General features: G+C 64.2%; 107 protein-coding genes, 3 tRNA genes and 1 riboswitch (2 of these 111 cut by a window edge). Of the genes, 63 read left to right on the plus strand and 47 right to left on the minus strand.

Annotated features, from left to right (window positions below):
* From sdhA to IVB50_RS10155, 9 genes are all read left to right on the plus strand, one after another.
* Positions 1-124 carry the final stretch of a succinate dehydrogenase flavoprotein subunit gene (gene sdhA, locus IVB50_RS10115; RefSeq protein WP_018459777.1) on the plus strand. Its footprint begins 1,712 nt before the window's first position, so only the last 124 of its 1,836 coding nucleotides appear in the window; its start codon lies beyond the left edge, outside the window; the stop codon is at positions 122-124.
* Positions 125-166: 42 nt separating this feature from the next.
* A complete protein-coding gene (locus IVB50_RS10120; RefSeq protein WP_018459776.1) occupies positions 167-949 on the plus strand; it encodes a succinate dehydrogenase iron-sulfur subunit in 783 nt (260 codons plus the stop codon).
* A gap of 189 nt (positions 950-1,138) precedes the next feature.
* A complete protein-coding gene (locus IVB50_RS10125) occupies positions 1,139-3,310 on the plus strand; it encodes a hybrid sensor histidine kinase/response regulator (protein ID WP_247295784.1) in 2,172 nt (723 codons plus the stop codon).
* A gap of 53 nt (positions 3,311-3,363) precedes the next feature.
* Complete coding sequence (locus tag IVB50_RS10130; RefSeq protein WP_026233875.1) at positions 3,364-5,319, plus strand: ABC transporter ATP-binding protein/permease; 1,956 nt, start codon at positions 3,364-3,366, stop codon at positions 5,317-5,319.
* Between the two features lie 127 nt (positions 5,320-5,446).
* The gene (locus IVB50_RS10135; protein ID WP_018459774.1) at positions 5,447-6,271 is read left to right on the plus strand and encodes an FkbM family methyltransferase; all 825 of its coding nucleotides are present in this window, start codon (positions 5,447-5,449) and stop codon (positions 6,269-6,271) included.
* A 22-nt stretch (positions 6,272-6,293) separates the two neighbouring features.
* Positions 6,294-6,680, plus strand: coding sequence for a VOC family protein (locus IVB50_RS10140; RefSeq protein ID WP_007598770.1), 387 nt, complete (start codon positions 6,294-6,296; stop codon positions 6,678-6,680).
* A 72-nt stretch (positions 6,681-6,752) separates the two neighbouring features.
* Complete coding sequence (locus IVB50_RS10145) at positions 6,753-7,238, plus strand: pyridoxamine 5'-phosphate oxidase family protein (RefSeq protein ID WP_018459773.1); 486 nt, start codon at positions 6,753-6,755, stop codon at positions 7,236-7,238.
* The gene (locus tag IVB50_RS10150; protein WP_018459772.1) at positions 7,238-7,480 is read left to right on the plus strand and encodes a hypothetical protein; all 243 of its coding nucleotides are present in this window, start codon (positions 7,238-7,240) and stop codon (positions 7,478-7,480) included. The genes IVB50_RS10145 and IVB50_RS10150 overlap by 1 nt, the downstream gene beginning before the upstream one ends.
* Before the next feature lie 185 nt (positions 7,481-7,665).
* Positions 7,666-9,714: an OmpA family protein gene (locus IVB50_RS10155; protein ID WP_247295786.1), complete on the plus strand. Its 2,049-nt coding sequence runs from the start codon at positions 7,666-7,668 to the stop codon at positions 9,712-9,714.
* Between the two features lie 77 nt (positions 9,715-9,791).
* Here the strand turns inward: IVB50_RS10155 and argG are convergent, their stop codons facing one another.
* From argG to IVB50_RS10185, 6 genes are all read right to left on the minus strand, one after another.
* Entirely contained in the window at positions 9,792-11,129 is a 1,338-nt protein-coding gene (gene argG / locus IVB50_RS10160) for an argininosuccinate synthase (protein WP_018459769.1), read from the minus strand.
* Between the two features lie 93 nt (positions 11,130-11,222).
* On the minus strand, positions 11,223-11,999 hold the full coding sequence (locus IVB50_RS10165) for a phosphatase PAP2 family protein (RefSeq protein WP_018459768.1): 777 nt from the start codon (positions 11,997-11,999) through the stop codon (positions 11,223-11,225).
* Between the two features lie 56 nt (positions 12,000-12,055).
* Positions 12,056-12,550 carry a hypothetical protein gene (locus IVB50_RS10170; RefSeq protein WP_018459767.1) on the minus strand — a complete coding sequence of 165 codons (495 nt, stop codon included), beginning with the start codon at positions 12,548-12,550 and terminating at the stop codon, positions 12,056-12,058.
* 157 nt (positions 12,551-12,707) lie between these two features.
* Positions 12,708-13,910, minus strand: coding sequence for a 23S rRNA (adenine(2503)-C(2))-methyltransferase RlmN (gene rlmN, locus IVB50_RS10175; RefSeq protein ID WP_018459766.1), 1,203 nt, complete (start codon positions 13,908-13,910; stop codon positions 12,708-12,710).
* A 169-nt stretch (positions 13,911-14,079) separates the two neighbouring features.
* Complete coding sequence (locus IVB50_RS10180; protein ID WP_018459765.1) at positions 14,080-14,742, minus strand: invasion associated locus B family protein; 663 nt, start codon at positions 14,740-14,742, stop codon at positions 14,080-14,082.
* Positions 14,743-14,859: 117 nt separating this feature from the next.
* Entirely contained in the window at positions 14,860-15,699 is an 840-nt protein-coding gene (locus tag IVB50_RS10185; protein ID WP_018459763.1) for an SDR family oxidoreductase, read from the minus strand.
* 214 nt (positions 15,700-15,913) lie between these two features.
* On the opposite strand from IVB50_RS10185, the gene IVB50_RS10190 reads away from it, so the two are divergent.
* The 3 genes from IVB50_RS10190 to IVB50_RS10200 all read left to right on the plus strand — a co-directional run bounded on the left by IVB50_RS10190 (position 15,914) and on the right by IVB50_RS10200 (position 19,323).
* A complete protein-coding gene (locus tag IVB50_RS10190) occupies positions 15,914-16,888 on the plus strand; it encodes an NADPH:quinone oxidoreductase family protein (protein ID WP_018459762.1) in 975 nt (324 codons plus the stop codon).
* Between the two features lie 206 nt (positions 16,889-17,094).
* The gene (locus tag IVB50_RS10195) at positions 17,095-18,138 is read left to right on the plus strand and encodes a hypothetical protein (protein WP_247295788.1); all 1,044 of its coding nucleotides are present in this window, start codon (positions 17,095-17,097) and stop codon (positions 18,136-18,138) included.
* An 18-nt stretch (positions 18,139-18,156) separates the two neighbouring features.
* On the plus strand, positions 18,157-19,323 hold the full coding sequence (locus tag IVB50_RS10200) for a TAXI family TRAP transporter solute-binding subunit (RefSeq protein WP_247295790.1): 1,167 nt from the start codon (positions 18,157-18,159) through the stop codon (positions 19,321-19,323).
* Positions 19,324-19,467: 144 nt separating this feature from the next.
* On the opposite strand, the gene IVB50_RS10205 is transcribed toward IVB50_RS10200, so the two are convergent.
* Positions 19,468-19,857 (minus strand): YkvA family protein, encoded by a 390-nt coding sequence (locus IVB50_RS10205; protein ID WP_018459760.1) that lies wholly within the window; start codon positions 19,855-19,857, stop codon positions 19,468-19,470.
* Positions 19,858-19,948: 91 nt separating this feature from the next.
* On the minus strand, positions 19,949-20,251 hold the full coding sequence (locus IVB50_RS10210) for a 4a-hydroxytetrahydrobiopterin dehydratase (protein WP_018459759.1): 303 nt from the start codon (positions 20,249-20,251) through the stop codon (positions 19,949-19,951).
* A gap of 154 nt (positions 20,252-20,405) precedes the next feature.
* On the opposite strand from IVB50_RS10210, the gene IVB50_RS10215 reads away from it, so the two are divergent.
* The gene (locus IVB50_RS10215) at positions 20,406-21,851 is read left to right on the plus strand and encodes a TAXI family TRAP transporter solute-binding subunit (protein ID WP_018459758.1); all 1,446 of its coding nucleotides are present in this window, start codon (positions 20,406-20,408) and stop codon (positions 21,849-21,851) included.
* A 103-nt stretch (positions 21,852-21,954) separates the two neighbouring features.
* Positions 21,955-23,496, plus strand: coding sequence for an alkaline phosphatase D family protein (locus tag IVB50_RS10220; protein WP_018459757.1), 1,542 nt, complete (start codon positions 21,955-21,957; stop codon positions 23,494-23,496).
* Positions 23,497-23,506: 10 nt separating this feature from the next.
* Here IVB50_RS10220 and IVB50_RS10225 read toward each other — a convergent pair whose 3' ends face one another.
* Complete coding sequence (locus IVB50_RS10225; RefSeq protein ID WP_247295792.1) at positions 23,507-23,908, minus strand: response regulator; 402 nt, start codon at positions 23,906-23,908, stop codon at positions 23,507-23,509.
* Between the two features lie 156 nt (positions 23,909-24,064).
* On the opposite strand from IVB50_RS10225, the gene IVB50_RS10230 reads away from it, so the two are divergent.
* The 7 genes from IVB50_RS10230 (at position 24,065) to IVB50_RS10260 (ending at position 31,608) form a co-directional block, all read left to right on the plus strand.
* Positions 24,065-24,829: a Crp/Fnr family transcriptional regulator gene (locus tag IVB50_RS10230; RefSeq protein WP_018459755.1), complete on the plus strand. Its 765-nt coding sequence runs from the start codon at positions 24,065-24,067 to the stop codon at positions 24,827-24,829.
* Between the two features lie 79 nt (positions 24,830-24,908).
* Positions 24,909-25,625, plus strand: a complete 717-nt coding sequence (locus IVB50_RS10235) for a prolipoprotein diacylglyceryl transferase family protein (RefSeq protein ID WP_247295794.1) — start codon at positions 24,909-24,911, stop codon at positions 25,623-25,625.
* Positions 25,606-27,036 (plus strand): radical SAM protein, encoded by a 1,431-nt coding sequence (locus IVB50_RS10240; RefSeq protein WP_018459753.1) that lies wholly within the window; start codon positions 25,606-25,608, stop codon positions 27,034-27,036. Before IVB50_RS10235 ends, IVB50_RS10240 begins: the two co-directional genes overlap by 20 nt.
* Complete coding sequence (locus IVB50_RS10245) at positions 27,033-27,302, plus strand: hypothetical protein (RefSeq protein WP_018459752.1); 270 nt, start codon at positions 27,033-27,035, stop codon at positions 27,300-27,302. The genes IVB50_RS10240 and IVB50_RS10245 overlap by 4 nt, the downstream gene beginning before the upstream one ends.
* Before the next feature lie 256 nt (positions 27,303-27,558).
* The gene (gene typA, locus IVB50_RS10250) at positions 27,559-29,385 is read left to right on the plus strand and encodes a translational GTPase TypA (RefSeq protein ID WP_247295796.1); all 1,827 of its coding nucleotides are present in this window, start codon (positions 27,559-27,561) and stop codon (positions 29,383-29,385) included.
* 125 nt (positions 29,386-29,510) lie between these two features.
* Positions 29,511-30,767 carry an NAD(P)/FAD-dependent oxidoreductase gene (locus IVB50_RS10255; protein ID WP_247295989.1) on the plus strand — a complete coding sequence of 419 codons (1,257 nt, stop codon included), beginning with the start codon at positions 29,511-29,513 and terminating at the stop codon, positions 30,765-30,767.
* Positions 30,739-31,608 (plus strand): type II restriction endonuclease, encoded by an 870-nt coding sequence (locus tag IVB50_RS10260; RefSeq protein ID WP_247295798.1) that lies wholly within the window; start codon positions 30,739-30,741, stop codon positions 31,606-31,608. The genes IVB50_RS10255 and IVB50_RS10260 overlap by 29 nt, the downstream gene beginning before the upstream one ends.
* A gap of 7 nt (positions 31,609-31,615) precedes the next feature.
* Here IVB50_RS10260 and IVB50_RS10265 read toward each other — a convergent pair whose 3' ends face one another.
* Together IVB50_RS10265 and IVB50_RS10270 are read right to left on the minus strand one after the other, a co-directional pair.
* Positions 31,616-32,023, minus strand: coding sequence for a thiol-disulfide oxidoreductase DCC family protein (locus IVB50_RS10265; RefSeq protein WP_018459748.1), 408 nt, complete (start codon positions 32,021-32,023; stop codon positions 31,616-31,618).
* Between the two features lie 42 nt (positions 32,024-32,065).
* Positions 32,066-32,953 carry an alpha/beta fold hydrolase gene (locus IVB50_RS10270; protein WP_018459747.1) on the minus strand — a complete coding sequence of 296 codons (888 nt, stop codon included), beginning with the start codon at positions 32,951-32,953 and terminating at the stop codon, positions 32,066-32,068.
* Positions 32,954-33,215: 262 nt separating this feature from the next.
* Here IVB50_RS10270 and IVB50_RS10275 point away from each other — a divergent pair, with 262 nt between their 5' ends.
* On the plus strand, positions 33,216-33,725 hold the full coding sequence (locus tag IVB50_RS10275; RefSeq protein ID WP_007598725.1) for a GNAT family N-acetyltransferase: 510 nt from the start codon (positions 33,216-33,218) through the stop codon (positions 33,723-33,725).
* Between the two features lie 175 nt (positions 33,726-33,900).
* A complete protein-coding gene (ppa, locus tag IVB50_RS10280; RefSeq protein WP_007604168.1) occupies positions 33,901-34,437 on the plus strand; it encodes an inorganic diphosphatase in 537 nt (178 codons plus the stop codon).
* A gap of 37 nt (positions 34,438-34,474) precedes the next feature.
* Here the strand turns inward: ppa and folD are convergent, their stop codons facing one another.
* From folD to IVB50_RS10295, 3 genes are read right to left on the minus strand one after another with little or no spacing between them, the layout of a single operon-like run.
* Positions 34,475-35,359, minus strand: coding sequence for a bifunctional methylenetetrahydrofolate dehydrogenase/methenyltetrahydrofolate cyclohydrolase FolD (gene folD, locus IVB50_RS10285; RefSeq protein WP_018459745.1), 885 nt, complete (start codon positions 35,357-35,359; stop codon positions 34,475-34,477).
* A 10-nt stretch (positions 35,360-35,369) separates the two neighbouring features.
* Entirely contained in the window at positions 35,370-35,714 is a 345-nt protein-coding gene (locus IVB50_RS10290) for a DUF167 domain-containing protein (RefSeq protein ID WP_018459744.1), read from the minus strand.
* Positions 35,715-35,734: 20 nt separating this feature from the next.
* Positions 35,735-36,025, minus strand: a complete 291-nt coding sequence (locus IVB50_RS10295) for a YggT family protein (RefSeq protein ID WP_007598721.1) — start codon at positions 36,023-36,025, stop codon at positions 35,735-35,737.
* Positions 36,026-36,229: 204 nt separating this feature from the next.
* Here IVB50_RS10295 and IVB50_RS10300 point away from each other — a divergent pair.
* A tRNA-Ala gene (locus tag IVB50_RS10300) sits at positions 36,230-36,305 on the plus strand.
* 108 nt (positions 36,306-36,413) lie between these two features.
* Here the strand turns inward: IVB50_RS10300 and IVB50_RS10305 are convergent.
* From IVB50_RS10305 to IVB50_RS10335, 7 genes are all read right to left on the minus strand, one after another.
* Positions 36,414-37,226 carry an enoyl-CoA hydratase gene (locus IVB50_RS10305; RefSeq protein WP_018459743.1) on the minus strand — a complete coding sequence of 271 codons (813 nt, stop codon included), beginning with the start codon at positions 37,224-37,226 and terminating at the stop codon, positions 36,414-36,416.
* 109 nt (positions 37,227-37,335) lie between these two features.
* Positions 37,336-38,130: a glutamine amidotransferase gene (locus tag IVB50_RS10310; RefSeq protein WP_026233871.1), complete on the minus strand. Its 795-nt coding sequence runs from the start codon at positions 38,128-38,130 to the stop codon at positions 37,336-37,338.
* A 127-nt stretch (positions 38,131-38,257) separates the two neighbouring features.
* Positions 38,258-39,037: an SDR family oxidoreductase gene (locus tag IVB50_RS10315; RefSeq protein ID WP_026233870.1), complete on the minus strand. Its 780-nt coding sequence runs from the start codon at positions 39,035-39,037 to the stop codon at positions 38,258-38,260.
* Between the two features lie 231 nt (positions 39,038-39,268).
* Positions 39,269-39,757 (minus strand): TerB family tellurite resistance protein, encoded by a 489-nt coding sequence (locus IVB50_RS10320; RefSeq protein ID WP_085359631.1) that lies wholly within the window; start codon positions 39,755-39,757, stop codon positions 39,269-39,271.
* A gap of 287 nt (positions 39,758-40,044) precedes the next feature.
* A complete protein-coding gene (locus IVB50_RS10325) occupies positions 40,045-41,454 on the minus strand; it encodes an adenylate/guanylate cyclase domain-containing protein (RefSeq protein ID WP_247295800.1) in 1,410 nt (469 codons plus the stop codon).
* A 50-nt stretch (positions 41,455-41,504) separates the two neighbouring features.
* On the minus strand, positions 41,505-42,872 hold the full coding sequence (locus IVB50_RS10330) for a cytochrome P450 (protein ID WP_018459738.1): 1,368 nt from the start codon (positions 42,870-42,872) through the stop codon (positions 41,505-41,507).
* A gap of 34 nt (positions 42,873-42,906) precedes the next feature.
* Positions 42,907-44,274 carry a twin-arginine translocation pathway signal gene (locus IVB50_RS10335; protein WP_018459737.1) on the minus strand — a complete coding sequence of 456 codons (1,368 nt, stop codon included), beginning with the start codon at positions 44,272-44,274 and terminating at the stop codon, positions 42,907-42,909.
* 150 nt (positions 44,275-44,424) lie between these two features.
* Here IVB50_RS10335 and IVB50_RS10340 point away from each other — a divergent pair, with 150 nt between their 5' ends.
* Positions 44,425-46,113, plus strand: a complete 1,689-nt coding sequence (locus tag IVB50_RS10340) for an MFS transporter (RefSeq protein WP_018459736.1) — start codon at positions 44,425-44,427, stop codon at positions 46,111-46,113.
* A gap of 24 nt (positions 46,114-46,137) precedes the next feature.
* On the opposite strand, the gene IVB50_RS10345 is transcribed toward IVB50_RS10340, so the two are convergent.
* Entirely contained in the window at positions 46,138-46,350 is a 213-nt protein-coding gene (locus tag IVB50_RS10345) for a hypothetical protein (protein ID WP_018459735.1), read from the minus strand.
* Positions 46,351-46,530: 180 nt separating this feature from the next.
* Positions 46,531-46,842, minus strand: coding sequence for a hypothetical protein (locus IVB50_RS10350; protein WP_018459734.1), 312 nt, complete (start codon positions 46,840-46,842; stop codon positions 46,531-46,533).
* Between the two features lie 255 nt (positions 46,843-47,097).
* Between IVB50_RS10350 and IVB50_RS10355 the strand changes: the two genes are divergently transcribed.
* Positions 47,098-48,144 carry a polysaccharide deacetylase family protein gene (locus IVB50_RS10355; protein WP_247295801.1) on the plus strand — a complete coding sequence of 349 codons (1,047 nt, stop codon included), beginning with the start codon at positions 47,098-47,100 and terminating at the stop codon, positions 48,142-48,144.
* A 75-nt stretch (positions 48,145-48,219) separates the two neighbouring features.
* Here the strand turns inward: IVB50_RS10355 and IVB50_RS10360 are convergent, their stop codons facing one another.
* Positions 48,220-48,603: a hypothetical protein gene (locus IVB50_RS10360; RefSeq protein ID WP_018459732.1), complete on the minus strand. Its 384-nt coding sequence runs from the start codon at positions 48,601-48,603 to the stop codon at positions 48,220-48,222.
* A gap of 523 nt (positions 48,604-49,126) precedes the next feature.
* Between IVB50_RS10360 and IVB50_RS10365 the strand changes: the two genes are divergently transcribed.
* Positions 49,127-51,145 carry a hypothetical protein gene (locus IVB50_RS10365; protein ID WP_157643122.1) on the plus strand — a complete coding sequence of 673 codons (2,019 nt, stop codon included), beginning with the start codon at positions 49,127-49,129 and terminating at the stop codon, positions 51,143-51,145.
* 194 nt (positions 51,146-51,339) lie between these two features.
* On the opposite strand, the gene IVB50_RS10370 is transcribed toward IVB50_RS10365, so the two are convergent.
* The 4 genes from IVB50_RS10370 to IVB50_RS10385 all read right to left on the minus strand — a co-directional run bounded on the left by IVB50_RS10370 (position 51,340) and on the right by IVB50_RS10385 (position 55,430).
* A tRNA-Thr gene (locus IVB50_RS10370) sits at positions 51,340-51,415 on the minus strand.
* Between the two features lie 100 nt (positions 51,416-51,515).
* Positions 51,516-53,315, minus strand: a complete 1,800-nt coding sequence (locus IVB50_RS10375) for a heme biosynthesis HemY N-terminal domain-containing protein (protein ID WP_018459703.1) — start codon at positions 53,313-53,315, stop codon at positions 51,516-51,518.
* Between the two features lie 36 nt (positions 53,316-53,351).
* Complete coding sequence (locus IVB50_RS10380; protein ID WP_018459702.1) at positions 53,352-54,614, minus strand: hypothetical protein; 1,263 nt, start codon at positions 54,612-54,614, stop codon at positions 53,352-53,354.
* A 69-nt stretch (positions 54,615-54,683) separates the two neighbouring features.
* The gene (locus tag IVB50_RS10385) at positions 54,684-55,430 is read right to left on the minus strand and encodes a uroporphyrinogen-III synthase (RefSeq protein ID WP_247295803.1); all 747 of its coding nucleotides are present in this window, start codon (positions 55,428-55,430) and stop codon (positions 54,684-54,686) included.
* A gap of 163 nt (positions 55,431-55,593) precedes the next feature.
* Here IVB50_RS10385 and tsaD point away from each other — a divergent pair, with 163 nt between their 5' ends.
* The 3 genes from tsaD to IVB50_RS10400 are packed head-to-tail and all read left to right on the plus strand — an operon-like array spanning position 55,594 to position 58,066.
* Positions 55,594-56,667: a tRNA (adenosine(37)-N6)-threonylcarbamoyltransferase complex transferase subunit TsaD gene (tsaD, locus tag IVB50_RS10390; RefSeq protein ID WP_018459700.1), complete on the plus strand. Its 1,074-nt coding sequence runs from the start codon at positions 55,594-55,596 to the stop codon at positions 56,665-56,667.
* A 2-nt stretch (positions 56,668-56,669) separates the two neighbouring features.
* Complete coding sequence (locus IVB50_RS10395; protein WP_018459699.1) at positions 56,670-57,650, plus strand: NAD(P)H-dependent glycerol-3-phosphate dehydrogenase; 981 nt, start codon at positions 56,670-56,672, stop codon at positions 57,648-57,650.
* Between the two features lie 2 nt (positions 57,651-57,652).
* On the plus strand, positions 57,653-58,066 hold the full coding sequence (locus IVB50_RS10400) for an EVE domain-containing protein (RefSeq protein ID WP_026233864.1): 414 nt from the start codon (positions 57,653-57,655) through the stop codon (positions 58,064-58,066).
* An 81-nt stretch (positions 58,067-58,147) separates the two neighbouring features.
* Here the strand turns inward: IVB50_RS10400 and IVB50_RS10405 are convergent, their stop codons facing one another.
* On the minus strand, positions 58,148-59,242 hold the full coding sequence (locus tag IVB50_RS10405; protein WP_018459697.1) for an adenylate/guanylate cyclase domain-containing protein: 1,095 nt from the start codon (positions 59,240-59,242) through the stop codon (positions 58,148-58,150).
* A gap of 101 nt (positions 59,243-59,343) precedes the next feature.
* On the opposite strand from IVB50_RS10405, the gene IVB50_RS10410 reads away from it, so the two are divergent.
* A complete protein-coding gene (locus IVB50_RS10410; protein WP_018459696.1) occupies positions 59,344-59,799 on the plus strand; it encodes an SRPBCC family protein in 456 nt (151 codons plus the stop codon).
* Positions 59,800-59,810: 11 nt separating this feature from the next.
* On the opposite strand, the gene IVB50_RS10415 is transcribed toward IVB50_RS10410, so the two are convergent.
* Complete coding sequence (locus IVB50_RS10415; RefSeq protein ID WP_018459695.1) at positions 59,811-60,980, minus strand: DNA topoisomerase IB; 1,170 nt, start codon at positions 60,978-60,980, stop codon at positions 59,811-59,813.
* 400 nt (positions 60,981-61,380) lie between these two features.
* Between IVB50_RS10415 and acs the strand changes: the two genes are divergently transcribed.
* Both acs and IVB50_RS10425 read left to right on the plus strand, forming a co-directional pair.
* Complete coding sequence (gene acs, locus IVB50_RS10420; RefSeq protein WP_247295805.1) at positions 61,381-63,327, plus strand: acetate--CoA ligase; 1,947 nt, start codon at positions 61,381-61,383, stop codon at positions 63,325-63,327.
* A 443-nt stretch (positions 63,328-63,770) separates the two neighbouring features.
* Positions 63,771-64,286, plus strand: a complete 516-nt coding sequence (locus IVB50_RS10425; protein ID WP_018459693.1) for a L,D-transpeptidase — start codon at positions 63,771-63,773, stop codon at positions 64,284-64,286.
* Between the two features lie 54 nt (positions 64,287-64,340).
* On the opposite strand, the gene IVB50_RS10430 is transcribed toward IVB50_RS10425, so the two are convergent.
* Positions 64,341-64,931, minus strand: a complete 591-nt coding sequence (locus IVB50_RS10430; RefSeq protein ID WP_026233862.1) for a thermonuclease family protein — start codon at positions 64,929-64,931, stop codon at positions 64,341-64,343.
* A 57-nt stretch (positions 64,932-64,988) separates the two neighbouring features.
* A complete protein-coding gene (locus IVB50_RS10435; protein ID WP_018459691.1) occupies positions 64,989-65,198 on the minus strand; it encodes a DUF1674 domain-containing protein in 210 nt (69 codons plus the stop codon).
* Positions 65,199-65,384: 186 nt separating this feature from the next.
* Here IVB50_RS10435 and IVB50_RS10440 point away from each other — a divergent pair, with 186 nt between their 5' ends.
* The 3 genes from IVB50_RS10440 to purH all read left to right on the plus strand — a co-directional run bounded on the left by IVB50_RS10440 (position 65,385) and on the right by purH (position 70,362).
* Positions 65,385-66,731 (plus strand): RsmB/NOP family class I SAM-dependent RNA methyltransferase, encoded by a 1,347-nt coding sequence (locus IVB50_RS10440; protein ID WP_247295808.1) that lies wholly within the window; start codon positions 65,385-65,387, stop codon positions 66,729-66,731.
* Between the two features lie 156 nt (positions 66,732-66,887).
* Complete coding sequence (locus tag IVB50_RS10445) at positions 66,888-68,606, plus strand: heparinase II/III family protein (RefSeq protein WP_026233860.1); 1,719 nt, start codon at positions 66,888-66,890, stop codon at positions 68,604-68,606.
* 59 nt (positions 68,607-68,665) lie between these two features.
* Positions 68,666-68,747: riboswitch (ZMP/ZTP riboswitch) on the plus strand.
* Between the two features lie 22 nt (positions 68,748-68,769).
* On the plus strand, positions 68,770-70,362 hold the full coding sequence (gene purH / locus IVB50_RS10450; protein WP_018459688.1) for a bifunctional phosphoribosylaminoimidazolecarboxamide formyltransferase/IMP cyclohydrolase: 1,593 nt from the start codon (positions 68,770-68,772) through the stop codon (positions 70,360-70,362).
* 163 nt (positions 70,363-70,525) lie between these two features.
* Here purH and IVB50_RS10455 read toward each other — a convergent pair whose 3' ends face one another.
* The gene (locus IVB50_RS10455) at positions 70,526-71,914 is read right to left on the minus strand and encodes an MFS transporter (RefSeq protein WP_018459687.1); all 1,389 of its coding nucleotides are present in this window, start codon (positions 71,912-71,914) and stop codon (positions 70,526-70,528) included.
* A gap of 99 nt (positions 71,915-72,013) precedes the next feature.
* Between IVB50_RS10455 and ggt the strand changes: the two genes are divergently transcribed.
* Positions 72,014-73,765: a gamma-glutamyltransferase gene (gene ggt, locus IVB50_RS10460; protein WP_018459686.1), complete on the plus strand. Its 1,752-nt coding sequence runs from the start codon at positions 72,014-72,016 to the stop codon at positions 73,763-73,765.
* A 111-nt stretch (positions 73,766-73,876) separates the two neighbouring features.
* Entirely contained in the window at positions 73,877-75,172 is a 1,296-nt protein-coding gene (locus IVB50_RS10465) for an MFS transporter (RefSeq protein ID WP_018459685.1), read from the plus strand.
* Between the two features lie 10 nt (positions 75,173-75,182).
* Here IVB50_RS10465 and IVB50_RS10470 read toward each other — a convergent pair whose 3' ends face one another.
* On the minus strand, positions 75,183-75,848 hold the full coding sequence (locus IVB50_RS10470; RefSeq protein WP_018459684.1) for a glutathione S-transferase: 666 nt from the start codon (positions 75,846-75,848) through the stop codon (positions 75,183-75,185).
* Positions 75,849-75,999: 151 nt separating this feature from the next.
* Here IVB50_RS10470 and IVB50_RS10475 point away from each other — a divergent pair, with 151 nt between their 5' ends.
* The 4 genes from IVB50_RS10475 (at position 76,000) to panE (ending at position 79,846) form a co-directional block, all read left to right on the plus strand.
* The gene (locus tag IVB50_RS10475) at positions 76,000-76,596 is read left to right on the plus strand and encodes a DUF2239 family protein (protein ID WP_018459683.1); all 597 of its coding nucleotides are present in this window, start codon (positions 76,000-76,002) and stop codon (positions 76,594-76,596) included.
* A gap of 86 nt (positions 76,597-76,682) precedes the next feature.
* Entirely contained in the window at positions 76,683-78,032 is a 1,350-nt protein-coding gene (locus tag IVB50_RS10480; RefSeq protein ID WP_026233859.1) for an MATE family efflux transporter, read from the plus strand.
* Between the two features lie 89 nt (positions 78,033-78,121).
* A complete protein-coding gene (locus IVB50_RS10485) occupies positions 78,122-78,736 on the plus strand; it encodes a 2-hydroxychromene-2-carboxylate isomerase (RefSeq protein WP_247295810.1) in 615 nt (204 codons plus the stop codon).
* Between the two features lie 186 nt (positions 78,737-78,922).
* Complete coding sequence (panE, locus tag IVB50_RS10490; protein WP_247295812.1) at positions 78,923-79,846, plus strand: 2-dehydropantoate 2-reductase; 924 nt, start codon at positions 78,923-78,925, stop codon at positions 79,844-79,846.
* Between the two features lie 12 nt (positions 79,847-79,858).
* Here the strand turns inward: panE and IVB50_RS10495 are convergent, their stop codons facing one another.
* From IVB50_RS10495 to IVB50_RS10510, 4 genes are all read right to left on the minus strand, one after another.
* Positions 79,859-80,452, minus strand: a complete 594-nt coding sequence (locus tag IVB50_RS10495) for a c-type cytochrome (RefSeq protein WP_018459679.1) — start codon at positions 80,450-80,452, stop codon at positions 79,859-79,861.
* Between the two features lie 216 nt (positions 80,453-80,668).
* On the minus strand, positions 80,669-81,949 hold the full coding sequence (locus tag IVB50_RS10500) for a PQQ-dependent sugar dehydrogenase (RefSeq protein ID WP_085349220.1): 1,281 nt from the start codon (positions 81,947-81,949) through the stop codon (positions 80,669-80,671).
* A 378-nt stretch (positions 81,950-82,327) separates the two neighbouring features.
* Positions 82,328-83,314, minus strand: a complete 987-nt coding sequence (locus tag IVB50_RS10505; RefSeq protein WP_018459677.1) for an NAD(P)-dependent oxidoreductase — start codon at positions 83,312-83,314, stop codon at positions 82,328-82,330.
* 75 nt (positions 83,315-83,389) lie between these two features.
* Positions 83,390-83,464: transfer RNA gene (locus IVB50_RS10510), tRNA-Gly, on the minus strand.
* A 276-nt stretch (positions 83,465-83,740) separates the two neighbouring features.
* On the opposite strand from IVB50_RS10510, the gene trxA reads away from it, so the two are divergent.
* Both trxA and IVB50_RS10520 read left to right on the plus strand, forming a co-directional pair.
* Positions 83,741-84,664, plus strand: a complete 924-nt coding sequence (trxA, locus tag IVB50_RS10515) for a thioredoxin (protein WP_007598659.1) — start codon at positions 83,741-83,743, stop codon at positions 84,662-84,664.
* 31 nt (positions 84,665-84,695) lie between these two features.
* Positions 84,696-85,373, plus strand: coding sequence for an LON peptidase substrate-binding domain-containing protein (locus IVB50_RS10520; protein ID WP_018459676.1), 678 nt, complete (start codon positions 84,696-84,698; stop codon positions 85,371-85,373).
* A 12-nt stretch (positions 85,374-85,385) separates the two neighbouring features.
* Here IVB50_RS10520 and IVB50_RS10525 read toward each other — a convergent pair whose 3' ends face one another.
* The 4 genes from IVB50_RS10525 to IVB50_RS10540 all read right to left on the minus strand — a co-directional run bounded on the left by IVB50_RS10525 (position 85,386) and on the right by IVB50_RS10540 (position 89,670).
* Complete coding sequence (locus IVB50_RS10525; protein ID WP_018459675.1) at positions 85,386-87,887, minus strand: EAL domain-containing protein; 2,502 nt, start codon at positions 87,885-87,887, stop codon at positions 85,386-85,388.
* 291 nt (positions 87,888-88,178) lie between these two features.
* Complete coding sequence (locus IVB50_RS10530; protein WP_018459674.1) at positions 88,179-88,772, minus strand: cytochrome b/b6 domain-containing protein; 594 nt, start codon at positions 88,770-88,772, stop codon at positions 88,179-88,181.
* Positions 88,773-88,819: 47 nt separating this feature from the next.
* Entirely contained in the window at positions 88,820-89,098 is a 279-nt protein-coding gene (locus IVB50_RS10535; RefSeq protein WP_007598654.1) for a PepSY domain-containing protein, read from the minus strand.
* Between the two features lie 221 nt (positions 89,099-89,319).
* Complete coding sequence (locus IVB50_RS10540) at positions 89,320-89,670, minus strand: hypothetical protein (RefSeq protein ID WP_018459672.1); 351 nt, start codon at positions 89,668-89,670, stop codon at positions 89,320-89,322.
* Positions 89,671-89,776: 106 nt separating this feature from the next.
* Here IVB50_RS10540 and IVB50_RS10545 point away from each other — a divergent pair, with 106 nt between their 5' ends.
* Together IVB50_RS10545 and IVB50_RS10550 are read left to right on the plus strand one after the other, a co-directional pair.
* Positions 89,777-90,307 carry a TetR/AcrR family transcriptional regulator gene (locus tag IVB50_RS10545; RefSeq protein ID WP_247295815.1) on the plus strand — a complete coding sequence of 177 codons (531 nt, stop codon included), beginning with the start codon at positions 89,777-89,779 and terminating at the stop codon, positions 90,305-90,307.
* Positions 90,308-90,368: 61 nt separating this feature from the next.
* Positions 90,369-90,566, plus strand: a complete 198-nt coding sequence (locus IVB50_RS10550) for a Trm112 family protein (protein ID WP_018459670.1) — start codon at positions 90,369-90,371, stop codon at positions 90,564-90,566.
* A 118-nt stretch (positions 90,567-90,684) separates the two neighbouring features.
* On the opposite strand, the gene IVB50_RS10555 is transcribed toward IVB50_RS10550, so the two are convergent.
* On the minus strand, positions 90,685-91,905 hold the full coding sequence (locus IVB50_RS10555) for a ubiquinone biosynthesis hydroxylase (protein WP_018459669.1): 1,221 nt from the start codon (positions 91,903-91,905) through the stop codon (positions 90,685-90,687).
* 139 nt (positions 91,906-92,044) lie between these two features.
* On the opposite strand from IVB50_RS10555, the gene tesB reads away from it, so the two are divergent.
* Positions 92,045-92,908 (plus strand): acyl-CoA thioesterase II, encoded by an 864-nt coding sequence (gene tesB / locus IVB50_RS10560; RefSeq protein WP_018459668.1) that lies wholly within the window; start codon positions 92,045-92,047, stop codon positions 92,906-92,908.
* A gap of 40 nt (positions 92,909-92,948) precedes the next feature.
* On the opposite strand, the gene IVB50_RS10565 is transcribed toward tesB, so the two are convergent.
* Positions 92,949-93,839, minus strand: a complete 891-nt coding sequence (locus IVB50_RS10565; RefSeq protein WP_018459667.1) for a DUF4339 domain-containing protein — start codon at positions 93,837-93,839, stop codon at positions 92,949-92,951.
* 238 nt (positions 93,840-94,077) lie between these two features.
* Between IVB50_RS10565 and IVB50_RS10570 the strand changes: the two genes are divergently transcribed.
* The 13 genes from IVB50_RS10570 (at position 94,078) to xth (ending at position 107,679) form a co-directional block, all read left to right on the plus strand.
* Positions 94,078-94,416, plus strand: coding sequence for a P-II family nitrogen regulator (locus tag IVB50_RS10570; RefSeq protein ID WP_007598647.1), 339 nt, complete (start codon positions 94,078-94,080; stop codon positions 94,414-94,416).
* Between the two features lie 125 nt (positions 94,417-94,541).
* Entirely contained in the window at positions 94,542-95,843 is a 1,302-nt protein-coding gene (locus tag IVB50_RS10575) for an ammonium transporter (RefSeq protein ID WP_018459666.1), read from the plus strand.
* Between the two features lie 41 nt (positions 95,844-95,884).
* Entirely contained in the window at positions 95,885-96,199 is a 315-nt protein-coding gene (locus IVB50_RS10580) for a metalloregulator ArsR/SmtB family transcription factor (RefSeq protein WP_018459665.1), read from the plus strand.
* The gene (locus tag IVB50_RS10585; protein ID WP_018459664.1) at positions 96,196-96,570 is read left to right on the plus strand and encodes an SRPBCC domain-containing protein; all 375 of its coding nucleotides are present in this window, start codon (positions 96,196-96,198) and stop codon (positions 96,568-96,570) included. Before IVB50_RS10580 ends, IVB50_RS10585 begins: the two co-directional genes overlap by 4 nt.
* Before the next feature lie 42 nt (positions 96,571-96,612).
* Positions 96,613-97,215 (plus strand): ATP-dependent Clp protease proteolytic subunit, encoded by a 603-nt coding sequence (locus tag IVB50_RS10590; RefSeq protein WP_018459663.1) that lies wholly within the window; start codon positions 96,613-96,615, stop codon positions 97,213-97,215.
* Positions 97,216-97,650: 435 nt separating this feature from the next.
* Entirely contained in the window at positions 97,651-97,989 is a 339-nt protein-coding gene (locus IVB50_RS10595) for a P-II family nitrogen regulator (RefSeq protein WP_007598642.1), read from the plus strand.
* A 38-nt stretch (positions 97,990-98,027) separates the two neighbouring features.
* On the plus strand, positions 98,028-99,476 hold the full coding sequence (locus IVB50_RS10600) for an ammonium transporter (RefSeq protein ID WP_018459661.1): 1,449 nt from the start codon (positions 98,028-98,030) through the stop codon (positions 99,474-99,476).
* Between the two features lie 205 nt (positions 99,477-99,681).
* Entirely contained in the window at positions 99,682-101,280 is a 1,599-nt protein-coding gene (locus IVB50_RS10605; protein ID WP_247295817.1) for a caspase family protein, read from the plus strand.
* 119 nt (positions 101,281-101,399) lie between these two features.
* A complete protein-coding gene (locus IVB50_RS10610) occupies positions 101,400-101,804 on the plus strand; it encodes a GFA family protein (RefSeq protein ID WP_018459659.1) in 405 nt (134 codons plus the stop codon).
* Between the two features lie 310 nt (positions 101,805-102,114).
* The gene (locus IVB50_RS10615) at positions 102,115-103,329 is read left to right on the plus strand and encodes an aminotransferase class I/II-fold pyridoxal phosphate-dependent enzyme (protein ID WP_026233857.1); all 1,215 of its coding nucleotides are present in this window, start codon (positions 102,115-102,117) and stop codon (positions 103,327-103,329) included.
* A gap of 9 nt (positions 103,330-103,338) precedes the next feature.
* A complete protein-coding gene (locus tag IVB50_RS10620; RefSeq protein WP_026233856.1) occupies positions 103,339-105,813 on the plus strand; it encodes a DNA translocase FtsK in 2,475 nt (824 codons plus the stop codon).
* A 151-nt stretch (positions 105,814-105,964) separates the two neighbouring features.
* Positions 105,965-106,720, plus strand: a complete 756-nt coding sequence (locus tag IVB50_RS10625; protein WP_018459655.1) for an outer membrane lipoprotein carrier protein LolA — start codon at positions 105,965-105,967, stop codon at positions 106,718-106,720.
* Between the two features lie 143 nt (positions 106,721-106,863).
* Complete coding sequence (gene xth, locus IVB50_RS10630) at positions 106,864-107,679, plus strand: exodeoxyribonuclease III (protein WP_018459654.1); 816 nt, start codon at positions 106,864-106,866, stop codon at positions 107,677-107,679.
* Between the two features lie 120 nt (positions 107,680-107,799).
* Here the strand turns inward: xth and IVB50_RS10635 are convergent, their stop codons facing one another.
* Positions 107,800-108,243 (minus strand): cyclic nucleotide-binding domain-containing protein, encoded by a 444-nt coding sequence (locus IVB50_RS10635; RefSeq protein WP_007598631.1) that lies wholly within the window; start codon positions 108,241-108,243, stop codon positions 107,800-107,802.
* A gap of 58 nt (positions 108,244-108,301) precedes the next feature.
* Positions 108,302-108,988 carry a response regulator transcription factor gene (locus IVB50_RS10640; protein ID WP_007598630.1) on the minus strand — a complete coding sequence of 229 codons (687 nt, stop codon included), beginning with the start codon at positions 108,986-108,988 and terminating at the stop codon, positions 108,302-108,304.
* 235 nt (positions 108,989-109,223) lie between these two features.
* Here IVB50_RS10640 and IVB50_RS10645 point away from each other — a divergent pair, with 235 nt between their 5' ends.
* Together IVB50_RS10645 and IVB50_RS10650 are read left to right on the plus strand one after the other, a co-directional pair.
* On the plus strand, positions 109,224-109,760 hold the full coding sequence (locus tag IVB50_RS10645) for a L,D-transpeptidase family protein (protein ID WP_018459653.1): 537 nt from the start codon (positions 109,224-109,226) through the stop codon (positions 109,758-109,760).
* Between the two features lie 6 nt (positions 109,761-109,766).
* On the plus strand, positions 109,767-110,540 hold the full coding sequence (locus tag IVB50_RS10650; protein WP_018459652.1) for a fumarylacetoacetate hydrolase family protein: 774 nt from the start codon (positions 109,767-109,769) through the stop codon (positions 110,538-110,540).
* A 138-nt stretch (positions 110,541-110,678) separates the two neighbouring features.
* Here the strand turns inward: IVB50_RS10650 and IVB50_RS10655 are convergent, their stop codons facing one another.
* A complete protein-coding gene (locus IVB50_RS10655) occupies positions 110,679-111,368 on the minus strand; it encodes a YggS family pyridoxal phosphate-dependent enzyme (protein ID WP_018459651.1) in 690 nt (229 codons plus the stop codon).
* Positions 111,369-111,476: 108 nt separating this feature from the next.
* Here IVB50_RS10655 and IVB50_RS10660 point away from each other — a divergent pair, with 108 nt between their 5' ends.
* On the plus strand, positions 111,477-112,923 hold the 5' portion of the coding sequence (locus tag IVB50_RS10660; protein WP_018459650.1) for a diguanylate cyclase. The gene runs 251 nt beyond the window's last position; the window shows 1,447 of its 1,698 coding nt (coding positions 1-1,447); it begins with the start codon at positions 111,477-111,479; the stop codon falls past the right edge of the window.

Consider the following 112,923-nt stretch of genomic DNA (forward strand, 5'->3'; position numbering starts at 1 on the left):
GATGAAGCACACGCTGGCCTGGCTGGAAGATTCCGGCAAGGTCAAGATCGAGTACCGCCCCGTTCACGACTACACCATGACCAACGACGTCCAGTACATCCCGCCCAAAGCTCGCGTTTACTAAACGGCGCGCGTGTACTGAGCGAACAGCGAAAGCTTTATCGAAATGGTTGAATTCGCACTTCCGAAGAACTCCAAGATATCAGGCGGCAAGACCTGGCCGAAGCCCGCGGGCGCGACTGAGGTCCGTGAATTCCGCGTCTATCGCTGGAATCCGGACGACGGCAAGACTCCCAGCGTCGACACCTATTACGTCGACACCCATGATTGCGGGCCGATGGTGCTGGACGGCCTGATCTGGATCAAGAACAACATCGACCCGTCGCTGACCTTCCGCCGCTCCTGCCGCGAAGGCGTCTGCGGCTCCTGCGCGATGAACATCGACGGCCAGAACACCCTGGCCTGTACCCGCTCGATGCACGACGTGAAGGACGGCGCGGTGAAGATCAATCCGCTGCCGCACCAGCCTGTCGTGAAGGACCTCATCCCCGACCTCACCAATTTCTATGCACAATACGCTTCGGTCGAGCCGTGGCTAAAGACGACCTCGCCGACGCCGCAGAAGGAATGGAAGCAGAGCCACGAAGACCGCGAGAAGCTCGACGGCCTCTATGAATGCATCCTCTGCGCCTGCTGCTCGACCTCTTGCCCGAGCTATTGGTGGAACAGCGAGCGCTACCTCGGTCCCGCCGCGCTGCTCCAGGCCAACCGCTGGGTATCGGATTCGCGGGATGAGGCGACCGGCGAGCGGCTCGACAATCTCGAGGACCCGTTCCGCCTCTATCGCTGCCACACCATCATGAACTGCGCCAAGGCCTGCCCGAAGGGCCTCAACCCGGCGGAAGCCATCGCCGAGCTCAAGCTCAAGATGGTCGAGCGCCAGATCTAGGCGTCATTCATGCTGCGATCCCCGGCCGGAACGGCCGGGGCATTCTACGACGGGCAGGTGTTCGAGTAGATTTTGCCTGCACCCCTGCGCGCGCAAGCAGGCGGGTTGCAACCTCTGGTTCCCGCCACAAGCCGCTTCCTTCCCGGCGCGAAATTCAAGTAAGCTCTCCGGCGTGGGACCGGAGCGACCGTGCAGGGCGCACAACGCAATTCGCTGAGATTGCTGCAGTGGATGATGGCTGCGTCCCTGGCGCTGCCGATTGCGCTGTTCGCGATCGCCGCCTCGATCTCCTACACCTCGACGAAAGATATCGCCGACCGCGAGATCGAGCGCACCCTCGATGTCGCGCATGAGCATGCGCTCAAGGTGTTCGAGACCATCGACCGCAGCCTCGCCGAGATCAACGAGGTGGTGCGCGGCATGCCCGACGACATCATCCGCTCGCGCGAGCCGGCCCTGCACCGCCGCCTGAAGCAACTCTCCGATTCGCTGCCGCAGCTCAAATCGGCATGGATCTTCGATGCGGACGGAAAGTCGCTGGTCAACAGCCTGGCCTCGCCGCCGCCGGCGCAGAGCTTTGCGGACCGCGACTACTTTGCCGCCCATGTCGACCAGACCATCGGCAGCTACATCGGTGTTCCCCTGACGCCGCGCCAGCCCTATCAGGGCGCGCGCTTCTTCGGGGTCAGCCGCCGCCGCGGCTCCGACGACGGCAGCTTCATCGGCGTGATCCAGGCCTCTGTCCTCCCGGAATATTTCGAGAGCTTTTATGCCCGGATCGGCTCCGACCCTGGCAGCTTCCTCGCCATGGGACGCACCGACGGCGTGGTGCTGGCGCATCTTCCGCGGCTGGATCGCGACCTCAGGCTCGATCCTAACGGGCCGGTCGGCCGCAGCATCGCAGCTCACCCCGAGCATGGCCTCATCACCATTGCCTGGCCATGGGACGAGGTCGAGCGCCGCATCGGCTACCGACGCATCGCCGAATACCCGATCTATGTCAGCGCGGGGTTGGAGACCTCGGCGATCCGCGCGCGCTGGTTCGCCACCATGGGCCAGCATCTGGTGTTCGGCATTCCCGCCACCGCGCTGCTGTTTCTGCTGCTGGCGTTCGCGTTCCGGCGCACCCAGCATCTCCAGGCCGAGGCCGCCGCGCGGCGCGAAGCCGAGGAGGCGCTCAAGCACAGCCAGCGCCTTGAGGCGCTCGGCCAGCTCACCGGCGGCGTCGCGCACGACTTCAACAACCTCCTGACCGTGATTCGCGCCTCCGTTGACCTGCTGAACCGGCCGCAGCTGAGCGAGGAGCGGCGCCAGCGCTACATCACGGCCATCGCAGACGCGGTCGGGCGCGCAGCCAAGCTGACATCGCAGCTGCTCGCCTTCGCGCGCCGCCAGACCTTGAAGCCGGAGGTGTTCGACGTCGGCGCGCGGTTGCAGTCGCTGCACGACATGCTCGCGACGCTGCTCGGACCCGCGATCGAAATCGCGATGCGGCTGCCGGCCGAGCCCTGCCTCGTCAATGCCGATGCAAGCCAGTTCGAGACGGCGTTGATCAACATGGCGACCAATGCGCGCGATGCCATGCACGGCAAGGGCAGGATCGTCTTCAACGTCGAGGCCGCGGCGACCATTGCGGACACGCGGGCTCCCGTCTCGGGCAACCCTGATCTTTCAGGCGGCCGTGACCTTGCTGGCAAACACGGTTTCGTCGGCATTGCCGTCAGCGACACCGGCATCGGCATTCCGGCTACGCGGCTCGAGCGCATCTTCGAACCGTTCTTCACCACCAAGCAGATCGGCCACGGCACCGGTCTCGGCCTATCGCAGGTGTTCGGCTTCGCCCGGCAGTCCGGCGGCGAGGTGACAGTCACCAGCGAGGTCGGCCACGGCAGCACCTTCTCGCTCTACCTGCCGCGCGTGGCGCCGGATTTGCTGCCGCAGCGGCAGGCACCGAATACGGCCCCGGCCGTGGCCGGCAGCGGCATGTCGGTGCTGCTGGTCGAGGACAATATCGAACTCGCCAATTTCGCGGCCGACGGCCTCACCGAGCTCGGCTACAGCGTCACGCTGATCGACAACGCAACCGATGCACTCGCCGAGCTGGTCATGGATGCCGATCGCTTCGATGTCGTTTTCTCGGACATCGTGATGCCCGGCATGACCGGGCTCGATCTCGCGCAGGCGGTCCGCGACCGCGGCATCGGCGTGCCGGTCGTGCTGACCACCGGCTACAGCGAGGCGCTGTCCCAGGACGGCAAGGTCGATTTCGAGCTCGTGCAGAAGCCCTACGCGATCGATCAGCTATCGCGCGTGCTGCACCGGGTCGCGCGGCGCCGGGTGCGCGACGGCGCCGCCGAGTGAGCTGACGCCCGGAACCTACGGGAACCTTTTGATTTAGCTTGCGTTATCCGGCCATGCAAAAGCCGGTCAGAAAACGCGAATCGGGCAAGAAGCCGCCCATCGTCGAAATCATCGGCGAGACCGGCGGGGAAGTGGCTCCGCCGCCGCCCGAGCTGGTCGAGCCCGACCCGGAGCTGTCGCCTGAAGAGGCCGAGCAGGCCCGCAAGGACTATCTCCTCACCCGCTTCTGGATCAGCGCGCGCGGCTTCTGGGGCGGCAACGGCGACCGGCTTGCGTGGCTCTACTCCGTCGGCCTCGGCCTGTTGATCGTCCTCACCGTCGGCTTCCAATACGGCATCAATGTCTGGAATCGGGCGATCTTCGACGCGATCGAGAAGCGCGAGGCGTCCACCGTCTTCCATCTCACCGCGGTATTCTTCCCGCTCGCGATCGGCAGCATCGTGCTCGGCGTGGCACAAGTGTTCGCGCGCATGGGCATCCAGCGGCGCTGGCGGGCGTGGCTGACGGCAAGCGTGCTGACGCGCTGGCTTGGCAACGGCCGCTATTACCAGCTCAATCTCGTCAGCGGCGACCACAAGAATCCGGAATACCGGATCGCGGAGGATCTGCGCGTCGCGACCGATTCTCCGGTGGATTTTCTCGCCGGCGTGACGTCCGCGCTGCTGTCGGCCGTGACCTTCATCGTCGTGCTCTGGACGATCGGCGGCGCGCTCACCGTCACCCTTGCGGGATCGTCGGTGACCATTCCCGGCTTCCTGGTGATCGCCGCGATGCTCTATGCGGGAATCGCATCGGGCTCGATCCTGGTGATCGGCCGCCAATTCGTGCAGGTCTCCGAGGACAAGAACCAGGCTGAGGCCGATTTCCGCTACACGCTGACGCGCGTGCGCGAGAACGGCGAGAGCATCGCGCTGCTCGGCGGCGAGGAGGAGGAGCGCGACGGCATCGACCGCAATTTCACCAACGTGCTGCGGCAATGGGCGCGGCTCGCGGGTCAGCACATGCGCACCACGCTGGTGTCGCAGGGATCGAGCCTCGTTGCGCCGGTCGTGCCGCTTCTGCTGTGCGCGCCGAAATTCCTCGACGGCAGCATGACGCTGGGTCAGGTGATGCAGGCGGCTTCCGCCTTCACCATCGTGCAGAGCGCGTTCGGCTGGTTGGTCGACAATTATCCGCGGCTCGCCGACTGGAATGCCTGCGCTCGCCGCATCGCCTCGCTGATGATGTCGCTCGACGGCCTCGAGCGCGCCGAGCTGGGCGACGGCTTCGGCCGCATCAAGCGCGGCGAGACCAGCAATGACGCCATGCTGGAGCTGAAGGATCTCTCCGTCACGCTCGATGACGGCACCGCCGTGGTCGGCGAGACAGAGGTGGTGATCGAGCGTGGCGAGCGGCTGCTGGTGGCCGGCGAATCCGGCACCGGCAAGAGCACGCTGGTGCGCGCCATCGCCGGGCTCTGGCCATGGGGTGGCGGCAGCGTCAATTTCCATCCCGACCGGCGGCTGTTCATGCTGCCACAGCGACCCTACGTGCCGTCGGGCTCCTTGCGTCGTGCCGTCGCCTATCCCGGCGCGGAAGACGACTGGACGGTCGAGGAGATCGGCGAGGCCCTGCACAAGGTCGGCCTCGACCATCTCAAGGAGAAGATCGAGGAAGAAGCACCCTGGGACCAGACGCTGTCCGGCGGCGAGAAGCAGCGCCTCGCCTTCGCGCGGTTGTTGCTGCACAACCCGGATATCGTCGTGCTCGACGAGGCGACCTCGGCGCTCGACGAGAAGAGCCAGGACAAGATGATGAAGATGATCACCGACGAACTGCCGAAGGCCACCATCGTCAGCGTCGCGCATCGTGTCGAGCTGGAAGCCTTCCACAGCCGCAAGATCGTGCTGGAGCGCCGCAAGGGCGGCGCAAAACTCGTCAGCGATATCGACCTGATCCCGCGCAAGGGCAAGCGCAAGCTGCTCGGCCGCTTCCTGCGCCAGCGCAAGGCGCCGAAAAAGGCGGCGTGAGGGGCGGTCTCTTTTCTTCGTCGTCCCGGCGAAGGCCGGGACGACCCAGAGATTGTTGCCCGGATCGAGCGTTGGAGTCCCCGGCAAAACCGGCTATGCATGCGCCGCTTGCAACGAGGACTTTGACTTGGCGACCGATAATGCCCCTTCGTCCGCGCCGTTCGGCGCGTTTGCGCCGAACGCGGCGCAGGCCGCGATCATTCGCCTCGCGACACAATCGGGGCTGAAGCGCGGCGCGTTCCGGCCCTGGCTGTCGCGATTGGTGAACCTGCTGCGCGGTGGTCCCATCGACGTGCAATACCAGGGCGCATCGTTCCGCTTCTATCACCAGGGCAGCGCCACCGAGCGCGGCGCGCTGTTCAATCCCGATTACAATCTCGACGAGCTCGACTTCCTGCGCCAGCACACCCCGGAGGGCGGCGTGTTCGTCGACGTCGGCGCCAATGTCGGCACCTTCGCGCTGGTGATGGCGCGACAGGTCGGGCCATCAGGCAAAGTGATCGCCATCGAGCCGCATCCGATGACGTTTGGACGGCTGTCGTTCAACCAGGCCGCGTCGAAAGCGACGCAGGTGCGCCTGGTGCAGGCGGCCGCCGGCGACAGCGACGGCGAGCTGATGATCGAGAGCGGCGGCGACAATCTCGGTGCCACGCATGTCGTCACCGGCACGGCCAGCGCCGAGGCGATCAAGGTGCCCTCGCTGCGGTTGACGCGCATTCTCGGCGAGGCCGGCGTCACCAAGGTGGACGCGCTGAAGATCGACGTCGAGGGCTTCGAGGATCGCGTTTTGATCGGCTTCTTCCGCGACGCGCCGCAATTGCTATGGCCGCGCGCGGTGGTAATCGAGCATTTGTCGCAAAAGGAATGGCGGGACGATTGTATCGCCGACATGGTCGCGCGCGGTTTCGTGGTTGCGCGCAAGACGCGGAGCAATACGTTCCTGTCGCGCTGACGACGAACAACGGATGTTACGAATGATCGACCATATGGGCTTCCCGGTCTCCGACTATGAGCGCGCCAAGGCGTTCTACGCCAAGGCATTGGCGCCGCTCGGCTACAGCCTGATCATGGAGGTCACGCAGGAGCAGACCGGACACGATCCAGCCGCCGGCTTCGGCGCCGACGGCAAGCCGGATTTCTGGATCGGCGGCGAGGGCGCGCTGAACAAGCCGGTGCATGTCGCGATTCTGGCGAAGGACCGCGCCACGGTGGACGCGTTCTACAAGGCGGCGATTGCAGCGGGCGGGCGCGACAACGGGCCGCCGGGCATCCGGGCGCATTACCATCCGACCTATTACGGCGCCTTCGTGCTCGACCCTGATGGACACAACATCGAGGCGGTTTGCCACGCGCCGGAATAGATAAGTTCCATCCTTCGGCCGGAACCTCGTTCCGCGCGCGCCGTTGTCGTCCCTTGCAAGAAGGAGCACGACATGGCCAACGACAATGCCCGCGACGTCGACCGCGTATGGGATCTGATGAAGACGATCGGATTCGCGATGCTGGTGACGCGCGATGGCGACAAGCTCCGCGCGCGGCCGATGAGCGCCTATCTCGACCGCAACGCGAACACGATTTATTTCCTCACCGACGCGCGGCGTCACAAGGACGAGGAGATCGCGCGCAATCCGTCCATCAACCTGTCGTTCGCAGATGCCGGCAGCCAGAAATACGTGTCGCTGACGGGCACCGCAATGATCTCCAATGACCGTGCCAAGATCAAGGAGCTGTTCTCGACGCCGGCCAAGGCGTGGTGGGACTCTGCGGAAGATCCGAACATCCGCGTGCTCAAGGTCACGCCTGACGATGCCGAGTTCTGGGACTCGCCCGGCACCGTGATTTCCTATGTGAAGATGGCGGCCGCGGCGGTGACGAACACGCGCCCCGATCTCGGCGACAACCGCAAGGTCTCTATGTAATGCCGATCGAGCCGCCCGAGATACCGCCGTCGACGCCCGGTACGCCCACCGAACCGCCGCCGGGGATTCCGCCGAGCAATCCGCAGCCTGAAATCGCACCGCCGGTGCGCGAGCCCGGCTCGCCAGCGCCGCCCGACGAATTGCCGGGCCGCATGCCTGAAGAGATTCCATCACGCGGACCGAACGGACCGCTCACGCCGAATCCCGCGACGGATGCAAGTCCGCCGCGGGATCGCGCATGAGGCGACGCATCAGATCCGAGGCAATTGCAACCTGCGTCTGAATGCGCAATGAACGTCACCATAGTGAGGTGATTTGCGTGCAGAAATAAATCGGGCCGCGTCCGCTTCGTCCGCCACAATCCGGCCTAACGCGTAGCTGTTCATCCGAACACTTCGTCAAAGAACCTTCCGGGGAAGTTCACCACATGACCAACCTTCGTTTCGTGCTGCTTGCCACCACGGCTCTGACCGCGATGCAATTCGCAAGCTCCGCATCGCATGCACAAGGCGCGCCGCCGCTTGTCGTCGCGCAGGCGCAGCCACAAGAGACCGGCCCTGACGGAAAACCGAAGCAGCCGCCGAAGGGACCACCAGCGGCCGCGCCGCCTGCGGCGCCCGCGCGCCCGGCCGCACCGCCGCCCGCAGCTGCACCTCCCCATCCGCCGGCAGCGCCTCCGCCGGCTGCGGCACCGCCGCGCCCAGCTGCGCCGCCCCCGGCTGCGGCTCCGCAACAGCACGCGCCGACACCGCCGCCTCCGGCACCGCCTTCCGCGCGCCCGGCTCCCCCGCCGCCAGCACCGCCGTCCGCCGCGGCTCCGCAGCACGCACCGACGCCGCCTGCGGCAGCAACTCCGCAGGGACGCCCAGCGCCGGCGCCCACGGCAACACCGTCGCCTGCGCCGGCCGCTCCGACCGCGCGACCGGGTGCTCCGGCTGCACCTGCAGCCACACCGTCACCGACGGCGACTCCTGCGCCGACCGCGACGCCGGCTCCAGGCAGCACGCCGGGCACGCCGCCGACTGGCCGCCCCGGTACGCCGCCTCCCGGCGGACGTCCTGGTGCGCCCCCGGCTGCAGGGTCACCTGCTCCAGGCGCCACGCCCGCGCCGACGGCCACGCCGACTCCCGGTGGCACTCCGACGCCGCCGCCCGGCCGTCCAGGTTCGCCTCCTGCGCCTAGTGCAACTCCGGCTCCGACAACGACGCCGGCCCCCGGTGGCGCCGTGACACCGCCCCCTGGACGCCAGGGTGGTGCGCCTCCTGCTGGTGCACCCGCTGCCGGAGCTCCGCCGACCCAGCCGCAGGCAGGCGCCCCGCCCCGGCCGCCGGCTCCCCCCGCCGGCGCCGCTGCACCGAGCACCGTGCCGGGCTCGGCGGCTGCGACCCCGCCGCCCAACAGGGCGCAATACGCGGCGCCCACGGTTGCGCCGGCGTTCCGCGCCGCGCCCACGACGACCACGCCCCTGCCGCCACCGCCGCGTCCGCCGCAGCGTGACCTGACGCCGCTCGCGATCGGTGCAGGTGTCGTCGCCGGTGCCGTGATCGGCGCCACCATCGCCGACTACCGCAACCAGCGCCGCGAGTCGGTCGAAGGCGGCCGCACCGTCTACACCGAGCCGGACCGCATCATCATCCGCGATCCGGGTGGGCAGACCTACGTCCGCGGCAACGATCTCTATCGCTTCCGCTATGGCGCCCGCGACATCCGCACCGAAACTGTCGGCGCCGATACCCGCACCGTGGTGATCCGTCCCGACGGCAGCGAGATCATTACCGTTGTAGGTCAGGACGGTCGGCTGCTGCGGCGAATCCGCAGGGACCCGGCCGGGCGCGAGCTCGTCATCATCGACAACAGCTACCGCGATCCGCAGTCGGTCGGCGGTTTCTATGTCGACGCGCCGCCGCCCGTCGTCAACATGCCCTACGATCGCTATATCGTCGACGCCCAGGAGGCCTCGCCGGACGTGATCTACGAGACGATGGTGGCGCCGCCGGTGCAGCGGATCAACCGTCGCTACACGCTCGACGAGATCCGCTACAGCCCGAATGTTCGCATGCAAATGCCGAGCATCGACCTCAACACGATCAACTTCGAGACCGGATCGTGGACCATCCCACCGGACCAGGCGGCGAAGCTGCAGTCGATCGCGGACGGTCTCAACCGTGCGATCCAGGCCAACCCGCGCGTGGTGTTCCTGATCGAAGGTCACACCGACGCGGTCGGCAACGACGTCGACAATTTGTCATTGTCGGACCGTCGTGCGCAGTCCGCGGCCGAATTGCTGACCCAGCAATTCGGTGTGCCGTCTGAAAACCTGACGTCGCAAGGCTATGGCGAGCAGTACCTGAAGGAGCAGACGCAAGGACCGAGCGCGATCAACCGGCGCGTCACCGTCCGCAACATCACGCCGTTGCTCAACGGCGGCCAGGCCTCGCTGCCGCCGCCCCCGCCCGGCACCGCGCCGCCGCGCTGAGGCGACACACAAATGCAAAATGGCCGGGAGCAATCCCGGCCATTTTTTGTTTTGTTTCGTAGCCCGGATGGAGCGTGTCAGCTCTTGTCGCTCTCCAGCCGGAAGATCTGCGAGCCTTCGCTGCCCGAGAGCAGGCCCGTGTCGCTGTAGAGCTTCAGCTTGGCGCGGGTATCGTTGATGTCGAGGTTGCGCATGGTGAGCTGACCGATGCGATCGGCCGGCGTGAACGCCGCGTCCTCGACCTTCTCCATGCTGAGCCGCTCCGGCGCATAGGTGAGGTTCGGGCTTTCGGTGTTGAGGATCGAGTAGTCGTTGCCACGGCGCAGCTCGAGCGAGACCTCGCCGGTGACGGCGCGCGCGACCCAGCGCTGCGCGGTCTCGCGCAACATCAGGGCCTGCGAATCGAACCAGCGGCCCTGGTAGAGCAGGCGTCCGAGGCGCATGCCGCTGATGCGGTACTGCTCGATGGTGTCTTCGTTGTGGATGCCGGTGACGAGGCGCTCATAGGCGATGTGCAGCAGCGCCATACCGGGCGCTTCATAGATGCCGCGGCTCTTGGCCTCGATGATGCGGTTCTCGATCTGGTCGCTCATGCCGAGGCCGTGGCGGCCGCCGATGGCGTTAGCTTCGAGGAACAGCGCGACGGGATCAGAGAAGGTCTGGCCGTTCAGCGCGACCGGCTGGCCTTCCTCGAAACGCACCACAACCTTCTCGGCCTTGACGTTGCAGTCGTCACGCCAGAACGGCACGCCCATGATCGGGTTGACGATCTTGATGCCGCTGTCGAGACTTTCAAGATCCTTGGCCTCGTGCGTCGCGCCGAGCAGATTGCTGTCGGTCGAATACGCCTTCTCGGCGCTCATCTTGTAGGCAAAGCCCTGCGCCGTCATGAACGCCGACATCTCGGCGCGGCCGCCGAGCTCGTCAATGAACTGCTGGTCGAGCCAGGGCTTGTAGATGCGCAGGCCCGGATTGGTCAGGAGGCCGTAGCGATAGAAGCGCTCGATGTCGTTGCCCTTGAAGGTCGAGCCGTCGCCCCAGATGTTGACGCCGTCCTCCTTCATCGCCGCGACCAGCATCGTGCCGGTGACGGCGCGCCCGAGCGGCGTGGTGTTGAAATAGGTGATGCCGCCGGTCGAGATATGAAAGGCGCCGGACTGGATAGCGGCGATGCCTTCGTGGACGAGCTGCGTGCGGCAATCGACCAGCAGCGCTTTCTCCGCGCCGAACTCCATCGCCTTGCGCGGGATCTCGTTGTAATCGGCCTCATCCGGCTGGCCGAGATTGGCGGTATAGGCGTAGCAGCGCGCGCCCTTCTGCTTCATCCAGAGCAGCGCCGCGCTGGTATCGAGGCCGCCCGAAAAAGCGATGCCGACTTTCTCCCCCTTGGGCAGGCTTTTCAGGATCGTGGTCATGGGGCTTCCAATCGGTCTCGAAGGGCTGATGTCGTTTCACGGGTTGACCGCGCGAATATCAAATTTCGCGGGGCTCGGCACCCCTTTAATGGCTCAAACTGACGGCTCGGCACCCGTCTTGCGTCCGAACAGGCGCTGGCGGAGCCGGTAAGCGGGCATGTTCAGCCGAGTCAGGGCGGCATCGACCGCCTCGTCGGAAAACCGGGTCCGCGGCCAGCGGTAAATCAGCGCGTAGGCAAACCAGATCACGACGAAGGTGACGAGGCCGGCGATCGACACGTCGGTGAAGAAATGGCCGCCAAAGGCCATCCGCAGCCCGCTGGTCACGAGGCCGAACACCACGGCTCCGGCATAAGCGAGCGGTCGCCACGCCGGCGGTGCCAGTGCGGCCGGCGCCAGCGTCCAGAACGCGGTCGCGCCCTCGCCCGAGAAGAACGAGCAGTTGCGCGCGCAGCCCCCGCGCGGATCCCACCACGGCACGAATTGCTGGTCGCCGGCGAACTGCGTCACCACCACCGGGCGCGGCCGGCCCCAATAGGACTTGAAGGCGAGATTGGTGAGGATGCCGGCCGACATGATGATCGTGACCAGCAGGAAGACGATCGCGCGACCGGATACCATCAGCGGGCGGTCGGGCCGGACCATCTTGACCACGAGCGCGATCAGCGCAGGCAGCACGAACGCCCAGGCGACCCACATCGCGGCGTCGCGCGCGAAGCCGGCCCAACCGTTCAGCTTGAGCGGAAACGTTTTCGTCTCAGGGTCGAAGAACAGCGCGGCGAGCTTGAGATCAAGCTCGGGATAGAGGCCGAAAACGACGCCGATCACGAGCCACAGCGCCAGGGCGATGAAGAGTCCAGTCCGGTTCATGGCGCGCGGTTTAGCCCAGTGGGAAAGGGATGAAAACCCCGTGACAAGTCAGAAAGTCACCGCGCATCCGGCCGCGAATTCGACGGCAGCGGCGGAGGCGGTTGGCGCGCAGGCGGCGGATTGCGCCAAGCGCCGGCATTGCGGCCGGCGATCAGCCAGTAGACGACGCCGGCGACGATGCCCGCGCCGGTCATGATCTCCAGATGCCGCCGCACAATGCCTTCGAATTGCAGCGTGTCGGAATGAAACGGGACCAGGCCGAGATAGCAGGCGAGCCCCACGACGCCTCCGCCCACGGCATAGGCGAGCGCGCTGCGGATGTAGAGCGCCTCGGTGATCGCCACGATCACCGCCGCCGGCACCAGCGCAAAGCCCGAGACGAAGATGAAGCCGAACCCGAGCAGGATATCGATCGTGCCCTGATCGACGGGACCGGCGCCGAGATCGGCGAACTCCGGAAACAACAGCGCGACGACAACGATCATGCCGCCGACGAAACAGGCGGCGAGGAAGCCGATGAAGATGACGACGAGGCGGCCGATCAGGGACATGATGGGAACGAATTGGTGACTGACGGCGTCGCCACATCCACAATCGTCATGCCCGGGCTTGACCCGGGCATCCACGACTTGCTCTCTCGTGGCTCGACGTGGATGGCCGGGTCAAGCCCGGCCATGACGGGCGTTGAGAGCGTCGCCATCATCAATATCAATCCGTCATCGCCATGGCCCGCAGCGTCTGGCGTTCACGGGCCGAGAGCTTTTCCGTCTCCGACTTGAGCTGGCCGCAGGCGGCGAGGATGTCGCGGCCGCGCGGAGTGCGCACCGGCGAGGAATAGCCGGCGTTGAAGACGTATTCGGAGAATTTTTCGATCTGGTCCCAGTCCGAGCACTCATAGGCGGTGCCGGGCCAGGGGTTGAACGGGATCAGATTGATCTTGGCGTGAATGCCCTTGAGCATCTTCACCAGCAGCTTGGCATCGTCGAGCGAATCGTTGACGCCCTTGAGCATCACATATTCGAAGGTGATGCGGCGCGCGTTCGAGGCGCCGGGATAGTCGCGGCAGGCCTGCAGCAATTCCTTGATCGGATATTTGCGGTTGAGCGGCACCAGCTCGTTACGCAGCTCGTCGCGCACCGCATGCAGCGAGATCGCGAGCATCACTCCAATCTCCTCGCCCGCGCGCACGATATTCGGGACCACACCCGAGGTCGACAGCGTGATGCGGCGGCGGGAGATGCCGATGCCTTCGTTGTCGCCGACGATCAGCAGCGCGTCGCGCACCGCGTCGAAATTGTAGAGCGGCTCGCCCATGCCCATCATCACGATGTTGGTGACGCGGCGCGTACCGTCTTCGCGATCGGCCCAATCATTCAGACGATCGCGCGCCACCATCACCTGTCCGACGATCTCCCCGGCGGTGAGATTGCGCACCAGGCGCTGCGTGCCGGTGTGGCAGAACGAGCAGTTCAGCGTGCAGCCGACCTGGGAGGACACACACAACGTGCCGCGATCGGTTTCGGGGATGTAGACGCACTCGACTTCATGCGCCCGCTCGACATTGTCGCCGCTCGGCAGCCGCAGCAGCCATTTGCGGGTGCCGTCGTTGGAGATCTGCTCGGCCACGACTTCGGGCCGGTCGACGGTGAAATGTTGCGCGAGCTCGGCACGAATGCCCTTCGAGACCGACGTCATCTCTTCGAAATTCTGGGCGCCACGGAAATACATCCAGTGCCACAGCTGCTGCACGCGCATCTTGCGCTGCGCCGGTGCAACGCCGATCTCGCCGAGGCGATCGGCAAGCTCGGTGCGCGACAGGCCGATCAGCGAGGGCCTCGCCGGCGGCACATAGGTCTCGAGCGGAGTCTTCTCCACCAGTGTTGCGTTGTGCGGCTCGGTCGTCGGTTGCATGGAATGGCCTGATTTAGGTGGTCGTTCTGGGATGGTCCAAAGGACTAAACCCGGAACCTCGAGATTCCGAGTTCGATGCTACGCATCGCCCCGGAATGACGGGAGAAAATCTGGAACGCGCCCTATATAGCAACCGGAACGGCCGATTGCGACCTTATCGACCGCAGGCTTAACGCCTGCAATCCTGCGCGATCTTGTCGAGCGCCTGGGCAAGGCCCTTCAGCGAAAAGGTGTCGGTGGTCTCGGTCCCCTTGGACGACATGCCCTTGACCACGAGATCGGCGGATTTGCGCATGGCCTCGACCATCCGCTCTTCCTCGGCCGCGTTCTTGATCCAGAGACCGTCGCCCTGCGAGTACATGGCGAAAGCGGCGCCGCCCACCTCGACCGAGGATTCAGAGCCCGGCTTCAGCGCATAGCCGATCATGACCGAGACTTCGTTGTTGACCTTCTCCGCCGGGCGGGTGGAGACGAAGGCATAGGCAGGATCGCGCGGCCGATTCGGCGGGTTGGTCTTCGACGACGACGGCTTGGCCAGCGCGAAGCAGACCTTTTTGCCGTTGGGCGCGGCCGAATAGGCGCCCCAGGTGCCGAACTGACCGATCAGGGTTGGCTCCGCGCCGCCGGCAACCGCCGCGTGCGGGGCCGCCGGCTTGCTCTCGGGCTTTGCAGCCGTCTTTCCGGTCGTATTGGCCGCCGGCGCGGCCGGTTTCGGCGCGGCCTCTTTCGGTGCAGTCTTGGGCGCAGGCTGCGCCGTCTGCGCCCGCGCGGAATCGATGATTCCACAGGCCGCCACGCCCGTCATCAAAGCTAAAATCAGCACCCGCCACATGCTGGAGTGGTTCCCTCAATATTGTGACTGGAAGATGGCCCGGTCGCGCATTGTCCCCGGGGCAGGGATAGCCGGGAAAGTCCAATTTGGGAAGGCAGTTAGCGAAGGTCGCGGCGACTAGGCCCTGGATCGCGCCGCGCGTTGCTCCGCCCATTGCGCATCGGTCCAGCGCAACAAATCCTCGACGCCGGAGCTGCGCAAATGCGCGCCACCGTCGATCACCACCATCTCGCCGTTGATGTAGCCGGCACGGTCGGAGACTAGGAAGCTGGCGAGGTCGGCAAGCTCGGGGTGCTCGCCGGCTCGTCCCATCGGGTTGCGCGCGGCCCACCCTTCGTCGCGACCCTCGGGGCGGAGCTGGCCCGAGGCGCCGGCGGTCGGGAACGGTCCCGGCGCGATCGCGACGGTGCGGATTCCCTTCGGGCCCCATTCCACGGCGAGACTTTTGGTCATCGCCAACACGGCCGACTTCGCCATCGCCGACGGCACGGTGAAGGCGCGACCGGTGATGGTCGAGGTCGAGAGGATCGAGAGCACGACGCCGCCATGCTTGCCGTCGATCCAGCGCTTGCCGGCGGCAAGCGTGCAATACATCGCACCATGCAGGGTCGGCGCGAGAATCGCATCCGCGGCGCGGAATGAGAGATGCTCACTCTGCGCGATGAAAGTCGCAGCCGCATTGTTGACGAGAATATCGAGCGGCGCCCCGCGCCAGATCGCGTCCATCATGCTCTCGACGGCGGTGCCGTCTCGGATATCGCAGGCGATCGTGGTGACCTTGCCGCCGTTCTCTTCGCGCATCTTGCTCGCCGCCGCCTCGAGCCGATCGAGCTTGCGGCCGCAGATCACGAGCTCGGCGCCGAGCGCGAGGAAACGGTGCGCCATTGCAGCACCGAGGCCCGAACCGCCGCCGGTGACGAGGATGCGCTTGTCCTTGAGCAGGCCTGTTTCAAACATGGTTTGAATCCTTCTTGTTTCGTCGTTGCGCGCGCAGCGGGAAACCGTACCGCGGAAATAGGCTTCGCTACGCTCCCAATGACGGGAGGATAGGCTCCTGCGTTCCAACTGACAAAGAAACCGGATTGTCGCCCGCACCTAAATCCGGCAGAAACGGGCAAACTATAAATCCACTCGAAACGCCCAGTACTTCACTTCTCAAGAAGGTGCCGCCATGAAAGCCATCCTCTGCTCGCAATATTGCCAGCCCGACGATCTCGTTCTGGCCGACGTGCCGGATCCGGTGGCCGGTCCCGGCGAAGCCGTGATCGCGATCAAGGCTGCGGCGCTGAACTTCTTCGACATCCTGATGATTCAAGGCAAGTACCAGATCAAGCCGCCATTCCCGTTCTCGCCGGCCGCCGAAGTGGCTGGGGTGATCGAGAGCATCGGTCCCGGCGTGACTGATCTGAAGATCGGCGATCGCGTCGTCGCCTCCTGCGGCCACAACGGCGCGCGCGAAAAGATCGCGCTGCCGGCGGCATCGATCGTGAAGATCCCCGACAATCTCGATTATGACCGCGCGGCCGGCATCATCATCATCTACGGCACCGCGCTGCATGCGCTGGAAGATCGCGCGAGCCCGAAGCCGGGCGAGACGCTCGCGGTGCTCGGCGCCGCCGGCGGCACCGGACTTGCCGCGTGCGAGCTCGGCAAGCTGATGGGCCTGAAGGTGATCGCCTGCGCCTCGTCGGACGAGAAGCTCGAATTCGCGAAGGCGCACGGCGCAGAACTCGCGCTCAATTACGGCAAGGAAGATTTGAAGGAAGGCCTGCGAAAGCTTACGGGCGGCAAGGGCGTCGACATCATCTTCGATCCGGTTGGTGGCACCTATGCCGAGCAGGCCCTGCGCTCGATTGCCTGGGAAGGCCGCTTCCTCGTGATCGGCTTCGCCGCCGGCGACATTCCGAAGATGCCGCTGAACCTCGCGCTGCTGAAGGGCTGCGATATCCGCGGCGTGTTCTGGGGCGCCTGGACCCGGCTCAACCCGGAAAAGAACCGCGCCAATCTCGAGAAGCTCGTGAAGTGGACAGCGGAAGGAAAGATCTCCTCGCATGTCGATCGCGTCTTCCCGCTGGCGCAGACGGCGGATGCGCTCAAGGTGCTCGCCGGACGCCAGGCGATGGGCAAAGTGATCCTGCATCCGTGAGGCTATGCGGCACGACGTGTGTCGGTACGGCCGCTCGCCACGAGCTCAACTGTCATCGCCCGGCTTGACCGGGCGACCAGTACTCCGAGACGTCAGTCATTGAATCGAGAAGCCGCGGCGTACTGGTTTCCCGCCTTCGCGGGGAATGACCGCGAGCGCGGGACAGGCAGTGTCCGCGCCGCCGCCGGGTCAATCCCCGTCAACCATTGTCGACAAAATTGCGGGGCATTCCTCCGCCTCGCCTCAATCAAACCCAAATATCTCCCGATTCGCGCAAGCCGCCGACGTTTTTTGGGCTGATTCAGACGGCGATTTACCGGCTCCAGTTTGCGGGGCATTTCTGGACAACAACAAAAAGACTGAAGCCGGGATGCCCCAGCGTTGCGTTAGTAGTGGGGAGCATCACCATGGAGACGACGGCGTACCGCCCGTCCAGGGAATCGAGATCGTTCGATTCCGATCAAGCTGCATCACATCCGGCCGTCGCGTCCTATATCCGTGCGCGCGCCGCGCGGCTCGATCTGTCACCGGAAGATCCAATTCCACTGTTCCTGTCCGATCCGCTCGGTGTGCCGGAGTCAGGCGAATATACGGCGCGGGCGTTGGGTCCCCGGCTCAGAATTGTCCCGCGTGTTCTCGCGGCGGTTCTCATCGCATCCACGCTGGCCGTTGCGGCCGCGCTGTATCAGCCCAGTCTCCGCAATCTCTTCGCCGCCGACGCTGCCGGCCCGACGGGTGCCGAGCTGGACCAGGCCATGGCGTCGGCCAACGTGCCGGACAGGCCTCAGACCGCGTACAAGGACCCGGCGCGCTTGAGCAACACAAGGCTGGCGAGCGCTGACGCGCAGGATCTCCCCGCAGCCTCAGCTCCGAGCCGCGAAGCGATTGCGACTGCCTATCAAACCGCGCTGCAAGCCCAGGCGCCCGGGCCAGTCGCGGCGCCGCCTGCGCCCCCACCGCCCGCTAAGACGCTCGATGCCGACACACTGGCTGGGCTGATGGCGCGCGCGAACGGTCTGTTGGCGGTCGGCGACATTGCCGCGGCGCGCCTGCTGCTCGAACGGGCCGCCAATGCACAGGATGCAACGGCTGCATTTCTGCTCGCGCAAACCTATGACCCGGCGGTGCTGGCCACGAGCGACGCGCGGCGCGTTGCTGCCGACGCGACCGCCGCGCGCGACTGGTACCAAAAGGCCGCAGGCCTTGGATCGGCGGAGGCGCGGCAACGCCTCGCCCAGCTTCAGAACTAGAACTCTTTAGGGGATATCATGCGTAATGCTTTGAGAATGGCGCTTGCCGCCATCATGATGATCTATGCCTTCGCGGCACGCGCGGAGCAGACCGAATATGATCCGGCCAAGGTCTCTGACAGCCTGAAAGCCATCTTCCAGTTCGGTTCGACCTCGACCAAGCAGTCGCTGAACGCCAACACCGTGACGTTGATCACCGGCACGATCGGCGGCACCTATGTGCAATTCGGCGCCGACCTCGCCTCCGTGCTCGACGACGGCAACAGGATTCGTGTGTTGCCAATCGTCGGCCGAGGTTCGGTGCAGAGCGTTGCCGACATCCTGTTCCTGCAAGGCGTCGATCTCGGAATCGTCCGCGCGGATACGCTCGACTATCTCGAGCGCAAAGGTTTTGCCAAGGACATCAAGAAGCAATTCACCTATGTGACGAAGCTCTACAACGAAGAGATGCAGGTGATCGCGCCAAAATCGGTCGCGACACTCAAGGATCTGGAAGGCAAAACTGTAAGCGTCGATCTGCCCAACGGCGGCACCTTCGTCACCGCGCTCACCGTGTTCGAGCGGCTCGGGATCAAGGCGAAATTCGTTTATGTCGAGCAGCGCATCGCGATGGAGAAACTGAAGGCCGGCGAGATCGACGCCGTCATCGTGGTCGGCGGCAAACCGTACAAGTCCGTTTCGACCTTCGGCAATGACGGCCGCTTCCACCTTGCGACCGTGGATTATGCAAAGCCCCTCCAGAGCGACTATCTGCCGGCGACGCTGACCGCCAAGGACTATCCGAACCTGGTCAAGGAGGGCGAGAGCGTGGACACCATCGCGGTGCCGGCCGTGCTCGCGGCCTACAACTGGGCGCCCAACACCGAGCGCTACCGCAAGCTTGCACTGTACGTGGACGCGTTCTTCACGAAATTCCCGACGCTGCAGAACCCGCCCTTCCATCCAAAGTGGAAGGAGGTCTCGCTCGCGGCGCCCCTGGCGGGCTGGAACAGATTGCCGGTGGCGCAGCAATGGCTCGACCGCCACGGCGTCGAACCGGTGACGCGGCAACGCTTCGAGGCGTTCCTGCGACAGAGCCCCTCGGCCGCAAAAGTGTCCGACGCGGACATGGAAACGCTGTTCAAGCAATTCCAGGCGTGGGACGCCGAAAAGGCCCAGGCCCAGGCGCAGGCGGAGAAGAAGTAGCGAGCAGTCATCCACACATACAGCTGTCATCGCCCGCGAAGGCGGCGATCCAGCATTCCGAGACGGTTATGGTTCAATCGGAAGGCCGCGGCGTGCTGGATTCCGCACCATCGCGAGGAATGACAGCGGAGTATGCGGCGACAGCTATTGCGCGGCTTCCGGCTCCACCTCATCCACCCCGCGCTTCAGCGCGGCGCGGGCGGCTTCGCGATGCTCGTTCGTGATGTGGCTGGCAACCATGCGGATCGCGGTGGCGAGTACGGCGGCGTCATCGGTGAAGCCGAGGATCGGCATCACGTCGGGAACGAAATCAAACGGCAGGATGAAATAGGCGATCGCCCCGAGCAGCGAGGCCTGGACATGGCGTGGCGTCTGGCGGTCGAACGCGCAGTAATAGGCCGCGAGCAGATCCTCCGCGAACGGCAGATGCGCGGCGACACGCTTCAGCTTGCGCCAGAAGCGGCGGCGCACGCTCTCACGATCTTCCGCGAGCCGGTCGGCGGGCTCGAAACCGACGCTGTGTTCGGCAGCCATGTTCGACAAACTCCCCGTTCCAGCCTGGGTGGCAGATCGCCGCATCCCGTGCTGATCACAAGATGGGGACGCGGCCTTCCCCTGCAAGACGTCAGCCTGGTGTCAGCTTGGCGATGGCGTTCATCGCCTTGGCGAGCTCGATGTCGAGCGCGGTGACGCCGCCGGCGTCATGGGTCGACAGCACCACCTCCACCGTTTTGTAGACATTGCGCCATTCGGGGTGGTGGTCCATCTTCTCGGCGACCAGTGCCGCGCGGGTCATGAAGCCGAACGCCTCGTTGAAATCCTTGAAGACAAAGGTTTTCCCGATCGCCTCGCGTCCTTGAGCCTCGGTCCAGCCAGGTAGTTCGCCCAGCGCCTGCCTGCGTGCCTCCGCCGAGAGCCGTTCTGTCATCCTCGCCTCCGTCCTTTCAGGGGAACTTTACCCTAACACCGCACTGACGCCCCGGGTTCATACGGGATTGGACCCCATCCGCTAACCATGACGGAGATGTAACCCTGCCGGACAAGAAATTTGCTACACTTGCAGGCGTAAACCGCCGGCCAAGATGAAACTGAGCCTCAAGCGAATGTTCGGGAGATCGATGACCGGGGGATTGGACCTGGCCGAAGCGCCCACCCCGCCCTCGCCGCGATCATCGGCGCGGAAGACGGCGCTCGTGACTCTCGCGCTGGTGCTCGCGATCGTTGGCGCGCTCGCCGGCGGCTATTACTTTGCCATGCGGCCGGTGACGCTGAAGATCGCGGTCGGCCCCGCCAACAGCGATGACGTCAAGGTCGTGCAGGCACTGACCCAGGCCTTCGCGCAGCATAAGAGTTCTGTGCGGTTGCGCCCGATCCAGACCGACGGCGCCACCGCCAGCGCCAATCTGCTCGCGGAAGGCAAGGCCGATCTTGCCATTGTGCGCGGCGACGTCGACGTACCGAAGAACGCGCAAGCGGTTGCGACCCTGCGCAAGAACGTCGTGGCGCTATGGTCCGTGTCCGGCAAGGGCAAGAAGAAGGGCGCGAAGATCACCAAGATCGCGCAGCTCGCCGGACATCGGGTCGGCGTGGTCGGCCGCACCCAGGCCAACGTCAATTTGCTCAAGGTGATCCTGCAGCAATACGGTGTCGATCCCGCCAAGGTCGAGATCGTGCAATACCCGGCAACCGAAGCCGTCGAAGCGATCAAGGCGCAGAGGGCTGATGCCTATCTCGCGGCCGGTCCCGTCAACAGCAAGATCACGGCGGAGGCGATCGCCGCTTCCACCAAGGATTTCGGCACGCCGACCTTTCTCGCGATCGATTCCGCGGATGCGATCGCCCAGAACCATCCGGTCTATGAAGCGGCCGAGATTCCCGCGGGCACTTACGGCGGCTCGCCCGATCGTCCCGATGACGAGGTCAAGACCATCAGCTTCTCGCACCACATCGTGGCGCGCAAAGCAGTGTCCGAAACCACCATCGCGGCGTTCACGCGCCAGCTTTTCTCCGTACGCCAGCAATTGGTGACGGAATTCCCGCTGGCGGCGAAGATCGAAACGCCCGACACCGACAAGGATGCGGTGATTCCCGTGCATCCCGGCGCCGCCGCTTTCGTCGACGGCGAAGAAAAGACCTTCCTCGACAGATACAGCGATTACATCTGGTGGACCCTGATGGCGCTCTCGGCCATGGGCTCGATCGGCGCCTGGTTTGCGGGCTATCTGAAGAAGGACGAGCGCGACAACAACAGCCATCTGCGCGAGCGGCTGCTCGACATGATCACCGCCGCTCGAAAGAGCGAAACGACCGAAGATCTCGATCAGATGCAGACCGAGGCCGACGAGATCCTGCGCGATACGCTGCGCTGCTACGACCACGGCGCGATCGAGGAAGGTGCGCTCACCGCCTTCAACATCGCGCTCGACCAGTTCCATGCGGCGGTTGCCGACCGCAAGGCGGTGCTGTTCAGCCTGCCGCAGAACCTGCAGCGCGCCGGTGCCCAATTCCGGGCCGCTGGCAACGCGTAAGCGCTCGCGCGTTATCGCCGCGTCACATTGTCTCAATATAGCGTCTGCTTCACCATGGCGACCGCCCTGGGCGATCGCCTCACGCGATATCGAGACCGTCTTCATGAACATCAAATTCTCCCGCCGCCGTTTCCTGACGACCAGCGCCGGCGCGCTCGGCGCGGTCGCAATGCCCCATCTCTCCCGCGCGGCCGACCGGCCGGCGGTGACCCATGGCGTGCAGTCGGGCGACGTCACCGTCGACAGCGGCGTGGTCTGGGCGCGCACCGACCGGCCCGCACAGATGCTGGTCGAGGTGGCGACGACGGAGTCGTTCAGGGATGCCCGCGCGCTGCCGCCGATCGCGGCGCTGCCCGACAGCGACTTCACCGCGAAGATGCTGATCGAAAACCTGCCGGGCGGACAGGACATTTTTTATCGCGTCCGCTTCCGCGATCTTTCGCACACCGCGGTGGAGGGCGAGCCGGTGACCGGCCGCTTCCGCACCGCACCCGCCGACCGTCGCGACGTCAGCTTCGTCTGGGGCGGCGACGTCGCAGGACAAGGCTGGGGCATCAACCCTGATGACGGCGGCATGTTCACCTTCTCGGCGATGCGCAAGCACCGTCCGGATTTCTTCCTGCACTCCGGTGACACCATCTATGCCGACGGCCCTATCCAGTCCGAGGTGAAGCTCGCGGACGGCAAGATCTGGAAGAACGTCACGATTCCCGAGAAGGCCAAGGTCGCCGAGACGCTGGACGAGTACCGCGCCGCGCACAAATACAATTTCACCGACGACAATCTTCGCGCCTTCAATGCCGAAGTGCCGATCTTCGTGCAGTGGGACGACCATGAGGTGACCAACAACTGGTCGCTGTCGAAGGAGCTGCCGGCGACCTACAAGGAGCGCGACATCGCACTGCTTGCGGCCCGCGCAAGCCGTGCCTTCCACGAGATGTATCCGATGCGCGAGAGCATCGTCGAGCCCGGCCGCGTCTATCGCCAGATCTCCTATGGTCCCCATCTCGACGTGTTCGTGCTCGACGAGCGCAGCTATCGCGGCCCGAACGGCCCCAACCTCGAAACCGTTTACGACCCGGCCAGCTATTTCCTCGGCCCGGACCAGATCGCCTGGCTCAAGCGCGGCCTGTTGAATTCTCGCGCGACCTGGAAAGTGATCGCCTCCGACATGCCGCTCAGCCTCGTCGTGTCAGACACGCCGAAGGGGGGATCGGAAGCCATTGCGCAGGGCGACGGCCCGGTGCGCGGCCGCGAGTTCGAGATCGCCGACATCCTGCGTTTCATCAAGATGGCGCCGGTCAGCAACACCGTGTGGCTCACGGCGGACGTGCATTACGCGGCCGCGCATTATTACGATCCGAACAAGGCGCAATTCCAGGATTTCGAGCCGTTCTGGGAGTTCGTGTCGGGCCCGCTTCACGCGGGCACATTCGGTCCGAACGCGCTCGACAATACGTTTGGGCCGGAGGTGCGTTTCGTCAAGGCGCCCGGGAAAGACAACCAGAACCTGCCGCCATCCGCCGGCATGCAGTTCTTCGGTCACGTCAAGATCGACGGCGCTTCCGGCCAGATGACGGTGACCTTGCGCGACCGCGCCGACGTCGCGCTGTGGTCAACCACGCTCGATCCGAAGCCGGCCTGACGCCGTATCGCTAGTTCGCCGCGCGGACCTGGAGCGCCGCCTCCAGCGCGTCGCTCGAACACGGCTTCTGCAATCGCGGCTGGCCGGCGAATTCGGGCGGGATGCGCGCGTCAGCGCCGTAGCCGGTGACGAACACAAAGGGAATTTTCAGCGCCGCGAGCCGTTCGGCGACCGCAAAGCTGTTCTCGCGACTCAAACCGACGTCGAGCAAGGCGAATTCGGGGGCGTGCGCCGCGATTGCGGTCAGCGCCTGCGCCACTGAACGTACCGTGCGGACGCTCTTCACGCCAAATCCGAGCAGGCGATCTTCGAAGTCGATCGCGATGATCGGATCGTCCTCGACAATGAGCACATCGGCGGGACAGTTTGAACCATCGGAAACAGCGGGTGCCATCATCGTAACTTGGAGCATGAGGTTTCTCTGACTGGGATACCGCGTCACGACGCCTGTACCCGGCGCGGAGGTTCCCGGAACGAAACCACCACATCACAGTTGTTAGGTCTGTCTACTTGTGCACACAGGACCTCGTCGGAACTCGCTAAATGTGGAGGCGGATGGGAGTTTAAGATGGACGCGCGGACCAGCAACGCCACCGAGATCGATAGCCGGCCGACCAACAATCTGCTGCGGCGCTTGAGCCCGGCCGACTTCGCCCTGCTTGCGCCGCATGTCATGCTCGAAAGCGCCGCAGCGAATGAGCTGCTCTACAACCCCGGCGACGACGTCCAGGTCGTCCACTTCCCCTGCGGACCGTCGCTTGCAACCTTCCTCGTTCCCAATGAGGACGGCCGCGATGTCGAGACCATCCTGGTCGGCCGCGAAGGCGCGGTGGGCGGCATCGTCAGCGAGGGTTATCTGCCGGCCTATACCCGGATCTGCGTGAAATTCGGCGGGCCGTTTGCGCGAATTCACGTCAGCAAGCTGGAGGCCGCCAAGCAGCGCTCGCCCTCGTTGCGCCATGTCTTCGCTCGTTACGCCGACTGCATGCTGGCTCAGATCTTCCAGTCCACCGCCTGCAACGCCATTCACTCGATCGAGCAGCGCACCGCCAAATGGATGCTGGCCGCTATGGAGCGGACCGGCGACGAGAGCAGCGTGCCTCTGACGCACGAGCAACTCGCGACACTGCTCGGCGTCGGCCGCAGCTATGCCAGCCGCGTGCTCCAGTCGTTCAAGGCGGAGGGCGTGCTCGACACGCGACGCGGATCGATCCTGGTCCGCAACCGCGAGGGCCTGCGCCTGCGCTCCTGCCTGTGCAACGAGGCCGTGAAGATGCACTTCGAGGAGGTGCTGCGCGGCGTCTATCCGACCGAGGAGAGGCAGGCCGGCTAGCCGCCTGACTCGCTCCTCTTCGGGGATAAGAAGCGGCCGCACTATCCCGCCGCGGGGGAACCTGGGCTAATGTCCCCGCATGAGCGGGGCTTTCCTTCACACTCTCTTCGACATCGCGGCGTGGCTGACCGCGGCCGTGGCGCTCTACGGGCTGTCGCGACAGGGCTTGCGGTTTCCGGCGCAATCCTTTGAGCGGTCCTACCTCGCCGCTTTGGTGTTCGGCGCGGGGCTCGGCGCCTATCTGTTCGGCTCCGCCAATCTGTGGCTGTCGGGCCAGAGCGGCATCGCGCGCTCCGTGGAAGGAGCGCTGGTCGGCGGCATCTTGGCGATCGAGCTCTACAAATGGTCCGCAGGGATCACGGTCCGAACCGGCGCCCGTTTTGCGCTGCCGCTGGCGCTCGGCATCGCGATCGGCCGGCTCGGCTGCTTTTTCGCGGGCCTCGACGATTTCACCTACGGCACGCCGACGGCATGGCCCTGGGGCCATGATTTCGCCGACGGCATCCCGCGCCATCCCGTGCAGCTCTACGAAAGCGCCGCGATGGGGGTGTTCGCGCTGCTCTACGTGGTGGCGGTCTTGAACCGGAGCGCGTTTGTGATCACCAATGGTTTCTACCTCGTCCTCGTCTACTATGGAGCACAGCGCTTCCTGTGGGAATTCCTCAAGCCCTACGGCACGCTGATCGGCCCCTTCACGCTGTTTCACCTGCTGTCGCTGTCCATCCTGCTCTACGCCGTCGTCATGCTGGCGAGGGCGCCCAATGCGAGACCCATGCATGAACGCGCCGTTGCGTAAGTCGCGTCCCTATATCTTCTGGGGCCAGACCCAATCTCTCTGCGAGACCTGCCTGAAGCTGGTGCCGGCCAAGATCCAGATCCTCGACAACGAGGTTTGGTACGAGAAGCGCTGCAAGGAGCATGGCGTCCAGTCCACGCTCGTGTCGACGGACGCCGCGTATTGGCGCCTGTGCAAGGATTTCATCAAGCCGGGCGACCGGCCGCTGGCCTTTCAACGGCATACCGAATTCGGCTGCCCCTATGATTGCGGCCTGTGCCCCGACCACGAGCAGCATTCCTGCCTCGCGCTGATCGAGATCACCGAGCATTGCAATCTGACCTGCCCGGTGTGCTTTGCCGATTCCTCGCCGGCGCGGACCAGCTTCACGCCGCTGGCCAAGGTCGAGCGAATGCTGGACGCGCTGGTCGCGAGCGAGGGCGAGCCTGATTTGGTGCAGATCTCCGGCGGCGAGCCGACGCTGCATCCCGACTTCTTCGCGATCCTCGATGCGGTGCGCGCCCGCCCGATCCGCCATGTCATGATCAACACCAACGGCCTGCGTATCGCCCGCGAAAAGGATTTCGTGGCGCGGCTCGCCGAGAACAAGCGCGGGCTCGAGGTCTATCTCCAGTTCGACTCGCTCGAACGCGACGCTTTGATCAATCTGCGCGGCGCGGATTTGCGCAAGATCCGTCAGCAGGCGCTGGAGAATCTCGAGCATTACGGCGTATCGACCACGCTGGTGGCGACCATCAAGCGCGGTGTCAACGATGCCGAGATCGGCGACATCGTCCGCCACGCGCTGACCTGGAAGTGCGTTCGCGGCGTCACGCTGCAGCCGGTGCAGGACGCCGGCCGCAACGAAAATTTCGACAAGAACACCGATCGCATCATGCTGTCGGAGATCCGCAAGCGCGTGGTCGAAACCGGCGTGTTCGGCGACAAGGACATGATCCCGCTGCCCTGCAATCCCGAAAGCATCTCGATCGGTTACGGCCTGCGCAACGGCAAGAAAGTGCTGCCGCTGACCTCGCTGATCCCGCAGGAGCAACTCGTCGCATTGTTGCCCAATACGATAAGCCCGGAGAAGCATCCGGCGCTGAGGGAGAAATTCATCGATCTGTTCTCGCTGTCCTCGGGACCGCTGAACACGAGCGAGCGCGTCTGCGAATTGCTGTGCTGCCTGCCGAGCTTCGAGGTGCCGCAGGGAATCACGTACGAGAACGTATTCCGCGTCACCATCGTGCAGTTTCTCGATCGCTTCAATTTCTGCGTCGGCAACGTCAAGCGCAGCTGCATCCATTTCGTCACCGAGAACGGCGCGATCATCCCGTTCGACACCTACAATCTGTTCTACCGAAACGGAAAGATCGACGGCATCCGCGCCGAACTGGCGGCGCAGTCAACCGCAGGAGTCCTGCAGGCATGAGCATCAGCGACACGCCGCCGCCAGCCCCTCCGGGACCGCCTCCTGCCCCGCCGAACAAGCGCGGCGGCTGCCTGACCGCGATCATGGCGATCTTCGGGATCCTCATGCTGCTACCCGGTGCCTGCGCATTGCTGTTCGGCGGAATGTCGGTGATCGAGGGCGGCCGGATGGGTTCCGACGTGGCACCGCTGGTGTTCGTAGGCCTGGTCGTGGGGCTGGGCGGGGTCGCCCTGATCTGGGCCGCGATCAAGGGCCGGCGCGGCTGAGCCCGGCTTTTCGCCTAACCCCCGGGAATTCCCGGACAAAATTCAATCAACCAACGGCCAAAGAACACATTGTTTTTTGGCGGTTTTTGCCTATATTGCGCCGCAACGCGTAGGGTGCCCGGTCGATATGCCGGGCTTTCCCTTTTGGGCGGAAAGCGCCCCGTTTCCAGTCTTCAAGCGTTGTTTCGAGAAGAGGTCCCGGTCTGACCGGCGAGATCGCGCTTAACCCATTGTCCGACCGCAAAGAAGCCCACTCATGAATCTTCGCAACATCGCCATCATCGCCCACGTCGACCACGGCAAGACGACCCTGGTCGACCGCCTCCTCCAGCAATCCGGCACCTATCGCGAGAACCAGAAGGTGACTGAGCGCGCCATGGACTCCAACGATCTGGAGCGCGAGCGCGGCATCACCATTCTGGCCAAGGCGGCCTCGGTGCAGTGGAAGGACACCCGCATCAACATCGTCGATACCCCAGGCCACGCCGATTTCGGCGGCGAGGTCGAGCGCATCCTCAACATGGTGGACGGCGCGCTGGTGCTGGTCGACGCCGCCGAGGGGCCGCTGCCGCAGACCAAATTCGTGGTCTCCAAGGCGCTCAAGGTCGGTTTGAAGCCGATCGTCGTGATCAACAAGGTTGACCGTCCCGACGCGCGGGCAACCGAAGTCATCAACGAGGTGTTCGACCTGTTCGCGGCGCTCGACGCCAGCGAGGAGCAGCTCGACTTCCCGATCCTCTACGGGTCGGCCAAGCAAGGCTGGATGGCCGAGAGCCCGGACGGGTCGCAGGAAGCCGGCATGCAGCCGCTGTTCGACCTGATCGTGCGCCATGTCGCGCCGCCGACCGTCGAGGAAGGCCCGTTCCGCATGATCGGCACCATTCTGGAAGCCAACCCCTATCTCGGCCGCATCATCACCGGCCGTATTTCCTCAGGCTCGATCAAGCCGAACCAGGCCGTGAAGGTGCTGGGCGCCGACGGCAAGACGATCGAGCAGGGCCGCATCACCAAGATCCTCGCCTTCCGCGGCATCGAGCGCACTCCTCTCGACGAAGCCGAGGCAGGCGACATCGTCGCCATCGCCGGCCTGACCAAGGGCACCGTCGCCGACACCTTCTGCGATCCGTCGGTCGACACCCCGCTGATGGCGCAGCCGATCGACCCCCCGACCGTGTCGATGTCCTTCATCGTCAACAACTCGCCGCTCGCCGGCACCGAAGGCGACAAGGTCACCAGCCGCATGATCCGCGACCGCCTGCTGCGCGAGTCCGAGGGCAACGTTGCGCTGCGGGTCGTCGAAGCCTCCGACAAGGACGCGATGGAAGTTTCAGGCCGTGGCGAATTGCAGCTCGCGATCCTGATCGAGACCATGCGCCGCGAGGGCTTCGAGCTTTCGGTGTCGCGTCCGCGTGTCGTATTTCAGAAGGACGAGGCCACCGGCGCCACCCTCGAGCCGATCGAGGAAGTCGTCATCGACGTCGACGAGGAGCATTCCGGTGTCGTCGTGCAGAAGATGAGCGAGCGCAAGTCCGAGCTGATCGAGATGAAGCCGTCCGGCGGCAACCGTCTGCGGCTGGTGTTCTACGCGCCGACCCGCGGCCTGATCGGCTACCAGGGCGAGCTGCTCACCGATACCCGCGGCACCGCGATCATGAACCGTCTGTTCCACGGCTACGCGCCGTACAAGGGCGAGATCCAGGGCCGCCGCAACGGCGTGCTGATCTCCAACGACCAGGGCGAAGCGGTGGCTTACGCCATGTTCAAGCTGGAAGATCGCGGCCCGATGATGATCGAGCCGGGCTGGAAGGTCTACAAGGGCATGATCGTCGGCGAGCATACCCGCGACAACGACCTCGAGATCAACGTGCTCAAGGGCAAGCAGCTCACCAACATCCGAACCACGTCGAAGGACGAAGCGGTGCGCCTGACCCCGCCGATCCGCATGACGCTGGAAAAGGCGCTGGCCTATATCGAGGACGACGAGCTGGTGGAGATCACGCCGAAGTCGATCCGCCTGCGCAAGCGGCACCTCGACCCGAACGAGCGCAAGCGCGCGGAAAAATCCAAGGAAGCGGTGGCTTAAGGCCACTCGGACACACGACGAATGCGTCATGGCCGGGCTTGTCCCGGCCATCCACGTCTTCGATACTGGTGTCAATGACGTGGATGCCCGGGACAAGCCCGGGCATGACGATGAAATTGACCGCTATGTCCCTCCCCTCCTCCGTCGACGTCGCGATCATCGGTGCGGGCGCCGCCGGTCTCGGCGCGGCGCATGCGCTGGCAGGCTCCGGCCTCTCCGTGATCGTGCTCGAGGCGCGTAACCGGCTCGGTGGCCGGGCCTGGACGGTGCAGGCCTCGCCCGAAGTCACCTTCGACGTCGGCTGCGGTTGGCTGCATTCGGCGGACAACAACTCCTTCGTCGCGATTGCAAAGCAGCTCGATTTCGAGGTCAACAAGGACCTCCCGCCCTGGCGCGAGCGCGCCTATGGCGACGCGTTTCCGAAAGCCGAGCGCGATGATTTCATGCACGCCATGGACGCCTTCTATCAGCGGCTGTGGGAGACCGCCCAGAAGGGCCAGGATGTCCCCGCGAGCTTCAGCCTGGAGCCCGGCAATCGCTGGAATCCCATGATCGACGCGATCTCGACCTACATCAACGGCTGCGAACTGAAGGACATGTCGACGCTGGACTGGGACGCGTATGAGGACAGCGACCTCAACTGGCGCGTCCGCCGCGGCTACGGCGCGCTGATCGCGGCCTATGGCGCGCCATGCCCGGTGGCGCTGAACTGCAACGTCACGCTGATCGATCATTCCGACCAGCGCATCCGCATCGAGACATCGCAGGGCACGCTGACCGCGGACAAGGTGATCGTCACCGTGCCGACCAATCTGATCGCCAATGAGGCGATCCGCTTCTCGCCACCTCTCCCCGCCAAGGTCGACGCCGCGGCCGGCCTGCCGCTCGGTGTCGATGACAAGGTGACGCTGGCGCTCGGCGATGCCGAAGCCTTCCCGAAGGAAGGTAATTTGCGCGGCGCCACGATGCGCACTGACATGGGCACCTATCATATCCGCCCGTTCGGCCAGCCCTGCATCGAAGGCTTTTTCGGCGGCAGCTTTGCACGCGAACTGGAAGACGCGGGCGACGGCGCCATTGCCGCCCAAAGCATCGAGGAGATCGCAGGCTTCCTCGGCAACGACATCAGGCGAAAGCTGAAGCCGCTCTACGAGTCGCGCTGGGCCCACGACCCCTTCGCGAGAGGCTCCTACTCGCACGCCCTGCCCGGCCACGCCGGTGACCGCGCCGTGCTGGCGGCACCGACCGATGGGCGGCTGTTCTTTGCGGGCGGCTGCCGAAGAAGTCGTTCGGAAGGCGCGCGCTGGCGACACGCTGTTTTTCTGCAAGCCAAAATCTGGTCCACTGCTTGCGATGAGTTGCACCGCGGGCAGCGCAATTGAGCAGCAACTCTTTTCGCTATTCGGTCTGCGTGCAACCGGAGACCGTTTCGACGACAATAAGCGAGACTTTCGCCGAGAGCGCGGTCAGGAACTTTCTTTCACGGCTCGCTATATTCTTGAGCTCATCGAAATCGAAGCTATCGTTACTGAGGATGAGTGGCTCGACGCGCTCCTAAAGAAATTTGGTGCAGAATTCCCCGCAACGGGCATCTTCTCTGAGTTTGCTAGGAAGCATGCTCCCGAGACGAGTGTTAGAGACGATCCTGATCACGCGCTCATGACATGGATCGAATTTGAGGAAAGGTTGTTCCGTACCCTAGAGCGGCACATTGTCTCGAAAAGGCTGGCCGACGGTTTCATGCTCAGCAAGAAGGCTGACGTTGAAGGCTTCATCAAATTTTCGCTGAGCGTCCAGAATCGCCGCAAGTCGCGCGCCGGATCGGCTCTTGAGCATCATCTCGCTGCAATTTTTTCTGCCCGCAAGCTAAGGTTCGAGAGAGGGGCGCGAACCGAAAATAACAATAGACCGGATTTCCTGTTCCCGGGGGCGAAGGAATACAATTCGTCAGCGTTTTCAGAAAATCGCCTTGTAATGCTCGGCGCAAAATCGACCTGCAAGGATCGGTGGCGTCAAGTGTTAGCTGAAGCGAACCGGATCAAGACGAAGCATCTCTTGACGTTAGAGCCCGGAATTTCAGAAAATCAAACATCCGAAATGCGCACCAAATCGTTGCAACTTGTCTTGCCAAAAAAGCTTCACGAAACGTACAAGTCGACTCAACAAAGAGCCCTTTTGGACCTGCAAGAATTTGTGGCTCTTGTAGAGAAAATCCAACGCTGACCACGTCCTACTCGATCACCCGCGCCCGCAAGTCGGCATCCGGTACGAAGCACGAATCATACTTGCCGAAGATGCGGTATCGGTTGCGCGCGACGAGATTGTAGAGCGGGTCCCGTAGCGGCTTGGGCACAGCGAACAACGCGCGCACCCAGCCCCAGCCGGGGAGCTGCGACAGCACCGTCAGCGCAGCGTCCGACTTCATGAACACCGCGCCGCCGTGAACCACGGCATTGGTGTCGGGATCAGCGGGATCGATGCCGAACGTGCGCGCGAGCCGGGCGCCATAGTCAGATTGAATCGGCGTGAAGCGAAACCGCTTCGCCGGGTCCCTTTTGGCGACGAAGCGGACCCAGCGCGAGCAGAAGATGCAGACGCCGTCGAACAGGATGACGTCATCGTCGGGCCATTTGGGCATTAGCGATTGTCCAATATCAGGTGCGTGACCAGGAATACGGCGTCATGGCTTTTTGGCAGCCGCCGGCTTCAACCCACGCGCAAGCTCGGCACTCGCGGCTTTGACGCCTGCCTCGGTTTCGATCATCCAGTGGCCCTCGCTACCGACGGCCGGCGTCGTTCGGAAGTCGACCTTGCCACCGCCGCCGCGAAACGCATCGACCAACGCAAGCGAAAATGCCGGTGCAAAGTAGCTGTCATTGGCGGCAACGAGCCATGTGATGGGGATGCGCGCGGCCTTGCCGAATTCAGCCGCCGCGGCGAGAAGCGTATGCGGCGCGCAGATCCGGTTCGGCTCGTCATTGGCATGGCCGCCGCGGCCCGGCGCAATGGCGATGATGGCGGAGATCGCCTTCGGATCGGCATTCGCGAGCGCCAGCGCGCCCCAACCGCCGGCGGAATGGCCGATCACGATCGCGGCGTCCTTGCGGATAAAATCCTGCTTTCGCACATAGTCCAGCGCGAGCGCGATTTCGTCGGCCGTTGCGCGGCCCGAGCGCACGTAGTCCGCCTCGTCGCAGCCACCCTGGTCCTCGACATAGCGGCCACCGGTCGCACCATGGCCGAGCCGTTCGGGCACCAGCACGGCGAAGCCGCGCGCGATGAGGAATGCCGTGAGTGCGCGGTATTCCGGCTGAGACATTTGCGCGCGCCGCAAGCCATTTTGCGTCGAAGCATGCGCGATCACCGCAAGCCGGAACGGGCCGGCACCCGGCGGGCGAAACAGCCGGGCATGAGCGGCGATGTCGGTATCCGGCGACGGCACGCGCCATTGCTGACGGCGAAACGGATCGCCCTCCGCTCCGGACGAACCAAAAACCTGAGCGCACACCGGCGGCGCAGCCAGCAAGGCCAGCAGAGCCAAAGGCACGAGGATGTTGGGGATCCGCATGAATTGCCGGAGGCGAGAACAGCGACAGTTAGACTAGTAGGAACGAATCAATATCGGCAGACTTTCTGCGTTGCCATTGCCGTTCATTCGTTGCCGCAAAGCAGTTTTGCACCGGCGCAGAGCACCCCGGTGCCATTCGAATCGGCGTCTTGTCTTTTTTCGGTACAACATGGTTCAAATACTGATGCAGAAAGTCCACACGTTAACCGATAATTAACGATAGGTCTTGCCGCCGGCGCGGCGACTTGGTTTGATCACGTCCATGAGCACAACCCTGATCGAGGTCCGGCCGGCCAAAGCCGCAGATGCAACTGCGGTGGCGTCCACCCATGACGAAGCCTGGCGCTCCGCCTATCAGGGCATCATTCCCGGCGCCGAACTGGAGAAGTTGATCAACCGCCGCGGTCCGCAATGGTGGGACAGCGCGATCCGCAAGGGCAGCCGCGTCAGCGTGCTGGTGTTCGGCGACAAGATCGCAGGCTACGCCAATTACGGCCGCAACCGCGCCCGCAGCCTGCATTTCGACGGTGAGGTCTACGAGCTCTATCTGCGTCCCGAATTCCAGGGCCTGGGCTTTGGTCGCCGCCTGTTCACCGCGGCCCGCCGCGACCTGATGCAGAGCGGCCTGAAGAGCATGGTGGTGTGGGCGCTCTCGGACAACGATCCGGCCACCGAGTTCTACCGCGCCTTGGGCGGCCGCATGGTGGCGCGGTCCTCGGAGCGTTTCGGGCCGAAGTCGCTCGACAAGGTTGCCTTCGCTTGGACCAATTGAGCTGCTGAAGTCCCGCCGGCAGCGTTTTCCTTCCGTCGATACCGCTGCCTTGAGCCGGTGATCGCCGGATTCATTATTTCACAAAAACGCGATGGATCAGCGGGCCAAGCCCGCGTATGACAGCGCCAAAATCGCTGCCGGGTGCGATTTAACCTCGGCAACAACGGAGCCTTGAATGCGTATCGATGCGGTCTCGATCGGGAAAAACGTCCCTCACGACGTCAACGTCATCATCGAAGTCCCCGTGGGCGGCGAACCGATCAAGTACGAGATGGACAAGGAAGCCGGCACGCTGGTGGTTGACCGCTTCCTCTACACGCCGATGCGTTACCCCGGGAACTACGGCTTCATTCCGCACACGCTGTCCGACGACGGCGATCCCTGCGACGTCCTCATCATCAACACCCGCGCCATCATTCCCGGCGCGGTCATGAGCGTGCGCCCGGTCGGCGTGCTGTTCATGGAAGACGAAGCCGGCGGCGACGAGAAGATTCTTGCGGTGCCGTCGTCGAAGCTGACGCAGCGCTATGACAAGGTGAAGTCGTATTCCGACCTGCCGGACATCACGCTCCAGCAGATCCAGCACTTCTTCGAGCACTACAAGGATCTCGAACCCGGCAAGTGGGTGAAGATCCTGCGCTGGGGCGGCCCCGAAGATGCGCACAAGCTGATCCTCGAAGGCATCGATCGCGAGAAAAAGAAGAAGGCCTGAGCTCTGCTCCCTCGCCCCGCTTGCGGGGCGAGGTGAACTACACCGCCGGCTTCGGCAGCCCTGCAATCGCGCAGGCCGCGCGCAACGTGTTCACGAGCAGGCAGGCGACTGTCATCTGACCGACGCCGCCCGGTACCGGCGTGATGGCGCCAGCCACGGCGAGCGCTTCCTGATAGGCAACATCGCCGACGAGACGCGTCTTGCCGTCGTCCCTCGGAATCCGGTTGATGCCGACGTCGATCACGGTCGCCCCCGGCTTCAGCCAGTCGCCGCGCACCATCTCGCACTTTCCGACGGCGGCATAGACGAGGTCTGCGCGCCTCACGAGCCCGGGCAGGTCACGCGAGCGCGAATGCGCGATGGTCACCGTGGCGTTCTCGTTCAGCAACAGCTGCACCAGCGGTCGGCCGACGAGGTTGGAGCGGCCGATGACGATGGCGTTCATGCCTTCAAGCGAAGCATGCACGCTCTTGGTCAAAATGATGCAGCCGAGCGGCGTGCAGGGCGACAGCGCCTCGAAACCGCCGGCGAGGCGGCCGGCATTGTTCGGATGCAGCCCGTCGACATCCTTGGCGGGGTCGATGGCATTGACGACCGCCTCGGTATTGAGGCCCTTGGGCAGCGGTAGTTGCACCAGAATACCGTGCACGGCGGGATCGCGGTTGAGTTTTGCGACCAGCGCCAGGAGATCTGCTTGCGAGACGTCGGCCGGCAGCTTGTGCTCGAACGAGGCCATGCCGGCGGCCTGGGTCTGGGTGTGTTTCGACCGGACATAGACCTCGCTCGCCGGGTCGCTTCCGACCAGGACCACCGCAAGGCCCGGAACCAGATTGTGCTCGCGCTTGACGCGTGCGACCTCGTCGGCGACGCGGGCGCGAAGTTCTGCGGCGATGACTTTTCCGTCGATGATCTTGGCGGTCATGTCAGTTCCCTCAGTCTGTCGATTTGGCTGATGCGAGCTGGCGCAGGGCTTCGCCGAGCCGCGCCGGATCGCCGTCGACCGCGATCTGCTTCAGCCGCGAGGTCGCTCCCGACAGGAGTTTGACGCTGGCCTTGGGCACGCCCAACGATTTCGCCAGCAGCACCAGAACGGCCTTGTTGGCCTCGCCGCCATCTGCGATAGCGCGCACCCGCACCTTGAGCACGCTGCGGCCATCGGAGAGCTGCTCGATCCCGTCGATGTCGTCGCGGACGCCGCGCGGCGTCACCCGCAGCGCGATGCTGATACCTGCGGCCCCGTAACGCCAAGGTTCCTTGATGACAAGGTTCTTTGGCAACCCAGGGCGCTCCAGCTTGCTTAGATCACGTTCGGGTAGATGTAATACAGGATCACCCGCTCGATGAACATGATGAGCAGGATCAGGATGATCGGCGAGATGTCGAGGCCGCCGAGGCTGGGCAGGAAATTGCGAATCGGAGCCAGGACCGGCTCGGTGATTCGGTACAGGAACTCCGCCACCGCCGAAACGAACTGGTTGCGGGTGTTCACGACGTTGAAGGCGATCAGCCAGGACAGGATCGCGGACGCGATCAGCAGCCAGACGTAGAGGTCGAGCACGATGATGACGATGTCGAGAACGGCACGCATGGCTTTTGAAGACTCTGACTTTTGAAAATTCTGGCTGCGGTCGGGATTGACGCCTGCTGCTAGATATCGGTTCCCCCCGGTCCAAACAAGGGAAGTCGGTGCCGGGATGGCTAAAACCGGGTTACACCCGTCCTTGACTTGACCTTGGCGGGGACTTAAATGGCGCCCGGTTGTCGGCCGCATTGACCAGAGCGGCCTACAAAAGGGGCCATAGCTCAGCTGGGAGAGCGCGTCGTTCGCAATGACGAGGTCGGCGGTTCGATCCCGCCTGGCTCCACCACGCTTCGCCCTTCGGGCTACGCGTGGCGCAGCCGCGCGGAGCTCGAGGGGCGAAGCGTGGTGTCCGGCGTAGCCCGCAGGGCGAAGACGGACTGCCCCTTAAGCTTCCCTACTTCCCCGTAAACCTCGGCGGCCGCTTCTCCATGAAGCTCGCGACCCCCTCCCGGAAATCGCTGCCGTTCAGCGCCACCATCATGTCCCGGTTGGCTTCGATCGTCGCCTCCGCCAGCGTCTGGAACGGCACCTCGTAGAGCTGCCGCTTGATCACGGCCATCGCGCTCGGCGAGACGAAATCGGCGAGGTCGCGCGCATAGGCATAGGTCTCCTCGCGCAGCTTCTCGGGCGAGCAGAGCCGGTTCACCAGCCCGATCCGCAGCGCCTCGTCACTCGAAACGCGGCGCGCCGAGAGCAACAGATCCATCGCGTTGGCGTGGCCGACGATTCGCGGCAGCATCCAGCTGATGCCGTGCTCGGCGATCAGACCACGCCGGGCGAAGGCGGTGGTGAACACGGTGTTGTCGGCGGCAAAGCGCAGGTCGCAATAGAGCGCGTGGACGAGGCCGATGCCGGCGGTCGCGCCATTGAGCATGGCGATGACAGGCTTTCCGATCGACGGGTAGAAGCCATGGCGCGTCTGCCAGTCCGGCCGCCGGTTCATGTCGAAGGGCGGCAGGTTCGACGCGCGCCTGACATCATCGGGGTCGAGCCCCTTCAATGCGTCCATGTCGGCACCGGCGCAGAAGGCGCGGCCCGCGCCGGTGATCACGATGACGCGGACATTGTCATCGGCGCTCGATGCTTCCATCGCATGGCGCACGTCGCGCTCCATGATCGGCGTCCACGCATTCATGCGATCGGGACGGTTGAGCGTGATGGTCGCGACCTTGTCGCTGACCTCATAGAGAATGTGTTCGTAAGCCATGGTGCTCTCCCTTTGTTTGCCGGCGCAGTTTCGCGCGCGCTCGTTGACATGAGCCTAGCATATCAAGGGATGAGACAAGGGCTTGTGCCAACGGCCTGGGAGGGCGCGATCACTCGGCGGCTTGCGCCAGCAACGGCCGACGCGCCAGCCAGCCGTCGATGAATTGATCAAGCCAGGCCCGTTCCGCGGCATCGTAGACGGCACGGTCCGCGAAGTGATGATGCCGCTGCCGCGCGCCGGGCGCGCTGAGACCGTCATAGCCGCGCGTGGTCCAGCAATGCATCATGGCGTAGGTCACGTCAGGATGAAACTGCACGCCGAAAGCGTTGCCGGTGCGGAACGCCTGCACCGGAAAATCATCGCCTTCGGCAAGCAGTTCAGCGCCAACCGGCAGCTCGAAGCCTTCGCGATGCCAGTGATAGACCCGTGCCGGCCAATTCGGGCAGAGCCCGTGTCCCGCGGGTGTCGGGCGGATCGGGTAGTAGCCGATCTGGGTCAGCGCATCGGCATGCGGCGCGACGCGGGCTCCTAACTGCTTCGCGAGCATCTGCGCGCCGAGGCAGATGCCGAGGAACGGCCGCTGTTCGCGGAGCGGAATTTCGATCCAGTCGATCTCGCGGCGGATGTAGTCGTCGGGATCATTGGCGCTCATCGGACCGCCGAAGACCACAGCGCCGGCATGCTGGTCGAGGGTCTCAGGCAGCGGATCGCCGAGGCGGGGACGGCGGATGTCGAGGCGGTGGCCAAGGGCGCGCAGCGCATTGCCGACGCGGCCGGGCGTCGAGGATTCCTGATGCAGGATGATCAGAACCGGCAACCGGGTTTCGAAGGCGGCGACATCAGGCGTCCTTCTGGGGAAGGGCACCACATCTGCGCCACCAAATCTGTCCGTCCGGAACGACATGGTCTTTGCGACTGCTATCGGTTCTGACCGCCAGCATAACTAAGCGATCGTTAATTTCGTGTGAGTTTGCGCACACACACTCCCGATAGAAAGCAAGCTCCGGGCCACGACCGACCGAGAGCTCCCTCTAGCGTCTTTGTCTCTGAAACCGGCTGGTGGCGGACAGGATGAAGCCGCGCGGGAAGAAGCGCAGCGCGAATGGCACAATCTTGATGCCCAGACCGGGGAGCACGGCCCGCTTGTTGGCCATCAGGCCGCGATAGGCCTGTCGTGCGACCTCAGCGGCAGGAACATTGAGAAGGGCCGTATCATGTCCGGACCCAACGCCGGCGCGCGCCTGGAATTCGGTGGGCACCGGGCCCGGGCAAAGTACGGTGACGCGAACGCCGTGCGGTGCAAGCTCCGCCCGCAAGGCCTCGGTGAAGGAAATGACATAGGCCTTGGACGCGTAATAGACCGCCATGCCGGGGCCGGGCAGATAGCCGGCGACCGATCCGACGTTGAGAAGGCCACCCTTGTTCCTGATCAGCTGATCGGCAAAGCGCAGCGACAGATCCGTCAGAGCCCGGACATTGACATCCACTATGCCGACCTGCTCGACGCGGTCGCGCTCAATTGCGTCGCCGAACACGCCGAAGCCGGCATTGTTGACGAGATGATCGAGCTCGACGCCTTCGGCAGCGAGTGCGGCGGCGATCTTCTCGCCGGCATCCGCATCCTCAAGATCGCAGGCGATCACGATCGGCTTTTTGCCACCCTTGGCAGCGAGCTCGTTTGCGAGCGCCTCGAGCCGGTCCGCGCGTCGCGCCGTCAGCGCAAGACGGTGTCCGTTCGCGGCGAACACACGCGCTAGCTCCGTGCCGATGCCCGCCGAGGCACCGGTGATCAACGTTACCCGCTCAGTCACGATCGAGATCTCTTGAATTGAAGTTTTTTTGGCGCCGCAATGCTGGAACGAGAGCATAGGCCGTGCGCGACAGGCAAGCGGCGTCCACCGCATAGCCACCTGAGCGGGAAACGGGGGAAGCAGGAAAACCCCGTTTTTACAGGGGAAAACCGGAACCAGGGCAGCCCCGAGGCTACATTAAAGTTTCGTCATGTGGTCCGCACAACCGCCAATTGGCGGTATTGGCAGTGATCACCCGCCGACCGCGCTGTCCTTGACCTGACCACCGGCACGATCTGCGACCGCGTGCTTCAGGTCGATCCGGTCGCGTTGCGAAATCCCGAGCAGGTCGGAGGCACGCCAGACCACATTATCCTCGAACTCGGTAACCTGGCCATCGGCATAGACCAGCTCCCACATCATCTGGACGACCCGCTTGCGGCCCTCTTCGTCGAGCGAGCGCATCATGATGCTGGTGAAGTGATAGAGGTCGACCGCCTCGCCCTCGACCTCCGTCGCATCCGCGATCAGACGATCCGCGGTGCCGCGATCGAGCCCAAAGTGGCTTTCGATCAGGCTGTGCAATTTGCGCTGCTCGGCAGCCGTCGGCTGGCCGTCCAGCGAGATCACGTGAACCAGCAGCGCGGTCGCCGCCAGCCGGTAATCACCGTCACCGAAAGCGCGGTCCTGGGCATGGGGAGCAACAATGTCGGCGATGAATTGGCGCAGGCCGTCGAGCATAAGGTCCTACCGAAATCGATGAAGCCGCGGAGCGCGACCGCTACCAGCATTATATGAGTAGGAAATTCAACCGGCGCAACGTGCGTCAGTTCCGCGCGTCGCATTACGTTTCGGCAATCTGAGTCTGTGATTTTGGAGTAGGGCAAGGCAAGTGCGCACATGTGGTCCCGGCGAAGGCCGGGACCCATAACCACAGGCTGCGGTTTGGCGAAGGCTTTGGTAACGACCATCCAGCCTGTTTCGGAAATCACGCGGTATGGTCCCGGCCTTCGCCGGGACGACACCAGTCACGGTATCTCGTACACCACCATCTTGTCGGCGATGCCGCGCAGTGCGGCCTGCTTCTGGATCGGCCTGATTTCGCGCTGCTTGAGGACTTCGGCAACCGCCGGCGCATCCAGCACCGGGCCGGTGATGTGAATCTCCTGCGCGGTCGAGAGGCTCTGCACGCGGGCGGCGATGTTGACGGTCTGGCCGAAATAATCCTGCCGCTCGTTCAGCATCACCGCGAGGCACGGACCTTCGTGGATGCCGATCTTGACGATGAGATCGGCAGTACCGCGCTTTTTGTTGAGCTCGTCCATCGCCGCGCGCATCCGCAAACCCGCTGCGATCGCATGCTCGGGACGGACGAAGGTCGCCATCACGGCGTCGCCGATGGTCTTCACCACCGCGCCTTTCTCGGAGGAGATGATCTCGAGCAGCGCATGGAAATGCGCGCGCACGAGGTCGAAGGCGGCAAGATCGCCGACGCGCTCATAGAGCGCGGTCGATCCCTTCAGATCGGTGAACAGGAAGGTCAGCGAGGTGATCTGGAGCCGCTGGTCGAGACTGAGATTGTCCGCCTTGAACACATCACGAAACATCTGGTTCGACAGCATCCGCTTGGCGGTCAGGAACGGCTTGCGCTTGCCGATGAGGTGATGGAGCGCCTCGGCCGCGATGAACACCGACGGCAGCACGCGTACGCCGGCCTGGTTCTCCAGCGACAGCCGCAGCGGGCCCGGCCGCATGGTCGTGGTTCCCGTCGGCGCCTGCACCCTGTTGTACATGATGGCGAGCTGCTGACGGTCCTTGGTGGGCTCGCCCTGCACGTCGATGAAATGCGCCGCGTGCGTCACCGGTTCGAAGATGATGATGAAATCGTCCGGCAGTTGCAGCGACATGGTCGCCTTCTCGCCGGCCGGGAGCTCCATCGTGTCCAGCGTCACCTCGTTGGCGAGCGTCGCAAACGATTCCTTGTTGAAGTCGACGCCGGAACTCCAGAACACCTGCTTGAAGTACTCCCACACCGGAAGCGTATCGGGATCATGCGCCGCAATGCGCCGGACACGTGAATTGACGGTGAAGGAGACTTCGACCTGATCATCGACGGAGGCCTTGTAGCCGCAGGCGCACAGCGCACAATGATAATTGTCTGGCTTGAGCGCCTTCAGGGTCGAGTGCGCACCCAACACGCCGCCGCAGCCCGGGCACAGCACATTCCAGCCCAGATCGAACAGGCCGAGCCGCGCCGAATGCAGGAATGCCGAGATCGCGTGCTCTTCATCGAGACCGTGCTGCTTCGCGAAATCGAGTACATTGACGCGGTTGAGCTCGTGATCTTCGCCGTCCTCGATGAGGCGCGCGATCGCGTCGACCACTTTCGCATCGGCGGTCTGCTTCAGAACGGAAAACTGGGCCTGGATATCGCTCATGGCGCAACTCTATCTGGAGTGGATCACGCCGTCGGCCAGGCGAACGCCTGTCACCGACGCGTGATGCGGAACAGCGGCGACCGGTCCGGCTGGGTCGTGACGACGCCGAGCGGAATGACAGGGCTGGTATCGGCAAGCTCGACACGGAACGCACCGATCAGCCGGGCCAGCGCCAGCACGGATTCGGCTTGCGCGAAGGGGGCGCCGACGCAGACGCGCGGACCCGCGCCAAAGGGCAGATACGCGAATCGATCGGGCGCTTCCGTGGACATGAAGCGTTTTGGAATGAACGCGTTCGGCTGATCCCACAGCTTCTCGTGCCGGTGCAGCAGCCACGGTGCGATCATGATGATGTCGCCCTTGCCGATGGCGACGCCGGCCGCGTTGTCCTTCTCGCGCGCGGCCCGGGCGATCAGGAAGGCCGGCGGATAAAGCCGCATGGTCTCCTCGATCACGGCGCGGGTGAACTTCTGCCGATCGATGTCGGCCATGCTGTCGAGGTGCTCGCCGCGGGTCTCGGAGGCGATCTCCTCCTGCGTATCGGGATCGAGCGCGAGCAGATAGAGCGCCCAGAACAGCGCGGTCGCCGTGGTCTCGTGACCCGCGAGGATCATAGTCGCGACTTCGTCGACCAGTTGTTCGTCCGAAAAGCCCTTGCCGGTTTCAGGGTCACGCGCCTCGTCCATGAGATCGAAAAGATCGCGCGGCGGCGCGCCGTCTTTCTTGCCCATCTCACGCCGCTCGGCGATCAGCATCGCGACGAATTCGGTCCAGCGCTTGCGGAAACGGGCGCGGGCAAAATCCATCGGACTCGGCCAGGACAGCGGCAGCACCATGTCGAGCAAGTACGGCCGTCCGAGTCGGGCTCCATACTCCATGACGAAGTTGCGCAAGGTCAGACCATGCCGGTCCATGCCGAACGAGAACATGGTGCGGCCGGCGATCTCCAGCGTCATGCGCTGCATGATCTCGCGCAGATCGACCGGCTCGCTCGTTCGCCCGTCGAGCTTTGCGATGGTCTCGTCGAGCACCGCCGTCATGTGCGGAACGAGATTTGCTGTCGCACGCGGCGTGAACGCCGGCGCGAGGGTGCGGCGCTGAAACGTCCACGAATGGCCCTCCGCAATCAGAAGACCGTCGCCGAGCACGGGACGAAGCATGCGGATGCCCGCCGGAGTACGCGAATAATTCTCGTAATTGCTGAGCAGGACATGCCGGATCGCATCCGGCCGGTTCAGGATGAAGCTGTTGCGGAAGAAGAAGCGGCCTTCAATGACGTCTTCCTCATAGGCGCGCTGCCCCCAGGTCGCGATCATATTCCGCTTGATCACGGCAAGCCGGCCGAGGAACGACATGTCGTCGGGCGCTCGCGGCGGCGTCGGAGGGACGATGGGCCGACGCACGCTGGCGATGTTCATGGCTCTCTCCCGGAGGGGTGGCGCAGGCAGTTAGCTAGTAAGTCAGCTCGGCAATCGCAATCCTGTTCTCGGAGGCAGGCCAGGCGCGTGCCACAATTCGTTCTTCGTTGAATTCGGCCACGATGTTACGCCCGACCTCGCCGGCCGGAAGGCGCAGTGTTGCTGTCGAATCCGTGGGCACACCCGATTTGACGTCCGCCGGCTCCTTGCCGTCGAGCAGCACCACGTCCCGCGGCAGGCCGAAATAGCCGCGCGGACGCGACATGATCACGACGGCCCCGGCGTCCTTGTCCGCGGGACCGAGCGGGCGCGCGGCGCGCAGGTGAACGACGTCGGACGAGCGCGGGAAGGGCGAGCGGTAGATGTGCGTCGTCGGCGCATCCGGCGCTGCGAGGGCGAATTCGAGCGACCAGGAAGGTTCGACCTGCGCCGGTCCCCAGCGGCCGTCGGCACCGGTCTTCGCGCTGTGCACGGCGCTGCCCTTGCGCTCACCGGTTTCAGGATCAACCCGAAAGATATCGACGGTTGCACCGGCCACCGGCCGATTGGTCGGCGCACCGCCCGGTGTGCCCGTCACGAGGCCGCTCAGCCTGACGCTCTGCTCCGGCACAATCGAGATTCGCGCGGGCTCGCGGCCGGCAATGAACTTATAGATCTCGCGGAAGGCTCGGGGGTGAAACGCCACCTCGCGATGATCGAGTGCGCCCAGCACGAGGTTGGTGGCCCCCTTCAACTCCGGACCTTCGACGCTGACGCCGGTCGGCGTGCCGGGCTTGCCGATGAAGCGGCCATCGGCCTGCGCGTATTTGTCCATGCCGTCGCTGCGCAAGGTCAGGAAGGCAACACCCGGCGTCACCTCACTCTCGCCCTCGTTCAGGCCGAGCAGGAACGCGCCGCGGCCGTTGAACTCGCTGTTGGGCTGGTCGTCAGTCGCGAACACGCCGTGATTGGGCGTGCCGCACAGCACGGCGTGGCTGACATCGCCGGCGCCGCCGTTCTTGATGACGTTGCGGATGGCATAGCCGCCGCGCGAGCTGCCGACCAGCGCCACGCGGGCGGCGCCGGTGCTGCGCTTCAATTCGGCTATGGCGGCGGCGAGCTCGCGGCGCTGGTCCTCGGTCGAGGAGCGGCCCGCCTGCTCGACCTTGTCGTCACTTCGCGCATTGGGATCGTTGAAATTGATCGCATGCATGCGATCGCGCGCAATGCCGTTGGATTCCATCCGCCACAAGGTCGTCATCCAGAGCGCGTCGTAGTCGCCATTGCCGTGGACGAACAGGATTGGCGGCACCTCGCTCGGCGCAGTGGGTGCGGATTGAGCCAATGCGCCCGTGCGCAAGCTCGCAATTGCGAAGGGCAAGCTGCCGGCACCTTGCAAGATCATCCGTCGTGACAGCTTCATCTGTTCCTCCCCGGCAAAAGCATCTCTGTGCACCGCTTATACCGGCCTAACCACTGGACAGCGAAGGACTTTCGCGGGCATCACTGAACTTGCCGAAATCGCCCAAAGACCACGCCGACGCCACTTCTGCCAGCCCATTTGGAAGGGGATATGACCGAGCAGACGAACCGTCAGAAAATTGACGCCGACGGCATCATGGCGCCGCTACGGTACACCGTGTTCCGGCGCATCTGGCTCGCCAGCCTGCTCTCCAATCTCGGCCTGCTGATCCAGGGCGTGGGCGCCGCCTGGGCGATGACGCAGATGGCGGCCTCGGCGGACAAGGTGGCGCTGGTACAGACCGCCCTGATGCTGCCGATCATGCTGATCTCGATGCCGGCGGGCGCCATCGCCGACATGTATGACCGCCGTATCGTCACCCTGATCGCGCTCATGATCGCGCTGACTGGCGCGACCGCACTCACGGTCCTGGCCTGGCTCAACTTCATTTCCCCGGAAACGCTGCTCGCCTTCTGCTTCGTGGTTGGCAGCGGCAACGCACTGTTCGGTCCGGCCTGGCAGTCCTCGGTCAGCGAGCAGGTGCCGCCCGATGCACTGCCGTCAGCCGTCGCGCTGAACGGCATCAGCTACAACATCGCCCGCAGCTTCGGCCCTGCGGTCGGCGGTGTCATCGTCGCCGCACTCGGTGCTGTCGCGGCGTTCGCGTGTAACGCGATCCTCTATTTGCCGCTGTTGGTGGTGCTGCTGCTCTGGCGGCGCAACACCGAACCCTCGCGCCTGCCGCGGGAGAAGCTCAACCGCGCCATGGTATCGGGCTTCCGCTACATCACCAATTCGCCGCCGATCAAGATCGTGCTGTTGCGCACGCTGGTGATGGGCCTGATTGGCGGTGCCATCATGGCGTTGATGCCGCTGGTCGCACGTGATCTGCTGCATGGCGGCGCGCAAACCTACGGCATCATGCTCGGCGCCTTCGGAATGGGCGCTGTGATCGGCGCGCTCAACATCCACGAATTGCGCAAGCGCATGAGCGGCGAAGCCGCGATCCGCGCCTGCACCATCTCGATGGCGTTTGCGATGGCCGCTCTCGCCGTGAGCACCGAGCCGGTGCTGACCGCGGCTGCGCTGGTGCTCGCCGGCGCGGTCTGGATGGCCGCCATCGCGCTGTTCAATATCGGCGTGCAGCTCTCGGCGCCGCGCTGGGTCGCCGGCCGCTCGCTCGCGGCGTTTCAGGCTTCGATTTCCGGCGGCATCGCGATCGGCGCCTGGGGCTGGGGCCATCTCACCGACTATGCCGGCGTCGAGGTAGCGCTGCTGACGGCCGCCGGCCTGATGCTGATCTCGCCGGTGCTCGGAATCTGGCTCACGATGCCGCGCGTCGGCGCCCGCAACGAAGACGCCGATCTGCTGGCCGATCCGGAAGTCAAATTGTCGCTCACGGCGCGCAGCGGGCCGCTGGTGGTCGAGATCGAATACCGCGTCGCCCAAGAGAACGCCCGCGCCTTTCACAACGTGATGCAGGACGTGCAGCTCTCTCGCCAGCGCAACGGCGCCTATGGCTGGTCGATCGCGCGCGACATCGCCGATCCCGAATTGTGGACCGAGCGCTATCATTGCCCGACCTGGCTCGACTATCTGCGCCAGCGCAACCGCTCGACCCAGTCCGAACGCGCGCTGCATCAGGAGGCGATCGATTTCCACATCGGCCCGGATCCGGTGCGGATCCGCCGCATGCTCGAGCGTCCGTTCGGCTCGGTGCGCTGGAAAGAGGAGACGCCGGACCAGGCAGCAAGTGAGGTGCTGCCCGTGGTCGCCACTGCGGCGGGAAGCAGCACTTAGGTTTTGCGAGTCCGTAGCGACGTCTTACTGCCCGTGATCCGTCAGCACCTTGTCGCAGCCCTTGGTGAGCCGCGTACGGTTCTGCTTGAGGCAGGCGAGCACGGCGCCATCGCCATTGTTCATCACCGGACGGCAGAAGCGCGTGACGTCGCGCGCGCAGGCGTCGTGACCGGGCTGCTGCGCTGACGCAGTCGATGCAAACAGGATCAATGGAATGATGCAAAGAAATCTGGTCATCGCGTAATGCCTCTTACCCGGAAGATGTGCGGGCGAAGCTAGAGCGACGATCCCGAAGCCGCAACGGCTTTATTGGCAGACGGGCTTGCGCCGCCGCGGCGCTCCGGCATCACGCCGGGGCACATCGCGAGGGGAGCTAACCGACGCAACGACGCTATCGTTGCTGTTACTGATCGACTCTTATTGACTGTCCTGGGCGTCAGCGACCTTGCGTGACGCGCCGCCCTTGGCGAGATCCTTGTCCATCACCGCACGGCAACCGGCGCTCAGATCCGAACGATGCTTCATCATGCACGCCGTGATCTTCGGGATGTTCGGGATTTCCGACGAGCACAGGCGGAAAGCGTCGCCGGTGCACTGCTGCTGCGCTTCGGACGAGAAGGCGAAGCTCGAGCCGGTCGAGGCGATCGAGAGGATGGCGGCAAAGCCCAGAGCCAGGCTGACGTCGCGGATCTTGCTACTTAAGGACTTGATGTTCAGCGAGTTGGTCATTTGAAGCTCCCATTGGCACCGCGGAAGCGGGCCCGCCGTTGTTGATGGGATTGACCATGCTCCAGCAAAACAGTTCCGACTGTGATGACGGTCACGGGAGGCTCACCCTCTGTGACCTCGGTCACGCTGGCGCACCTCGCTGAAATTCCTCCATATCCGCTGTCGTGTTGGTGTCACGTTAACTGTTCCTTCGCATTAATGGCTCGTCGAGCGGGAAATTCCGCCGGTTTGGTTGCGTAATTGGAAAGAATGGCGATGCGTAATGCGTTGGGCCTGATGCTGGCCAGTGTAGTTGCGGCGGTCGTGATTGCCGCCGGCGGTTGGTTTTATTATTCCTCGCGCGCCGACCAGGCCGCTCCCAAGACGATTGCCGCCCGTGCCGCCGATCCATTGCCGGCACAGGCGAAGCTCGCCGCCAAGGACGACGTCGCGATCACGGCCGCGATTGCGGCCAAGCCGGCGGCAGCCGCCTCGGCGCCCGCACCCGCGCCGATGCCGGTTCAGCAGAAATCGACCTGCGCCAATCCCAACGCGCTCGGCGTCTCCCGCGTGGTCGAGATCGACACCACCGGCGGTCCGGGCTTCGGCTTCGATCATTTCAAGCAGTTCGACTTCCTCACCGACAAGGAGGTCGTGCTGACGTTCGACGACGGCCCCTGGCCGGTCAACACGCCCGCCGTACTGAAGGCGCTCGCGGACGAATGCGCCAAGGGCCTGTTCTTCTCGGTCGGCAAGCATGCGACCTACCACCCGGAGATCCTGCGCCAGGTGCTGGCCCAGGGCCATACGGTCGGCACGCACACCTGGTCGCACGTCAATCTGAACGGCAAGAAGATGACCGAGCAGATGGCCAAGGACGAGGTCGAAAAGGGCATTAGCGCGGTGAAATACGCGCTCGGCACCAACCCGGCGCCGTTCTTCCGCTTCCCGCAGCTCCAGCACAATCCGGCGATCGTGAGCTATTTCGGCACCCGAAACGTCGCGATGTTCTCGACCGACATCGACTCCTTCGATTTCAGGAAGGGCGCCACGCCGGAGAAGATCATCGAGACCGTGATGACCAGGCTCGACAAGCTCGGCAAGGGCATCATCCTGATGCACGACTTCCAGAAGCACACCGGCGAAGCCATGCCCGCGCTGCTCGCGCGGCTGAAGGCCGGCGGCTACAAGATCGTGCAGATGAAGGCCAAGACGACCCTCCAGTCGCTGCCGGAATATGACGAGGCGCTGCTGAAGGACCTAAAGGTGCCGACCTCGAGCGCGCGTCCGATCGGGAGCGTGGTGCAGACGGTTTCGCAGTAACGCGCCCGATCAGATTCAAAACTCTCGCGTGATGGCCGGGCTTGTCCCGGCCATATCCTTTTGAGAGCGGGCATCTTACCAGTAGATGCCATGGCGATGCAGCTCGCTGATGATGCGGCCTTCGGTCCAGCTGCGCTTGTGCTTCGGCTTGTCTGCCTTGGCCGTTGTCTTCGCGGCGGGTTGCGTCGTCGTCGCGGGCGCTGAGGCCGTCGTGGTCGTGGGTGTGGCAACCGCCGCGGGCGCATTGAGCGACACCGCCGGCGGGCGATCGAGATATTTCGGAGCTTCGGCGGCAGGCGCTGCTTCGCTCACCTGCGTCGGCGCGGCGGCAAGCGCCGGCGTCGTTTGCTGAACCGAAGCCGGCTCGCTCACCGCGGACAGCGACAGGCTGCGCGGGCCTCCGGCCTGGGCAGAGGCAGAGACCAGCACCATGGCGGTCACCAAAATGATCTTGCGCATATGAAATCTCCCCGTGTTTGGCGTGAGCTGGACACTAGGGGAGCCGATTGCGAGTTTATGTGATCACGATCACTCAGGGTGGCGCTCGATCCCGAACGCGTCCGTTGCGATGGAACGGCAGCTCTCTGTGCGATAGTTGTGGACGCTGCGAACGACAACTATAGTTGGCCGTCCTCGCTGATCTTCGAATTGTCTAATGTATAAGGTCTTTCCACATATGAAGGAAGGCGAGTCTACACCGTCTCGCCCGCAGTCAACTGCCGCTCGGGATGGTCATCGTGCGGAAGCACCCCGCTCTAGTCCGCTAGGGCGAACCTCTGAACCACCCACAAAGCTGAGCGACCCAATTAGCGAGTCGCGATGGCACAAATTCGGCCGCGTCGCCCTTGGGTACCGCCGTCGCGCCCATGCGACGTACATCAAAGCGCTACTGTCTACAGACCTGCGCCTGCAACGAACGATCCAGCAAGTCGCCTCCAAAGGATCAACGCTCCTCGCGACAATTGTGTCCGTGATAATCTCGGTGCTCTTCTACACCATCGCTGACAGCACGGATATCAAAGCAAGTGAGATGCACTTAGCCGCCGCCCAAATAATTGGCGCTGCGCTTGCGCTAGTTTTGTCTCTTTCAATTATTCCTGCGCAACGCGCCGCCGAATTATTTTCTATCTCTGTTTTGCAGCAGTTCGCTAAGGATCGTGCTCTTCTCGGCGTTTTTTTGATTTTGGTGGCGACTACGATGCTCTCGCTCTTGCTGGGGACGCGGTGGTCCGTCCGGCTCGATCCGAAGATGTCCCTGGTGCTGCAATTCCTTCTTCTTGGAATATCATTCGATGCTCTGCGCCGCTTCTACGTTTCAACACTTAACCTGCTTGCACCAGAGTCGGCCATCCGACAAATCGTACGGGTCAGCAGCGCGCAGATTCGCAGGATAGGACGAGCTGCTGAGAAGGTGGTCGCAATTCAAGTCGTTGCTAACGGCGCGCCGAGTAAGATGGATCAGACACTCCACGCACAAACAATTGTGCGCACGCGCTTACCTCAAGGACTCCAACACTCGATTGCGCAACTTGAGGAATTTGCGCACCGTTTCATTGCTCGCCGCGACTCGAATGCGACCATCGAAACCCTCGGCGCGCTTGAAACTATCGCTACCGAATACTCAGACCTACGAAAGAAGAGCATAACGCTTCATGTAGATCCCAAATTTCCATTTGCTGGATACCTGAGCGACGTATCGGACGTATTGAATCCCATCTACGAGAGCATACTGCACATCATAGAGGACGCGATTGCCGCCAAGAACGAGCGAGTTGTGCAACATTCAATCTCGTCAATGGGCCGGATGACATTGCAGGCTATGTCTGTTGTCGCGCCCGGCGCGGCAGAGCAGAGAGTAGCGCCGCTGGCCTATAGTGCTTGCTTTTACCTTCACCGCGCGGCGCGTTTGGTGCTTGCGGCCAACATGCCCGACGCAAAATTGCGTGCTATTTCCAGTTTCGGAGCCGTGCTTCAAAACCGCTCGACTGATGTGGGCTCTACGGAAACAACAATGGAGGCGAACGAGGCGCTCTTTGACATTGCTGTGGATGGATACGGTAAGTCGGATCAGATTTCGGTGTTCCGCTCGTTTGAAGCCATTCTTTTCGCGGTCCGTTTTGAAATCGAGAACGACTTGTTCGAAGTAGGGTCGCTAAAATCGACGTTAGACCAAATTTCCGAACTAATTCCGTCCGAGATATTGGCTGACGCCGCAGGTAAACGCCGTTTACACGTTTTCCCGGCTTACGCACTCGGCTTTGAAGCTAGCATCCCGGCGCTGGTCGAAAGCATCGCGGCAAAGATCAAGGTTGATCCAGAGCGGCCATGGAACGATCCCTTCGCCGATCTATCTGAGGCCGCGGAAGAAGTCCGCGGGCATTACCGACGCCTGTCGAGTATCGATTTTCAAGGCACCCTATTGGCCAAATGGGTGCTGGACTCCCTCGATGCGATTCTGAAAGTGCTCATGCGCCAGATCGCGCATCCACCTTCAGGTGCAGAGGAATTTATCTCGACGGTTGTGGATGACCTAAAGCCACTCATAACTTGGGTGGGAGGATTTTTTCCTGCTGATCGTCCTGCAAAGGGACACCACTTGTCCGACGCGACGGCCAATCTTGCGGTCTTTGGACTCGATGCGCTCGACAAAGGCTGGCCCGACATCGCGCAGACCTGCGCAGAAACAATCGAAAGAATTGCTGATAACGTCGGGGGAAAGATCAGCGCCTATAACTTGGCCGACATACATGTCGATCTAGAAGTTATTGCCCGAGCCGGTGAAAGGACAGCCGGAAAAGCGTTTGCTGCAAACGTTCGATCCATGATCTCTCTGCCCGCAAATCTCGACCAAGATAGTCAAAAGCATCACCTTGAAGCGCGGGCAACACGGTTTGCCCAATTGGACGAAGCTGTATCAAAGGCAGGCCGTCGGCCGTACTCAATGAAAGCCGATCCTGCCGAGCGCCTGCACGCGTTCTTTGAAATTCATCCGCAGCGATAGTGCATGCCCGGCGGTGATAGCGAGGATCGATGCAATGGCGACGGATGATGACCGCAAGCTAATAACCGCCGCGCGAGACGCGCTGCACCTGAAGCAGACGCCTGCAACCTCTCGACACCCGTTCGGCGCGAGGCTGTCACCCATGTCTTAGGTACGTTCCGTTACCCATGTCTTCGGGCCGGACACTGGGGCGCTGGTGCCGCAAGAGGGATTCGAACCCCCGACCCCGTCATTACGAATGACGTGCTCTACCAACTGAGCTATTGCGGCGAACCTTGCCGGGGCCCGCGCGAGGCCGGTCCCGTTACGCGCGCTCCTGATATCGGGCATGGCCCGAATTGGCAAGGTGGCGCCGGCTCCCAAATGCCGCTCACCCGCCCCAGCGAGACCAGAATCCGCGCCAGCCGCCGGCCTGGGCCTTTGCGTGGTCCCTGGGCGTGCCGATTTGTTCCGTAAATTCATCGCTCGGACCCTCGTCATCGATCCCGGGATCATCAGGCGCGCGGACGATCGGGATGACGGCGGGAATAGGCGCTGGTGCCGGCTTGCCAAGGTCGGCGCGGGTCCGGAACACCGGCGTTGCCGCCGCGGACGATGATTCGGCGATCTCAGGGGCCGGTTTGAGCGGCTCGGCAGGCGTGACGACCGGCTCTTCCTTGACGGTTTCTTTGGCGGTCTCCTCGACGGCTTCCTTTAAGATTTCCTGGGCTTCAAGGGGCGGCGAATTGTCCTGCGGAGCGGGCACCGGATCCGGCGCCATGACAGCCGGTTCCACCGGGCTCTCGCTCGGGGCCGCCGTCACCCGCTTCGGCGGCGGAGCCGCCAGCATCGCTTCCTCGAAGGCCGAGGATTCGATCATGGCGCCTTTGTCGGAAGGAAGACTCGCGACTGGCGTTTGCCACTGGAAGGCGTCAAGACGGCCGGTGACCGGGGAAACCGGACGCCAGCGGTCGCTGACATAACCGTCCGCAGTCCAGGCCGGATCATGGCGGGCGCGCACCGCGCGCAAGGTCCAGGCGCGGGCCCGGCCGCCGTCACCATGCTCGGTCCGCTCGATCTCGGCCATCAGCATCGCCACGCGCTGGGTGGGATCGTTGACGTAAGGCGCCAGCACCGCGCGCGCACGGGCAAACTCGGACGCATCGATCGCGGCGCGCGCGATCGCCAGCTGGCCCTCGATATAGCCAGCATTGTCGGCAGAAATCTTGGCCGCAAGCGTCTCGACCCGCTGCAGGCGCTGCCGCGCGGAATCGCCGAGCTTCACATGCGCATAGGCATCCGCAAGATCAGGATGCGGATTGGCGAGCCAGGCGGTTTCCACCAGCTTCATGGCGCGGCGCACCTGATGCGCCTCGCTCTCGAATTTTGCAGCGAGCACTGCGGCCGGAACCAGGGTCGGCGCGAGCTTGACCGCCTGCATCACGCTCTCGCGCGCGACGTCGCGGTCCATTGTTTCCAATTCCAGCGCGCGGGCGGCGAGCAGCACGCCGCGCTGGCGGCGATAGGCCTGCTTGTCGATCAGGCCCGCGGACAGATTCGAATCGAGGATCGCGAGCGCGCCGCTCCAGTCGCCGCGCGCGCAGCGGAAGCCGAGCACCGCATGCGAGGCCCAGGTCGAGGACGGCGACAGCTTGATCGCTTCCTCGGCGATCATCACGGCGCCGACCGCATCGTCGGCGCGCTGCGCCTCGATGAACAGGCCGCGCAGGCCGAGCAGGCGCGTGTCCTCGCGCTCGGCCATGGCACGGAAGACGCGCTGGGCCTCGTCGCGATTGCCCTCGAGCTGCGCCGATTGCGCATGCAAGAGAAGCGCGAGCGGATCGTTTGCAGCCAGCCGCCGCGCGGTATCGGCGTGGCGACGGGCAAGCGCGGTGTCGCCATGGCCGATCGCAAGCAGGCCGTGGGTGATGGCGTGGCGGCCGCGAGCATGGCGCTTTTCGTGACGACGGCGGCGCAGACGCCCCGGAGCGCGCCAGGCCATCGTCAGCAGGCTCCAGACCAGCACGACTGCCGCGGCAAAGAGACCAAGCAAGAACACGAAGCGGGGAAGCGTCGTTGTGGCGCGGAAAGCGCCCGCAGTCAGGACGAGGTCGCCGGGCTGATCGGCAACCCAGGCCGCGCCGGCCGCCGCCAGTGCGATCAGAACGAGGAAGAGGACGATGCGAAGCATGACGATCCCTATACGCGCTGATTGTTGCGCGAACCTTTATTGACCAGGCTTGACGAGATCCGCCATGGCGGCGTCGGCGAATTTGCGTGACGCGGCGAGCGCGGCGTCACGGGCATCGGTCTTGTCGAGCCAAGCTTGCGCCGGTGCACGATCGGCCTCGGGCAGCGTTTTCAACTCGCGCCGCGCCTCGACGAAATCGTTGCGCAACGCAGCCGCCGTCACCCGCGCGACGATCGCGCCGCGATCGTTGCCGACCCCGTCGGTACGCTCGATGCGGACGAGTTTCGACGCCCCCGCCTGAAGGCGCTCGACGATTCCGGTGCCGCTGGCCGGAGCTTCCGCCGGCGGCGACAATTTTGGCACGATGTTGAGGAGCTCGCGACTCAAGGCGACCGGCGTCGGAATGCCTGACGACGCAAAGGTGTCGAGCGGCTTCAGCATCTCCGGCTTTGCTGCCAGCGACCGCGCGGCGGCGAGCTGCGACTCGTAGGCATCGCCATGGCGAACGGCGACGTCGAGCAGGGCCGCCGCCACCACATGGCGCAGCGGCTTGTCGTCCATCGTTTTCGCGTCGGCGATCTTCTCGCTTTGCTGTGCGAGTTCCGCACGTTCGGTCTTGCTGGCACGTTCGAGCTGAGCGAGGCGGTCGTTGAGAGCGGCAAGATCGGGCGCGGCAGCGCGCGGCGCCGATGTCGCGTCGTTTAGGGCGCTGGCAGTCTTGTCGGATTGTGCGCGCAGATTGGCGATCTCGCTGCGCAGGCTCGTTGCGGATTTCTCCAGCGCATCGATCCGCGCCACCATGGCCGGATCGGCGGCCGGCTTGCCCGTCTTGGCTTCGACCGCGGCCACGCGCCCGCTCAGCGCCTCGACGGTTGCGCCCGTCACTTGCGGAGCAGCCGGCGGCGCCTGCACGGCAGGCCAGCCCAGCATCCAGCCGACCGCGATCACGATTGCGGCTGCGACGGCGCCGGAGAACGCAGCGATAACCCAGGGTGAAATCGACGGCGATACCGACGCGGACGCAACGGAAGACTCTTCTTCGGCAGGTTCGGGCTGCGGCGCGGCAATAGCTTCTTCGGACCTTACCTCTTGAGACTTTTCCTCTTGAGACTTGCCCTCTTCAGATTTGGCTTGCTCATGCGCGGCCTGTTCGGTCGCTGCCCCAGCCTCAGGCTCGCCCGTCACCTGCTGCGGCTGAGTCGAGACTTCCGTCGCCTCGAGGTCGATGGTGGGCGGGATGCGCTTGGCGCGGCCGGACTCGGGAGCCAATCCTGCGTCTTCAGGCTTGTCGTCGGCCATCGTGACGGTTCCTCACACTTACCTGCCCTGAACGAACGGACCCGATTGCGTCGGATTCGGCCCGACCTCTTACGCCAAACGGGTGCGCAAAGCACGCTCCAAGGTGTCAAATAAGGCATTTTCGTCCGGCGTCGCCGCAACCAGAACCTGCGAGGCACCGGCCTCGCGCAGTACGCCGGCGACCGGCTCGGACAGGCAGCACTGCGGGATCGCCAGAGCCGAGATTTCGACACCTTCCGCCCGCGCGGCCTCCAGGAAAGCCCGCGCGCTGCGCCGGGAGTAGTGCAGCACCGCCTCGATCCCATGGGCGGCAAAGCCTTCACAGACATCGCGCGGCAACAGCTTGACTGGCGCCATGCGATAGGTCGTCTGCGTGATGACGATGAAGCCTTCGGCGCCCAGCTCCCCGCCGAGGTCGCGCGACAGATCCGCGCCCGCGAGATAGAGCAACGTGCTCTTTTTCTTCAGCCGCTTGTCGCGCGCGCTCTGCATCACCTTGTCGCGCAGGGCAGCGGCATCGCCACCGGCGACGATCACCTCGGCAAAACCGGCATCGCGCCCGGCGGCAGCCGTGTGCTCGCCGACCGCGAACAGCGGCCGCTGCAGGAGACCAAGGTCCGGTAATTGCGATGCGACGCCACGGATCGCATTGGCCGATGTGACAATGACGGCGCTGTAGCTCGTTTCACTCTCGTCATGGAAGGCGACCGGCTCGAACTTGAGCACCGGCGCGAGCAGCACCACATGACCCCGTGCACGCAGATTTTCCGACGTCGCCTCATTGTCGGGATGCGGCCGTGTGACAAGAATGGACATCGCTTGTGTTCCCGAACCACGTGGCGGTGGCGCTTTCACGAGGAACGGCAGCGCGTGACGATTGCGTTGGCCGACCCCGGAATGCTACCGGACGTACCAGAACTCTGCTTTGCGGATGAGCGCAAGGGGGCGGGAAGGGCGCAAATTGGATAACAATTCGCCAATGCTGGTACTGGGCATCGAAACCACCTGCGACGAGACCGCCGCGGCGGTGATCGAGCGTGCGCCTGACGGCAGCGGCAAGATCCTGTCCAATATCGTGTGGTCGCAGGTCGAGGAGCATGCCCGTTTCGGCGGCGTGGTACCGGAGATCGCGGCCCGCGCCCATGTCGACCTGCTCGACGGCATCATCGACCGCGCCATGACTGAGGCCGGCATCGACTTCGCCCAGCTCGACGGTGTCGCGGCCGCCGCGGGCCCGGGACTGATCGGCGGCGTCATCGTCGGGCTCACCACCGCGAAGGCGATCGCGATGGTGCACGACACGCCGCTGGTCGCGGTGAACCATCTGGAAGCGCATGCGCTGACACCGCGCCTGACCGACGCACTCGAATTTCCCTATTGCCTGTTTCTCGCCTCGGGCGGCCATACCCAGATCGTTGCCGTCACCGGCGTCGGACAGTATGTGCGGCTCGGCACCACCGTCGACGATGCGATCGGCGAAGCCTTCGACAAGGTGGCGAAGATGCTGGGGCTGCCCTATCCGGGCGGCCCGCAGGTCGAGCGCGCGGCAGCCAACGGCGATGCCGCGCGATTTGCGTTTCCGCGGCCGCTGCAGGGACGCCCCGACGCCAACTTCTCACTCTCGGGATTGAAGACAGCGGTGCGCAACGAAGCAAGCCGGTTGGCCGAGATCACACCGCAGGACGTCAACGATCTCTGCGCGAGCTTCCAGGCCGCCGTGCTCGACTCCACCGCCGACCGGCTGAGCGTCGGCCTGAAACTCTTCCGCGAGCAGTTCGGTGCACCGCGTGCGCTGGTGGCGGCCGGCGGTGTCGCCGCCAATCAGGCGATCCGCGGCGCGCTGCATGACGTTGCGAGGAAAGCCGGAACACAATTGATCATGCCGCCGCCGGCGCTCTGCACCGACAATGGTGCAATGATCGCCTGGGCCGGCGCGGAACGTCTCGCGCTCGGCATGACCGACACGATGGAAGCACAGCCTCGCGCGCGCTGGCTGCTCGATGCGAACGCGACGGCACCGGCCGGATACGGCAAGACACGCGCGGGATTCTAGCAATGACAGCGTTCCGATCTGTCGCGGTGATCGGCGCGGGCGCCTGGGGCACGGCGCTGGCGATGGTGGCGGCGCGGGCCGGACGGAACGTGACGCTGTGTGCGCGCAATTCCGAGCACGCGACGCGAATCGCATCGAGCCGCGACAATCCGCGGCTGCCGGGCGTGCGGCTTGCGCCGGAGATCATCGTCACGAGCGACCTGGCCCTCGCCGCACGCGCGGACATGCTGCTGATCGCAGTGCCCGCGCAGCATCTGCGCGGTGCTGTCAACATGCTCGCCTCGCACCTGGAAAAGCCGGTGCCGATCATTGCCTGCGCCAAGGGCATCGAGCACGGCACCCATAAATTCATGACCGACGTGATCGCCGAGGCCGCGCCTCACGCGCAGCCGGCGATCCTGTCGGGCCCGAGCTTTGCCGACGATGTCGCGCGTGGCCTGCCGACGGCGGTGACGCTGGCCGCAAAGGACGACGCCTTGGCGAGCCACCTGGTGCAGGCGCTGGGCTCGCCGACGTTCCGGCCCTATCACTCCACCGATGTCCGCGGCGTCGAGATCGGCGGCGCCGCCAAGAACGTGCTGGCGATCGCGGTCGGCATCGCGGTCGGGCGCAAGCTCGGCGCTTCCGCCCAGGCCGCACTTACCACCCGCGCCTTTGCCGAGCTGACACGCCTCGGCCGCGCGCTCGGCGCACGCAGCGAAACACTCACGGGCTTGTCTGGCCTCGGCGATCTGATCCTGACCTGCTCGAGCCCACAATCGCGCAATTTTGCGCTCGGCCTGTCGCTTGGCCGCAGCGAGCAGCCGCCCGCCGGCAAGCTTGCCGAAGGCGAATTCACCGCGCCGGTACTGATCGAGCTCGCGGCTTCGCAAAACATCGAAATGCCAGTATCGGAAGCCGTCGCATCGATCCTGACCGGCAGAAGCACGATCGACGCCGCGATCTCGGGGCTCATGACGCGACCTTTCAAGGCGGAGGAATGAACATGGCGTACTGGCTGGTGAAATCCGAACCATCGGTGTGGTCCTGGGACCAGCAGGTGGCGAAAGGCGCCAAGGGCGAAGCCTGGACCGGCGTGCGCAATTACACCGCGCGCCAGAACCTCGTCGCCATGAAGAAGGGCGACAAGGCGTTCTTCTATCATTCCAACGAGGGCAAGGAGATCGTCGGCATCGCGGAGATTATCAAGGAAGCCTACCCCGATCCGACCGACAAGACCGAGAAATTCGTCTGCGTCGACATCAAGGCCGACAAGCCGTTGAAGATTCCGGTGACGATGGCCGCGATCAAGGCCGAGAAGAAACTCGCCGACATGGCGCTGGTGAAATATTCGCGCCTTTCGGTGCAGCCGGTGACGGCCGAGGAATGGAAGCTCGTCTGCAAGATGGGCGGGATGTAGGCTTGGGTGCTGTAGCCCGGATGAGCGAAGCGATATCCGGGACTACTGCTGCGATCCCGCATGTCGCTACGCTCATCCGGGCTACGACATCGGAGCTTGTTTCTCCGGCAGCGCAAATATCTCGCATGGCGCGGCGATGCCCCGCAGCGAATGCGATCCGAGCGCGATCAGAGGCATGTCGGTTTCCGCGGCGAGCGCGCCCGACACCAGCACGGTTCTGCCGAGCGGCTTGCACAATCCTTCGAGCCGGCTGGCGAGATTGACGGCGGGACCGATTGCGGTGAAATCCAGCCGATTGGCGGCACCGATATTGCCCCATAGCATCTCGCCGAGATGCAGCGCCGCGCCGAACGCGAGCGGCGGCAGACCTTGAGCACGGCGCTCCGCGTTGAGATACACCATCCCGGCTTCGGCTGCGCGCGCGGCACGCAGAGCTGCATCGGACGCTTGGCGCGGTGACGGCCTGACCACCGGAAAGATCGCGAGCACACCGTCGCCGATGAATTTCAGCACCTCGCCGCCGAAGGCGTGGACCGCGCCGGCGATGCGATCGAACCAGGCATCGAGCGCCGCGATGACCTCGGCAGGCGGATTGGTTTCCGACAGGAGCGTGAAGTTGCGCAAATCGGCATAGAGCAGCGCGGCCTGTATGGTCTCGCCGAGGTCGCGCCGCAGGGGTGCCGCCAGCACCCGCTCCGCACTGCGCTTGCCGAGATAGGCATCCAGCGTCGCGCGCAACGTTGCACGCGCGGCAAGTACGGCAAGGGGTGTGGCGGCAAAGCGCGCGGCCTGGCGCAATTGCTCGGTCTCGTCCGCGGTGAACGGACGCGGCCCGATCCAGCCGAGCAACGGCCCGTCGGGCCGTCCGACCAAATCTTCGTGCACTTCACCCTCCGCGATGTCGCGCAGCCAGCGGCGGCCGGCATCGTTGGGCGGGTCGGGCGCGAGGCCGCCTGGTGCGAAGCCGAGCGCTTCGATCACCCGGCCGTTCTCCGCGCGCCACAACCAGGTCCGTTTCGCGATCAGCGGATGTGGCACCTCCAGCGTCAGGCTGCCCGCCGCAAGCGGCACGCCATCGGCGACCAGATGTGCGCCAAGGTCCGCGAGCAGGCGGTCGGCGCCGGCGCTATCGGCGGCGGCATCGACAAGCCAGGCGAGTGTCGGCGAGAGGTGCATGGCCCGATCATGACGAAGGCAGGCGGTCTTTGTCACGGGCAATCCTTGACGGGCCGCTCGAGCGCCGCCATGTCCCAGTGTCAGCCCAGGGGTGATCGTCGATGACCGAACCGTTCATAGTGCGACGCGAGACCCAGATCGCGGCCCCACGCGCCACCGTTTTCGCCTACCTGACCGACCCCGAGAAGATTTTGAGCTGGATGGGTTCCGACGCGACCACGGAGCCACATCCCGGCGGGCTGTATCTGCTCAAAGGCATCGGCCCCCGCGGCGGCGTTGCCCGCGGCGCATTCCGCGAAGTCGTGCCGGTGCATCGGCTCGCCTACACGTTTGGATGGGAGGGCGGCCAGGAAGTGCCGCCCGGCTCAAGCCTGATCGAGATCGACCTGATCGAACGCGACGGCGGCACATTGCTGCGCATGACCCATAGCGGGCTGCCGACCGAGGAACAGGCGGCCGCCCACGCGACGGGATGGGCGCACTATCTGGGACGGCTCACGGCGGCAGCCGCGGGCGGCGATCCCGGTCCCGACAACGGCGTTTCCAACAAGGCGTAACGACGCCGAGGTCAGACCGCCGCGGTCGCCACCACCTGCTGCAAAAGCTGCTCGCGCCTGGCCTGCGAGCGCTGGCCCTTCATGGTCGCGGCGAAGCGTTCCAGGATGCCGTCCTCGAACGCGGTGACGATGGTATCGTGAACATAGCTCTTGCGGCAGATCGCCGGCGTGTTGGAGAGCTGGTCGGCAGCGCCGCGGATCGCCTCCAGCACCTGCTTCTTGCGGCCGCGCTGGCTGGTCGCCGGCGTGATCCGCGACAGCGATTCCACGACGACGGCAGAGGCCATCAGCGTGCGGAAATCCTTCAGCGAGATCTTGATGCCGGCGATCTCGCGCAGAAACGCGTTCACCTGCGTGGTGCTGACCGCGCGCACGATGCCATAGGGATCGCGATACTGGAACATGCGCTTGCCGGGAACGCCCTGCAAGATCCCGATGGCGCGCACGAGCTTGGCCGCGTCGCACTCCTTGCGCACCGCCTTGCCGCCCTTCGCCTTGAAGGTCAGCACGAAGCTGTCGTCTTCCAGCGAGACGTTGGACTTCAGCAGCGTGGTGGCGCCGCGGGTGCCGTTGAGACGGGCATAGGATTCGTTGCCGGGGCGGATCGCGGTGCGCGCGATCAATTCGATGACGGCGGAGAGCGCGAACTCGCGGGTCGGCTCGTCGCCCGACAGGAACGCCGAGACCTTGCGCCGGATCTTGGGCAGCGCGCCGACGAGCTTTTCCAGGCGATGCGCCTTGCGTTGCTCGCGGACCTTCTCCCAATCGGCGTGATAGCGATATTGCAGCCGGCCCGCGGCATCGCGTCCCACTGCCTGGAGATGCGTGCTCGGATCGGCCGAGTAGCGCACCTCGCGATAGGCCGGCGGCACCGCCATCGAATGCAGCCGCCGAATGGTGCGGGCATCGCGGATGTGGACGCCGTTAGGCCGCACGAACGAATAGCCCTTGCCGCGCCTGACGCGGCGGATGGTCAGCTCGTTCTGGTCGCCGAGCCGCAGGCCCAGTTCCTTGGCGAGGGCCTCGACCGTCGTCGACGGCGCCGCGTCGAACACTTTCTTCGGGCTGGGACGGCCGGAACCGGCCGGTTTCGGCCATTGTCCGAGGGCTTTGGCCAGCGCGATGGCTGCAGGATCGGCTGAAGCGGGCCGTATCGTCCCGAGATTCTGCTGATCCATCATAGTCTTATGCCTTAGCCCTGTCTGTTGTCGGTCAATGCCGCTGTTCTGATTTTTGTTCCAAGGGGTCTCGTTGGACCCGGGTTGGCCATTTAGGGTGTTCCGAACCGCATTGCGAGTCCCGAATCAGTGAGAGGCGGTTTCTAAATACCTCTGCTGAATGCATGGCGCTCTGCGCGGGCCCATTCCGAGCATCTGGGTGAAGACCCCAAAGCCGCCCGTCGCCCTGTTTCAAAACTGCGACAGTCGCACGAAACGGCTTGATCCTCCGCATGGCAGGCTGCTCGCCGAAGGTCCAGCTTGTGCACCTTGTCGGGTCCGGTTAGCCCGACGCATAATCGGTTCAACGATCAAGTCGGCTCGCCAGTGGTCCGTGCTCGGCTCGCCGTATGTGGAGGGAAACATGTCCGAGAAGATCTACGACGTCCCCGCAGAATGGGCGAAGCGCGCCTGGGTCGACCAGGCCAAGTACAAGGACATGTACGCCCGCTCGATCTCGGACCCGAACGGTTTCTGGGCGGAGCAGGCCAAGCGCATCGACTGGATGCACGCGCCGACCAGGATCGAGAACGTCTCCTTCGCGCCCGGCAACATCTCCATCAAATGGTTCGAGGACGGCGTTCTCAACGTCGCCCATAATTGCATCGACCGGCATCTCCACAATCGCGCCAACCAGACCGCGATCATCTGGGAAGGCGACGATCCCTCCCAATCCCGGCACATCACCTACAAGGAGCTGCACGACGAGGTCTGCCGGATGGCCAACATCCTGCGCACCCGGAACGTCAAGAAGGGCGACCGCGTCACCATCTACCTGCCGATGATTCCGGAGGCGGCCTACGCGATGCTGGCCTGCGCGCGGATCGGCGCGATTCACTCCGTGGTGTTCGCCGGCTTCTCGCCCGACAGCCTCGCCCAGCGCATCAACGACTGCCAGTCCAAGGTGATCATCACCGCCGATGAGGGCCTGCGCGGCGGCAAGAAGGTGCCGCTGAAGGCCAATGTCGACGCGGCGCTCGCCAAGGCAGACGGCGTCGACTGGGTCGTCGTGGTCAAGCGCACCGGCGGCGCGGTCGAAATGAATCCCTCGCGCGACCTCTGGTACCACGACGCCGCCAAGATGGTGACGACCGAGTGCCCGGTCGAGCACATGCACGCCGAGGATCCGCTGTTCATCCTCTACACCTCGGGCTCGACCGGCCAACCCAAGGGCGTGCTGCACACCTCCGCCGGCTATCTCGTGTTCGCCGCGATGACGCATCAATACGTCTTCGACTATCACGACGGCGACATCTACTGGTGCACCGCCGACGTCGGCTGGGTCACCGGCCACAGCTACATTCTCTACGGACCGCTCGCCAACGGCGCGACCACGCTGATGTTCGAAGGCGTGCCGAATTACCCGGATAATTCGCGATTCTGGAACGTCATCGACAAGCACAAGGTCAACATCTTCTACACCGCGCCGACCGCGATCCGCGCGCTGATGCGGAGCGGCGACGCGCCCGTGAAGAAGACCTCGCGCGCCAGCCTGCGCCTGCTCGGCTCGGTAGGCGAGCCGATCAATCCGGAAGCCTGGGAGTGGTATCACCGCGTCGTCGGCGACGACCGCTGCCCGATCGTCGATACGTGGTGGCAGACCGAGACCGGCGGCATTTTGATCACGCCGCTGCCCGGCGCCACGAAGCTCAAGCCGGGCTCGGCGACGCAGCCGTTCTTCGGCGTGGTGCCTGAGATCGTCGACGCCGACGGCAACGTGCTGGACGGCGAGACATCAGGCAATCTGTGCCTGACGCGGTCATGGCCGGGCCAGATGCGCACGGTCTATGGCGACCACGCCCGCTTCGAGCAGACTTATTTCTCGACCTACAAGGGCAAGTACTTCACCGGCGACGGCTGCCGGCGCGATGCGGACGGTTATTACTGGATCACCGGCCGCGTCGACGACGTCATCAACGTCTCCGGCCACCGCATGGGTACCGCCGAAGTCGAAAGCGCGCTGGTGGCGCATGAGAAGGTCTCGGAAGCCGCCGTGGTCGGTTACCCGCACGACATCAAGGGTCAGGGCATTTACGCATATGTGACCCTGATGGCCGGCATCGAGCCAACCGAGGATCTACGCAAGGAGCTCGTCACCTGGGTGCGCAAGGAGATCGGCCCGATCGCTGCGCCCGACCAGATCCAGTTCTCGCCCGGCCTGCCCAAGACCCGATCCGGCAAGATCATGCGCCGCATCCTACGCAAGATCGCCGAGGACGAACCGGGCAGCCTGGGCGACACCTCGACCCTGGCCGATCCCGGCGTGGTCGACGACCTCGTCAAGAACCGTCAGAACAAAAAGGCGGTCTGAGCCACATCGTCCTGTGCCCCGGACGCAGCGTAGCGCGCACTTCGCGGTGCGCTGCAGAGTCGGGGCCGATGCAACGGCAGACTCTGTGGCCTTCTAGATCCCGGCTCTGCGTCGCACCGCTTCGCGCTGCGCCGCGTCCGGGACACGAGATCGCATCCCCGCGTTAGCGCTCCCCCGAACAACGGCCGTTCACATCCTCACGCACTTGTCAGGCCGCGCCCCGGCGCCCGGGCATCTTTCCCGCCAAGTGTTGTTTTCAGGTCATTTACTTTGTTTCGAACATTTCCTTTGTTCCCCCTGCTGGCTGGCCCTTGGCGGCCGTGCGTGGAAACCATCCGGTTAACAGGCGCGGTTAAGAATGTCCCCTAACAAGGACTTGGCGAGCCGGCGATTGCCGGTTTTGCGTAATCTTGGACGGTCCGTTCGGGGCAAGGGGAAAATCGATGTCGATGAGGATTGCTGTGGCGCTGGCCGCCACCGTCGTGACTGGGGTCTTAACGTTGACGGCGGCGCAGGCGCGGCCGGAAATGGTGGGGACGAACCTGGCTGACTATTCGCCGGGCACCATCGTGGTCAAAACCAACGAGCGTCGGCTCTATCTCGTCCTCGATAGCGGCCACGCCGTGCGCTACCCGGTCGGCGTCGGCAAGTCCGGCAAGCAGTGGGCCGGCACCACCCGCATCGACGGCAAGTACCGCAATCCGGCCTGGGCGCCGCCCGCCGAGGTGAAGCGCGACAAGCCCAGCATCCCGGACGTCATCCCGGGCGGCTCGCCCCGCAATCCGATGGGCGTCGCGGCGATGACGCTGTCCGGCGGTGAATACGCGATCCACGGCACCAACGTGCCGGGCTCGATCGGCGGCTTCGTCTCCTATGGCTGCATCCGCATGCTCAACGACGACATCACCGATCTCTACAGCCGCGTCTCGGTCGGCACGACGGTGGTCGTGACGCGCTGATCGCCGGCATCAGGACGACACGGCAATAGCCGCGTCGTTCGACGCGGCTTTTTGTCACCAGAAGCGCCAGCTCCGCGCGCACCAGCCGTCGCGATGGCCGCCATTGTAGCTCCGCGCGTAACCGCCCGCGAGCAACGCCGCCGAGACATTGGTCGTGCGTTTGGTCGCGACGTCGGCGAGAACGCGACCATATTTGTCGGCACCGAGGTTGGTGATCGTCACGCCACCCTGTGCGAGCAGATCGCGCAATGCGCGGGCCGCGGCTTCGGCCTTGTCCAGTTCCTCCTGGCAGGATGCTTTCATCTCGGGTGCGTCGATGCCGCGCAGGCGAACGCGCACGATGAGATCGCGGCCGTCGCGCTGACGAACGCGTGCGAGAAAGGTGTCGCCGTCAATGGTGCGAACGACATCGACCGGCTCGCGACGATCGGGATGGCCGCCTTGCTGGAGCACAATCTCGGCGTCTCGTGATTGACCGTCGGTCACGTGAGGGAACTGCCAGTTCATCCCATGCCGGGACGTGAACACCACGGCCACCACGATTCCAACCACGAACATCCACGGCAACAGCCCTGAGAACCGGCGACCAAATGGCGAGCCGCTGTATGAAGGCCGATATGGATGGCTTGGATCGAAACGCGACATCCGCGCACGCTAGGGCTGAGTCGGGCAGTCCGGCAAGCGAGCCTCAAAAGACAAGCTTCAGAAGTCGGAAGCGATGCCCTTGCGCTCCCAATCGCCATAGCGGGTCGGTTCGGGTCCTTTTGGGCCCTGCAACTCCTTTGGCGCCGCCTCGCCGTCGTTCTTGGCTCGGGCTGCCGCAGCCTGACGGCGCGCTTCGGCCTCGGCCAGCGCGCGCTGGGCGGCCGGCGTAAGCTGCTTGCGGTCGGGAACGGGAGGCTGGTCACTCATAGGCGGCTTTCTAGCGCGGGACGGCCCGCGGCGCGACGCCCAATAACGCATTCCTGAAATTGCTCCGAAAGGGCTGAAAAACCCGGAAGCGATTCTTACATTTGGCATATTCGCGTGCCAGAGATCGCCTTCTCAAGGCATGCGCCCATTACGGCGAACTGCCGCTGCTCAGAACCTTGTTTCCGCATGCCTTCTCAACGTTTCGCTCCTCCATCCGAAGTGCCCGGTCTCGCGGCGCGGCGGATTGCCGCCGACATCGTCGACGGCGTGCTGCACAAGCACCGCACACTTGACGAGCAGCTCGACGGCAGCGGCGCCCATCCCGGACTGAAGACGCTCCCCGACCGCGACCGCGCGCTGATGCGCCGCCTGGTCGCCACCGTGCTGCGCCGGCTCGGCACGCTCGGCCATGTGCTGTCCCGCCTGCTCGACAAGGGCATTCCCTCCGACGCGCCGCGCGCGCAGAGCGCGCTGTTGATCGGCGCCGCCCAGATCCTCTGGATGGACGTGCCCGATCACGCGGCCGTCGATCTCTCCGTTCGCCTCGTGCAATCCGACCGGCGCGCCGCGCGCTATGCCGGCCTCGTCAACGCCGTGCTGCGCCGCTGCGCCCGCGAGGGCAAGGCGCTGGTGGACGAGGTTGCCGCGCACTCGCTGGACCTGCCGCCCTGGATGGTCGCGCGCTGGAGCGCGCATTATGGCGAGACGGTCGCAAGGGACATGGCGCTCGCGCTCAGCCATGATCCGTCGCTGGATCTGACCGTGAAGTCGGACGCCGCGCAATGGGCGAGCCGGCTCCATGGCGAAGTGCTACCGACCGGATCGGTGCGCACGGTGCTGCACGGCGCGGTGACCATGCTTCCCGGCTTCGCCGAAGGACAATGGTGGGTGCAGGACGCCGCCGCTGCGTTGCCAGCCCGGCTGTTCGGCGACATCAAGGGCAAATCCATCGCCGATCTCTGCGCCGCTCCCGGCGGCAAGACCGCGCAACTGGCGCAGGCCGGCGCGCACGTCACCGCCATCGACCGCTCGCCTGCCCGGGTGGCACGGCTGCGCGAGAATCTGACGCGGTTGTCGCTGCAGGCCGAGACCGTCGTCGCCGACGCCGCGGAATGGGCCGGCCCTGCCGATGGCTTCGACGGCATCCTCATTGATGCGCCTTGCACATCGACCGGGACGATCCGCCGCCACCCCGATGTATCCTGGCTCCGGCAGGAATCCGACATCGCCGCAATGACCGCGCTCCAGCGGCGGCTGCTGCAAAAATCGGTCTCGCTACTCAAGCCCGGTGGGACGCTAGTTTATTGCACCTGTTCGCTGGAACCTGAAGAGGGCGAGCATGCGGTCGCCGCGCTGCTGACCGCGGAGCCCGGTCTTCGCCGGGTTCCGATCGATGCGTCCGAGGTGTCGGGGCTCAGCGAGATCATTACCGCCGAGGGCGATCTGCGCACCCTGCCCAGCCATCTGCCGAACGCCGATCCCAAGCTCGGCGGGCTCGACGGATTTTTCGCGGCCCGGCTCGTTAAATCCTGATTTTGCACTGGATTTTGCAAACACGGCACTGATTCGCGTCGTTCAAGGTGGTGTCGGCCGTCCGATTTTGGGATTAATAAGGATTCGTCGGAATCCTCTCCCCCATCAAGGCAAGGCGTGTCGGTCGCTCAACGCAGACGTATCTCGACGCTGGTGATGAACCGCTTCGCGCGGAACATGCTCGCGCGCGCGAGCGGCGGTTCCGTCGCCCTGTCGCGGGTTTGGCCCGGCCGCGCCGACCGGCTGATCATCGCGCCGCATGATCTACGCACCGCGGATGCGACCCGCGCCGCCGAGATCTATGCCGGCCGCTTCGTCTTCGCCGGCAAGATCGTCAATTGCCACGGCCGCTCGATCTTCGATCTCGAGCCGCCGTCGGAAGATTGGGAAGTTGCGCTGCTCGGCTTCGGCTGGCTGCGCCATTTGCGCGCCGCCGACACCGCGCTGACGCGCGCAAATGCGCGCTCGCTGATCGAGGACTGGATCGGCAACCCCGCCAGCAAGCGCCGTCCCGTCGCGCGACGCGCCGACGTGCTGGCGCGCCGCGTGATCTCCCTGCTGTCGCAGGCGCCGCTGGTGCTGAACGATACCGACAACAAATTCTATCGTCGGTATCTGCGCGCGCTGGCGCGCGAAATCCGCTTGCTGCGCTACACCATGGTCAACATCCCCGACGGAGTGCCGAAGCTCCAGGTGCTGATCGCGCTGTGCTATGCGGCGTTGTGCCTTGCCAACCAGGCAAGTCACATCCGCAGCACCTCGAAAAAGCTCTCGGATGAATTGCAGCGGCAGATCCTGCCCGACGGCGGCCATGTCTCGCGCAACCCGGGCGCGCTGATCGAGCTCTTGATCGACCTGTTGCCGCTGCGGCAGACCTTTGCCGCGCGCAACATCGCGCCGCCGCCCGCGCTGCTCAACGCGATCGACCGCATGATGCCGATGCTGCGCTTCTTCCGCCACGGCGACGGCAATTTCGCGCTGTTCAACGGCATGAGCGCGACCCCGTCGGACCTGCTCGCGACGCTGCTTGCCTATGACGACACCCACGGCGCGCCGATGTCGAACATGCCGCATACCGGTTTCCAGCGCCTCGATGCCGGCCAGACCACTTTGATCATCGACACGGGCCCGCCGCCGGCGGCCAGCGTCAGCCACGACGCCCATGCCGGCTGCCTGTCGTTCGAACTCTCCTCCGGCATCAGCCGCATCGTCACCAATTGCGGCATGCCGGCCACGGGCCGCGACAATTGGCGGCCGTTCGCACGCGGCACGGCAGCGCATTCGACGCTGACCTATCACGACACCTCGTCATGCCAGTTCGTGGAGATGTCGGCTATGAAGCGGCTCTTGCACGGCGCTCCGGTCACCAGCGGCCCCGTCGAGGTTGAGAGCTATCGCGAAATCGTGCAGAACGGCACCCTGCTCACGACGTCGCATGACGGTTACCTGACAAAATTCGGCGCGATCCACCGCCGCGTACTGATGATCGCCAATGACGGCGCGCGCATCGACGGCGAGGACACGTTGTCGCCGCCGCAAGGCGGGCGCTTCAAGGGTCCGGATGCCGATTTCGCGCTGCGATTCCATCTGCACCCGGCGGTGAAGGCGAGCCGGCTGTCCGACGCCCGCGGCGTCATGCTGGTGCTCCCGAATCGCGACGTCTGGACCTTCGAGGCGCTCGACGACAAGGTGGAGCTGGAGGACAGCGTATCCCTGGCCGGCAATGACGGCCCGCGCCGCACCGCGCAGATCGTGATCCGCCAGGACGCGCGGCAGGCGCCCTCGATCCGCTGGAGTTTTGTGCGCTCCACCGCCTCGCCGGCGGTCACGAATGCCCGCAGAAATGCACGGCGGGAGCCGGAACTTCCGCTGTAGACGCATGCGATTCGGCACCATCTGGTCGTTGTGATAGCGACCGAAAACTGCTATCGAGCCCTCGCTCGCGCGACTGGCGACCTTGGATGGAGCACCATCGGGAAGCGCGGGACACAGCTGCCGCGCGCCTGGGCATTACTCCTTCAGACAGAGGATCTTGCTCATGACTGACCATCCCCGCCGCGTCACCCGCGCACTTCTCTCCGTTTCCGACAAGACCGGCCTGATCGACTTCGCAAAGGCGCTTGCCGCGCACGATGTCGAGCTGATCTCGACCGGCGGCACCGCGAAGGCGATCGCCGCGGCCGGCCTCGAGGTGAAGGACGTGTCCGAGCTGACCGGCTTCCCCGAGATGATGGATGGCCGCGTGAAGACGCTGCATCCGAAGGTGCACGGCGGTCTGCTCGCGATCCGCGACAACAAGGACCATGCGGATGCGATGACGGCGCATGGGATCGCGCCGATCGATCTCCTCGTCGTCAATCTCTATCCGTTCGAGGCGACCGTCGACAAAGGCGCGGGCTTCGAGGATTGCATCGAGAACATCGACATCGGCGGCCCCGCGATGATCCGCGCCGCCGCGAAGAATCATGACGACGTCGCCGTCGTGGTCGAGGCGCAGGACTATCAGGCCGTGCTCGATGAGCTCGCCGCCAACAGCGGTGCAACCACGCTGAAGTTGCGCCGGCGCCTTGCCGCCAAGGCTTACGCGCGCACTGCCGCCTATGACGCCGCGATCTCGAACTGGTTCAATCGCCAGCTCGAGATCGACGCGCCCGATTTCCGTGCCTTCGGCGGCCGGCTGATCCAGTCACTGCGCTATGGCGAGAATCCGCACCAGACCGCGGCGTTCTATGCGACGCCCGACAAGCGGCCGGGCGTCTCGACCGCGCGGCAGCTCCAGGGCAAGGAGCTCTCCTACAACAACATCAACGACACGGATGCGGCCTATGAATGCATCGGCGAGTTCGACGCCAAGCGCACCGCAGCCTGCGTCATCGTCAAGCATGCCAATCCCTGCGGCGTCGCGGAGGGCTCCGACCTCGTCGGCGCCTACAGCAAGGCGCTGGCCTGCGATTCCACCTCGGCGTTCGGCGGCATCATCGCGATGAACCGCGCACTCGATGCTGACACCGCGCGCGAGATCACGAAAATCTTCACCGAGGTGATCATCGCGCCTGACGCTAGCGAGGAAGCGATCGCCATCATCGGCGCGCGCAAGAACCTTCGGCTTCTGCTCGCCGGCAGCCTGCCCGACCCGCGCGCGCCGGGCCTCACCGCCAAGACGGTGGCGGGCGGTCTCCTCGTGCAGAGCCGCGACAACGCCGTCGTCGACGACATGACCTTCAAGGTTGTCACGAAGCGCGCGCCCACTGATGCCGAGATGCGCGACCTGAAGTTTGCTTTCCGTGTCGCAAAACACGTCAAGTCCAACACCATCATCTACGCCAAGGATCTCGCGACCGTCGGCATCGGCGCCGGCCAGATGAGCCGGGTCGATTCAGCGCGGATCGCGGCACGCAAGGCTCAGGATGCGGCCGCCGAGCTGAAGCTCGCCGAACCGCTCACCAAGGGCTCGGTGGTGGCGTCGGATGCGTTCTTCCCGTTCGCCGACGGCATGCTCGCCTGCATCGAGGCCGGCGCCACCGCCGTGGTGCAGCCCGGCGGCTCCATGCGCGACGACGAAGTGATCAAGGCCGCCGACGAGCATGGCATCGCCATGGTGTTCACCGGCACGCGGCACTTCAGGCACTAGATCTGTCGTGTACTAAACTCTCGACGGGTCGTCCCGGCGAAGGTCGGGACCCATAGCCCAGGAAGTAGTTTGGTGTGCGGTACTGGCCGTGTCGCGGCAACGAGCAATCACGCGGTATGGGTCCCGGTCCCCGTGCGCAATTGCGCACTAGGCCGGGACGACGCTAATTTTCCCGCACCCGCATCAACAGCGCCAGACCCGCGACGAAGAACACCACCAGCACGGCCATGCCGGCCTTCTGGCTCGCCGTCACCGCGGTGATCACGCCGATCAGCAGCGGGCCGATGAAGGACGTCACTTTCCCCGTCAGTGCGAACAGACCGAAATACTGCGCGATGCGGTCCTTCGGTGCGAGACGGATCAGAAGCGTACGTGAGGCCGCTTGCAGCGGACCACCGGCCGCACCGATCAGGCAGCCCAGCACCAGATAAGCGCGCTCTGACGCGGCGGCGAACAATCCGCCGCCGGGCGCGGGCGGCGCGACCTTGATGAAGAGGATCGAATCCTTGTCGACCAGCAGGATCGCCGCCAGCGCCAGCAGCAGGACCAGCATGCTGCCGGCGATCACGCGCTTCGGCCCGAAGCGATCGTCCAGCTTGCCACCAAACCACGCGCCAAACGCGCCGGCGATCGCGAGCATGATGCCAAACGTGCCGATCTGGATCGTGTGCCAGCCGAACGTACCCGCGGCATAGATGCCGCCGAAGGCAAACAGCGACACCAGACCGTCGGTGTAGATCATGTTGGCGAGTAGAAACGCCGCAAGCGATTTCTGCTGCGGCAGCCCCTTGATCGATTGCTTCAGCTCCGACAGCCCCTCGTGCAGCGCCTCGCGCACCGGACGCTTCGCCGGATAGTCCGGCGTGAACAGGAACATCGGCGTCACGAAAACGATGAACCAAAGCCCGGTCAACGGTCCGGCGGCGCGGTCGCCCTGATGACTGACGGGATCGAGCCCGAACAGAGGCGTGAGACCGAGCAGCGTGCGACCGGTCTCGGGGTTCGCGGCGAGCAGGCCGAGCACGATGATCAGGCTGACGATGCCGCCGACATACCCCGTCGCCCAGCCGGTGCCGGAGAGCCGCCCGATGCGCTCCGGCGGCACCAGCGTCGGCATCATCGCATTGTTGAAGAGAGTGGCGAATTCCGCGCCAACGCTGGCGAGCGCGACCGCGGTGAGCAGCGGCGGAATGATCGAGGGATCGCCGGGCTTGCCGATCCACAGCGTGCAGGATGCCAGCACCAGCACTGCGCCGAATCCGGCGATCCACGGCTTCCTGCGGCCCGACGCATCGGCGATAGCCCCCAGCACCGGCGACATCAAGGCAATCGCGAGGCCCGCGGCAGCCATCGCAAAGCCCCACAACGATTGCCCGGTGGCGGGATTCGGCGCAATGCCGGTGGCGAAATAGGGCGCGAACACGAAGGTCGTGATCAGCGTAAAATAAGGCTGCGCGGCCCAGTCGAAGAAGATCCAGCTGACGACGGCGCTGCGCGGCGGATAGGTCCGCTGCGCGCCGGCGATCCGCGCATCCCGGGCGATCGTCGTCACTCCATAATCCTCATCACGAACAGTTTTGCCTCTGTCGGGGCAAACCGTATAGCATTGCAGCGCTGCATGTGAACTGCCCATGGCCATTGCGGAAGTTTGATGATGTCGTCTTTTTCGACACGGCGGACATTTTTCGCCTTCCTTGCCACTCTGGCGTTCGGACTTCCGACCGCGACCGCGCAGGATGCGCGGCGGGCCTATGTGCCGCCCGCGCTCGACACCGTGCACGCCGTTCCCGCCGAACACGGCATGGTAGTAGCGCAGGAGAAAATCTCCGCGCAGGTCGGCGCCGATATCCTGCGGCGCGGCGGCAATGCCGTCGATGCCGCGGTCGCGACCGGCTTTGCGATGGCCGTGACCTATCCGCGGGCCGGCAATATCGGCGGCGGCGGCTTCATGGTGATTCATTCCACCGAGCGCAACGAAGACATCACGATCGATTATCGCGAGACCGCGCCGGCTGCGACCACGCCGCAGATTTTCCTCGGCGCCGACGGCAAGCCCGATGCGGCGAAGTCGCGGGATTCTGCGCTCGGCGTCGGCGTGCCCGGCACCGTCGCGGGTCTTGCGCTCGCCCTGGAAAAATGTGGCTCGGGCCGGTTCACGCTGGCGCAACTGCTCGAGCCCGCGATCGTGCTCGCCCGCGACGGCTTCCTCGTCGGCGACGACATTGCCGACACGCTGCCGGGCTGGCACAAGCGGCTGGTGCGCTGGCCCTCCTCGGCCCGGATATTCTCGCGGCCTGATGGCACGCCGCTCAGCCAAGGCGACAGGCTGGTGCAGAGCGATCTCGCCGAAACGCTGTCGACTGTCGCCGTACAGGGCCCGCGCGGTTTTTATGAAGGGCCGGTCGCGGAAAAACTCGCCAAGGCCGTGACTGATGCGGGCGGCATCATGACGCCAGCGGATTTGAAATCCTATCAAGCGGTGATCCGCGCGCCGGTGCGCGGCACCTATCGCGGCTATGACATCGTGTCGATGCCGCTGCCGTCGTCGGGCGGCGTGGTGCTGGTGGAGACGCTCAATATTCTCGAAGGTTTTCAGCTCGCCGATCTGAAGCAGGGATCGCCGGCCTCGCTGCATCTGTTGATCGAGGCCATGAAGCGCGCCTATGCGGACCGGGCGCGCTATCTCGGCGATCCCGCCTTCGTCAACGCGCCGATCGGGACGCTCACCGGCAAGGACTATGCGGCCAAGCTGCGGGCAACCATCTCCGCGGATCGCGCCACGCCGTCGGAACAGCTCGTTTCCACTGCGACCTCACCGCATGAGGGCAGCAACACCACGCATTTTTCCGTCGTCGACGGCAGCGGCAACGCGGTCAGCAACACCTATACGCTGAACTTCAGCTACGGCGTCGGCCTCGTCGCCGACGGCACCGGCGTGCTGCTCAACAACGAGCTCGACGATTTCACCGCAGCGGTCGGCGCTTCCAATGCCTACGGCCTCGTCGGCTTCGAGGCCAATTTGCCCGGGCCGGGCAAGCGGCCGCTGTCCTCGATGTCGCCGACCATCGTCCTGAAGGGCGGCAAGCCGGTGCTGGTGACGGGCTCGCCGGGCGGCAGCCGCATCATCTCGGCCGTGCTCCAGGTGATCGTCAACGTCCTCGATTACAAGATGGACGTCGCGGCTGCCGTGGCCGCGCCGCGGCTGCATCACCAATGGTTGCCCGACGAGGTCCGGGTCGAGAGCGGCTTTCCCGATGATGTGCTGCTCGAGCTGAAGGCGATGGATCATCTCATCGTCACGCCGATGGGGCAGACATCGGCGAATTCGATCGCGGTGACCGCCAACGGGCCGCTCGGCGCGCCCGATCCACGCACCCGGGGCGCGGAAGCAGCGGGGCAGTAACTCTGTACTTGCATGGCGCGAAGGCCGGCGGCCGGCTTGCGCGCGCCCCCGCGCGTGCTACCACCGCCAGGCCAGAGAAACTGCCAAAGAAAACACTGTCGGGAATCGCGCATGACCACCGTTGATCCGAACCAGCGCATCGAACGCGCCGAGATCGAGGACACCAGCCTTCTTGCCTTCTATCGCGACATGAACGCGCCGGAGCGGCGGACGTTCTGGGCGTGCGCCGCAGGCTGGGCGCTCGACGGCATGGACTTCATGATCTATCCGCTGGTGATCGGCACCATCATCGCGCTGTGGAAGGTCGATGCGGGGTCGGCCGGGCTCGCCGGCACCGTGACGCTGCTGGCCTCCGCGATCGGCGGCTGGCTCGGCGGCTATCTCTCCGACCATATCGGCCGGGTCAGAACGCTCCAGATCACCATCATCTGGTTCTCGTTCTTCTCGCTGGTCTGCGCGGTCGTGCAGAATTTCGAACAGCTCCTGATCGCACGCGCGGTGCTGGGCCTCGGCTTCGGCGGGGAGTGGGCGGCGGGCGCCGTGCTGATGGGTGAAGCGATCCGGCCGCAATATCGCGGGCGTGCAGTCGGCTCGGTGCAGTCGGGCTGGGCCGTCGGCTGGGGCCTCGCGGTGCTGTCGCAGGCGATCCTGTTCTCGGCTTTGCCGGCGGAGACAGCGTGGCGCTGGATGTTCGTGATCGGCGCGTTGCCCGCGCTGCTGGTGTTCTACATCCGCCGCTCGGTGACCGAGCCGGAGATCGCGGCTGAGGCCCGCGCCAAGCAGGCCGCGAGCGGCAATCGCCCGGCGCTCTGGGAGATTTTCTCGGGCCCGATCCTGAAGACCACGATCCTGGCGTCGCTGATGGCCACGGGCTGCCAGGGCGGTTATTACGCCGTCACCTTCTGGGTGCCGCAGTTCTTGACCAAGGAGCGGCATCTGTCGATCGTCGGCTCGACCGGCTATCTCTCGACGCTGATCATCGGCTCCTTCATCGGCTATCTCACCGGCGCGTGGCTCGCCGACCGGATCGGACGGCGCAATCTCTTTCTGACCTTCTCGATCGGCGCGATAGCGGTTGTGCTGCTCTACACGCAGCTGCCGCTCACCAACGAGGTCCTGTGGGTGCTCGGCTTCCCGCTCGGCTTTTTCGCCTCGGGCTATTTCTCCGGCGTCGGCGCGTTCCTGACCGAGCTTTATCCAACGCGACTGCGCGGCTCGGGCCAGGGCTTTTGCTACAATTTCGGCCGCGGCATCGGCGCGCTGTTTCCGTTCCTGGTCGGAGCGCTATCGGCGACGACGTCGCTTGCGAATGCGATCGCCATCTTCGCGGTGGTGGCTTACGCGCTGTTCTTCATCGCCGCCTTCGCGCTCCCGGAGACGCGCGGGCGCGTGCTGCACGCGGACTGATGAAAGCTAACTATCGACCGACCTGATACGGCCCGCCCTTTTCGAGGGCGCGGCTGTACGCCGGCCGTGCATGAATGCGCTCCAGGAACGCCATCGCGTTGGGATGGCCGAGCTCCAGCCCGCCGCGCGCCTGGGCTGCCTCAAGCGGAAAGCTCATCTGAATGTCGGCGGCGGTGAACTCGTTGCCGGCGAACCACTCGCTCTTGCCGAGCTCGCCTTCCCAATAGTCCATGTGCTGCTTCAGCTGCGGATTGACCAGCGCAGTAAGCGCCTGGTTCGAGACCTTGCGCACCAGCGGGCGGAGCAACGCCGGCGCGCGCTTCGGCATCAGCGTGAACAGCAGCTTGAGCAGCAGCGGCTGCATCGCCGAGCCTTCCGCATAGTGCAGCCAGTAGGTGAAGCGCAGCCGCTCCGGCGTGTTCGGCGGCGGGACCAGCCGGCCGTTGCCATAGGTGGCGATGAGATATTCGATGATCGCGCCGGATTCGGCGATGGTGTTGCCGTTGTCCGTGATAACGGGCGACTTGCCGAGTGGATGGATGGCGCGGAGCTCCTTCGGCGCGCGCATGTCCGGCTGGCGCTGATAGCGCACGATCTCGTAAGGCACGCCCAACTCTTCGAGCAGCCACAGCACGCGCTGCGAGCGGGAATTGTTGAGGTGATGAACGGTCAGCATCGCGTGGTCCCCGGGGCTAGGCATGGTTCGATCGGCCGCGCGTTCGTGCCAGCCCGGGAACGCAATGTCGAGCCATCCGGTCGAGTATTTTAACCCGGGTATATTGACGTTAGCAATTTACCCGGGTATTAAAGCTGCCATCGCGACCAATATGGCAATGATTCCAATGCAGAAGACTTTCACCGCTTTCCAAGGGCATCGCCGTCTGGTCTCCGGGCCAGCAGGAGAGGTCGCGCTGGTCATCAAGAGGATGACGGAGCGGCCGGACGAGCCCATCATCATCTTCGAGGACGCCACGGGCAGATCGATCGACTTCGATCTGCGCGGCGGAGACCGGGAGGTGCTGGCGCGGCTGGCGAAGCTTGTGCCGCCCCCGGTTGAGGACACCGCATCGCCGAGCGAGCCGCGCGGTCGCGGCCGGCCGAAGCTCGGCGTGGTCGCGCGCGAGGTGACGCTGCTGCCGCGGCACTGGGAGTGGCTCAGCGCGCAAGCAGGCGGCGCCTCGGTCGCACTACGGAAACTTGTCGAAGAGGCGCGGCGTGCCAGCGGCGACAAGGACCGCGAGCGGCAGGCGCGCGATGCGGCCTATCACTTCATGTCGACCATGGCCGGCAATCTGCCGCAGTTCGAGGAAGCATCGCGCGCGCTGTTTGCGGATGATCGGCGGCGTTTCACCGGACTGATCGCAGATTGGCCCGCCGACATCCGCGACCACATTGTCAAGCTCGCCTACAGCGACCGCGCTTAGGTGCGCGCCTTCTCACAACCCCATCGACGGCCAGGCCACGCGCATTGCGCGTGGCGACGGTTTCGCAGGCCCTGAAAGGCCAATCCATGTCCGCAGCCAAGCCGCTCTGGAAAAGTTTTCTGCGCTTCCTCGCGCCGTTGATGCTGAGCAACGCGCTGCAATCACTGTTCGGCACCGTCAGCAACGTCTATCTCGGCCAGATGATCGGGATCGACGCGCTTGCATCGGTCTCGGTGTTCTTTCCGGTGATGTTCTTCCTTTTCGCCTTCGTCATGGGGCTGAGCACCGGCGCCACGGTGCTGATCGGCCAGGCCTATGGTGCGGGCGAGCAGGGCCGGATCAAGCTCATCGTCGGCACGACGCTCGCAATCGGCCTGCTGCTCTCGATTGCAATTGCACTGATCGGCGGCATCTTCAGCCGGCAATTGATGATGATGCTCGCAACGCCCGCAGACATTCTCGACCAGGCTAGCGCCTATGCCCGCATCATGCTGCTCACCATGCCGCTCGGCTTCGTCTTCCTGCTGATGACGGCGATGATCCGCGGCGTCGGTGACGCGCTGACGCCTTTGCTGGCGCTGGCCTTGTCGACCGCGATCGGCTTGATCCTGACGCCGATGCTGATCCGCGGGTCGTTCGGATTGCCGGCGGCCGGCATCACCAGCCCGGCCTGGGCGGCAGCGATCGCCAACGCGCTGACGCTGGTCGCGCTGGCGGCCTATCTGCTGCGGAGAAAACATGCCTTGGCACCGGACGCTGCACTGCTGCGCCATCTGCGGCTCAATCGTGTGGTGCTGGGACAGATCCTCGGCATTGGACTGCCGAGCGCGATCGGCATGGTGGTGATGGCGATCGCCGAGCTGGTGCTGCTCGGCCTCGTCAACGGCTTCGGCTCGAACGCCACCGCAGCCTATGGCGCGGTCAACCAGGTGATGGGCTACACGCAGTTCACGGCGATGTCGATTTCGATAGCAGTCTCCATCCTCGGCGCCCAAGCGGTCGGCCGCGGCGACAGAGCGGGGCTCGACGGCATCGTGCGCACCGGACTTGCGTTCAACATCGTCCTGACGGGCGGACTGGTGGCGCTGATCTATCTCGCGCCGCGCGCCGTGCTCGGCATCTTCATCACTGATGACACCGTGCTCGAGCTGGCGAAGAGCTTGCTCAACATCGCACTGTGGAGCTCGGTGCCGTTCGGCCTGGCGACGGTATTTTCCGGCGCGATGCGCGCTGCCGGCGTGGCACTGACGCCAATGCTGCTCGCGGTCTTCGCCATTATGGCGATCGAGCTGCCATCCGCAGTGATCCTGAGCCGCACGATTGGCCTTCAGGGTGTGTGGGCCGCCTATCCGATCGTGTTCTGCGCCATGTTCCTTTTGCAGATGGGCTATTACCTTCTGGTGTGGCGCAAGCGGACGATCCGGCGCCTGACCTGACCAAATCATCAAGAGATTATGACCGTCATTAAACGGTAGACCCGCAGCGCGCGCTGCGCCACAATGCGAAAAAAGCGACGTCAGGGAGCATGATTTTGACCCGCACAGCCCCGCAATTCCTGTTCGATTTCGGCAGTCCGAACGCCTATCTCAGCCATCTCGCGATCCCCGCCATCGAGCAGCGCATCGGCGTCAAATTCGAATATGTGCCGATCCTGCTCGGCGGCATCTTCAAATCGACCAACAACAAGTCCCCCGCCGAGACGCTTGCCGGCATCAACAACAAGCGCGAATTCCACGCGGTCGAGACCGAGCGCTTCGTCAAGCGCTTCCAGGTGCAGCCCTATGTCATGAATCCGTTCTTCCCCGTCAACACGCTGAACCTGATGCGCGCAGCGATCGCGGCGCAGCTCGAGGGCGTGTTCGAAGCATATGTCGAAGCCGCCTTCCATCACATGTGGGGCGAGCCGAAGAAAATGGACGATCCGGAAATCGCCGCGAAGGCGCTGGCGTCCTCCGGCCTCGACGCGCAAAAGCTGTTCGCTCGCGCCGGGGAACCGGAGGTGAAGGGCAGACTGATCAAGAACACCGAGGAAGCTGTCGCGCGGGGCGCGTTCGGCTCGCCGACCTTCTTCGTCGGCAACGAGATGTTCTTCGGCAAGGAGCAGTTGCGCGAGGTCGAGGAGATGGTGTCGGGGAAGTGATTTTCTCGAAGCAGGGAAACCGAACAATGTCCTCGACGTCATCTTGGCGAAAGCCAGGACCCATAACCACCGGATCGCGTTTGGCGATAGGCGGGGGCTCCGACTTGTCCGACAAGAGGCAGTCGGGGTAATGGGTCCTGGCTTTCGCCAAGACGACGAAAAAGAACCAACAACAAGGACAATCCCATGCGTATCCTCGTGGTCGGCGCTGGCGCCATCGGCGGCTATTTTGGTGGCAGGCTGTTGCAGGCCGGCCGCGACGTCACCTTCCTGGTCCGGCCGCGGCGCGCCAGCGAGCTCGCGAGCGCCGGCCTCGTCATCAAAAGCCCGAACGGCGACGTGACCTTGAAAAATCCGCCGACCATTCAGGCCGACGCGCTCAAGGACAAGTTCGACGTCGTGCTGCTGAGCTGCAAGGCCTTCGACCTCGACGACGCCATCAAGTCGTTCGCGGCAGCAGTCGGGCCCAATACGGCGATCATCCCGATGCTCAACGGCATGAAGCATCTCGATATCCTCGACGACAAGTTCGGCAAGGAGCGCGTGCTCGGTGGCCTCTGCGCCATCGCCGCGACGCTCAACGAGAAGCGCGAGGTGGTGCAGCTCCAGCCGATGCAGTCGATCAATTACGGCGAGCGCGACGGCGAGCTGTCGGATCGCGTCAAGGCGATCGACGAGGCCTTCAAGAGCGGCATCGCTGGGGCCACCGCCAGCCAGAACATCATGCAAGACATGTGGGAAAAGTGGGTGTTCCTGTCCTCGCTGGCCGCGTCCACCAGCCTGATGCGCACCTCCGTCGGCAATATTCTCGCCGCTCCCGGCGGCAGGGATTTCCTGCTCGGCATGCTGGACGAGACCAGCGCGATCGCCACCGCGTCGGGCTACACGCCGGGCGGGCCGTTCTTCGAGCGCGTGAAGGGCAACCTCACCACCGAGGGTTCACCGATGACGGCCTCGATGTTCCGCGGCGTCAAGGCGGGCCTGCCGGTCGAGGCCGATCACGTCATCGGCGACCTCATCGCTCGCGCCGATGCCGCCAAGGTGCCGGTGCCGAAGCTGCGCATCGCCTACACGCATTTGAAAGCGTATGAGAAGCAGCGGGTGGGGTAGCCGCAGCTTCCGCTATTTGAAATACGCGAGATAGTGCGAGACGGCGGTGATTTCCTCATCGCTCATGTGATAGGCGACATCGGCCATCGCAGCGCCACCGCCGCCGACGCGCTGGCTGCTCTTGTAGTCGTGCAGCGCCTTGACCAGGTATTCCTCGCGCTGGCCCGCCAGCCGCGCGACGGCCTTGGTGCCGGCAAAGCTATCCGTATGACATGAGGCGCAGCGGCGGCCGGCGGCAACTTGGGCGCCCTTTTTCGACAGGTCCGGATCCTTGTCCTCCGCCGCTGTGGGCGGCGTCAGCGCGGCGAAATAGGCGCCGAGATTGCGGACGTCCTCGTTGGTGATTTCCTCGGCGATGGGTTGCATCTGGTCGTTCTTGCGCGAGCCGGCGCGGAAAAACACGAGCTGCCATTGCAGAAATTGATCGGGCTGGCCCGCGAGCGAAGGAATGTTCTCGGTCTGCGAGATGCCGTTCTCGCCGTGACAGCCGGCGCAGACGGCGGCCTTCTCCTTGATCGCGGCATTGTCGGCGGCGCTCGTGGGGAGAGAACCGAGCGCGAGGAGCGCGACCGCGCTGATTGCGTGCGAGATGAACTGCCGGCGCATGATTGGAATTCCGATCTATCGAACGCGTCATTCCGGGGCGAAGAAGCGCGAGCTATGATGCGCAATGACGCATCTGAGAATTCGATAACCCGCGTTCGTGGCCAAGGGTTCCGGACTTGCGCGCAAGCGGTGCGCGATCGGAAACGACAGCGTGCGAAATTGAAATGAGAAAGGCTGCGGCGCCCTCTCGGCACCGCAGCCTCGCGTCGTCTTACGCTACTTCTTGCTGTAGCTGATGCGGTAGATCGCGCCGGCCCAGTCGTCGGCGACCAGGATCGAGCCGTCCTTGGCGAGAATGATGTCGTCGGGACGGCCGAGATAGCCTTGGTCGCCCTCGATCCAGCCGGAGGCGAACACCTCCTGCTTGGCGTTCTTGCCGTCGGGACCGACGATCACGCGCATGATGCGGCCGCCCTGGTACTTGTGACGATTCCAGGAGCCGTGCTCGGCGATCAAGATGTTGTTCTTGTACTCGGCCGGGAATTGGTCGCCGGTATAGAACTTCATGCCCAGCGGAGCGACGTGAGCGCCGAGGTTCAGCACGGGCGGCGTGAACTCGGAGCATTTGTGGCCCATCGCGAACTTGGTATCCGGCAGATCACCCTGGTGACAGTAGGGATAACCGAAGTGCTCGCCGATCTTGCTGATCATGTTCAGCTTGTCTGAGGGCAGATCGTCGCTGATCCAGTCGCGGGCATTCTCGGTGAACCAGAACTTGCCGGTGCGCGGATCGACGTCGCCCCCGACCGAGTTGCGAACGCCGAGCGCATAGATTTCCGCATTGCCGGTCTTGGGATCGACCCGGCGGATCTGCGACACGCTGGTCGGGGGAATGCCGATGTTGAAGGGCGGTCCGAACGGAATGTAGAACCAGCCTTCCTTGTCGACCGCGATGTATTTCCAGCCATGCGCGGCATAGGACGGCATGTCGTCATAGACGACCTTGCCCTCGCCGGGATTGTCGAGCTTGTTTTCGATGTCGTCGTAGCGGATCAGCTTGTCGACCGCGATGACGTAGAGGGCACCGTCCTTGACGGCCAGACCCGTGGGCATGTTCAGGCCCTTGAGGATCGTCTTGACCTCTTTCTTTCCGTTGTTGTCCTTAATCGCATAGACGTTGCCGAGGCCGAATGAGCCGACGAACAGCGTGCCCTTGTCACCCCAGGCCATCTGCCGCGCGGCCAGCACGCCGGAGGCGTAGACCTCCATCTTGAAGCCCGGCGGCAGCTTGACCTTCTTGACGATATTGGCGAGCTCGGCGTCGGACGCGCCGGTGGGCGGACCCGACGGCGGCGCCAGGCCCTTCTGCGCCTCGGTCTCGTCGCCGAGAAACCAGTCGTCCGGCGGATGGGTCCAGAACTCCTTGGTGCCGGATTCGTATTTCTTCAGCGGCTTGTTCTTGTCCTGCTGCTGCGCGTGACCGACGCTTGTCCCCGCGAGAAGGGCAACCGCTGCAAGCGCCAGGACGGATTGAAAGACGGATCGATGGAATTTCATCGCGTCACTCCCCTAAGGCAGCCATCAGGGCTGCACATTTATTTTAATTTGCTATCGAGAGGCGAAGTTCGGACTCTGTCGAGAGGACAGACGCAGAAGGTTAGCACATCTGCGAGCGGTGAGAAGCGCGCCGCGTGCGCTGCGATAGCGCTCAGTAAAAATTGAGACGGAAAGGCAATGATCGCGAATGCCGCGACGACAACGCTCTCGCTGCAGCGCAGAATCGAGATCATGCGCGGCTAATTTGCAGGCAGCAGGAGGTCTGGAACAAAAAAACGCGAAAACAACCCCATGCAAAGTAGAACGGCTCCGGCCATCTTGCTGCCGGTGACTCCGGGTAGACATCTGACGAATCGAGCGAATTAGCAAAGGTGGCGGCTACGGGGCGACGGGGTAAGGACCATCGTCGAAAATCGTCTCATGATAGCCTTTCGACCCGACATCGCGCGCCAGCGTGCTGCGAAAATCGCGGTCATCGCGAAGGCATTTCAGGACATGCGCAAAGTCGAATTCGGGCCGCCAGCCGAGTTCGTGCCGCGCGCGCTCGTTGACATAGACGCGGTCAATCGCGGGGAACAGCCGCCAGTCTCGCGCCGCATAGAGCTCCGCACAATCCGGACAGAGCTCGTGCACCACACCGGCCGCGTCGCGCGCCAGTGCGGCGAGATGGCGCTGCTCGAACGGGCTCGTGGCCGACAGGATGTAGCGGGCAAACCCGATGTCCGGCGCGCGCTCGGCGGCGAGCAGATGGGCGCTCACCGCGTCCGCGATATCCAGCCGGCGATAGAGCAGCTCGTTGGCCTGCGCATTCTCCGGCGCGTAAGCCGACCGCATCGCCGGATCGTCATCGTCTTCCAGGAAGAAGCGCGAGGTCCTCAAGACCACGACAGGCAGGCCGCGCTCGCGACAGAACAGCTCGCAGAGATTTTCGGCCATCAGCTTGGTCGTGCCGTAGATGTTCTTCGGAATCGGCGGCAGGTCCTCGGTGACCCACACCGCGGCTTGGCCCGCCTCGGGGCGAAGCTGCGAGCCAAACGCGCTGGTGGTACTGGTGAAGACAAAACTGCGCACGCCGGCGGCCACGGCCGCTTCAAGCAGGTTGAGCGTGCCGGTGACGTTGGTGTCGACAAAGTCTTGCTTGCTGTGGGTCGCCACATGCGGCTTGTGCAGGGTCGCGGTGTGGATCACCGCGGTGACGCCGTCCATCTGGGCCCGGACGAAGTCGGAATCGACGATCGAGCCCACGGCATCGGTGAAGGGCGATGGCTTCAGGTCGATCCCACGCACAGACGAATCGCGCCCGCGGAGCGTGCGGAGAAGACCCTCGCCGAGATGGCCCGCGCTGCCTGTGACCAGAATTGTCATTCGAGACCCAAACGGCCGCCAGAGGCGTGGAAAACCACGTGCCCATCCGGCTCACTGGATGCTTTGGGAGAAAATTGGAGCGGGCGAAGGGGCTCGAACCCTCGACCCCGACCTTGGCAAGGTCGTGCTCTACCACTGAGCTACACCCGCATCCTGTGTCGGTCGCATGACTGCGCCGGCAACGGCTGTCGTATGCCAAAAGCGGGAGGGGAATGCAACAGCTACCGGCGGCATAGATGCGCAATCGGAGGCCCGATATGGACCCGAACGCGGCCAAATGCCCCAAAAAAGGCTCCGGAACCGGCGAATCGGCCCACACGGATTGAAATTCGGCCGTCCCGGCCCAATTTAGGGCCAACAGCGAAGCATATGAATTGGCGACGTGCTAAAGACCCGCCAATTCCAGACATCAGACGAGGGGATCCCGTGACGATCATCGACCAGGGTAACGGAGCAGCGGGCCCGGCTGCCGCCGATCTGATCAAGGACACGACTACCCAGACCTTCGTGAAGGACGTCATCGAGGAATCGAAGCGCCAGCCGGTGCTGATCGACTTCTGGGCGGAGTGGTGTGGCCCCTGCAAGCAGCTCACGCCCTTGCTGGAAAAAGCGGTCAAGGCCGCCAAGGGCAAGGTCAAGCTGGTCAAGATGAACATCGACCAGCACCCGGCGATCCCGGGCCAGATGGGCATCCAGTCGATTCCGGCGGTGATCGCCTTCGTCAACGGCCAGCCGGCCGACGGCTTCATGGGTGCGGTCCCGGAGAGCCAGCTCAACGCCTTCATCGAGAAGCTGACCAAGGGCGTGACCGCGCCGGGTGAGCCGAATATCGCGGAGATCCTCCAGGAAGCCGAGGCCGTGCTCGCAGAGGGCGATGCCGCCGCGGCCGCCCAGATCTACGCGGAGGTGTTGCAGCTCGAATCGACCAACATTGCGGCCCTCGCCGGGCTCGCGAAATGCTACGCCGTCTCCGGCGCGATGGAGCAGGCCAAGCAGACGCTCGCCATGGTCCCGGAATCCAAGCGCAACGACCCGGCTGTGAAAGCCGTGCAGACCGCGATCGATCTGGCCGAGCAGGCGGAACAGCTCGGGCCCGTCGCCGAGCTGGAACAGAAAGTCGCCGCAAACCCGCTCGATCATCAGGCCCGATTCGACCTCGCGATCGCGCTCAACGCGCAAGGCAACCGGGCAGCGGCCACCGAGCAGCTGCTCGCGATCGTCAAGCGCGACCGCAAATGGAACGACGACGGCGCCCGCAAGCAGCTGGTACAGTTCTTCGAGGCCTGGGGCGGCACGGACGATGCAACCGTCGAGGGACGCAAGCGCTTGTCGATCATCCTGTTTTCCTGACGCGCGCTGGCAAGGCCAGGGGACCCGGCAGATGCCGATCAACATCGAATATCGCGGGCCGGCCGACCTTCCGGAGATCCTTCCGGTGTTTCCGCTGCCGGGCGCGCTGCTGCTGCCGCGCGGGCAGATGCCGCTCAACATCTTCGAGCCGCGCTACCTCGCGATGATCGACGATGCCTTTCGCGACGGCCATCGCTTGATCGGCATGATCCAGCCCGACATCGCGCATTCGCCCAAGAATTCCGACAAGCCGGCGCTGTTCCGTGTCGGCTGTGTCGGCCGCATCACCCAGCTCGCGGAATCCGGCGACGGCCGCTACATCCTCGAGCTCACCGGTGTCTCGCGCTTCAAGGTCGTCGAGGAGCTTGAGGTTCTCACCGCCTACCGGCAGTGCAAGGTGGATTTCTTTGCCTTCGTCGACGACTTCACGCCGCGCATGGGCGAGGAGGAGGTCGATCGCGAAGCACTGCTGACGGTGCTGGCGGACTTTCTGAAGGCCAACAACCTCAAGGTTGACTGGGAGGGCGTCGAGACCGCTCCCAACGAAGCACTCGTCAACGCGCTGGCGATGATGTCGCCCTATGGCGTGGCCGAGAAGCAGGCGATGCTGGAAGCGCCCGACCTGAAGACCCGCGCCGAAATTTTGATCGCGGTGACCGAGATGGACCTCGCGAAGAAGCGCACCAGCGGCGATCCGCCGCTGCAGTGAGGGTAGGAATGCTCATGCAGCGTGGTAGGCCGCTTCGGCACCTCGCCGCAGCATGCTGGTGATGCTGGATGCAGGCATCGGCCGGCTGAAATAGTAGCCTTGTGTTTCGACGCAGCCTTCCTCACGGAGGATGTCCAGCTGCTCTTTCGTTTCGACGCCTTCGGCGGTCGTTATCTTGCCGAGGCTGACAGCAAAACGAACCACTGCCCGCGCAAGATGGTGCGCCTCTGCGCTCGGGCTGGATAGTTCGCTGACGAAACTGCGGTCGATCTTGATTTTGTCGAACGGGAATCTCTGCAGAAAGCTCAGAGACGAATAGCCGGTGCCGAAATCGTCCAGGGCAACTCGCACGCCAAGCTCGCGCAATTGTCCGAGCACCGCGAAAGCAGCCTCGCTATCGTGCATGATCACCGTCTCGGTGACCTCGAGCTCGAGCCTGTGTGGCGCCACTCCCGAACTCGCCAGCGCGCCGACAATGACAGCAACGAGTTCCTTGCTCCTGAATTGAGCGGGAGATAGGTTGATAGCGATCCTGACATGCGCAGGCCAATTGGCGGCTTCCGCACAGGCGGTCCGCAAGACCCATTCTCCCAGCGGCACGATAAGGCCTGTCTCCTCCGCAAGCGGGATGAATTCGCTCGGCGTGACCAGTCCTCGCTGTGGGTGATGCCAGCGGAGCAGGGCCTCGAAGCCGCGGGTCTCGCCGGTAGCGGCGCTGACGAACGGCTGATAGTGGAGCTCGAACTGACGATCGGCAAGGGCATCCCGCATATCGTGCTCCAGGTTGCGTCGCGCGTGCATGAGCTCGTCGAGTTCCGGCTCGAAGAAGCGGTATGCGCCACGTCCGCCACTTTTGGCGGAGTAGAGGGCGAGATCCGCGCTCTTCATGATCACGTCGGAATCGCTGCCATCGCGCGGCGCGATGGCGATTCCGATGCTGGTGCCGACCGTGACCCGGTGATCGCCGAGATCGAAGGGCTCGCAAAGCGCCCTTCCGATGCTCTCGGCCAGGCCGGCAGCCTCCACGGCTGGATTGGTGACGTAATCGATCACTGCGAACTCGTCGCCGCCCAGTCGAGCGATCAACGCGGTTTCGGTGGTGCATTCGCGCAGGCGCGCGGCGACGGCGCGGAGCAGGGAATCCCCCGCCGGATGTCCAAGCGTGTCGTTGACTTCCTTGAAGCGGTCGAGGTCGAGCATGAGCACGGCCAAGTCGACGCCACCGTTGCGAGTAACTGCGATGGCATGCTCCATCCGCTCCCTGAGCAGCACGCGGTTGGGCAGATCGGTCAACGCGTCATGTTGCGCCATATGAGTGATTTTGGCCTCAGACCGGCGCTGCTCGGTCACATCGAGATGTGTGGCAACCCATCCGCCACCGGCCATTGGCTGCCGCGTCACGCAGATCAACCGACCGTCGGCAAACTCGTCGATCCTGCTTGAGACCGCATCGAACGGCAGCGCGGCCAGCTTCGAGATGAATTGCTCGGCAGCCCCCTCGCTGAGATCGCCCTTGAGGATTCCGTTCACGATGCGATGCCTGATGATGTCGGTGTGCGACGTCCCCGTCCGCAGCAGTTCCGGCGGCAGCCGATAGAGTCGGGCGTAGCGCTCGTTGCAGACGACAAGCCGCTTCTTGGCGTCAAACATGCAAAGGCCCTCAACCATGTGGTTGATCGCGGTGTCCAGCCTGAGCGTCTGATCCTGCAACTCTCTCTGCGAGCCTTCGAGCTGCTGCCGGGCGATCGAAAGCTGGCTGATGATCTCCTCGAATTTGCTGGTTCTACTTGCCAGGCGGCGGTCGGCGAGTACGCCGATCAGGCTCATCCCAAGTACAGATAGTGCCACGCCGGCGATGGCGAGAGCGAGGAAAGTCGGCGAAAGCGACAGACTGTCGGTTGAACGCGTCGGATCTGGAACGATCTGCACGGCACCCATCGCCGTGAAGTGATGCGAGACGATAGCAAGGGTCAGCAGGACTGCCGCCAACAGTGCGCCCCAGGAGTTCTTGTACCTGACTGCAACAACGAGGGCGGCACAGCCGAGGCACATGCCCAGAATGACCGAGGCAAACACCAGATCCAGCGACCAGGTGACGCGGCCCGGCACTTCAAGTGCCCACATTCCGAGATAGTGCATGCTGGCGATGCCGCCGCCAATGACGACACCGCCTGCCGCGGCGCGCCACCGGCCGGAATAGCCGGCCGCAATGCCGAAGCCGCCCGACGTCAACAGCATTGCCGTAGCAAGCGAAAGCGCCGTCAGTACGATGCCGTAACCGGTCGTAACGCCGGGTTCGTAGGCGAGCATCGCGACGAAATGCGTTGCCCAGATCCCATATCCGATGGCAGCGCCGGCAATCCCGATCCAGATCAACCGCGTTCTTGCGGGCGCCACGATCGCACGATGAAAGATACTGACCGCGACGCTACTCGCGAGCAAGCAGACCAGACCGGCGAGCAGGACAAGCCGCCAATCGTGCTCGACGGCAAGGCAAGCGAAAACCCGAAACATCCCAGCCGCTCCATCGTGGATATTGCCGATAGTGTCCGTGCTAATCCGCCTTCGCGTTAATTTTGTGCAACGCGTGATTGCATGCTTATTGGTTGCTTAACGTGGTCAGTGCAATTTGAAATCTGGCGGGCGCCCGCGCAGGACAATGCGCGCCACCGGTCGTAGAGCCAACCGAGAGCACTCTGGAACCGGCAGCGAGGCCTGGAGCGGAGGAAGGCGACACCGATTGGCGGGGGAGGAGACGCGCCGAACCGAAGCTTCGGTTCTGACACAATCAGAACCAATAGTGCTCTAGAGGTGATGACGGATGCGCTTACGTCCAGTGATCATCGCGCTGATCAGATTCTCGCGCTGAAGACGCCCCATCATCAGCACGCCCAAGACGTGCAGCACGATCAGGACGATGACCGCGTCGGATGAATAATGGTGAGTGTCCTCGACCCACCAGACACCGAAAAAGGTCACGGTCACCGACATCGCGCCCGTGATCGTCGAGACCGCCAGCGAGACCAGCAGCGCCACCAGCATCAACGTGCCGGCTGGATTGAGACCGATATAGCGGCCGGTGATGCCGCGGCGCAGATTCCAGAGATAACCCGGCGCGGCCCGAAGCCTGACGCCGACCATGCGAAAGCGCGAATAGCGGCTTCCCCAAAAACCCCAGACCAGACGGAACGCAAGAAGGCCGAGTACGGCATAACCGACGATGCGGTGAAGTCGGTCATAGACGGTCGGCGTGAACCACGCGGCCAGAACGCAAGCCGCGAGCGCCCAGTGCCAGAGCCGCAGCGGGAGGTCCCAGACCGCGACTGTCCGCGCGGCGGTTCGATCCGCGGGGGTCCGGTCGGACCCCCCGCGAGCGTGCGGCACCGTTTCTTCGATCAAGCGAGGACCACCCTCAGGCGTAGCATTGCGCAGACACTTCGCGCGGTCTACTTCGCAATCGTGTGCTTCAGGCTGAGATCTTCTGGGCTGTAGAACAGCTCGTAAAGCTTGCCTTCCTTGACGCCGTAGACCTCGTAGCACGAGCCTTCGATCTTGGAGCGCCGCACCTCGTAGCCGAGCGCCTTGGCCTTGGCTTCGGCGTCGCTCGCCGGCTTCCACGACGCCTTGTCGAGCTTGGTGCAGTCCTTGAAACCATCGGCCAAGGCTGCCGATCCCATGCCAATCCCGATCGTCAATGCAACGGCAACAACACGAATAACCTTCACGAACGTCTCCTCTTCTGTCGTGGGCGCTGCGCCGGCAGGCGAAGCGGGACCGAAGGAAGCAAAGCACATGATGAAGTCAATGCGGTTCGCGGCCAGTTCGCTTTAGAGTTATTCTAACGATCCGAAAAAGTTCAGCGCTCTCCGTATGCAGCGCGCATTTGAGACGACACTGCGGCCTTACGTCTCACGGTTTGACAGCAGGCTGATCCCGACGCGCAAGCTCAGTAGCCAGCAACCGCCATGACGACGACGGCGGTGAGCGCCATCCATCCAAAATGCCGGCCGCTTGTGGCCCATGCGTTGGCGAGAGCGGAGAAGCCGAACACACCGGCCATGGTGACGACGATCCAGTGACGCGCTGGCTCCGATTGCATCCAGGGCGCCGCGATCAGGAGCACACCGCCGCCGATCCAGGCGACGGTCGAGGCCTGCCAGACCAGGCGGATCAGGGTGCGGAGCCGCTCCGGCTCGATGCGGGCGCGGGCAAAGACCTTGGTCTCGCCGAGAATGCCATGAATGAGGGCCACGGCAATGGTCAAGACCCCGGCGCACTGGAGCAAGAGATCACGCATCGTCAAAGCTCCCTGCAAATATGGTCCATACAGTTATGTATGGTGGGATAGGCGCTGGCCTGCCGGCTGTCAATACACTAGTGTATGTTTGCATCCGGAACCCGACATGGCCGAACAGCTGACCGCCGACGACTGGATCAAACAGGGACTGAAGGCGCTCGCGCGAGACGGCTTCACCGCGCTGAAGGCCGATCCGCTGGCAAAAGCCATGGGGGTCTCGCGCGGCAGCTTCTATTGGCATTTCGCCGATCTCGGCGCATTCCATGCTGCTCTCTTGAAGCGCTGGCGCGAGATCGCGGCCGAGCAGATCATCGCCGATGTCGAGGCGGACAGCGACGAGCCGCTGAAAGCGCTGCTGCGCAGGACTTTTGGCGCGCGGCTCGACCTCGAGCGCGCGGTGCGGAACTGGACGGCCTTCGATGCGGCGGCACAAACGGCGGTGCGTGCCATCGACCGGCGCAGGCTCGACTATATCGAGGAGCTGCTGAGGAAGCGCGGGTTCGAGGCGGCGACAGCGCGAGCCCGCGCGCAAATCCTGTACTGGACGTTTCTCGGCTTCGCCCTGTCGGGCCCGCCAGCGCCGGCCGCGCGGCTTGAGGGCCTGCTCGACGAGATTCTGCGGATGGTTGCCGCTTGAGGCGACGCGATGGGCTGCTACGATTTTTTATGCTAGAGGCAACCGACCGTCGGAGACCCCCATGAACGCGCCCACCGAACGCCCCGAAGCCAGCGTCGATCCCAAATTGCTGGAGATTCTGGTCTGCCCGCTGACCAAGGGTCCGCTGGAGTTCGATGCTGCAAAGCAGGAGCTGATTTCGCGCAGCGCCAAGCTCGCCTATCCGATCCGCGATGGCATCCCGATCATGCTGCCGGAAGAGGCCCGCAAGATCGATTGAGGGACTTGTGGCCCGATGAGAGACTTGTAGCCCGGATGGAGCGCAGCGAAATCCGGGGTTCCTCGTATGACGCAGCGGCCCCGGAATACGCTGCGCTCCATCCGGGCTACCGAAAATCCTACAGCGCCTCGCCCTTCAACAGCCGCGGTATCTCACCGGTCAAACCCGCGGCTTGGCGGATAAAAAGATTCTTCAGCGGCGGGGCGCGATCGACGAGGCCGAGGCCGATGTCGCGGACGGTGCGCAGCAAGGTGGACTGGTTGGAGAACAGGAAGTTCAGCGAGTTGGTGGCAACGCCCATGGCCATGGTGTCGAAGCGGCGCCAGCGCTGATAACGTTCGAGCACGTCGACGCCGCCGATATCCATGCCGAGCCGCGCGGCATCGACCACGACCTCGGCCAGCGCGGCGACGTCCTTCAGCCCCATGTTGAGACCCTGGCCCGCGATTGGGTGGATGACGTGGGCGGAATCGCCGACCAGCGCGAGGCGCTGGGCAATGAAGGAGCGTGCGACGAAATAGGACAGCGGAAACGCGCGCGGCTTGTCGAGCGCCTTCACCTCGCCGAGATGCAGGCCGAAGCGCTGCTCGAGCTCGCCGTGAAATTCCCCATCGCTCAACGCAACGATACGCGCGGCTTCGCTGCGGCGCTCGGTCCATACCAGCGAGGAGCGCTTGCCCGAAAGCGGCAGGATAGCAAACGGACCCGCCGGCAGAAAATGCTCTTCGGCGCGGCCTTCGTGATCGCGCTCATGGCCGACAGTGACGACGATGCCGGATTGATCATATTCCCAGCCGTGGGTGGCGATGCCGGCGCGCTCGCGCAGTTTCGACTTCGCACCGTCGGCCGCAACCAGGAGGCTCGCTGCAATCACGCTGCCATCACCGAGCGTCACGTCGATACCTTCGGCCCGCGCGTCGTAAGACGACACTGTGGTCGCGCGGAGATCGATGCCCTCGGCCTCGGCGCGCACCACCAGCGCATCAATGAGGCGGCGGTTCTCGACCATATGCGCGAAGGGCTCACCCGGCGCGACGTCGCCGGCAAAGTTGAGGAACGCCGGACGGGTGGCGTCTTCCAGCTTGGAATCGGTGACAATCATGTCGAGGATCGGCTGCGCCTCGCCCCTGACGTCGTCCCAGGCGCCGATCGCCTCGAACAGGCGGCGGCAGGCGGCCACGATCGCGGTCGCGCGCGGGTCCCGGCTCGGACGTGTGGAGAGCGCGGGGTCGGCGACGATGACGGGGATCTCGGGGCCGAGCCCCTGGCGCAGCGCCAGGGCCAGCGCCAGGCCCGCAAACGCGCCGCCACCGATGACAATGCTACCCTGTACCGACATACCCAATTCCCGGCTAAATCCTGGCCTTGCTAGCAGACTTGAGGTGGGCGAAACAGTGCGGTGAAACAAGGGCGGATAGCCCCCATTGTGTCGATCCGGAGCAGCGAACCCCGGGGCGGCAAGGCGAAAGCTGAAATCCATGTCCAAGAGCCTGATCGACCTCATCTCGATCCTCGACCTCGAACAACTCGAGGTGAATCTGTTCCGCGGCAACAGTCCGAAGACCAGCTGGCAGCGGGTGTTCGGCGGCCAGGTGATCGGACAGGCGATGGTTGCAGCGTGCCGCACCGTCGAGGGCAGGCTGCCGCATTCGCTGCATTGCTATTTCATCCTGCCGGGCGATCCGCAGATCCCGATCATCTATCAGGTCGAGCGCCTGCGCGACGGCAAGAGCTACTCGACGCGACGCGTCACCGCGATCCAGCATGGCAACGCGATCTTCTCGATCATGGTGTCGTTCCACGCGGAGGAAGAGAGCGCGTTCGATCATCAGGACAAGATGCCCGACGTGCCGCCGCCGGAAAAGCTGACGGCGGAGGAAGTCGCGAAGCAGCCGATGTTCAAGGAGATGCCGGAGTTCATCCGCCGCTATTATGAATCCGACCGTCCGATCGAGCTGCGCCCGGTCGAGCTCGGCCGTTATTTCGGTGAGAGGATCGAGGACGGCCGCATCCATGTCTGGATCAAGACCGCGGCAACGCTGCCGGACGATCCGGCGCTGCACATGTGCGCGCTGGCCTATGCGTCGGACTTCTCGCTGCTCGATGCGATTATGGCGCGCTACGGCCGCACCCTGTTCGACAAGCGCATGATGCCCGCGAGCCTCGACCACGCGATGTGGTTTCACCGCCCGTTCCGCGCCGACGAATGGCTGCTCTACGCACAGGATTCGCCGAGCGCGCGAAGCGGCCGCGGCTTGACCCGCGGCTCGATCTTCAAGCCTGACGGCACGCTGGTGGCCTCCGTCGCGCAGGAAGGCTCGGTGCGCGAACGGAGAGCCTAAGAGGCACAAGCACGATCGATCGCGCTTGTGCCTTTCGAGGTCAGGCCCGGAGCGATCCCCGCGGAGCCAGAACCGTCTCCGACGCGAACCAGTTCATGATCCAGCGATAGACCCACGGGATCGGAATGATGAAGCCGCACAGGAATGCGGCCACGATGCCCCGCCAGAGAATCCCGAGACCGCTGCCGTTGAACACGATCTCGCGCCGCGTGCCTTCGATGCTGCGGCAGAACCAGCGCATCTGAGCCGCGGCGACCCAGGCCCAGCCGATGATGGTGATGATGGAAATCGCGAACAGCAGGCTCCAGCCGACATAGGCCCAAACCGTGCCGGTGAAGCTCAGGCCGAGCGGCTGCCCATTGGAGGCGAGATTCGCGACCATCCATTTGATCAGGAGCCAGTACAGAACGAGCTGGGCGATGAACAGCAAATTGCTCAGCAAGGGAACGCCGATGTAGCCGATCACGACCGCCAGAACGATGAAGCCGAAATACCAGGGCACCAGCGCCATCGCATTGCCGGTGAAGCTGAGATTGGGCCGCCCGGGGACCTTCACGCAGGACACGATCCATTTCGTGTACCAGACGAACACCCACGGCACCGGGATGATGAAGCACATGCCGATCAGCATCACGATGCTGCGCCAGGTGAACTCGAGGATGCCGAAATCGACCGCCAGCGATCCTCCGGCGCCACCGCCGCCGTAGCCCCCGGAGCCCATCATCGGCGGGCCGCCAGCCGGCATCATCGGGGGCGCACCGCCCCCGCCGATCAGGCCGGGGATTTCGGCCGCCTTCTGCCAGCCGGCCATGCCGTCCGACCACACCAGCGTATCCGGACGCACGACTCCCTGGGCGACGAGGTCACGGAATTGCCCTTCCGGATAGGGCCCCTGCTGCTTGCCCTCGGATGCGTAGAACCAACTCGCCATGAAGCGTCCCCCTCGAACATAGTTTTGTACCGGCCGCGACGCTTGGGTTCATCGCATCCATGCCAAAAACGCATTGTGGAGGATGAACGGCTGCCCTGTACAGAGGCGGCCGTTCACATGGCCCAACGATTTTCCGCTTCAATCTGCAAGTTTTTTATGCCATTTGCCCGGAAAGATGCCAGATTGACGCTGCGCCGGGGACATACGGCGCGGCGCATCCCGGGGAATAGGCCTGACCATGAAACTCGTCGTCGCGATCATCAAACCCTTCAAGCTCGATGAGGTCCGTCAGGCCCTGACGGCGATCGGCGTCCACGGCATGACCGTGACCGAAGTGAAGGGCTATGGCCGCCAAAAGGGCCACACCGAGATCTATCGCGGCGCCGAATATGTCGTGAATTTCCTGCCGAAGCTGCGGATCGAGATCGCGGTTGCCTCCGATATCGCCGAGAAGGCCGTCGCGGTCATCACCGCGACCGCGCGCACCGGCCAGATCGGCGACGGCAAGATCTTCGTCACGCCGATCGATCACGCGACCCGCATTCGCACCGGCGAGACCGACAGCGACGCGCTCTAGATTTTTGCTTTGACGCGTTTTCTTTTCGCGAACCGGTAACCGCTTCGCTCGACAACGCTCTTCTTCGATCGCACCGGGCAACGGCGCCACGGCGTGCGACACAATCAATAGCTGGGGGAAACGACATGGCGGGATTGTTGCGCCGCGCGGCTGCTATCGCCGCGCCGATCGGGCTTGGGTCGATCATGGCTTCGCCGGCGCGTGCCGCGGGCTCCGAGATCAACACTGCCGACACCGCCTGGATGATCGTCGCCACCGCGCTGGTGCTGATGATGACGATCCCGGGGCTCGCGCTGTTCTATTCCGGCATGGTGCGCAAGAAGAACGTCCTCGCCACCATGGCGCAGAGCCTCGCCGCAGTGACGATCATCTCCATTCTCTGGGTCGCGTTCGGCTATTCGTTGTGCTTCGTCGGCGACGGCCCGTGGATCGGCACGCTCGACCGCTGGTTTCTCTCCGGTATGACCATGGACAGCGTCAACCCGGCGGCGAAGACGATCCCGGAAGCGCTGTTCATGCTGTACCAGATGACGTTTGCGATCATCACGGTGGCGCTGGTCGCGGGCGCGGTGGCCGACCGGATGCGGTTCTCCGCTTATCTCCTCTTTTCCGTGGCCTGGTTCATCTTCGTCTACATTCCACTCGCGCATTGGGTGTGGGGCGGCGGCTTCCTCGCCGGAATGGGCGTGCTGGATTTCGCCGGCGGCCTCGTGGTGCATCTGTCGGCCGGCACCGCCGGCCTCGTCGCGGCGAAGGTGATGGGACGCCGTCATGGCTACGGCACGGAAAATCTCTCGCCATTCGATCTGTCGCTCGCGGTGATGGGCACCGGCCTGTTGTGGGTCGGCTGGTTCGGCTTCAACGGCGGCTCGGCGGGCGCAGCCAATTCTCGCGCGGTGATGGCGATCATCGCGACCCATCTCGCAGCCTGCTCCGGCGCGCTGACCTGGGGCGCGATCGAATGGTCGACGCGGCGCAAGCCGTCCGTGCTCGGCATGATCTCCGGCGCGGTGGCCGGCCTCGGCACCATCACGCCGGCCTCGGGATTCGTGGCGCCCTGGCACGGCATCGTCATCGGCGTGATCGCAGGCCTCGTCTGCTACTGGGCCTGCACCTGGCTGAAGCACCGCTTCGACTATGACGATTCGCTCGACGTGTTCGGCGTCCACGGCATCGGCGGGATGACCGGGACCCTGCTGGCCGGCGTGTTCGCAACGAGCGCGATCGGCGGCACCGCCGGCCTGCTCGAAGGCCATCCGCAGCAGCTTCTTATCCAGCTCTACGGGGTCGCCGTCACCTTCGTCTGGTCGGCAGGCATGAGCTTCGTCCTGCTCAAGCTGGTCGGTCTGTTCGTGCCGTTGCGGGTCTCCCGCGAGCACGAACTCGAGGGGCTGGATATTTCGCAGCACGGCGAGGCGCTGCAGTAATTGGGCTTGCGCAACACATAAGCGTATGCTTATGTGTCGCCATGATCGAAGCCGACATCTTCAAAGCGCTGGCCGACCCGACCCGCCGCAAGGTCTTTGAGAAGCTTGCCGGCGGAAGCCTGAATGCCAGCGCCTTGCGCGACGGATTGGAGATCAGCCAACCGGCGATGTCGCAGCATCTCGCGGTGCTGCGCGGCGCGGGCCTGGTGCGCGAACAGCGGCAGGGCCGCTTTGTGAATTACGAAGTCGATCCCGAAGGAATCTCCGCGATCGGGGCCTGGCTTGCGCGCTACCGCGCCTATTGGCCGAAACGCATGGATGCCCTCGCCGATCTCTTGAAGGAGATGGATCAATGAGCGACGCCGTGAAGCCTGATCCCTCCGACGCAGACTTGGCGCTCAAAACAGACCTGGTGCTCGAATATGAATTCGATGCGCCGCCGGCCAAGGTCTGGCGCGCGGTGACCATTCCGGCTTTGCGCGAGCGCTGGTTGCCGGATTGCGATCTTGCGGGCGCCGAGCCGGAATCAGCGATCCCGGGCCAGGAGGTGCGCTACCGGCTGCGCGATTCCGAACCGCCGTTTCGCGAAAGCCATGTCATCTTCCGGATCGAGCCGAACGAGGATGGCGGCACCCGCTTTCGCATCATCCAGCAAGCCTGCGAGATCCGTATGAAGCTGCCGCAGCCGGCCAACAGCAATGGCTGCCTGATGCGCGCGGCCGCCTGACACCAACACCACTTCATCACCCGCAGAAAATGGAGGTCGCCGATGCGCGACATGCTTCAGCTCGTCCCTATGGTCGTCGAACAATCCGCCCGCGGCGAGCGATCCTTCGACATCTATTCGCGCCTGTTGCGCGAGCGCATCATCTTCCTCAATGGCGAGGTCAATGATGCGATGTCCGGACTGGTCTGCGCGCAGCTCCTGTTTCTGGAGGCGGAGAATCCGAACAAGCCGATCAATCTCTACATCAATTCCTATGGCGGCGTGGTCACCAGCGGCCTTGCGATGTACGACACCATGCAATTCATCAAGGCGCCGGTGCATACGCTGTGCATGGGCACCGCGCGCTCGATGGGCTCGTTTCTGCTGATGGCCGGCGAGCCCGGTCACCGCGCCGCCCTGCCCAATGCGAGCCTTCACGTGCATCAGCCGCTCGGCGGCTTTCAGGGCCAGGCGTCCGACATCCTGATCCACGCCACCGAAATGCAGGAAACCAAGCGGCGCATCATCCGGCTCTATGCCCAGCATTGCGGGCGCCCCGAACCGGACGTGGAACGGACCTTGGACCGCGACCATTTCATGACCGCGCAGCAGGCGGTCGACTGGGGCCTGATCGACCGGGTCTTCGCGGAACGCAGCGCCGCCTGACGGTCCCTGCCGGGGACCCGTCCGGCAAGCCTCGCCCGCTCAAGCAGGTTGGCCGGTTGCGCGCATTCCGTGAGCACAAGTGCGACGGGCCCGATATTTCGCGGCACGACAAGCCCTGCAATAGGCGCGCGCCTTACGGAAATACCTTTCTGCTGCCCTACGTGTGAGCACCAATGTGTCGACAGCCTGTCGTGCCTGTATTTTAATCAGGCATGGTCAGGTATTGAGCGCGGCGTAATGGCGCACTGCACGGCACTACGCGTCAAACGCGAAAACACCCGTTTTCATAGTCCGTTAGGCAACACGCCCGATCTGGCACGGCATTTGATTCTAAGGGTCCTGGCTGTGCCCGCGTAGTGAACTTTCTCCCTCGTGGCGAACCAGTCGAGAAGCGCCCGGCCACGTCCGGACCGGGCCCAAGCGGGGATAGGACCCATGAAAATTGTTATGGCGATTATTAAGCCATTCAAGCTGGAAGAAGTCCGTGACGCCCTGACCGCCATCGGCGTTCACGGTCTCACGGTGACGGAAGTCAAGGGATATGGCCGCCAGAAGGGCCATACGGAAATCTATCGCGGCGCCGAATATGCCGTGAGCTTCCTGCCCAAGATCAAGATCGAGGTCGCTGTCGCCTCCGACCAGGTCGACAAGACCATCGACGCCATCACGACCGCCGCGAAAACCGGACAGATCGGCGACGGCAAGATCTTCGTCATCAATCTCGACCATGCGGTTCGCATCCGCACCGGCGAGGCCGATGCTGCGGCCCTTTGATTTCGCGCTCAATCAAAATTCAATCAGGAGTAAATGAAATGACGTTTAAGCGTCCCTATGGCGCGGGATTGGCGGCTCTCGCAGTCGGCCTGTTCGCTGCGACCGCAGCCTACGCCGAGCCAACGGTCAACAAGGGAGACAACGCCTGGATGCTGACATCGACAGTGCTCGTGCTGTTGATGACGATCCCCGGCCTCGCGCTGTTCTACGGCGGCCTCGTCCGTTCCAAGAACATGCTCTCCGTCCTGATGCAGGTGTTCTACACCGTCTGCGTCGTCACCGTGATCTGGGCCGTGTACGGCTACAGCCTCACCTTCACCGGCGGTTCCGACTTCATCGGCGGCTTCTCCAAGGCCTTCATGATGGGCGTCACCACCGACTCGAAGGCCGCGACCTTCTCGGTCGACGCCAACATCTCGGAGCTCATCTATATGTGCTTCCAGATGACCTTCGCGGCGATCACGCCCGCCCTCATCGTCGGCGCCTTCGCCGAACGCATGAAGTTCGCGGCGCTCGCGCTCTTCGTCCCGCTCTGGGTCACGCTGATCTACTTCCCGATCGCGCACATGGTCTGGTACTGGCCCGGCCCGGACATGATCCAGGACGCAGCCAAGGCTCTGGCTGCTGCGGCTGATGGCGCGGCGAAGACCGCAGCGCAGGCCAAGCTCGATGAGATCAACGCCGACGCAGGCTGGATCTTCAAGAAGGGCGCGATCGACTTTGCGGGCGGCACCGTGGTGCACATCAACGCCGGCATCGCAGGCCTCGTCGGCGCCCTGCTGATCGGCAAGCGCGTCGGCTACGGCAAGGAGCTGATGGCTCCGCACTCGCTGACGATGTCGATGATCGGCGCCTCGCTGCTCTGGGTCGGCTGGTTCGGCTTCAACGCCGGCTCCAACCTCGAAGCCAACGGCGGCGCAGCCCTCGCCATGACCAACTCCTTCGTCGCCACCGCAGCCGCCGCGCTGTCGTGGATGTTCGCGGAGTGGATCATCAAGGGTCACCCGTCGGTGCTCGGCGTCATCTCCGGCGCTGTCGCGGGCCTCGTGGCCGTCACGCCTGCCGCCGGCTTCTCCGGCGTGATGGGTGCGATCGTCCTCGGCCTCGTGGTCGGCGTGGTCTGCCTGTTCTTCTGCACCGTCGTGAAGAACGCGCTCGGCTACGACGACTCCCTCGATGTGTTCGGCGTGCACTGCGTCGGCGGCATCATCGGCGCCCTCGGCACCGGCATCCTCGTCAATCCGGCGCTGGGTGGTGCGGGCATCATCGACTACACCGCGATCCCGCCGAAGGTTGCCGATTACGACTTCGCGGCGCAGATGATCTCCCAGGTCTGGGGCGTCGGCACCACGCTGGTGTGGTCGGGCATCGGTTCGGCGATTCTCTACAAGGTCGTCGATGTGATCGTTGGCCTCCGCGCCAATGTCGAGAGCGAGCGTGAAGGCCTCGACATCACCGAGCACACAGAGCGCGCCTACAACATGTAAGTCTCCTCCCGGGCGCGGCCTCCTCGGAGGTCGCGCTCACAACTACGGTTTGGGGCACATACCCGGCAATGTCCCGACCGTTGAGGGGCTCCAGCGCAAGTTGGAGCCCCTTTCTTTTTGGTCCCGTGCCGCTGGGCCGTCATAAGTTAAATTGCATTGCTGCGAGCTTGCTGAATATCATGCTCCCCGTTTGGAGCAGGATTTCATGCGTCTGCCCTATTGCCTAGTCTGGTGTTTCCTGTTGCTCGCTTTGTCGAGCCTCGATGCCCGCGCGGACAAGCGCATCGCGCTGGTGATTGGCAACGGCGCTTACCGAAACGTTCCCCCGCTCGCCAATCCGACCAACGATGCGGCCGATGTCGGCGCGGCCCTCAAGCGATCGGGGTTCGATCCTGTTGTCACGACCGACCTCGACCAGTCCGCCATGCAGGACACCATTCTTCGCTTCGCGCGTGAGGCCCGCGGCGCCGATGTCGCCCTGTTCTATTACAGTGGGCACGCGCTCCAGTTCGCCGGCGTCAACTATCTGGTGCCTGTCGATGCCGTCGTTCGCGACGAGGTCGATCTGCGCCGTCTGGTGCGCGCCGACGAGATCCTGGCGGATCTGCAGCAGGCCAAGAACCTGCGCATCCTCGTGCTCGACGCCTGCCGCGACAATCCATTTGCCGACGAGTTGCGGCGAAACGTCGGACAGGGCCGTGGCGTCACCGTCTCACGCGGCCTTGCCAAGATGGAAAGTCCCGAGGGCACCATCATTTCCTACGCGACACAGGCCGGCCGGACCGCCGACGACGGCAGCGGCCGCAACAGCCCCTACACCAGCGCGTTCCTGGAGCACATCGGCGACAAGGGCAACGTCAACACGGTATTTCAGACGATCAGCGCCGGCGTCTACCAGCGCTCCAAAGGCTCGCAAGTACCGGAGCTGTCGCTGTCGTTCTTCGGCGAGTTCTACCTGAACGGCAAGCCCGAGACGGCGGCGTTGTCGCCTGCGACGCCTCAGGTCGATCCCTGCGCGGAGGCCGGAGACCATTGGCGTAGCGCGGAAGCGCTGGGAACGCTCGCGGCATTCAAGGATCACCTCGCACGCTTCCCGGCCTGCGCGTTCGCAGATCTGGCGAAATCGCGCGTCGAGACCTTGGCGAAACCATCAGACACCGCCAAGCGCGTAACCGCATTCGATGGAACCTGGATCGCGAAGGAGACTTGCGAGAACAAGCCCCCATTTCCCGAGGCCTATTTCCAGTATGCCCTGCGCGTCAAGGATGGCGTGCTGCACACTCTCTCCGGGGAAGAGGGCAAGCCCGGTGCCACAATCTATGACGGGAAGATCGAAGCGGATGGCAGCGCGACTGTCACCGTCAACGGGCTGATTGGCGAGAAGGATCCGCTGCGCCGCACAGCCGGCGCGCCCTATCAGTACAAGCTCGCACTCGAGCTGAAAGGAACCACCGGCGCCGGCGTCCGCACCGATACCAGCCGACCGTGTCGGATGGAACTCTCCAAGCTGACGACACAGAGCCCCGCTGCAAGTCCGGGCCAACCTGATTCGAAGCGGGCGCCCAAGCGCGAGGACAAGACGGCCGTGCTGCCGCCAGATCAGGCCGGAGCAGGGCAACCGCGGCAGACCGGAAGCGGCATGAGCTGTTCGTTCATGCGAAGCAGGTGCGCCACGGCATGCGTCGGTATGGGTGGCCGCGCGGATTGCGCTTCAACCGCTTGTCCACGGCTGGAAGCCGAGTGCATGAGCAGCGGGTGCTGGCGCGGCCGGGGATTCAACGGCTGCGGACTTGCCAAGAGATAGATGCACGAACCGGCTGCAGGAGGTCTGTCTTGGTCCGTCCAGGCGAAAGAAAAAGATTGCCATTCCACACCGCCCGCGCAGAAATATCGACCACAAGAAACAACAATCGGGAGGTCGTCATGCGTTTGGAAGGCGGATGCTATTGCGGCGAAGTGCGCTATGTCGCCGAGGGCGACCCGATGATGCAGGCGCAGTGTCATTGCCGCGAGTGCCAGTACATCTCGGGCGGCGCGCCCAACACCTTCATCGCGATGCCGGCGGCTGGCTTCAGCTACATCACCGGGCAACCCAAGCAATTCGCGCGCAAGGACCTCGAACGCGCCGTCACGCGCGAATTCTGCGCTCAATGCGGGACCCATCTGGTGACCAAGGTTCCCGGCCTGCCGGCGGCGATCCTGAAGGTCGGCACGCTGGACGAACCTGCGCAGTTCCATCCGCAGATGGCGATCTACACCTGCGACAAGCAGGACTTCCACGCGATCCCCGCGGGCATGGCGACATTCGAGAAGCTGCCGGGGCATTAGGGCGCCTATCCGCCAAAGCCGTCATAAGCCGTCATGCCCGGGCTTGTCCCGGCATCCACGTTCTTGGACGCCGTCGGAAAGGCCGTGGGTGGCCGGGACAGGCCCGGCCATGACATCGCCAAGACGTCCACCCCCTCGCAATGGCATGACCAGCTCCGAGAGCCGCCCGTGGCCTCATTATTCCTGCTCTGGACCGAGGCGGCGACCGATGGTTAATCGCGTCTTAACCTCGCCCTATCTATGGTGAACTGAACCGCTTCCCGTCGGCGCCGTGCTGCGACCGGCTGTTCCAAGAGTGCTGGCGTCCAGAATGGCTATGACCGCTTCATCCCGTGCGCCGCAGGACAGTGGAAGCTCCGATAGCGAACGCTCTCCCTTCGTCCGGCTGAACGAGCTGCTGGCACCGCATCAGCCCGGCAAGCCTTTGATTTCGCTTGCCGTCGGCGAGCCGCAGCATCCGGTGCCTGATTTCGTCGGCCCGGTACTGGCCAAGCACATCGCCGATTTCGGCCGTTACCCCGCGAACAAGGGCACCGACCCGTTCCGCTTGGCCGCGGGCGCCTGGCTGTCGTCGCGTTTCAAGCTGCCGCGACCGCTCAATCCCGAGAGCGAGATTCTCGTCCTCAATGGCAGCCGAGAGGGGCTGTTCCTCGCCGCCATCGCGGCTGCGCGCTATGTCGGCCCGCGTCCCGGCAAGCCCGCGATCCTGATGCCGAACCCGTTCTATCCGGTCTATGGCGCCGGCGCCCGCGCCGCTGCTTGCGAGCCGGTCTACCTGCCGACCACCGCCGAGAACGGCTTCCTGCCCGATCTCGACGCCATCGACGAGGCGACGCTGGCGCGCACGGTGGCGTTCTATCTGGCCTCGCCCGCCAACCCGCAGGGATCGGTGGCCTCGCGCGATTATTTCATTCGCCTGAAGCAGCTCGCCGACCGCTACGGCTTCGTGATCCTCAGCGACGAGTGCTATTCGGAGATCTACACCCGCGAAGCGCCCGGCAGCGCGCTCGAATGCGCTGGCCCTGATTTCACCCGCGTGGTCGCGTTCCAGTCGCTGTCCAAGCGCTCGAACCTGCCGGGCCTGCGCGTCGGCTTCGCCGCCGGCGACAAAAAACTCATCGGCATGTTCCTCGAATTGCGCAACATCGCGGCGCCGCAGGTGCCGGTCCCGTTGCAGCATGTCGCGACCGTTGCTTACGGCGACGAGGCGCATGTCGAGGAGAACCGCAGGCTCTACCGCATCAAGTTCGATCTCGCCGACCAGATCATCGGCAATCGTTACGGCTATCGCCGGCCCGATGCCGGCTTCTGCGTCTGGCTCAACACGTCCGAAATCGGCGACGATGTGTCTGTGTGCCTGAAACTCTTCAAGGAAGCAGGCGTGCGCGTGGTGCCCGGCAGCTATCTGGCGCGGCTCCAGCCCGACGGCTTCAATCCCGGCGCAGGCTACATTCGCCTTGCGCTTGTGCAGGATGGCGAGACCACGGCGCAGGCGCTGCACCGCCTGGTCGAGACTCTGGGTTAGGCGGGGCCCATGAGCATGTCGACAATCGAACGTGTCATTCCCTTGGTCAGCCATCTGCCGCCCTCGATCCGCGAGGGGCTGGCGCGGCGCGTGCGCGAGCTCAGCGGTCTCGGCCTGATCGCATTGTCGGGCGCCGCCTCGGCGGCGCTGATGACCTGGTCAGTGCAGGATCCCAGCCTCAGCCACGCAACGTCGCGGCCGATCCGCAATATTCTCGGCTATGCCGGCGCGATCGGCGCCGACCTTGCGATGCAGATCCTCGGGCTCGGCGCGATCATGCTGGTCCTGACCGTCGCGGTCTGGGGCTGGCGCATGCTGACCCATCGCCCGTTCGACCGCGAGGCGCTGCGGCTCGGCTGCTGGATTCTCTGCACGGTGATCGCGGCGGGCTTCGTCAGCTGCTGGCCACATGGCGGCGCCTGGCCGCTGCCGACAGGCCTCGGCGGCGTGGTCGGCGATGCCCTGGTTCGCGCGCCCGCGGTGATCTTCGGACCGCCGGGCATGATCTATCGCATCGTGCTCGGCACGATCCTGTTCGCCGCGATGGCGGCGACCTTCCTGATCGCCTGCGGCCTCGGCGCACGCGAGCATGACGACGAACTCGCTGAGATCGAGGACGATGACAAGCCGCTCGACCTGGACGAGGAGAGCGATCGCGGTTCGGTATCGCTGGGCTGGCTGTTCCACGCCTTGATGAGCACGAAGGCACGACTGATCTGGTTGCTTGGCGCGGCCTACCGCTCGCTGGTCTCGAGCGGACCGAAGACCAAGGCCGTTGCCTTCAGCCGTCAGGAGCCGAAGCTCGGTGGCGGCCGCGCCGCGCCGCCGATCTCGCCGCAGTCCGAAGACGAGCACGACGAGGACGAGCACGAAGAAGACCACGAGGAGGAAGAGGAGGAGGAGCCCGCCGCGCGCGCGCCGCGCAAGAAGGCTGCTCCAAAGGCTGCTTCCAAGAAATCTTCCGACAAGTTCGAGCTTCCGTCCGTGTCGGTGCTGGCCGCGCCCAAGGCCGGCGATCGCCAGCCGCTCAGCAAGGCCGAGCTGGAAACCAATTCGCGCGCGCTCGAAGGCGTGCTGCAGGATTTCGGCGTTCGCGGCGAGATCGTGAAGGCCCATCCGGGTCCCGTGGTCACGCTGTACGAGCTGGAGCCGGCGCCGGGGATCAAATCGTCGCGCGTGATCGGACTTTCCGACGACATCGCCCGTTCGATGAGCGCGCTCTCGGCGCGCGTCGCCGTCGTGCCGGGCCGCAACGCCATCGGCATCGAGCTGCCGAACGCGCATCGCGAAAAGGTCTATCTGCGCGAGCTGCTGGTCGCCAAGGAGACTGTCGATTCGGTTGCGAAACTGCCGCTCTGCCTCGGCAAGACCATCGGCGGTGATCCCGTCATCATCGACCTCGCACGCACGCCGCACATGCTGATCGCCGGTACCACCGGCTCCGGCAAGTCGGTCGCCATCAACACCATGATCCTCAGCTTGGTCTATCGGCTGCGCCCGGACCAGTGCCGCCTGATCATGGTCGATCCGAAGATGCTCGAACTCTCCGTCTATGACGGCATTCCCCATCTGCTCACGCCCGTCGTGACCGACCCGAAGAAGGCGGTGGTCGCGCTGAAATGGGCCGTGCGCGAGATGGAAGAGCGCTACAAGAACATGGCCAAGCTCGGTGTGCGCAACATCGACGGTTACAACACGCGCTTGCTCGAATTGAAGGCCAAGGGCGAAGAGCCGACGCGCACGGTGCACACCGGCTTCGACAAGGAAACCGGCAAGGCGATCTACGAGGAAGAGAAGCTCTCGCTCGACCCGCTGCCCTACATCGTCATCATCGTCGACGAAATGGCCGACCTGATGATGGTTGCCGGCAAGGACATCGAAGGCGCGGTGCAGCGCCTCGCGCAGATGGCGCGCGCCGCCGGCCTGCACGTGATCCTCGCAACGCAGCGTCCATCGGTCGACGTCATCACCGGTACCATCAAGGCGAACTTCCCAACCCGCATCGCCTTCCAGGTGACGTCCAAGATCGACAGCCGCACGATTCTCGGCGAGATGGGTGCCGAGCAGCTGCTCGGCCAGGGCGACATGCTCTACATGGCCGGGGGCGGTCGCATCAGCCGCGTGCACGGACCTTTCGCGTCGGACGAGGAAGTCGAGAAGGTGGTGCGCCACCTCAAGACGCAGGGACAGCCGGAATATCTCGAAGCCGTCACGGCCGAAGAACCCAGCGAAGACGAGGACGGCGCGGTGTTCGACGCGTCCGCCATGGGCGCGGATGGCGGCGGCGATTTGTTCTCGCAGGCTGTTGCGATCGTCAAACGCGACCGTAAGGCCTCTACCAGCTATATCCAGCGCCGCCTGCAGATCGGCTATAACCGCGCCGCATCGCTGATGGAGCGCATGGAACTGGAGGGCATCGTCGGACCCGCCAACCACGCCGGCAAGCGCGAGATCCTGGTCGAGGAAGAAGACAGCCATATGTGAGGCGAGCCGCCTCAAACCATCATTCACGCAAAAACGTTATCTGCTTTTGGCCGAAATCACGCTAAAAGGGCGCCCAGCCACACAGGACGACGCGTTGATCAGACATCCGGACATTCGATTCGCTGCCATTGTCGCCGCGCGGAGCGCGCGCATGGCCGGCGTAATTCTCGTCACCGCCGCGATGGTGATCACGGCGTCGTTCGCGCAGACCGTTCCCGTGCCGAAGCCTGCACCGAAGGGCCGCGACGGCGGTCCGGCCGTTGGAGGGCCCGCGGTCACCGGCGCGACCCAGACGCCGCCCAATCCGGTGATTCCGGATCCACGCCGCAACGTGCCGAGCAGCATCTTCCAGACCTTCGATGCGAACCAGAAGGCCCAGGCCGCCAAGGTCAGCGCCTATTTGTCGTCATTGTCGACGCTGGTCGGGAATTTCGTCCAGGTCGGCCCCGACGGCAGCAAGACGCAAGGCGACTTCTACATCCAGAAGCCGGGCAAGGTGCGCTTCGAATATGACGCGCCGAGCCCGATCGACATCGTCGCCGACGGATCGTCGCTGGTGGTGCGCGACCGCAAGCTCGCGACGCAGGACGTCTATCCGCTGTCACAGACACCGCTGCGTTTCCTGCTGTCCGACCGCATCGACCTGATGAAGGACACCAACGTCGTCAACGTCTCGGCCGACGACGTCTTCGTCAGCGTCACCATCGAGGAGAAGCAGGCGCTGGTCGGCACCAGTCGCCTCTTGCTGATGTTCGGCGCCAAGGACGGCCAGTTGAAGCAGTGGACCGTCACCGACCCGCAGGGCTACGACACCACGATCGCGGTCTATAATCTGGATACGAGCAAGAAGCTCGATCCCGGCATGTTCAAGATCGATTTTACCAATTACGGCCCGTCGCCGGGCTGAGACTTACTCGCTGCTGCGATGATCGACATGCCCGGGCTTGTCCCGGGCATCCACGTTCTGGACCTACAATCTGGACCTACAAAAAGGCGTGGATGGCCGGGTCAAGCCCGGCCATGACGGATGGAGTTTGTTAGATCAATCTCATGCGTTTTTCCCTGACAACCTGGAACATCAATTCGGTGCGGCTGCGCATCGATCTGGTCGCAAAATTTCTCAAGAGCGCGCGGCCGGACGTGCTGTGTCTCCAGGAGACCAAGTGCATCGACGACGCTTTTCCGCTGAAGCGCTTCAAGCGGCTCGGCTACGAGCATGTCGCGTTGAACGGCCAGAAGGGTTATCACGGCGTCGCCATCGTCTCGAAGATTCCGTTCGAGTCGAAGGACATCCGCACCTTCTGCGACAAGGTGGATTCACGCCACATCTCGGTGTCGTTCGGTGAGAGGGCCGGGATCGCGAAACCCCTGGTGGTGCATAATTTCTACGTGCCCGCCGGCGGCGACATTCCCGATCCCGCGCTGAACGAGAAATTCGATCACAAGCTCCGCTTCCTCGACGAGATGAAGGCGTGCGAGCCGTTGCATCCGCGCGGCGAGGATCGCCACATCCTGGTCGGCGATCTCAACGTTGCCCCGCATGAGAATGACGTCTGGTCGCACAAGCAGCTTCTGAAAGTGGTGTCGCACACGCCCATCGAAACCGAGAAGCTGCAAGCCGCGCTCGCCGCCGGCGAATGGGTCGATGTCGCGCGCGATCGCATTCCGATGTCGGAAAAGGTCTACACGTGGTGGAGCTACCGCTCCGCCGATTGGACTGTCGGCGACCGCGGCCGCAGGCTCGACCACATCTGGGTCTCGCGCGCGCTGAAAGATGCGGTGAGTGATTTCAAGATTTTGCGCGATGCGCGGAGCTGGGAGCGTCCGTCGGATCATGTGCCGGTGACGGTGACGCTCGAGGTTTAATGTCGCTCTGGCGAAAGCCAGGCCCATTACACCAATCTTCGTTGTTGCGCGAGGACATCGGCAATCGCACCAAGCCAGAAACATTTGGGATGACGGGTCCTGGCCTTCGCCAGGACGACATCACGACGTCAGCTTCGCACCCGCCATCAATATATCGCTGGCGATCTGGCTGGAGCGCACCGCGAATTCGTCGCGCAGGCGGACGGCGGCGGCGGGGTCGCTTTCGAGCACACGCTGAAACAGGCTGCGCGCGACGCGGATGACGGAGGCGTGCTCGATCGCGATCGCGCTCGACGGCCGCTTCATCGGCACGATCAGCGCGAGCTCGCCGATCAACGCACCGGGACTTGCGATCATCTCCGCACCGGCGCCGTCGTCGACCCGGAAGGCGCCGCGCTGGACCACGAAGCCGGCATCGGCATCGTCGCCGAGATTGAACAAGACGTCGCCGCGGACGAAGTCACGCTGCTCGGAGCCGATCGCCAGCATGCGCAACGAAGCGTCTCCCAACAGGCGCAGTGTCGGGACACGCTCGAGAAGCGCTACATCATCGTCGATTGACATTCAGGTCCGGGGCTCAAGGGCACGCAATCTAAAACGATTCGCACGCCCCTGAAGCGTATCACGGCACCAGCTTGTAGCCACCGGCTTCCGTGACCAGGATTTCCGGGTTCGCGGCGTCCTTCTCGATCTTCTGGCGAAGCCGGTAAATGTGGGTTTCCAGCGTGTGGGTGGTGACGCCGGAATTGTAGCCCCAGACCTCCTGGAGCAGGGTCTCGCGCGAGACCGGCATCTGGCCGGCCCGGTAGAGGAAGCGGAGGATGGCGGTTTCCTTCTCCGTCAGCCGGACCTTGCGCGCATTGGCGGCGGTCAGCATCTTGGAGCCGGGCCGGAAAGAGTAGGGGCCGACCGAGAACACTGCGTCCTCGCTGGCTTCGTGCTGCCGGAGCTGGGCGCGGATGCGCGCCAGCAGTACGGCGAAGCGGAAGGGTTTTGCGACATAGTCGTTGGCGCCGGATTCCAGCCCCAAAATCGTGTCGGAATCGGTGTCATGCCCGGTGAGCATGATGATCGGAGCCTTGAACCCGCCCTTGCGTAAGGAACGGACCACTTCGCGGCCATCGGTGTCGGGCAGGCCAACATCCATCAGGACGAGATCGGGGGCATTGGCCTTCGCGGCGCTCGCGCCCTTGGCGCCGGTATCGACCGCGGAGGCTTCAAATTCTTCGTGCAGCGACAATTGCTCCACCAACGTATCGCGCAGATCGGTATCGTCATCCACGATCAGGATCTTGCGGGCATTGGCCATAGGGGGTCATCCTTTTGGGGTCCGGCGCGGCGCGCATCCATGCTGCACCCAGCCGAGAGGGAAGTTTAGGGGTCGCCGTTATTATTGTTGTTCGTCTTGAAGTAGTGGGCTGTTACCGATTCACAAGCCAGAACCACTCTAACCTAGAATAGCAGGCCGTTTTGATGAATGTCCTGTAATGAATTCGACATCGCACGTTCACATGAAAAATAAAGCTGCTTCAGCTAGTTACACCATGAACCGGAGCGCCGGGCCGCTCTCGGTGATCCGCGTTAAGCCTGCCGCCGGGAAGCCGCGCCGGGGCTGGCTGACCGCCGGAGCGCTGACGATTCCGGTGGCGCTCGGACGCGGCGGCATTCTGGCGAACAAGCGCGAGGGCGATGGCGGCACCCCGCGGGGCAGCTTCCGTCCGAGGCGATTGTGGTGGCGGGGCGACCGGCACAGCCGCCCGCAGACCTTCCTGCCGGCCCGGATCATCACCGGCGAGGACGCCTGGTGCGAGGATCCCAAGGACCGTCATTACAATCAGGGAATCCGCCTCCGCCAGGGGCAGGGCGGCGACCGGCTCAAGCGGGCCGACCATCTCTATGACTTCATCATCGAAATCGACCACAATACGAGGCCGCGGATCGCCGGCCGGGGCAGCGCGGTGTTCTTGCATCTGGCCCGCGACAATTTCGGCCCCACCGCAGGCTGCGTCTCGATGACCGAAGCGGCGATGCGACAATTGCTGCGGCGGCTTGGACCAAAAACAAAAATCATCATCGGATGAGGACACATGCTCGACAAGGATCAGATCGCCGCCGCTTCGCAGGTCCTGGTTAAACATTGGCGCGACGGCACCAAGCTTGACGCGCTGGAGCCAGAGTTGCGGCCTCAGAACCGCACCGAGGCTTACGCCGTGCAGGCTGCGCTCAGCGGGACTTTGTTCGGCTGGAAGATCGCGGCAACGAGCGAGTCCGGACAGAAGCACATCAATGTCGCGGGACCGTTGGCCGGTCGGATCATGAGCGACACCGTGATCGCCGATGGCGGCACCGCCTCGATGAAGGGCAACGCGATGCGCGTCGGCGAACCGGAGTTCGCTTTCGGCATGGGGCGCGATCTGCCGCCGCGCGCGGCGCCATATACTGTCGACGAGGTGCTCGCCGCCGTGGACAGCTTGCATCCCGCGATCGAGATTCCCGATTCGCGCTTTGCCGATTTCGCCAGCGCCGGCGAGGCGCAGCTCATCGCCGACAACGCCTGTGCGCATCTGTTCGTGCTGGGCGCAGCGACGAATGCGAACTGGCGTGCCATGGATCTCGTCGAAGAGCGGCCGCAGATCACGCTACGCGGCCAGCGCTATCTCGGCCACGGCAAGAACGTGCTCGGCGATCCCCGCATTGCCCTGGCCTGGCTGGCCAACGAGCTGCGTGGCCTCGGCATCATCTTGCGGGCAGGGGAGGTAGTGACCACGGGCACGTGCCATCCGCCGCTTCCGATCCAGGCGGGTGATCGGTTTGTCGCGGACTTTGGCGCGCTGGGGAAGGTGGCAGTGGGGTTTGAATAGGCCCCACATACACCACCGTCATTGCGAGCGCAGCGAAGCAATCCAGAATCTTTCCGCGGAGGGACTCTGGATTGCTTCGCTGTGCTCGCAATGACGAAATCGAGAGTTCGTATGGCGCTCTGCCGTCGCTAACGGCTCTCACCGGCGCCCGAAGATCGCACTGCCCACGCGCACATGGGTGGCGCCGAGCATGATCGCGGTCGCATAATCCGCGCTCATGCCCATCGAGAGCTTCTTCAATCCATTGCGCGCGGCGACCTTGGCGGTCAGCGCGAAATGCGCCGCCGGCGGCTCGTCTACCGGCGGGATGCACATCAACCCCGAGATCGTCAGCCCGTAGGTGTCGCGGCAGCTCGCGATGAAAGCATCGGCCTCGCCGGGCGCGATGCCCGCCTTCTGCGGCTCCTCACCGATATTGATCTGCACGAACAATTCCGGGTGCTTGTTCTGGGATTCGATTTCCTTGGCTAACGCCTGGCAAATGCTCGGGCGATCGACCGAATGGATGGCATCGAACAGCGCGACTGCCTCTTTCGCCTTGTTGGATTGCAGCGGGCCGATCAGATGCAGCGCGATATCGGGGTAAACAGAAGTTAACGCGGGCCACTTGCCTTTGGCCTCCTGCACGCGATTCTCCCCGAATACGCGCTGCCCGGCGCCGATGACCGGGGTAATTGCATCCGCGGCGAAAGTTTTCGACACCGCGATCAGCGTCACGGAGGCACGCTCGCGCCGCGCATCCTTGCAGGCGCGCGCGATTTCGGCTTCGACCGCGGCGAGCGCGTTTGGTGAATGGCCGGTTAGCGGCGCGGCGTTGGCTTCAGTCATGATGTCGCATCGGAGCTGGTTGTTGCGGAGCTAGTTCTAATTTTACCGAGTTCAAGAAAGAGTTTTTGAACCCCTCGCTTTACCTTAGCCGCGGGGTGGGCAGCGAAGATGTCAAACGTCAGTTTCAACCGCAAACGAGCGAAACTCAAGCAGGTTCTCGGAATCCGGGCGCGGCTTGCGTTGCTCGCGGTGATTCTGGTGACGCCTTTGATGTTCGAACGCATCCGATCGCTGGAAGACACGCGCACACGGCAGATCGCACAGGCCACAGCCGAATTCACCACCGTTGCAAGACACAGCGCCGATGCGCAGCGCGAGGTGATCTCGTCGGTCGAGACCATCCTGAAATCGGAAGCTTTCATCCGCGCCTCCGCCGGCGGCATCAGCAAGAGCTGTGACGTGCTGCGCGCGAGCCTGCCGTCGAACCTTCCCTGGATCCGCACGCTTCTGATCGCCGGCCAGGACGGGCGCATCCAGTGCGCCACCAACAACATGTATGTCGGCCTGGACCTCAGTGACCGGCCGTATTTCCAGCAGGCGCAGGAAACCGGCCGCTTCGTCCTGAGCGACTTCATCCTGTCGCGCCCGGTGCTGACACCGACCGTCATGGCGGTTTACCCGGTGTCCGCCTTCAGCGGCGTAGCGGATGCCGTCGTGCTCGCCACCGTCAACCTCGACTGGATGTCGAAGGTCATGAGCAATCTGGGGGGGCGCGCCGGCATCACGGCCGTGCTGGTCGACAGCACCGGCACCGTGCTGGCGGCACCGGCCGACCAGCATAGTGCGATCGGCCGTCCGCTCGACAACATGCCGCTGATGTCCGCGATCGCCGACAAGGCGCTGAGGTCTGACCAGGACGAAGGTTCACTCTCTTTCCTCGCTGCCGACGGCTCCCGCCGCGCGGTCAGCTATATCCGCATCGCCGGAACCAATGCCCGCCTGATCGCCAGCATCGACGAGGACAAGGTGTCCGCGGCCGTGAGCCGCGACATCCGCACCGCCTATCTCCAGCTCGGTTTCGTCGTCGTATTCGTGCTGCTCGGCGCGCTGATCGCAGCCGAGAAACTGGTGATCAAGCCGATCAGGATGCTCGCCGACATGGCCAAGCGTCTGGGCGAGGGCGATCTGTCGGCGCGTGCCGCGCGCAATCGCCTGCCGGCCGAGTTCGTGCCGCTCGCCCGCGCGTTCAACGCGATGGCCGCACAGCTCAGCCAGCGCGAACGCGAGCTGATGGCGAGCAATGACCGACTCACGGTGATGGCCTCGATCGACATGTTGTCGGGGCTTGCCAACCGCCGCGGCTTCCAGAGCCGCCTCGATTTCGAATGGATGCGCGCGCAGCAATATGGCAGCGACCTCGCGCTGTTGATGATCGACGTCGACCATTTCAAGCTGTTCAACGACACCTACGGCCATCTCGAAGGCGATTCTTGCCTGACCAGGCTCGGCGAATCGCTGTCCGGCATCGCCGCCGACACGATGGGCTTCGCGGCCCGCTACGGCGGCGAGGAATTCTGCCTGTTGCTGCCGAACACCGACGTGGCGCGCGCCGTCG

This window comes from Bradyrhizobium sp. 87 (assembly GCF_023073015.1).
In the GTDB taxonomy this organism is placed as follows: Bacteria; Pseudomonadota; Alphaproteobacteria; order Rhizobiales; family Xanthobacteraceae; genus Bradyrhizobium; species Bradyrhizobium canariense_D.

What these genes read in the sequence shown, in the direction of transcription:
- IVB50_RS10120 (WP_018459776.1), top strand. Translation starts at nt 167, where the DNA reads ATGGTTGAATTCGCACTTCCGAAGAACTCCAAGATATCAGGCGGCAAG.
- IVB50_RS10130 (WP_026233875.1), top strand. Translation starts at nt 3,364, where the DNA reads ATGCAAAAGCCGGTCAGAAAACGCGAATCGGGCAAGAAGCCGCCCATC.
- IVB50_RS10140 (WP_007598770.1), top strand. Translation starts at nt 6,294, where the DNA reads ATGATCGACCATATGGGCTTCCCGGTCTCCGACTATGAGCGCGCCAAG.
- IVB50_RS10145 (WP_018459773.1), top strand. Translation starts at nt 6,753, where the DNA reads ATGGCCAACGACAATGCCCGCGACGTCGACCGCGTATGGGATCTGATG.
- IVB50_RS10150 (WP_018459772.1), top strand. Translation starts at nt 7,238, where the DNA reads ATGCCGATCGAGCCGCCCGAGATACCGCCGTCGACGCCCGGTACGCCC.
- IVB50_RS10155 (WP_247295786.1), top strand. Translation starts at nt 7,666, where the DNA reads ATGACCAACCTTCGTTTCGTGCTGCTTGCCACCACGGCTCTGACCGCG.
- argG (WP_018459769.1), bottom strand. Translation starts at nt 11,129, where the DNA reads ATGACCACGATCCTGAAAAGCCTGCCCAAGGGGGAGAAAGTCGGCATC.
- IVB50_RS10165 (WP_018459768.1), bottom strand. Translation starts at nt 11,999, where the DNA reads ATGAACCGGACTGGACTCTTCATCGCCCTGGCGCTGTGGCTCGTGATC.
- IVB50_RS10170 (WP_018459767.1), bottom strand. Translation starts at nt 12,550, where the DNA reads ATGTCCCTGATCGGCCGCCTCGTCGTCATCTTCATCGGCTTCCTCGCC.
- rlmN (WP_018459766.1), bottom strand. Translation starts at nt 13,910, where the DNA reads ATGCAACCGACGACCGAGCCGCACAACGCAACACTGGTGGAGAAGACT.
- IVB50_RS10180 (WP_018459765.1), bottom strand. Translation starts at nt 14,742, where the DNA reads ATGTGGCGGGTGCTGATTTTAGCTTTGATGACGGGCGTGGCGGCCTGT.
- IVB50_RS10185 (WP_018459763.1), bottom strand. Translation starts at nt 15,699, where the DNA reads ATGTTTGAAACAGGCCTGCTCAAGGACAAGCGCATCCTCGTCACCGGC.
- IVB50_RS10190 (WP_018459762.1), top strand. Translation starts at nt 15,914, where the DNA reads ATGAAAGCCATCCTCTGCTCGCAATATTGCCAGCCCGACGATCTCGTT.
- IVB50_RS10200 (WP_247295790.1), top strand. Translation starts at nt 18,157, where the DNA reads ATGCGTAATGCTTTGAGAATGGCGCTTGCCGCCATCATGATGATCTAT.
- IVB50_RS10205 (WP_018459760.1), bottom strand. Translation starts at nt 19,857, where the DNA reads ATGGCTGCCGAACACAGCGTCGGTTTCGAGCCCGCCGACCGGCTCGCG.
- IVB50_RS10210 (WP_018459759.1), bottom strand. Translation starts at nt 20,251, where the DNA reads ATGACAGAACGGCTCTCGGCGGAGGCACGCAGGCAGGCGCTGGGCGAA.
- IVB50_RS10215 (WP_018459758.1), top strand. Translation starts at nt 20,406, where the DNA reads ATGAAACTGAGCCTCAAGCGAATGTTCGGGAGATCGATGACCGGGGGA.
- IVB50_RS10220 (WP_018459757.1), top strand. Translation starts at nt 21,955, where the DNA reads ATGAACATCAAATTCTCCCGCCGCCGTTTCCTGACGACCAGCGCCGGC.
- IVB50_RS10225 (WP_247295792.1), bottom strand. Translation starts at nt 23,908, where the DNA reads ATGCTCCAAGTTACGATGATGGCACCCGCTGTTTCCGATGGTTCAAAC.
- IVB50_RS10230 (WP_018459755.1), top strand. Translation starts at nt 24,065, where the DNA reads ATGGACGCGCGGACCAGCAACGCCACCGAGATCGATAGCCGGCCGACC.
- IVB50_RS10235 (WP_247295794.1), top strand. Translation starts at nt 24,909, where the DNA reads ATGAGCGGGGCTTTCCTTCACACTCTCTTCGACATCGCGGCGTGGCTG.
- IVB50_RS10240 (WP_018459753.1), top strand. Translation starts at nt 25,606, where the DNA reads ATGAACGCGCCGTTGCGTAAGTCGCGTCCCTATATCTTCTGGGGCCAG.
- IVB50_RS10245 (WP_018459752.1), top strand. Translation starts at nt 27,033, where the DNA reads ATGAGCATCAGCGACACGCCGCCGCCAGCCCCTCCGGGACCGCCTCCT.
- typA (WP_247295796.1), top strand. Translation starts at nt 27,559, where the DNA reads ATGAATCTTCGCAACATCGCCATCATCGCCCACGTCGACCACGGCAAG.
- IVB50_RS10255 (WP_247295989.1), top strand. Translation starts at nt 29,511, where the DNA reads ATGTCCCTCCCCTCCTCCGTCGACGTCGCGATCATCGGTGCGGGCGCC.
- IVB50_RS10260 (WP_247295798.1), top strand. Translation starts at nt 30,739, where the DNA reads ATGAGTTGCACCGCGGGCAGCGCAATTGAGCAGCAACTCTTTTCGCTA.
- IVB50_RS10265 (WP_018459748.1), bottom strand. Translation starts at nt 32,023, where the DNA reads ATGCCCAAATGGCCCGACGATGACGTCATCCTGTTCGACGGCGTCTGC.
- IVB50_RS10270 (WP_018459747.1), bottom strand. Translation starts at nt 32,953, where the DNA reads ATGCGGATCCCCAACATCCTCGTGCCTTTGGCTCTGCTGGCCTTGCTG.
- IVB50_RS10275 (WP_007598725.1), top strand. Translation starts at nt 33,216, where the DNA reads ATGAGCACAACCCTGATCGAGGTCCGGCCGGCCAAAGCCGCAGATGCA.
- ppa (WP_007604168.1), top strand. Translation starts at nt 33,901, where the DNA reads ATGCGTATCGATGCGGTCTCGATCGGGAAAAACGTCCCTCACGACGTC.
- folD (WP_018459745.1), bottom strand. Translation starts at nt 35,359, where the DNA reads ATGACCGCCAAGATCATCGACGGAAAAGTCATCGCCGCAGAACTTCGC.
- IVB50_RS10295 (WP_007598721.1), bottom strand. Translation starts at nt 36,025, where the DNA reads ATGCGTGCCGTTCTCGACATCGTCATCATCGTGCTCGACCTCTACGTC.
- IVB50_RS10305 (WP_018459743.1), bottom strand. Translation starts at nt 37,226, where the DNA reads ATGGCTTACGAACACATTCTCTATGAGGTCAGCGACAAGGTCGCGACC.
- IVB50_RS10310 (WP_026233871.1), bottom strand. Translation starts at nt 38,130, where the DNA reads ATGTCGTTCCGGACGGACAGATTTGGTGGCGCAGATGTGGTGCCCTTC.
- IVB50_RS10320 (WP_085359631.1), bottom strand. Translation starts at nt 39,757, where the DNA reads ATGCTCGACGGCCTGCGCCAATTCATCGCCGACATTGTTGCTCCCCAT.
- IVB50_RS10325 (WP_247295800.1), bottom strand. Translation starts at nt 41,454, where the DNA reads ATGAGCGATATCCAGGCCCAGTTTTCCGTTCTGAAGCAGACCGCCGAT.
- IVB50_RS10330 (WP_018459738.1), bottom strand. Translation starts at nt 42,872, where the DNA reads ATGAACATCGCCAGCGTGCGTCGGCCCATCGTCCCTCCGACGCCGCCG.
- IVB50_RS10335 (WP_018459737.1), bottom strand. Translation starts at nt 44,274, where the DNA reads ATGAAGCTGTCACGACGGATGATCTTGCAAGGTGCCGGCAGCTTGCCC.
- IVB50_RS10340 (WP_018459736.1), top strand. Translation starts at nt 44,425, where the DNA reads ATGACCGAGCAGACGAACCGTCAGAAAATTGACGCCGACGGCATCATG.
- IVB50_RS10345 (WP_018459735.1), bottom strand. Translation starts at nt 46,350, where the DNA reads ATGACCAGATTTCTTTGCATCATTCCATTGATCCTGTTTGCATCGACT.
- IVB50_RS10350 (WP_018459734.1), bottom strand. Translation starts at nt 46,842, where the DNA reads ATGACCAACTCGCTGAACATCAAGTCCTTAAGTAGCAAGATCCGCGAC.
- IVB50_RS10355 (WP_247295801.1), top strand. Translation starts at nt 47,098, where the DNA reads ATGCGTAATGCGTTGGGCCTGATGCTGGCCAGTGTAGTTGCGGCGGTC.
- IVB50_RS10360 (WP_018459732.1), bottom strand. Translation starts at nt 48,603, where the DNA reads ATGCGCAAGATCATTTTGGTGACCGCCATGGTGCTGGTCTCTGCCTCT.
- IVB50_RS10375 (WP_018459703.1), bottom strand. Translation starts at nt 53,315, where the DNA reads ATGCTTCGCATCGTCCTCTTCCTCGTTCTGATCGCACTGGCGGCGGCC.
- IVB50_RS10380 (WP_018459702.1), bottom strand. Translation starts at nt 54,614, where the DNA reads ATGGCCGACGACAAGCCTGAAGACGCAGGATTGGCTCCCGAGTCCGGC.
- IVB50_RS10385 (WP_247295803.1), bottom strand. Translation starts at nt 55,430, where the DNA reads ATGTCCATTCTTGTCACACGGCCGCATCCCGACAATGAGGCGACGTCG.
- tsaD (WP_018459700.1), top strand. Translation starts at nt 55,594, where the DNA reads ATGCTGGTACTGGGCATCGAAACCACCTGCGACGAGACCGCCGCGGCG.
- IVB50_RS10395 (WP_018459699.1), top strand. Translation starts at nt 56,670, where the DNA reads ATGACAGCGTTCCGATCTGTCGCGGTGATCGGCGCGGGCGCCTGGGGC.
- IVB50_RS10400 (WP_026233864.1), top strand. Translation starts at nt 57,653, where the DNA reads ATGGCGTACTGGCTGGTGAAATCCGAACCATCGGTGTGGTCCTGGGAC.
- IVB50_RS10405 (WP_018459697.1), bottom strand. Translation starts at nt 59,242, where the DNA reads ATGCACCTCTCGCCGACACTCGCCTGGCTTGTCGATGCCGCCGCCGAT.
- IVB50_RS10410 (WP_018459696.1), top strand. Translation starts at nt 59,344, where the DNA reads ATGACCGAACCGTTCATAGTGCGACGCGAGACCCAGATCGCGGCCCCA.
- IVB50_RS10415 (WP_018459695.1), bottom strand. Translation starts at nt 60,980, where the DNA reads ATGATGGATCAGCAGAATCTCGGGACGATACGGCCCGCTTCAGCCGAT.
- acs (WP_247295805.1), top strand. Translation starts at nt 61,381, where the DNA reads ATGTCCGAGAAGATCTACGACGTCCCCGCAGAATGGGCGAAGCGCGCC.
- IVB50_RS10425 (WP_018459693.1), top strand. Translation starts at nt 63,771, where the DNA reads ATGTCGATGAGGATTGCTGTGGCGCTGGCCGCCACCGTCGTGACTGGG.
- IVB50_RS10430 (WP_026233862.1), bottom strand. Translation starts at nt 64,931, where the DNA reads ATGTCGCGTTTCGATCCAAGCCATCCATATCGGCCTTCATACAGCGGC.
- IVB50_RS10435 (WP_018459691.1), bottom strand. Translation starts at nt 65,198, where the DNA reads ATGAGTGACCAGCCTCCCGTTCCCGACCGCAAGCAGCTTACGCCGGCC.
- IVB50_RS10440 (WP_247295808.1), top strand. Translation starts at nt 65,385, where the DNA reads ATGCCTTCTCAACGTTTCGCTCCTCCATCCGAAGTGCCCGGTCTCGCG.
- IVB50_RS10445 (WP_026233860.1), top strand. Translation starts at nt 66,888, where the DNA reads ATGAACCGCTTCGCGCGGAACATGCTCGCGCGCGCGAGCGGCGGTTCC.
- purH (WP_018459688.1), top strand. Translation starts at nt 68,770, where the DNA reads ATGACTGACCATCCCCGCCGCGTCACCCGCGCACTTCTCTCCGTTTCC.
- ggt (WP_018459686.1), top strand. Translation starts at nt 72,014, where the DNA reads ATGATGTCGTCTTTTTCGACACGGCGGACATTTTTCGCCTTCCTTGCC.
- IVB50_RS10465 (WP_018459685.1), top strand. Translation starts at nt 73,877, where the DNA reads ATGACCACCGTTGATCCGAACCAGCGCATCGAACGCGCCGAGATCGAG.
- IVB50_RS10470 (WP_018459684.1), bottom strand. Translation starts at nt 75,848, where the DNA reads ATGCTGACCGTTCATCACCTCAACAATTCCCGCTCGCAGCGCGTGCTG.
- IVB50_RS10475 (WP_018459683.1), top strand. Translation starts at nt 76,000, where the DNA reads ATGGCAATGATTCCAATGCAGAAGACTTTCACCGCTTTCCAAGGGCAT.
- IVB50_RS10480 (WP_026233859.1), top strand. Translation starts at nt 76,683, where the DNA reads ATGTCCGCAGCCAAGCCGCTCTGGAAAAGTTTTCTGCGCTTCCTCGCG.
- IVB50_RS10485 (WP_247295810.1), top strand. Translation starts at nt 78,122, where the DNA reads ATGATTTTGACCCGCACAGCCCCGCAATTCCTGTTCGATTTCGGCAGT.
- panE (WP_247295812.1), top strand. Translation starts at nt 78,923, where the DNA reads ATGCGTATCCTCGTGGTCGGCGCTGGCGCCATCGGCGGCTATTTTGGT.
- IVB50_RS10495 (WP_018459679.1), bottom strand. Translation starts at nt 80,452, where the DNA reads ATGCGCCGGCAGTTCATCTCGCACGCAATCAGCGCGGTCGCGCTCCTC.
- IVB50_RS10500 (WP_085349220.1), bottom strand. Translation starts at nt 81,949, where the DNA reads ATGAAATTCCATCGATCCGTCTTTCAATCCGTCCTGGCGCTTGCAGCG.
- IVB50_RS10505 (WP_018459677.1), bottom strand. Translation starts at nt 83,314, where the DNA reads ATGACAATTCTGGTCACAGGCAGCGCGGGCCATCTCGGCGAGGGTCTT.
- IVB50_RS10520 (WP_018459676.1), top strand. Translation starts at nt 84,696, where the DNA reads ATGCCGATCAACATCGAATATCGCGGGCCGGCCGACCTTCCGGAGATC.
- IVB50_RS10525 (WP_018459675.1), bottom strand. Translation starts at nt 87,887, where the DNA reads ATGTTTCGGGTTTTCGCTTGCCTTGCCGTCGAGCACGATTGGCGGCTT.
- IVB50_RS10540 (WP_018459672.1), bottom strand. Translation starts at nt 89,670, where the DNA reads ATGCGTGATCTCTTGCTCCAGTGCGCCGGGGTCTTGACCATTGCCGTG.
- IVB50_RS10545 (WP_247295815.1), top strand. Translation starts at nt 89,777, where the DNA reads ATGGCCGAACAGCTGACCGCCGACGACTGGATCAAACAGGGACTGAAG.
- IVB50_RS10550 (WP_018459670.1), top strand. Translation starts at nt 90,369, where the DNA reads ATGAACGCGCCCACCGAACGCCCCGAAGCCAGCGTCGATCCCAAATTG.
- IVB50_RS10555 (WP_018459669.1), bottom strand. Translation starts at nt 91,905, where the DNA reads ATGTCGGTACAGGGTAGCATTGTCATCGGTGGCGGCGCGTTTGCGGGC.
- tesB (WP_018459668.1), top strand. Translation starts at nt 92,045, where the DNA reads ATGTCCAAGAGCCTGATCGACCTCATCTCGATCCTCGACCTCGAACAA.
- IVB50_RS10565 (WP_018459667.1), bottom strand. Translation starts at nt 93,839, where the DNA reads ATGGCGAGTTGGTTCTACGCATCCGAGGGCAAGCAGCAGGGGCCCTAT.
- IVB50_RS10570 (WP_007598647.1), top strand. Translation starts at nt 94,078, where the DNA reads ATGAAACTCGTCGTCGCGATCATCAAACCCTTCAAGCTCGATGAGGTC.
- IVB50_RS10575 (WP_018459666.1), top strand. Translation starts at nt 94,542, where the DNA reads ATGGCGGGATTGTTGCGCCGCGCGGCTGCTATCGCCGCGCCGATCGGG.
- IVB50_RS10580 (WP_018459665.1), top strand. Translation starts at nt 95,885, where the DNA reads ATGATCGAAGCCGACATCTTCAAAGCGCTGGCCGACCCGACCCGCCGC.
- IVB50_RS10585 (WP_018459664.1), top strand. Translation starts at nt 96,196, where the DNA reads ATGAGCGACGCCGTGAAGCCTGATCCCTCCGACGCAGACTTGGCGCTC.
- IVB50_RS10590 (WP_018459663.1), top strand. Translation starts at nt 96,613, where the DNA reads ATGCGCGACATGCTTCAGCTCGTCCCTATGGTCGTCGAACAATCCGCC.
- IVB50_RS10595 (WP_007598642.1), top strand. Translation starts at nt 97,651, where the DNA reads ATGAAAATTGTTATGGCGATTATTAAGCCATTCAAGCTGGAAGAAGTC.
- IVB50_RS10600 (WP_018459661.1), top strand. Translation starts at nt 98,028, where the DNA reads ATGACGTTTAAGCGTCCCTATGGCGCGGGATTGGCGGCTCTCGCAGTC.
- IVB50_RS10605 (WP_247295817.1), top strand. Translation starts at nt 99,682, where the DNA reads ATGCGTCTGCCCTATTGCCTAGTCTGGTGTTTCCTGTTGCTCGCTTTG.
- IVB50_RS10610 (WP_018459659.1), top strand. Translation starts at nt 101,400, where the DNA reads ATGCGTTTGGAAGGCGGATGCTATTGCGGCGAAGTGCGCTATGTCGCC.
- IVB50_RS10615 (WP_026233857.1), top strand. Translation starts at nt 102,115, where the DNA reads ATGGCTATGACCGCTTCATCCCGTGCGCCGCAGGACAGTGGAAGCTCC.
- IVB50_RS10620 (WP_026233856.1), top strand. Translation starts at nt 103,339, where the DNA reads ATGAGCATGTCGACAATCGAACGTGTCATTCCCTTGGTCAGCCATCTG.
- IVB50_RS10625 (WP_018459655.1), top strand. Translation starts at nt 105,965, where the DNA reads ATGGCCGGCGTAATTCTCGTCACCGCCGCGATGGTGATCACGGCGTCG.
- xth (WP_018459654.1), top strand. Translation starts at nt 106,864, where the DNA reads ATGCGTTTTTCCCTGACAACCTGGAACATCAATTCGGTGCGGCTGCGC.
- IVB50_RS10635 (WP_007598631.1), bottom strand. Translation starts at nt 108,243, where the DNA reads ATGTCAATCGACGATGATGTAGCGCTTCTCGAGCGTGTCCCGACACTG.
- IVB50_RS10640 (WP_007598630.1), bottom strand. Translation starts at nt 108,988, where the DNA reads ATGGCCAATGCCCGCAAGATCCTGATCGTGGATGACGATACCGATCTG.
- IVB50_RS10645 (WP_018459653.1), top strand. Translation starts at nt 109,224, where the DNA reads ATGAACCGGAGCGCCGGGCCGCTCTCGGTGATCCGCGTTAAGCCTGCC.
- IVB50_RS10650 (WP_018459652.1), top strand. Translation starts at nt 109,767, where the DNA reads ATGCTCGACAAGGATCAGATCGCCGCCGCTTCGCAGGTCCTGGTTAAA.
- IVB50_RS10655 (WP_018459651.1), bottom strand. Translation starts at nt 111,368, where the DNA reads ATGACTGAAGCCAACGCCGCGCCGCTAACCGGCCATTCACCAAACGCG.